Here is a 115,343-nt window from a genome sequence, read left to right as displayed (position 1 = left end):
TCTCATCATATGATGCACACGTTCAGCTAATCCCTCTGCTACTTCAAGCGCTACGGATTGCAGAGCATGCGAGCGAAGATAATCCCCTTGATCTTTCCACGCCGTGGATAGTTCACGTACACCGTGTCCGGCCGTAACAACCATGAAACCAACGTAATCCATCTGACCAGATTCAACAGGTTTCAGGAAGTCGGACAGGCACAGGAACGGCTCGACTTTTTGACGTGGGAACGTAAAAGTATGCAAAATATTGCTGGTGTCCTTTGGATCATAGATGATGACGCTATTACCACTGGACTGAGCCGGGAAGAAACGATACATGGCATGCGCCTGAATAATCCCGTCACGAACAGCCTCTTGCATGATATCATCCACGACTGCTTTCAGGTTAGTAGCCTTCTTATCACCTGAAGCAAGCAGTTGTTCTACTGAACCGCGCAACCCCAGATGATGTCCAAGCAACATCTGCATGTTCACATATGGCAAGATATGTGATAATGGGTAGTTACGCATCGTATGCCGCTCCAGATCAGGCGGGACAAGAACCGGGTTATCTACAGCGATATCCGAACGTTCCACTCGCGTAAGGGCTGGAAGAGTCTGAACAGCTACAGCACTTGAAGCATCAGCTTCTTTTTCTGCTTCCATCTCCAGTTGCATCGCTTCACGTGAAACGGGGTTCATCAATTTGTTCGCCAGATCCAGACCGTCCATCGCGTCTTTAGCGTATACAACCATTCCGTTATATTCAGGACGAATGCGATTTTTGGTGAATTTACGTGTTAGCGCCGCTCCACCAACCATAATAGGCACATCAATACCTGCTGTTCGCAAATCCTGAGCGGTAAGAATCATCTGTTGCGCTGATTTTACCAATAGCCCCGAGAGGCCGATAGCATCGACTTTTTCTTCTCGGTACGCCTCAATGATACGTTCTGGTGGTACTTTTATACCCAAATTAATGATCTGGTAACCGTTATTGGACAGGATGATCTCAACCAGGTTTTTACCGATGTCATGCACATCGCCCTTGACAGTGGCCAGAATGATCTTGCCTTTAACCGAAGTCTCGTTCTTCTCCATGAATTGCTCCAGATATGCTACAGAAGCCTTCATAACCTCCGCACTCTGCAACACCTCAGCTACAATTAACTCATTGTTGTTAAAGAGACGACCTACTTCCTCCATCCCCCGCATCAGTGGACCGTTAATCACTTGAAGTGCTGTGTATTTGGCAAGTGCTTGTTCGAGATCTGGCAACAATCCTTCTTTACTTCCTTCTACTACATATGAAGCGAGACGCTCTTCTAATGAAAGGTTCGAGATTTTTTCCTTCTTCTCAACCTTCTTGTTACGGAACGCCGCTACGAACGCCGCCAAAGTTTCATCATTTGTGTTATATAAAAGCTCTTCCGAGAGCCTGCGTTCTTCTTCTGGAATGGACGCATAACGCTCCAGTTTCTCTGTGTTCACGATGGCATAGTCGAGACCTGCTTTGGTACATTCATACAAGAATACAGAGTTCAGCACTTCACGACCTGCTTCAGGCAGTCCGAATGAAATGTTACTGATCCCGAGTATCGTATGACATTCAGGCATCGCTTCCTTAATCACTCTTATACCTTCAATAGTTTCTTTGGCTGAGCCGATGTACTGTTCATCTCCCGTACCTACCGGGAACACCAACGTATCAAAAATGAGGTCTTCTGGTTTGAGACCATATTTATTCACCAGCAAATCGTAAGAGCGCTTGGCTACGTCAAGCTTGTCTTCTCGACTAATCGCCTGACCCCGTTCGTCAATCGTTCCGACAACTACCGCACCACCATATTTATGAAGCAACGGCGTAATCAGCTCAAATTTCTCTTCGCCATCCTCAAGGTTAATGGAGTTAATTATCGCTTTACCTTGTGAGTACTGAAGGGCCAGATCAATTACTGAAGCATCTGTCGTATCAATCATGAGAGGAACCTTCACTTTTTTTACAACCAATTCAAGGAACTTCACCATGTCTTCAGACTCTTCGCGGTCCGGATCTTGTACACACACGTCAACAATGTGCGCTCCATTTTTCACTTGAGCACGTGCAATTTCCGAAGCTTCTTCATATTTACCTTCTACAATGAGTCGTTTGAATTTCCGTGATCCCAGCACGTTCGTACGCTCACCAACCATGTATGGACGATTGTCCTGTTCAATGTAGATTGGTTCTATACCAGACAATGCCGGTGGATGTGTTCCGTTCATTTCTCTTGGGGGGTACTGGGCAAGTGTATCGCGCATCGCCCGAATATGTGCAGGGGTTGTCCCGCAACATCCACCAGCAATATTCAACCAGCCCTGTTCGGCAAAAGCACCAATCTTCTGTGCAAGCGAGTCTGGTGACTCATGGTAATTACCGTTCTCATCCGGAAGACCCGCGTTCGGGTAACAACTAACGGCAACCGATGCCATTCCGGAAAGCGAGCGAATGTGATCACGCATGAACTCAGGACCCGTAGCACAGTTTAGTCCTACCGAAATTGGGTTAAGGTGTTCTAAGGATATATAAAAGGATTCGATGTTCTGACCCGCAAGAGTCGTTCCCATCGGTTCTATCGTTCCTGATATCATCAGGGGCAGTGTAACACCACTCTGTTTGAAGGCCTGCTGAATTCCAATGCTGCCTGCTTTTACATTGAGGGTATCCTGTGAGGTTTCGAGTAGTAGCGCATCAACGCCTCCCTCTATTAAAGCAAGCGCTTGCTCCAAATAACTGTCGATAAGTTCCTGGAAGGTTACTCCCCCAGTTACAGACAGTGTTTTGGTTGTTGGTCCCATCGCACCTACCACATAACGTGGAGATTCCGGTGTAGAGAAACGATCAACCGCAGCTTTCGCAATTCTGGCTGCTTCCAGGTTGATCTCACGTGCCCGATCCTGAATATCGTATTCAGCAAGCACAACGGATGTGGCACCAAATGTATTGGTTTCAATTAAGTCGGCGCCAGCCTCCAGATATTCTTCATGAACGCGCTGGATGAGCTCTGGACGAGTAAGCACCAACATTTCATTACATCCATCCAAATCATCGCCGCCAAAATCTTCGCCAGTCAGATCAACTTGTTGAATCATGGTCCCCATTGCACCGTCGAGGATTAATATTCGTTGTTTTAATGCATCGTGTAGACTAATCTTATCCAATATCTTCACCCCCGCAAAACGTTAAATCTTAGTTTAACAGAAACTAACTTAATGTGAAAGATCGGGTTTGGTCCCGAAAGATGGCGGGTTTGCACGAATATGAACGGAATTTGAGAATCGACAAAAACAAAGCAATCCGATATAATTCAATTAAACCAAGTGGAAAAGAGGGAAAGAACATGGCTGAAATTGTTATCCGAAATACGAACGAACGCATCACTGGTGACGAAAATGTTCGAAATTTCTTGAACAAATACGAAGTATTATATGAGAAGTGGGACGCATCCAAACTGAACACTGATCTGCAAAATAACTTTGGATTAACTGATGAACAGAAAACCGAGGTTTTGGAAACTTACGATTATGAAATCAGAGATTTGGCTGCACGTCGCGGATACCAGATCTGGGATGTCATCACGCTGTCCGAACAAACACCAGATATCGAAGAAAAGCTGGCCAAGTTCGAAGAGATCCACACCCACGCTGAAGATGAGATCCGTGCAATTGTCGCTGGTAAAGGAATCTTTGTTATCAAAGCTACAGATGATGTGGGCTACTTTAATGTAGAACTGTCTCCTGGAGACGTTATCTCTGTACCTGAGAATACACCGCACTTCTTCACTTTAATGGAGAACAAACAAATAATTGCTGTACGTCTGTTCATCGAAAAAGATGGCTGGATTGCAGATCCATACCCTGATCCTACTTTTATCAAACAAGCCTAACACTCTCGTGTTACAACTTGCTTAACCAAAACCCCTGTTCAATTGAACAGGGGTTTTCGCTTATTCATATGGAGAGTAGTATACAACATCGGTGCATTATATAAAATAATGCGGGTATTTCGCCTTAATCGATTCCTGTTCAATAACAACTAGTCTAAGGTGAGCTTCCATCACCTGAACAGCTTGCTCGGTCTGACGTTCTGTGATAAGACGATAAATCTCTTTGTGCTGGGAGATAATGACCTCCAGGTTGGAGTCTTCCGCTAGACGTAATAAACGCAACCGATTAAACGGAATATTCAGTTGTTGCAACATTTTCCATGTTCTCAGCTTACCCGTGCCCTGGAACAAAATCTGATGAAACTCTTCATCCAGTTCAAAAAGCCGATAGAAATTGTTTTTCCCTATACAGACTTCCTGCATTGCAATGTTGGTTTCAAGTCGAAATCTGAACTCTTCAGGAAAAGAAACACAAGCCAAAGTCACGATTTCCTTCTCCATCTTCTCCCGCATAAACCTGCCTTCTTCCACATGCTCCAGATTAATATGAGAGACGATCGTCCCACTCTGGGGAATAATGTCCAGCAGTTCTTCTTCAGCAAGCTTCATAAATGCTTCTCTCACGGGTGTTCTGCTCACCTGCAGTTCATCTGCAATCTCTTTCTCCGAAATCTTCGTACCCGGCTTAAGTTCCAGATGAAGAATCCGTTCTTTTAACAGGTTATATGAATATGCCCGGGTCGAGCCTCTAATTTTTTGATTAAGTGACATGCCTAGACCTCTTTCTATCAGCCGTATTCATTCATCTTAGCACAAATTACCGTTCCACTTATATATCGGTGTGAAACGGTAATCTGGCCAGCATCAACTATATTATTGCTTGTTTTCTTTGTAGGCTTTGTACGTATCATTTGCCAGTTTCAGATAATTAGATAACCCTTGACTATCCAGCTCTTTGGCAAACATATCGAATTCAGACAAGTCCCGCTCACCCAAGATAAATTTAAGCGTATTTTGATCCGAATAATCTTTCAGTGGTGTACTCAGAAGCGTCACCCGTTCACGGTCCTCAGAAGAGTAAGGAATCGGTGGTTCTGCCGGGATCACTTCCTTGGTATCCTTCATGTCTTGTTGGAATTTCAACTCTTCTTCACTAAACATCGATTGCAGCAGATCTGTGGTACCACCATAGGCAAATACTCCACCAGAGAAACCAAAGTCAATACGCAGATCTTTCGTTCCTTTCGGATTCAAGCCATTGTAGTTCACGTCTTCTACCAATTTACGTGTTCCGCCCTCTTTGGTAAATGTTTCGCCTTCAACGCCCCATTTGGCGAACTCTTGACCCTCATCGCTGTAGTATAACCAATCAATAAATTGCATAATAGCTTTGAAGTTTTCGCTTTTTTGAATTTTTCCGGATATCATAACACCGTTTTCAAGTCTGGAGCCAGACATTAATTGCCCTTTTGGTCCACCAGGTACTGTAATCTTTGCAACTGAGTATTTACCTTCTCCCAGCGTTTTGTTCATATCATTTCGGTGCAGCACCACCGTTTGGGAATTACCATTAATCATGAATGATTTGCCGGATACAAATTTCTGTACAGCCTGATCATCATCCTGTGTGAAACTTTCTTTGTCCAGCAATCCTTCGGATACCAACTTGTTAAAGTACGTTAGCATCTCTTTGTATTCTGGTGTTGTAGCCGTGTACACAAATTGATCCTGATCTTCCTTATACGTCAATCCGTTACCAAAACCCCATCCAGCCTTGGTACCAAAGCCGGTAGCTGCAATACCTAATGTGCTATTAAATTTGAAACGGTCCGAGAACGGAACGGAATCCGGGTACAGCTCTTTGAGTTTCTTTGCTGCGTCATACAGTTCATCCCATGTGGTTGGGATAGCAATGTTATTTTCTTCAAAAACATCTGTTCTTACGATTAATGTATAATCTGGCCATACTTCTTCATGCAGACCCGGGAGTACATAATACTTGCCATCTTCCTGTCGAAGTCCTTCGATTTCTTCTTCCAATCCCCATTTTTCCACTTTATCCTTGAAGTTGGGCATCAAATCAATATAATCACTAACGGGCAGAATCGCACCGGAGGATACAAAAGCAGATTCTTCACCAGGATAGGTCTTTGGAATAACCAGCGGTGCATCACCAGAACTGATTAGAAGAGATCTCTTCTGAGAATAGTCACTCATAGGAACAATCGTTGGCTCAAGTGTAACACCAGTCATTTCAGTCAACTTTTTGAAAAGCAACCAGTCTTTTTTGTACGGATAGGTAGGTTGATCACTATACAGTATCGATAGATTAAACGGCTCAGTCGCCTTGAATGTATCCCCTACATTGTACGTCTCCATCGCTGCCTTGGTTTGAACTTCTGTGACGTCACCTCCAGCTCCAGTACCGCTACTACATGCTGCCAGAACAACGGTCATCATTGATGCCAACACCATTTTACCAACAAACTTACGTGGTTTTTGATTCATTTAGGTTATCCCCCTGAATTTGGTTTAGTTTGACCTTACTGCTTAACAGACCCTAACATGATACCGGTTACAAAGTATCTTTGGACAAATGGATAGATGGTGAGTATCGGCAAGATGGTGAGTACCATCGTTACTGACTTAATATTGGCAGCAATCTGTGTCAGGTTATCGGCTGAGGTTGCACCGGCAGTCGCTCCGCTAGTCGCTCCTGCAATCATATTGCGCAAATAAATGGTGACCGGGAACAGTTCTTTTTTGTCCAAATACAGAAAGGCTGGGAACCATGAATTCCAATGACCTACTGCGTAGAACAGCACCATGGTTGCCATAACGGCTTTACTTAGCGGCAATATAATGCGTAGCAAGATCCCGTAGGTGTTCAAACCGTCAATGGAGGCAGCTTCCTCCAATTCTTCAGGCATATTTTCAAAAAATGACTTCATGATCAGCATGTTGTATATGCTAATTGCGCCAGGAACAACAAGTGCCCACATGGTGTTGTTGAACCCAAGGGAATTAATCAACACATAGTTTGGAATCAATCCACCACTGAAGAACATCGTGAACACGGCGAACATCGTCAAAAACTTGCGACCCATCAACCTCTTTTTGGACAGGGCATAGGCGAAAATAGTCGTCATGAACATGGAGATTAACGTACCTACTACAGTGTAAATAATTGTATTTTTATAATTAGTCCAGAACATGCTGTCACGCGAGATGGTCTTATACGTCTCCACATTGAATCCTCTTGGGAACAAACTAACCTTACCCGAATTAATATAGGACTCACTACTGAAGGATTGTGCCACGACATTTAAGAATGGATAGAGCGTTATAAATACCACGAACAGCAGAAAGATGACATTGAATACTTTAAATACCTTATAAGATCTGGATTCCTGCATGATGCTCCTCCTTTACCATAAGCTTCTTTGTGTCAGTCTGCGTGAGATGGCATTTACGGAGAACACCAGAATCAGACCGATCAGCGATTCGAACAAGCCAATTGCGGTAGCATAACTGAAGTTACTGGATTCCAGTCCGACCCGATACAGGTAAGTGGAGATCACATCAGATGTCTCGTAGATCAGTGGGTTGTACAAGAGCAAGATTTTTTCAAATCCAACAGCCAGGAAATTACCCATGTTCAAAATCAATAACGTCACAATCGTTGGCAAGATCCCTGGTAACGTTACATGAATCGTCTGCTTCCACCGGTTGGCACCATCGATACGTGCAGCTTCATACAAAGAATCATCAATGGTTGTCAGTGCAGCCAGATACAAAATCGCTCCCCAACCCATACCCTGCCATACCTCAGAAGTGATATAGATTGTTCTGAACCACTCAGCCCGCTGCATAAAAGGAATATTGTCTCCGGTGAAGAAAGCCACCAGTCCATTAATGGAACCATTCACTGCTGTCAGCTGCAGGATCATACCTGCAACGATAACGATAGACAGAAAATGAGGCAGATAAGACGCGGTCTGTACAAACTTCTTGAATCGTTTACTTTTCACTTCGTTAAGCATCAAGGCAAAAATGATTGGAACCGGGAATGTAAAGAGTAACGCAAGTCCGCCTAACATCAGCGTATTACCGAATACTCTCCAGAAGGTAGGGTCCTCAATGAACATTCTGAAGTACCTTAATCCAACCCACTTTTCTCCAAATATACTTCCCCCGGGAACAAAACGTCTGAACGCAATCACATTACCAATCATCGGTCCATATTTGAAAATAAGGAGATAAATGATGGGAAGGATTAATAGTGAATACAGCTGCCAGTCTTTGCGGAACAAAGTTGCTGCCGTTCGTAATCTGCTCTCTTTACGTAAAGATGTCATGGTTAACGTTGTTTTAGCGGTTTCCGACTCCATGTGTTTTCACTCCGATCCAGGACTTGATAAGTAAGAGTAATTCATGTACATTTCCCATCGTTTCTCCTCTTGTAGAAGACAACAGCTCCTTTAACTTCACCCCCACTACGAAATAGATGTTTGCCAAATGTAAGCGATATCAATTTGATGTATTATGTAGAATCACACAATCCAAGGTGCTTCACATCATTCATTAGCACTTAATAAGTGGTGTGATCTCCAAATCGAAAGAAGCTATTCTAAAATATTAAGCGCTTACAATTAATCGAAAATAATAAGCAATAACTCCCTGCTTCCCTTTAATGAAGTAAGTCAAAAAGAAATTGCTTAGGACAATCTAAATACTAGTCATACTAGTATGTTAGTTATATTTTAATCCAGCTCCCCCCTAATTTCAATAACTTTTAGCAAAATAAATGAAAATCTCATTTAACAAGGCAACTTAGTCGATAAAATCAAATTAAAAAACATTGGTAACTTCAAGAACGACATCATCGTTCATTGAAGCTTCCAATGTTTCAGGGTGCTGAGGTAAGATGTTATAGCTGATCTGCTCAGAACTTAGCAATAAGTTGATCTAATTCGGATAAATGCGTGATTTCATGGTCGGGCGCATACGTTTCATTGTTGGTCTTATGCTCACGGTTAATCCATACGGCTTGGATGCCTGCTGATAGAGCACCACGAATATCCGTCGTCAACTTGTCCCCAACCATCATGCTCTCTTCGGGTTTAACACCCAGTTTACTCAAAGCATGCTCAAATATGGACGGATCTGGTTTTCCTTTTCCAAAGTTACCCGAGATAATAATCTCATCAAAGAAAGGAGTCAATTCAGGTACACCATCCAACTTCTCTTGTTGCAAAGCAGGACAACCGTTCGTTAACAGCAACAGTTTGTATTTCCCTTGTAATTGAAGCAAAGTATCCATCGTTTCTTCGTACACATGAGGTCTGGATCTACGTTCTACTCCGAACTGTGCGGCCAGTTGTTCAGCAAGATCTTCCCGATCTATACCCAACTTCAACAAGCCACGACGCCAGGATTCTTTACGGTAAACTGGAGCAAGTTGTTCCAACTGACGGAACTCAGCTTGATCCCCACCTGTAAAGTTGGCCCAAAGGCCTTCAAACGGATTGATTCCAATCATTTTGGTAAAAGGAAAGGTCTCATAAGATTCATACAGTGCACGTGCCTCGTTACGAACAGCTTCTTCAAGTTCCTCCGGTTTGACCCCAGTCTCTTGTGCTGCAATTAGACAAGTCTCATGAAAAGCTTCTCGAACACTACGCTCATCCCATAATAAAGTATCATCCAGGTCGAACAAAATCGCTTTTAACGCCATTCCGATCATCTACCCCTTTATGCAATAATTACTTTTCGACGGTTTCCACGGTGATCTGGTGTGCTTTTGCAAATTTCAGCAAACGTTCTGCAATCGCATCTGTATCGTAACGGTTCAATAACTTGGTGAACACCCATCTTTTCCCGCGACTGTTATGTTCGATAACAACTGTACCCGGTTCAATTCTGAATTTGACGATATCTTCAACCCCGATTGAACGTTCACGATTACCCTTCGTCGTTATAATCCGATTACTGCTAATCTTGATGTATGGACGGCGAAGCATGAAGATGACTGCCAAAAATACGTAAAGCAGCATGGTCACCCAGTCCCAAGTTGTCATTGGAGCTTGCACAAGGAATGTGCTCATAAACAGATACAAAAAGGCGAGACCGATCAAAAATATTGGGAACAACAAGCTGCGTCCCTTAAAGACTTCTTCACCTGGTGTACCAGTGATTGGTTGACCACTTTTTTTGCGTTGCTGATTTAACTGCTTGGAATTTTTCTTAACCGTTCTCTCGAACGAACGCGACATGTGAATCCCCCTTATGTGTCTTTGTATCGGCTTACATAATTGCAAACCAACATTTCCCCCTATAAATTGCACACTCAAAATAACAGGAAGAAACCTAAATATCATAATGATATCATTAGGTTTCGTTAGTGTTTGAGTTTGCCTTGGTGGCCTTTGTCATTCTCATCATCAACAATCTCAATGGTATCCAGTTGTTGTCTGAAATTGCTGCGAATATTGCTCAAATAAATCTCTCTTAGCTCGGCACGTTCAGCAAGTTCTTCCTCTGACAATCCCGTGGACTTTTGCTTACGAGCCAATTCGTTAATGCGTGCTACCAGACTATCTATATCCAAGCTTGTCCCCTCCAAAAATACAAAGTCATATTAACTTTGCCATTATAAAGGCTGCTTGTCAAGCTGACACGCGCTAACACTCATTGACGTGCATTTTATTCTGCAAATTGCGGTAGAGCTAGTACTTGTCCCACTTGGATGGAAGTTGTATGAAGTTGATTCACTTTCTTGATTGCTTCTATATAAATACGTGTATCCATATTCGTCGGTTTATGTTCCAAAGAAATACTCCATAATGTTTCCCCTTGTGAAACAGCTATCTTTCCTCCAGGCAGAACATCATTCTCATTGCCAGCAAATACAGTTAAAACAGTGCTGCATCCAATAAATATAATCAAAGAGGTAATGGCTACCTTTAACATCCATGAAGAAATCTTGAAACGCGCTAAAACCTTCTTGTAGTTCCCTATGTTAGACTTCACCAGTTCCGAATTCATTGGTTCATAAATGCTTTGATAAGTAGAATATCTCATTAAATACCCGCCTCCAAACGTTTGTTCCTATCTGTTGGAATCAATATAACACGAACACTTGTTTTGTTCAATAGATTTTTAGAACAATTGTTCGCTTCTTTTTTGAAGGAGAAATATCTTAATTCAAATCCTTCTGCAAAGCATTTGCAGTATTACGCTCTGACTTTTGGACAAATTCGGTTCTATAAGTTAAAAAACACTGATTATATACCATTTTATTTAGAACTTATGTTTGTACGAACGGAGGTTCTATGTTATAATTTTCCCAAACGTTACTAAAATGGGGTTGATACGGTATGTCGAAGATATCCAGCAGGCAGCAGGCTATTCTGGAGTTTATACGAAATGAAGTCCGGTTGAAGGGGTATCCTCCTTCCGTACGGGAAATTGGTGAAGCGGTTGGACTGGCTTCCAGCTCAACAGTACATGGACATTTGGATCGTTTGGAGAAAAAAGGTTTGATCCGACGCGACCCTACCAAGCCAAGAGCCATTGAGCTTCTGAGCCAGGAAGAGTCTGAGCATTCTCATCAATTTGCTCATAGCGTTGCACGTATTCCTGTTGTTGGTAAGGTTACAGCCGGGGTTCCAATCACTGCAACCGAGAACATTGAAGACTACTTCCCTCTCCCTACACATTATGTAGGCGAACAGAAAGTGTTTATGCTTTCGGTAGTCGGAGATAGTATGGTGGAAGCTGGAATCGTTAACGGAGATTACGTTATTGTCCGTCAACAGCAAACTGCTGATAACGGTGATATCGTCGTTGCAATGACTGAAGACGATGAAGCTACAGTGAAAACGTTCTATAAAGAGAAAGATCATATTCGCCTTCAACCGGAGAATGCGACCTTCGAACCTTTACGTTTGAAACATGTTAGTATTCTGGGTAAAGTCATTGGCCTTTTCCGAGATATTCATTAATATTTAACTTGAGTAACAAAACTAGATGTAATGAAATACGAAAGAGGTTGCCCTGATGAACAGGGCAACCTCTTTTTTTCATGTTTATGTTATTTATGCGGCTAATTATTCACTGCGTTTCAGAACACTCTTGTGATGCGAGAACACATCAAAGCTCTGTTGTCCGTGATATGAGCCCATACCACTCTCTCCGACACCACCAAACGGGAGATAGTGTGAAGTCATATGAGAAAGTGTGTCATTAATACATCCCCCACCGAAGGATACTTGATTCAGAACCTGATCCTGCAGTTGCTCATCCTGTGTGAAGAGATATAGCGCCAATGGTTTTGGCCGGCGAACAATCTCATCCAGCATAGGATTCAGGTCACTGTACGTAAACACAGGAAGAATCGGACCGAAGATCTCTTCTTGCATCACAGCTGATTCCCATTTCACATCTCCAAGTACAGTCGGCTCAATGAGCAACTGCTCACGTACAGAACGCCCACCAATTAGCGTTTTGCCATCTGTGAGGAATTTCGACAACCGATTAAAGTTACGTTCGTTGACAATATGCGGGAAATCAGCGTTTTGTAACACATCATCCCCAAATTTATCTTTGATCTCTGCGCCAATCAGATTGATCAATTCGTCATGAACTTGTTCATGTACAAGCAAATAATCCGGAGCAACGCAAGTTTGGCCTGCATTCAGGAACTTACCACGAACAATACGCTGAGCTACCAGCTTCAGATCTGCGTCACTATGGACAATAGCAGGACTCTTACCACCTAATTCAAGAGTTACAGGAGTCAGGTGCTCTGCAGCTGCCTTCATCACAATGCGACCAACACCCGTGCTGCCTGTGAAGAAAATATAATCAAACTTCTCTTTCAACAATGCTGTGCTGGCTTCGACTTCCCCTTCCATAACGGCTATATACTCCTGAGGGAAGATCTCATGAATCAGATCATACGTCAAACGAGATACGGCTGGTGTTAATTCAGAAGGCTTGATAACTGCACAGTTACCGGCTGCAATTGCTCCAATCAGTGGACCAAACGCCAGTTGGAAAGGATAGTTCCAAGGTGCAATAATAAGCGCCACTCCGTATGGTTCAGGGTAAATGGTGCTCACCCCATCCGGCATAGCCGCATTGGTTGGGACTTGTTTGGGTGCAGCCCATTCCTGCAGATGTTCTAATGCAAAATCCAGTTCACCCAGAACTATTCGAATCTCGGAACTGTAAGCTTCCGCCTCAGATTTGTTCAGATCAGCCCGAAGTGCATCTTGAATCCGTTGCTGATACTTTTCAATTCCTTTTCTAAGCTGTTGAAGTGCATTAATCCGATACTCGATATTTTTAGTTTGTCCTGTATAAAAAAATGTACGTTGTTCTGTCACTAGTTGTTTTGCCTGATCCATAATAACATCTCCAATTAATTATTTAAAATTAAATTGTTCAAAATTTAATTAAAGTATACCTCTTCTATATGAAACTTTCAACATACAAATGAAACATCCATGCTCCGCCTGATAGGATCCAAATGAAGCTGCACGCTCTAATTCACGGCAAATGGTCGAAGGATGTCTGCCCAGTTCCTTTGCGATTGCTCGTCAGCTTTTGCCTTGCTGGTGTAGGATTTCTAGCTTGCTCCGTTCAATTATGCTAAAATGTCTGTAGCTCATGGCTGGATTCTCCTTGTGTGAATGTGGTGTAGGAACCTTCATTCTACATGAATCCAGCCATGGGCCTTTTTTATTTATTTCCAGTAACTGTAACCTCCCCGTTTCCATATTTTCATGGACGCTCTCCTCATTTCATTTAGTGTATCTGAGGTGGCTTCGAGTGACCAATTGGATTAGGAGGCTTTAAAGATATAAAAGGGGTTCTTAATAATTACATTAAGCTAATTCTGCAGAATATGAAGTTTAAAGCTTCACATAATCAATGGTTTGATGCATCTCTGCCTTCTCCATCTTCCAAAAACATTAAAATCTCTAAGGAACTCATCGAACTTATCCCTCAAATCGATGACCAAGGAACACTTCGAAGCTCCCCCTCCAGCTTCGTTGTTAACTTTACCGCATACTACTCTCCGTATAGGACGGATGCTTTCCATATAAAAGCTCGATCTTCCATAATGCCTCAACCGTATTTGGCATCTCGCTGTCCTGAACATCCGGCGCAAACCATCAAGCCCCTAGAAAAGAAAAAAGACGACCCACCAAGTCGAGTCGCCTTCATTCCAATTCAATGCCAGTTTAAAAAATCACGAAACGACCCAAACAGCTCTGTCAAAATATACCCCAAAATGAAGGGGAACTAGAGAAGCTGAAGAACAACTGGATCGGACAAACTTCATGAATAAGCAGAAATCTTCATAATAAACAGAAAAGTTTCAGCGCTAAGTACACAAGTAGATCTTATATAAACTCGAAGTCATAGCTCACGTTTTTAAAACTCGATGATATGAACAAACACTCTAAACAGCGACTTATTGTAAATCATCACCATAAGATATCATTATTTTAGCCCGGTATCGGTTAGTATTAATCCAAATTTACAGGCTCGACCACTTCGAATAAAAATGGATTACCATTTAAATATTCTCTTATGTATGCTTGGGCATACTTTTGTTCTTCGATTAAACTGGTTGTTTCTCTTGGATCAGAGGCGTGATGACAGTAGTTCTCGATCATGAACATGACAAAAAAACATTCCAGATCCCGAATATAGTCCGTTTCCAACTTCCTAATACTCTCATAACCTTGGATAAGCATCCATCGATGCTTTGGCCAAAGCTCCAATATGGTGCCTGCCATATCGTAGAGATAATATCCGTACCCACATCTTCCAAAATCAATCGGATAGGGTTGATTATCCTCAAAAACCATATTACCGGTATGTAAATCAGCATGAATGAGCCCATAATTATGTTCACTTGGATGCATCGTGGTAAGTTGGGATACAACCTTCTCAGCTGCATCTTGATACAGCTTCCATCCCTCTTCGGATAAAAAACGCTCATAGTAACGTTCCAACTTATCCATTTCACGTTTAAAACTTTCTACTCCCCAAGTAGGTCTTACAAAATCAGAAGGTGGATTGAAATCCTTTGCTGCTGCATGGAGCCTGCTCATCAATACACCCATATTATATGCTTGACTATCTGTAAATTCACCTACTGCTTTTTCACCCTCTATCCATCGCATCATCGTTATATAAGGGCGCCTATATCCTGTCTCTGTTTCGATGTCCAATACATAAATACCATCACAATTTGCCATCCCTTCTGGTACATTTAGATCTTTCGATTTGTTCAGTGCTTGTAACAGTAGGAGTTCCGAACGAATTTCCTCTCTGCTTAATCGGTCCGAATGAATGCGAAGTAAATAATTGTTATCTGTACTGGTTTCAATTTTATACGTGATCGTATCGGATAGTTGAATAAACTGGATGTTATCCCATTCTAAATCATACTTTTGAATAGCAGATAGAGCGACTTTCCTTGCTCTGATTAATAACGCCCGCCGTTCTTCATCAGTATCAAATCTTAAAAAATCATTCATTTGTTATCCCCCTACAGTTTTTATGAAGTACGTAACTACTTCTCTTGTATGTTATTATAACGATAGTAAAAGCTTGAAAATATGTAGTAAACAATTTAAACTATACTATACACAAAAAAGTCACATTAGAATTTCTTCCAATGCGACTTTTGTTAAACTATTATTTTATATAAACGATCTCTTTAATAGTATCGTTTGATAAGGCAAAATCGATCTGAAAGTTTCTCGATAGTGTCACCATCGAGAAACGTAAACCAATCCAACGTTCATATACTTTTGTATTTCATTTAGAAATTCTTCTGGAAAGATGATGTTGACATTTACATATCTCATGATAGCCGCTCCTTAAAATAGTTGAATTTTAAGGTAGCAAAGTCTACACTATAACAATTATCACTATCCGGATTTAAGCGGTTACTTATAATATTAGCTCTATACAAACAGCCGCCGTTGTTCATAAAATAGACTTTGCATAGAACATATCTCGAACCTTTTCATAGTGTCTCTCCTTCCTAAATAACATTCAAACTAAGATATGTCTTCATCGGAAATAGAATGATATCTCAATAGTTACATATTACTCCAAGTGGGCGAAGTGTCAACACTATACAATTAAGTCGTTTGAGCGAAACTGTCACATCTCATCTATTCCTTACGGACTATCAATATAAGACACTCCACATGTATCGATTACGTGAATACTTTAAGCTCCTTCCTGCAAACTCAGCGTTGCCGATGCAATATCCAGTTCAATTCTCTGCTTTATCACTAGCGATGATATGGTTCACCGCAGTTAATCTTAAACTAAACTGCCCACCAGCTTAATGAATTAGAGCAGTGACAAGTAGTTAAATACTTATCTAATCGGTAATCAGATCATTTCCTTGTCCTTTTCGGCAATCGGTACAAGTTCTGGTCTCGAACTTTTCCGCAAGAAACCTCTGCACTAATCCAAAAATAGTTATTGGAGCCAAATATGACTCCTGCACAAACGAGCCTTAGTTACCGAAGGCTCGTTTTTTGATGATTTATTTAAAATATCTTTTCCGACTCTAATTCCAAGCTCTTTCTCCTATTTCATCTTTAACCCAGAACATTTCACTACTCTGCTCAAAATTGATTAATTACGCTTACACCGCTGTGAGGCGGTTTTACATACAAAAAAACTAACGCCCTAGTAGGAGGAATGAAATTGGCAAGTTTCAAGGAATTGAAAAGTGGCTGGAGGTATCGGTTAAAGTACACCGATCCGTTCACTCAACAACAAAAAGAGAAATCCAAGGCTGGTTTTCGAACTAAACCAGAGGCTGAACTAGCTGCTGCTGAATTTTTAAGGCAGCTAAAGCAAGGGTTTGAACAGACAGACATTCCTTTGGTAGATTACATTCGTAATTGGATTGATAATTACAAAAAAGATGTTGTAAGAAAGAACACCATCAAACTACATGATAACAATCTTAACACCCATATCAAACCCTATTTTAACCGTCTGATGCTCCAAAATTTAAAACCAGATATGTATCAAGTCTTTTTGGACTCTCTATTTAAAAAGGGACTCAGTAAACGAACGGTCGAGATCATTAACTCAACAGTATACTCAGCCATAGAGCATGCATTGGCAGAAATGATGGTAGTCCGATGCCAAAATCTTGTCTCTTTAATGCTTCAATGAGAATTTTGAGAAAGCCTGATTTGAGTGAGGATTTAACGATCTATTCCTTGAGACATACCTATGCCGTGATCATGCTTGAAGCTGGGGCTGACATCAAATTTGTACAAGAGCAGCTTGGGCATGGCAGTGTGCAAATTACATCCGATGTATATGCTCATATTTCTAAAAAGCTAGAAAAGCGGAACATGGATAAGTATGAAGAGTACACTTCCCGTATTTTTGGATCAGAAAATCAAAAAACCGGGGGACGTTTGGGGGACGCAACCTCAATAGAAGTGCTATTCCCTCAAAACGTCCCCCGGCTCATCTCTTCAAAACCCCGTAGTTACAAGGCTTTTTCGATTAGTACAACGTGATATATTGATCGCGTTCCCATTGGTGCACTTGTGTTCTATACATATCCCACTCAATTTCTTTCAGCTCATAAAAGTGAGCCAAGGCGTGGTCGCCGAGAGCATCACAGATTACTTCGCTGCGGATCAATTCATTCAATGCTTCTTTCAGGTCAGCTGGCAAGCTTGGAATGCCTTCTTCCACACGCTCTTCTTCTGACATGATGTAGATGTTACGGTCAATAGGAGTTGGTAAGGAAAGCTCACGTTTGATTCCGTCCAGACCTGCTTTCAACAGAACAGACAAAGCCAGGTAAGGGTTAGCAGCCGGATCCGGGTTACGAACCTCAACACGTGTACTCAGACCACGGGAAGCTGGAATACGAATCATTGGGCTACGGTTACTAGCAGACCATGCTACATAACAAGGTGCTTCATAACCTGGTACAAGACGTTTGTATGAGTTCACAGTTGGGTTAGTAATTGCTGCAAACGCACGTGCGTGCTTCAAAGTTCCAGCCATGAAGTGACGAGCAGTTTTGCTCAGACCCAACTCGTCCGACTCATCAACGAATGCGTTCTCATTGCCTTTGAACAAGGATTGGTTACAGTGCATACCGGATCCGTTCATACCAAACAGTGGTTTCGGCATGAATGTAGCATGTAAACCATGCTGACGTGCAATCGTTTTAACAACGAGTTTGAACGTTTGGATCTGGTCAGCTGCTTTCAGAGCATCAGCATATTTGAAGTCGATCTCATGCTGACCTGGAGCTACCTCATGGTGGGAAGCTTCGATCTCAAAGCCCATTTCTTCAAGTGTGATAACGATGTCACGACGACAGTTTTCACCAAGATCCGTAGGCGCAAGGTCGAAATAACCACCTTGGTCATTCAGTTCGTTAGTTGGATTTCCTTTTTCGTCTGTTTTGAACAAGAAGAACTCGGGTTCAGGACCAACGTTAAAGGAAGTGAATCCCATATCTTGGGCTTCCTTCAGGTTTCGTTTCAAGATGCCACGTGGATCTCCTGGGAACGGATTACCATCCGGAAGATATACGTCGCAAATCAGACGTGCAACACGGTTCTCTGCAACCCATGGGAAAATAAGCCAAGAATCTAGATCTGGATAGAGGTACATGTCGGACTCTTCGATACGTACATAACCTTCAATGGAAGATCCATCGAACATCATTTTGTTATCCAGAGCCTTAGTCAACTGACTCACAGGAATCTCAACGTTTTTGATAGCTCCAAGCAAATCAGTAAATTGCAATCGAATGAATCGTACGTTTTCTTCTTTCGAAATGCGGAGAATGTCTTCTTTTGTATAACTCACTATAACCTCTCCCTTTCTTATCTGCGTATTTGGCTTGCCTGTTATATTTGTACATTAGAAAGTTCCACGGGTCAAGGAGTCTCACACCAAAAGTGCATGTTTTCCCCTCACTCGCCAAGTTATGCGAATTTAGTTTTTATTAAAGAATCGGGAAAGCTCTCCCTGAATGAGAGATACTTGTCCTGGTCTCTTACCTGATACAAGCTGCTGCTTCAGCAAGCGGTGCAACTGCGTATCGGACAGCTCTCTGCGTTTAACTTCAGTATCTGGCGTGATCACTGTAGCTTCCTCGGATTCTTTCGAAACAGGATTCATCACTTGTTTGATGCCCGCGATGTTAACTCCTTTTTCAATCAAAGCCTTGATCTCTAGCAATCTCTCTACGTCATTAAAAGAGAATAACCGTTGATTACCTGACGTTCTCGCAGGAACGATCAAGCTGTGCTGCTCATAGTAACGAATCTGACGTGCAGACAGATCCGTAAGTTTCATTACAATACCAATTGGGAATAAGGCCATATTTCTGCGGATTTCATCACCCATGTTCATCAACCTTCCAGTCATCTATTCTTCACCCTATTGTACATTTAGTTATTACCAAGTGTCAATGACGTGTTAGATAAACTCACAATAATTTACGATCTTTCATCGTCTGTAACGCCATTAAAACGCCATATTTGACATGAGAGTACGTTAATCCGCCTTGCATATACCCGATATACGGCTCCCGAATAGGCGCATCGGCTGATAATTCCAGACTTCCACCCTGAATGAACGTACCTGCCGCCATAATGACAGGGTGCTCATAGCCCGGCATATCCCACGGTTCAGGAACCACATGACTATCCACAGCTGCTGCACGCTGAATCCCCTGCACGAAGGCGATCAGATGCTCAGCAGAACTAAACTTAACAGCCTGGATCAGATCTGTGCGAGCTTCATTCCAGGCGGGTTTGGTTACAAATCCGGATTCAGCAAACATCGCAGCAGCAAACGTACTTCCTTTGATAGCTTGTCCTACAATTGTCGGTGCCATGTAAAGTCCTTGGTAGATGCCACGTGTTGTCCCCAGCATTGCTCCCACCTCTCCCCCAATTCCAGGGGCTGTCAGACGATAAGCTGCCAACTGTACGTATTGTTCCTTCCCACATATGTATCCACCAGTTTCCGCAATGCCTCCACCAGGGTTCTTGATCAGTGACCCGGCCATCAGATCAACTCCGACTTCTGTCGGTTCACGTTCCTCCGTGAATTCACCGTAACAATTATCTACGAATACGATAACATCTTCCTTCATCGCTTTAACACGCGTAACCATCTCAGCGATCTCAGCAACGCAGAAAGAGGAGCGCCAGTCATAACCCCGTGAACGTTGAATCCCAATGACTTTTGTAGCTGGTGTAATGCTTTTTTCAACTGCTGCCCAGTCCACTCCACCTTCATCAGTTAAGGCCGTCTCACGGTAACCGATGCCAAAATCGCATAATGAACCTGTGCCATCACCGGGTTTGCCAATAACTTTATGCAATGTGTCATAAGGCTTACCCGTGATGTACAATAATTCGTCACCTGGACGCAAAACGCCAAAGAGAGCTGTACTAATCGTATGAGTACCTGAAGCAAAATGAGGACGCACCAACGCGGCCTCCGCGCCGAAAACATCAGCATATACTTCATCAAGCACTTCACGCCCACGATCGTTATAGGCATAACCTGTTGAACCTGCAAAGTGAAAATCACTTACTTTTCGCTGTTGAAAAGCATTAATCACCTTCCATTGATTGTGATCTGTGATCCGATCAATCTGTTGCAGTTGTCCTTCAATCTGACGCTCCACTTGACGTTGAAGTTCAGATATTTCTGAATCAAAGCTTACCATCTTACTTCATTCTCCTTCATAGCACGAATCTGACGTTGAATTATCTATTATCGTGTCAACTTATCACACCAATATGTCATGAATATTACAATTCAATGAATTCTTCAAGCATATAACCAAATTTCTCATATTCACCTTTTTGCAATTCAACTTCATAAATGACATCATTCTCTTCAAAGCTGGTATCCACCACATCACCAATTTTGTAGAGTATGGACGTTAGATCACCACGTTCTGCTGGAATACGGAAGCGTTTCGTATCACCTGTCAGCTCTGTCTGAATTAATTCACGGATTTTAAGCAGATCCTCAGAGTCTAATGCGCTTACTTTAATATGGCCTTTATCCAATGGAAGCATCTCAAGCTGCTCTGGTGTACATGCATCTTTTTTGTTATACAGTACTAACTGCGGCTTGTCCCCTGAACCAAGTTCTTGCAAAATTGTGTTAACCGTCCGCATTTGATCTTCGCGCATAGCTGATGAGGCGTCCACAACATGCAGGATGAGATCTGCTTCATTCACTTCCTCCAGCGTTGCCCGGAAAGCTGCAATCAGATCATGTGGCAGATTTTGAATAAAACCAACCGTATCGGTAAGGACGATTTCTTTACCACTTGGAAGTTCCATGGTACGTGATGTTGGATCCAGAGTAGCGAATAGCTGATCTTGAATATACACATCTGCAGCCGTCAACTGCTTGAGCAAGGTCGATTTGCCAGCATTGGTATAACCAACAAGTGCCACCTGTACAATACCTGTTTTTTTGCGGCGTTCACGATGCAATTTACGATGACGAGTCAATTCTTCCAAATGACGCTTCAGATCATCGATACGACCACGAATGTGACGGCGGTCTGTCTCCAGCTTGCTTTCACCCGGGCCTCTTGTTCCAATTCCGCCCCCGAGTCTGGACAGGTTCTTGCCATGACCAGACAACCGTGGCAGCAAGTAACTATGTTGAGCCAATTCCACTTGAATAATACCTTCTCTAGTGTTGGCCCGTTGTGCAAAGATATCCAAAATCAGTTGGGTACGGTCAATAATTTTGAGATCAAGGGTTTCTTCCAGATTACGAACCTGCGCACCTGACAATTCCTGATCAAAAATAGCCGTAGTTGCTCCGAGTTCCTCCGCGATTGCACGGAGCTCTTCCACCTTACCTTTACCAATGAACCATTTGGTATCACGTTTTTCCCTGTTCTGAGAAAGTACACTTAGCACTTCCACTCCAGCTGTCTCGGCAAGTTTCACCAGTTCCTCTAAAGAGTACTCAGGGTTGATACCTGTACGTTTTACATCATCCGTAACAAGACTCACCAAGACGGCGCGATCTTTTTTGACCATATCAGTATCATGTGTGCCATTTGTCATGTATATGTTCACTCCCTCTAATTACTATTCCGTTGATATTCATTTCCACGAATATGCCATGGCATGCCTTAAGCCGAACCGGTTGGCCCGGCCGGCTGGTGTAAAAACTATATTATCGCTTACTTTCGCTCAAAGTTCAAATCCTCTGTACGGATTGTCATCAGCTCCAGTTTTCCTGGACTGCCTTCCGTGTATTGTTCCAACAAACGAACCGCCTGATGCCTGATCGAACGCTCAATGGCATTACGAACGTATCTGGCGTTACTGAACGCATGCAGCGAATCATTTTTTTCCTGAAGCAAATGTTGCTTTAGCTTGAGTATGGTCTGAGGCATTAGAATATAATCACGCTCTTTGGCCATAATCTCAGAGATTTGAATCAACTGATCAATGCTATAGTCTGGAAACTCCACTTGAATGGGGAAACGGGAAGGTAATCCAGGGTTCGTCTGGAGAAAAAAATCAATTTCTTCCGAATACCCGGCAAGAATCAGTATAAACTGATTTTTGTTATCTTCCATGGACTTTACAAGCGTATCAATAGCTTCCTTGCCAAAATCCTTCTCTCCCCCGCGGGCCAAACTGTAAGCTTCATCAATGAACAATATCCCACCGAGTGCCTTCTTGACCAACTCTCTTGTTTTCTGCGCCGTGTGACCGATATATTCCCCAACCAGATCCGCACGCTCTACTTCAATAAGATGCCCTTTACTCAACACACCCATCTTCTGAAAGAGTTTGGCAACGATCCTCGCCACGGTGGTCTTACCGGTCCCCGGATTGCCTTTGAAGATCATATGATACACGTGCGCACCACTAAGTAAACCTGCTTCAGTACGCATCTGAGCAATCTGTAGAAAAGCATAGATCTCAAATACCAAGTCTTTGATATTTTCAAGTCCAACCAATTGCTCCAATTCACCCTGTATCTCCTGGAAGTGCGCATGTTTGGTTATACTCTTGGCTGCCTGTACTGCCGCTGCTTCATCTTTGACCAACATCTGAGGTTCCTGGTTACGCAACACAATATTAATTTGTCTGGATGGTCTGCCTCCTGGTTGCTCTCCTGCAGCCATGACCCGTCCGTTCATTCGCCATCACCTCTATTTTATCGGGCTGAACTCTCCTGATTATTAATGTATTCTATCAGGTGCTCCAATATTAGAAGGATCATGAAGAATTCTACGGATAAGTAGATGTCTCAAATCTGAATGTTTTTTCGAAACTCTCCGTTCTCAAACAAACTCGGCCTATGCTTCAGTGATAACTGAAAGTATGGGAATACATGTGCATCAATGGCATGCAGCAGTTCCTTAGCCGTCTTGTTCGCCAGGTCATAATCACCCGTAGTAATATGTTTCCGTGACAGTGCATCTTCAAGCTCATCTTCATCCAGCAAAAATACTTCTCCATCTTTCAGTACAACGACATCCAGATACAGGTCATCAAACCAAGGAACGCCCTGATCGGTTATCCCCTGACTACGACATGTATCAATGTACCACTCTACAATCCGTTCCTGATCGTCAAACATCGCCGTAACAACAAAGTGCTCTCCCTTCGGATAGTATTGCAGCCAGGAATAACCTTTATCTGCGATACAGAAGGTACTGCCTCCATAAGTTTTCCACAAAGGTTCTTTTAAATCCTGTATGGTGTACAACGTAATATAACCTGTGAAAATTTTGGATTGAACGAACCGGCATGTGAATTGTCGGTTCGTAATCCGGCGCCAGTTCGCGCGGTCCCCGAATTTCCGTTTCATACGAACCCCTCTTTGCCGACTACAGGTCCGTGACCTGCTCTGATGTTATTGGTGAACAATGTAATAACGTCCGCCTGATGGATTCCAGCGCTCTGGGCCCGCCCTTGCACAACGTATTACTAATAGTTACAGCTTACCATATTTAAGGTTTACACTCAAAATCAAGCTTTGTCCCACCTATTCATCAAATCAGCTTCCATTGAGAGTTGGTTCCGTATAACAAAAAAACTGCTTCACCGGTTTTCCGGGAAGCAGTTTTTTCAATGTAGTTATTTAGTGATTTAATGGCTTAGCCGCCGGTACCAGCTTGAGAATCTACAGGTGCATCTGTTCCTCCAGTATCCCCACTTGTTCCGCTGTCCGGAGTTACAACCTCGCCCGGCGTTGTTACGCCCCCATCATCGGAGCCTTCATCGGTACCGCCTGGCTCTGTTGTGCCCTGACCAGGTGGGGTCGTGTTTCCTCCCCCAGGTTGACCGTTTCCTTGGCCGGGTCCACCGTTATTGCCACCGTTGCCATTGTTTCCGTTATTACCATTACCATTTCCGTTGTTGCCATTTTCATTTCCATTACCGTTATTACCGTTCGAGTTGCCATTATCCGGTGAACCATTGTCCGGATTCTCCGTACCTGGCTGCTCAGGATCTATCTCTGTTCCAGGGTCTATACCAGGATCAGGTTCCTCCGTCGGCATTTCCTGTGCTTCAATCATCAAGGAAATGGTGTTGGAAGGATCCGTCTCAAGTCCTGATTGCAGGTCGTAAGCTGTCACATAGTACTCATAGGTTAGACCAGGCAACGCACTTAAATCTTGTGCATTGGTCGCTCCTATTGCATCAATGAGATGAGTGAACTGGGCTTCCGATGTTTCTTTCCGATAAATCCGATATTGCGTACTCGCGTCACCCGTTCCAGTCCAACTCAGGGAGACGGTTTGTGCATTTGGATCGTATGATCCACTCAGCCCACTAACGGACAGAGCCGGCTTTTCTGGTTCTTCTACTGGCGGAGGTGCCTGCCCTCCAGCTGGTGCTTTGAATTGCTTCACTGGAACGCCTTTTAAAGCATCTCCCATGACTTTGGCAAAGAAAGCTGCCGACAGCTTACTGCTGTTCTTAAGCATATGATTGGCATCCGGATTGTCATAACCCATCCAGACTGCGGCAGTCCATTCCGGCGTGTATCCAACAAACCATACATCACGGTTGGCACTGTTGCCAGAGATACCACTTTGAACAGTTCCTGTTTTACCCGCTACCGGACGATCCAGACGCGCTGAACGCCCTGTACCGTCATTAACAACGTTCTGCAGCATCTGTGTAAGCTGATACGCATTTTGCTCACTCATGACACGCGTTGTGTCCGAATTATCGTGTTTGTACGTGGTTTTGCCTGCGCTATCCTTAATTTCCTTAATCGAATAGGCTTGACGGTATTCTCCAAGGTTGGCAAATGCACTATAGGCTTGCGCCATTTCCAGTGTATTTGTACCTTTACTTAGACCACCGAGGGCAATCGCCAAGTTTTTGTCTTCATCTGTCAGCTGTATACCTACACTCTTGGCAAAATTAATGCCTGTGTTAACGCCTATTTTATCAAGCAGCCAAACCGCAGGAATATTTTCCGACTTCGTAATGGCTTCCGTCATACTGATCGTTGAAGAATATCCATGCAAGTTACCAGGACAGTAGTTACCAAAACATTGCTTCGCATTACTCAGCGAGGAGTTGGCACTGTAATTGCCTGATTCAAGCGCCGGTGCATAAGACACAATCGGTTTAAAAGCTGAACCTGGTTGTCTTCGACTCTGCGTTACACGGCTATAACCTTTAGTCTGATAATCCCGTCCACCCAAGAGGGCAACGAGGCTACCATTCTCATGGTTCATGATAACCATGGAGCCTTGGACCTGTTGATCGTCTTTACTTGCCTCGAACAGATTATCATCTGTAAAAGCAGTTTCCATGGCTGTTTGAGCCTGAGCATCCATAGTTGTATAAATTTTGTATCCGCCGATATTCAAATCATCTTCCGTTTTGCCTGTTACACGTTCAGCTTCACGGAGCACATAATCGATAAAGGCTTGATATTTCTGGTCTTTCTCTGGTCGCTTGTAGTTATAGTTAATCTCTTTTGCTTCGTCCATCTCCGCCTTGGTAATATAGCCTTGTTCATACATCAGCTGCAATACCACACCACGGCGTGCTTTAGAATCGTTTGGGTTGCTCACCGGATTGTAGGCAGAAGGGCCTTTAGGCATAGCTGCTAAGGTAGCGATTTGCCATAACTTCAACCGACTCAAATCTTTTTGTCCAAAATAAAATTCAGATGCCGCTTTAATCCCGTAACGCTGATGACCGAAGAAAATCCGGTTCAGATACATCGTCAGGATTTCGTCTTTTGTGTACTTGCGCTCTAATGCCATGGCAATCGATACTTCCGTTGCTTTACGGAAGAACGTTTTGTCACGGGACAAGAACATGTTCTTGGCAAGCTGTTGGGTTAATGTACTACCACCTTCCACCATGGAACGAGCCATGACGTCCTTAACCGCCGCACGCCCAATGGACCAGATATCCACGCCCTGATGATCGTAGAATCGCTTATCCTCTGTTGCAACAAAGGCTTGCTTCACCAGCTCAGGAATATCATCTTCTTTGACGGGGTCAAGCTTCTGAATGGATAGCTCCCCCATTAATTGGCCATTGCGATCATATACTTTTGAAGTTTCATTAATTGTAGTTTTGTCCTTGTTGGCTTTGAGCAGATTTTCACCACTCACCATAATAAATAAATATCCGCCTAGTGCACAGAATATGGCGATTGCCATTGTGAAAAACAGTGTCCATCCAACGCGTTTACCCGTAATTTTTTTCTTTTTAGAGGTCTTTGGCTTCGCTTTTTTGGGTGACTTGTTATTGTTGTTGCGATTGTTAGACCTCGACAACGGATCGTTTGGCATGTTACCTCCTGACTCCCTTTCGGTTGCATAATTTCTAATCGTCTGTAGGCTCAGGCATATATTAAACATATTTTGCCCGGAATGAAAAGAACAACCCTTTATTCAGGTTGCTCTGTTTCAATACCTATACTTGTAGACGAAATGGTTGGTGAAAAGGTTTCGTAATTTTTTTAAGCTTCGCCACTGTTATCTTGCTGCATCAGCGATACGCTGCGTTGCGGCGTGAACGTGGAGATGGCATGCTTGTAGACCATTTGCTGGCGTCCGTCGCTGTCAATGACGATCGTAAAATTGTCAAATGCCTTGATCGTCCCGCGGATTTGGAAGCCGTTGGTCAGATAGACCGTAGCAGGAATATTTTCTTTCCGCAGTTGGTTCAAGAACGTATCTTGGATGTTGATGGACTTGTTCATTAGCCGTACCCCCATTGGTTCATTTGAATTCGTGTTCAAGTAATATTCAATATCGCTGAGTAGCTTTCGTGCTATTATATCATGAACAGTTTCATATAATCCACAAAAACCCCTTGTCTGCTATTTTACACCCATTCTTGGCGAGGCGAACAAATAGAAGACTTATCCATTATACACCGCTTGCCAGTTTTGCAAAAGAGGGACAAACTCTTCATTTTAAAGCTCATTTATTCATTGTTTAGCGAATCCTTAATCTCAACAACCTATTCTAGTGATAAATAAAAACCTCTATCCTTTTGATAACCAAAAGGTAGAGGTTTACATATCTTGATCTATTCGATGCCTGTCAGAAGAATACTAATCATCGCTCAAATCAATCAAATTTCCGTGTAATCAATTCACTTATCTGCTTGTATTTTCCTTCAAAATCCTGGGTATCCGTCATGTCCACCCATTTAATATCCTTCATATGGCGGAACCAGGAAAGCTGCCGTTTGGCAAACCGGCGCGTATCCCTCTTCAACCACTCCACCGCAGCTTCCCAACTCACTTCCCCTTGCAGGAACGCTGCAATCTCCTTATATCCCAGTCCTTGCATGGAAATATGACCTCTGGCCACTCCTCGTTCCAACAAACATTTCACTTCATCTACCAGACCTTGTTCGATCATCAGATCAATCCGTTCTTCTACCCGGGCATACAACTTCTGGCGATCCATTGTCAAACCAACAATAAGAAGGTCATAAGGTGACTCTTTCTTCTGTACTGCCAGCTGATCAGACCACTTCTCGCCTGTGAGGTGATGGATCTCAAGCGCACGTACAATTCGCCTTTGGTCATTCGGATGCAGACGATCTGCACTGACCGGATCAACTTCCCTCAATCGATCATGAAGGGCCTGTGCGCCATGTTGCTCCGCATAGCTGAATTGTTGCTCCCTAAATGCTTCATCCGAACCACTATCGGAAAATTGGAAGCCGTAACATACCGATTCCACATACAGACCGGTGCCACCTACAATAAAAGGCATTTTACCACGTTCATGGATTTCACTAATCAATCGGGTGCAACTCTCCTGAAACTCTGCCACAGAATACGGGTACTCCGGTTCATGAATATCAATGAGATGATGAGGTACACCCTTCATTTCTTCAGAGGTAATCTTGGCTGTTCCGATATCCATTTCACGATATACCTGCATTGAATCCCCTGAGATAATTTCACAATTGAAAGCTTGGGCAAGCTCGATGCTCATTCTTGTTTTGCCTACTGCTGTTGGTCCAACCAACACAAGCAGTTTGGGTTTTGGTTTAACTTCCACGTTCAACATTAATCACTCCGTACAGGGTTTTTGCATTCGCCCGATCAAGTATTTCAAATCCGAGCCTGTCAAACTCCGCGCTGCCGCGCTTTTCTTTCATCACTACCCGTTTACGGGCAACCCGTTTCGCTTCCATAATGCTCTGTTCATCCAGCGCGTGAGCATTTGCATAATCTCGCAAGGGCTGTATAGCACTTGAATCCATCATTGGTTCACGGAACATGGGGTCAAAATATACGGTGTCACAGCTTCGATCCGGCATGGACCGGAGTAACTCAAGATGATCCACATGCCGCAGATCTATGCGCCGGAAAGCCTCATCCACCAAGGGCTGATTGCTCTTATAATGAGACATGCCCTCCAGCAACAGGGTATAGAGCGGTTGAGAACTTTCACAGGCGATGACTTGTCCACTCTTCCCAGCCGCAACCGAAAATACCAGCGCATCTGAACCGAGTCCAGCGGTACAATCAACAATGGTGTCTCCTTCGAGTACTGCACCAGCTTCCAGCATAGGATCGGCTTCACCTCTCAGAACACGTTTAGCGCGAACAAATCCCATACTGGGGTGAAACTCAAGCTCCGTCGCATCTTTGCGAAACAAACGCGCTCTGCCATTGAGCACGACCAGGATTTCGTTGATACCATAATGTTCAATCAGTTTGGGTAAAGATGTTCTATTGCGCGGAACGTAGGTACCTCCTGTCGTTTCGGCGAGCTTACGTGCACGCTCCACCTGAGAGGCTATCTCCTTGTCACCGGTTGTAATGTACATAATGTCCCCCTAAATAGCTACATCACTCGTTTAAATAATTTTTCCAGATCATACGTTGAAAATGAAACCACAATCGGCCGCCCATGCGGACAAGTGTACGGCTGCCGACAAGAACCCAGACGCTGAATCAGCACTTCTGCTTCCTGATCCGTCAGCTTCTGGTTAGCTTTGATAGACGCCTTGCAGGAACACATGATGGATGCAGCTTCTCGCATTTTGGCTACATCTATGCTGCGTTCGCTTAGAACCCATTCGGACATCTCTTCGATAATGTCTTTCTCATCCCCTTTGGGGAACCAAAACGGATGGGAGCGCACACGGAACGTCTGTCCACCAAAATGCTCCAAATATACACCCGCCTGTTCGAACCAGGCCAGTCTTGTTTTCAGCTTTTCCGTCTCCGAAGGTGTAAACTCCAGCGTAATCGGCAGCAGTAACTCTTGTGAGGCCTGGGCAGGGTTACCGAATTTCTCGTAATAGTATTCATAATTCACACGTTCATGAGCGGCATGCTGATCAATCAAATATAAACCTTGATCATTTTGCGCGATCAAATACGTACCATGATGCTGTCCAATCAGACTCAGCTCAGGAAATTCGGGCATGGATGCATCCGATTTAATGGCTGCAGCAAGTTTAGTGGCATCAGGTAGACCTGAGGTTTTCCACGTCCGTTCGCCTCTTGCAATCGAAGACGGGTTGTAGGTTGACCGAGCTTCCCTAACCGGTGAATTTACAGATTCGGAGCGATACGTAGCTGGTTTACCTTCAGCCAACGGTTTTTCTGTTGCTCCACGATCCCCACCATCTTGAGAAGAGAGGTCAGATTTGGGAACAGTTTCGGTAGAACTTGTACTTGAACTTGTACTTACATCCTTAGTACCTTCCTGCACTTTAGAGATTGTCTGCCCCCCATCATTACTCGCCCCCTTCTGCAAAATATCCTCGTTCCAACTTTCTAACTGCTCAGGGGGGTGTGTAACCTCAGGTGGAGCTTCGGGCAAAGGCACGGTTTGTTTCTGTTCAGATACCGGCTGTACTGCGGACACATCCGCCGGAGCATCCAAATCCAGATCATCATCTTCCGTAGTCAACTTTAACAATGCATTAGAAGGTTTCCCGAGTGGACCTTCTTGCCCATACCCTTCTGCATCAGACTGGTCTTTCAGCGGACCACGTGGAAAGAGAAATTGTTCCTGAATAAAGGAACTATCGTCTCCACGTCGAATCTGCTGTTTTTTGACCTGTGGAATTAATACCTCCTGCCGGAGTATACCCCGCAACGTCGTCTCTATAAATTCATACAGTTCTGGTTCCTTGCTGAAGCGAACCTCCAACTTGGCTGGATGCACGTTCACATCCACAAGAGAGGGGTGCATCTCCAACTGCACCACGACAAGTGGAAAGCGATTAATGGGCAGCAAGGTATGGTAGGCTTTGAGAATCGCCTGATTGAGACCGTAATTGCGAACAAATCGCCCATTAACAATCGTTGACATACCATTACGATTCGCTCGTGTCCATTCTGGCAGGCTGATCAGCCCGCTCACCCGGTAATCCAGACTTTCACCCCGGATGGGAAGCATCGCTTTGGCAGCACTTGTCCCATAGATCGCTGCAACCACTTGCAGCAGATCGCCATTACCCAATGTCTGAAGCAACACATTCTCATTATGGCGCAGTCGGAACGAAATGTTTGGGTGAGACATCGCCATTCGGTAAAGGACATCTGATATATGTCCCAGTTCCGTCTGGATCGTTTTCATATATTTGAGTCTGGCAGGTGTATTGTAAAATAGTTCTCTCACTGCAAAATCTGTACCTTGGGGTGAGGTTGCATCTTCATGAGAGACAAGGTTCCCGCCTTCAATCACGATGCGGCGTCCTCGCCCGTCATTGTCACTTGCCGACAATACCTCTACCTTGGATACTGCCGCGATACTCGCCAAGGCTTCTCCACGGAATCCAAGACTTGTGATCTGGAACAGATCTCGGCCATGAGCTATTTTGCTGGTCGCGTGACGATAAAAGGCGGTTTCCATATCCTCTGGCTCGATACCTGAACCATTGTCTTTGACACGAATACTGAGGAGTCCGCCCTCTTCCACCGTCACTTCAATCTTGGTGGCGCCTGCATCCACCGAGTTTTCGAGCAACTCTTTGACAACTGAAGCAGGCCGTTCGACCACTTCACCCGCCGCGATCTGGTTGGCAATATGTTCATCAAGCACATGTATTTTCGCCACAGGTTTTCCCCTCCCTTATACTCAGGATAATTGCTGTGCCTTCAATTTGAGTTCATTCAATATCTGCATCGCCTGAAGAGGCGTCATATTCATGACATCGATATCTTTCATCGTACGGATGAATTCTCGCGCTGGTTTATCCACCGCAACTACATCCGGTTTCGTTGCCACATTCGGCTCATCATCCCCAAAGATGGACAGTTGAACCACATCCGAATGGTTTGCGCTGGACTGTGCTTTGCTGTTTGATTTCTTGGCATGCTGCTTCCCAGCCCCGGTCGAATCTTCAATAGGAGATGTGTAATCTGCACTTTCCGCAGTATCATGCTCCCGGAGCATAGACGCTGAATCCGTGTGTTGGAGCTCTCCATCTTTTAATTTCAAGCCTTCTTCCTGCTTCTCGTTTCCGATATATTCACTGCCCACCGCAACCTGAGCTGCCGCATGTTCAAACCCATGCAAAAGTCCATTCGCCCGCTCAATAATACTATCAGGCAGACCTGCAAGGCGCGCACAATAGATACCATAACTGCTGCTGGCTGCCCCGGCAATCAATTTGCGCAGGAAATTAACTTTGTCACCACTCTCCTGTACCGCCATGGAGTAGTTGGCCAGCTTGTCCAGACTCTCCTCCAGATGAGCAAGCTCATGGAAATGAGTTGATACAAGGGCTTTACAGCCGATGATATCATGTACATATTCAATAACAGACTGAGCAATAGCCATGCCTTCGCTGGTTGACGTTCCCCGTCCCAATTCATCGATTATAATCAGACTGCGTGGTGTGGCTTTGTCCGTCATGACCTGAATGTCGGCCATCTCCACCATGAATGTGCTTTGTCCACCAATGAGATCATCCGCGGCACCGATCCGTGTGAAAATACGATCCATGATCGGCACTTCCGCCTGAGCTGCAGGTACAAAACAACCCACTTGTGCCAAAATGGAGATTAAAGCGACCTGTCGCATATACGTACTCTTACCAGCCATATTTGGTCCAGTAATCAGCAGAATACGTGCCTCTTCCTTGGTCATTGCCGTGTGATTGGCAATAAATGCGCCATCTCGCATGACCGCCTCAACGACCGGATGGCGTCCTTCTTCCACAACCAGATCATAACCGTCGGTCAACGTGGGCCGTACAAAGTTGCGCTCAGCACTGATCACCGCAAAAGATTGATACACATCAATTTCCGCTACCTGTTCAGCCAGCTTCTGCAATCTTGCAATCTCTTTGTTCAGCCGCTCGCGCAGCTCTGCGAATAGTCCATACTCAATATCAACCATTTTGTCCTGAGCTTCGAGAATCAGCGTCTCTTTTTCCTTCAACTCCGGCGTAATATATCGTTCTGCATTGGCAAGTGTCTGTTTACGTTCATAACGTCCCTCTGGCAGCGCGGACAGATTGGACTTGGTGATCTCGATATAATAACCAAACACTTTGTTATATCCAATCTTCAGCGATCGAATGCCCGTCGCCTCACGCTCTCGCGCTTCCAGCTCTGCAATCCACTGTTTCCCGTTGACCGAAGCCTCACGCAATTCATCCAGACGTTCATGATACCCTTCACGAATCAGGCCTCCGTCCCTTACCGATACAGGCGGCTCGTCCACAATGGCTTGCCCGATCGCTTCACGCAGATCATTGCAATCATCCATCGTTTCGGCAATATGTTGCAGTGTTGCGGAAGATGATCCTGCGCAATGCTGACGGAGTCCTGGAATTTTCTCCAGCGATGATTTGAGCGCATTCAGGTCACGACCATTGGCATTACCAAACGCAATTCGGCCTACCAAGCGCTCCAAATCATAGATGTCTTTGAGTTCTGCACGCAGGTCCTCACGCAATATAAACTGGTTGTACAACGTATCCACTGCTTCAAGACGCTCATTAATCTTCCCTTTTTGCAATAATGGCTTATCGACCCAGCGACGCAGCATTCTTGCACCCATGGACGTCTCGGTCCGATCAAGCAACCAGAGCAATGAACCTTTTTTGGAGCGTTCACGCACGGTTTCAACCAATTCCAGGTTCCGGCGGGTAAACGGGTCCAAGATCATATAATGATCCGGCTCATACGTTGAGATTTGGGTTAATTGTCCCAGAGAACGTTTCTGTGTCTCACTCAGATAGGAGAAAAGACGTGCAATGCACGCTTGACGTTCAGGCTCTAATCTTGCCCATACAGCCTCACCAAACTGCTGACGGACCAGTTCTTCCTTATTCTTTGTCCACGCCGTGTAGACCACAGGGCGACCGATTGGAGATGCCTCGGCTTCTACCGTTTCGAGCAGCGCTGCATCCCCCACCAGCTCCGATGGTTCATAGATGCCGATTTCATCCTTAAGCCATTCCTTGGAATATGGTACCGAAGTCACATACAACTCACCCGTTGACAGATCACAGGCCGCGAGCGCCAGCGTATTTTGATTACCTGTAAGACACACCATGTAGTTATTGGACTTGTCCCCTAGTGTTTTGCCTTCCATTACCGTTCCGGGTGTAACCACACGAACAATTTCACGTCGTACCATGCCTTTGGTTACACTGGCATCTTCCATCTGTTCACATATCGCAACTTTATATCCTTTTTCAATCAGACGCTGTATGTAATTGTCAGCCGAATGATAAGGTACACCGCACATCGGGATTTTGTCATCCGTGCCCCCGTTACGTGCAGTCAGCGTGATCTCAAGTTCACGAGCAGCATTAATCGCATCCTCGAAGAACATTTCATAGAAGTCACCCAGTCTAAAAAATAAAAAAGCATCTTGTGCTTCGGCCTTCACTTGCAAATATTGTTGAATCATTGGCGTATACTGAGCCATGATGAATATCCTCCATCCCGTTCCTATAATGTCAGGAAGAAACGCGTCCTGGAAGGACAATAAGACGGTCAGGCACTGTGTTTGCGCCTCCGCCTTATGTGTTGGCTAATCGCCACTTCCTTCAAAGGTTGCTGCTCCATATCTTCCGTAGCTCTCACTTATAAAGGTTGTTCAAAAAGTCCGCTTTTGATTACGAAGGATGCCTAGTGGCATCATCAGCGTCGAATATGGCATTCAGCCGAAATGTCCGTTGCTCACGTAGTTTTCCTACGCTCCGCTACTCCATTTCTAGCTTCATCCAATCTTCTCGGTACTAAAAACCGTTCTTTTTGAACTCGCACTTAAAAAGACTTGTTTCTTATTATATCAAAAAAACGTCCGTACTTCATGAACCTGCCCGAATATTCCAGAGTTTGCGAATATCGCGGCTCTCATCCCAAGTTCTTCCCAGTTTTAATTGAAGGAGTAACGGACACGCGTACCGTTCATAACGTGCATATCCATCCAACCTCTTCAGATCATCTACCAGAGTTGGAATGTGTTCCTGAATCACTTCGCGCTTTCCCTCATAAAAAGCGGCATGAACCTCAGCTTTCGCCAACGGACGCTGCCGTAATTGAGTATACCCGCTCGCGATCAGACCTGCCAAGGCCACAACACCTTTCGCAACAAGGGGCGACACAAGAAAGCTGGGTAACGTACGGTACTCAAACCCACCATAGGATTTCAGGCGAAAATCACCAAGCGCTCCATAACGGGGTCGTCTTCCCGATCCACGTGGGTCTTGCAGAAATGCCAGTGGCAATGCCAGATAATTGTCCAGTGCACGAAGCAGTTCCCCGGTAAGATTCACCCCGCTAAAATGAATATGACCACCCAGAGGTAACCCCCGTTGTGGCATCCCTCCTGCCTGCCAGATGAGCGAGTGATCACTGATGCTGCGGGAAGCGGCTGCGAATGCCCTCATCAGATGAGCCAGCAGTTCTCGTGGTTCGGAGCTGGGAGCAGGCCGCAATTCGGCAACCGGATATATGCGCCGTCCACCAATCGTCACGGAATCACAGCCTGCCATTCCTGTACGTTCAAGAAATCTGGAGGCGGGTACGATTTTGGATTCCGGCATCTGCACCAGAAGAAACTCCGGGTCCATGCCGAGTATCGGAGTGGGTCTGTGACTCTGCTCCTCATCCAGCAGTTCCTGATGCTGCTTCCAGCTTTCCCTATAGGTAGCAGCAAGGTTGGTCACCCCTTTCCAGGGACACGGGTCAATCGAAATCACTGCACAGCCGCCATTCCCTGAGGATTCCATTCGAACAGCTCCATGATCCAGTCCTAACGTATACAGCGTTTTGATCGCAAGTCGTTCTACGCGCTTGAACAAGGTTGAACTCCCTTCACGCTCCACCAGAGTTTCCTGTGCCCCTCCCATGCCACTAGTATCCTTGCGTTTGATCCGGATCGCCTGCAGACAACTTATCTCTACGTCATAGCGTACACGCAAGCCTGGTTCACGTTTGCGCCGATCGTGCAGTGACAATACTTCAATGCCTGCCTGTTTCAACCGTTCTGCACGTTGTCCAGAAGTCATCCTTTCATATCGTCGCAGCGCTTCCTCCGCTTGTTCCATCACATTCATTACGTCCCCCCTCCCGGATCATGCAACCAAAAATAAAAATAACCCCGCAATGCGGAGCCTTCCCGTGAAAGGTATTCCAGGCACATTGCGAGGCTCGTTACCACCCATTTTTCAATATTTAAGAAGAAAGAGGGCTTACGCCCTCTTCACCGCGCCTTCTGGCGCATATGATACCTTAGGTTATCCATTACAGGCGTCAAACTCACAGTTCATCGTCGAGCAGATCGGGATCGAGATCGTCATAATCTCCATCGCCACTGCCAAAGTCATAGTCCTTGTCTTCGTAATCACCGCAACCATCTGTGCAGACCTTCACACAAACTTTGGTTTCGGCAACGAGTTCCACAGCGAATTCCCGTTCAACCCGGATAATTACACTGCTTCCACCTGCTGATACTGTGGCTTCCACACAGCTGGGTTCCTGCGTTGCATCCGCAGATACCTCCACTGTGGAAGTCCGGTGTTTCGGGTCCAGATAGGACAAAGGCACATGTTCTACATACGAGACCGTTTCTTTGGCTACATCCGTCTGCGAATTCTTGTCGTAGGAATACCAAATGTTGATATCGTAAGTACCAATAACTTCAATTCCGTCACCCGCTGATACGGCTTCATATTGGTGGTTGATAATCCAAGCCCCCAAAATACTTGTCGGACCATTTGGCGGAGTCACGGTATGTGTTACGGTAGAGAACTTACGACCTTTGCCGCAGATCGCCTTCGTGATAATCTCTCTACATTGATGTTTATGACTCAATGACATCTTTAAACCTCCTCCATACAATCATTCACTACAAGTGTATGCAGGGCATTCGTCTAGGGTGACAACTATTTTCTATTATTCGTTTGTAGATTGGGACCGGTCCGAGATTGGGGACGGTGCTTTGTCCTTCTTCGCGACTTTCAGATACAGCGCGAGTTCACGGCACAACTGGAGAATTGCGGAACGAATCTCGAATTCTTCCCTTGTATCCGGCAGCTCCATACGTTTGAATTCTTCTTGCACATTCGCAAGAAGTTTTTCAGTTCGTCCGGTGTAGGATTCAGTAAGTACATCCTGACTAAGCTGATCGAACAGTTCCGATACCATTTCCGCATGTGGCATCTTCTGATAGATCTGGGACACCAGATGCATCATGTGCTGGATGGAGTCCAGCTGCGTTTTGCGCATATAGAAGTAGACACTCCATTCCTCATTCGGATGAATCACCTGATTCTCCAGAGAACGCTTGGCAGCATCAATACCGCCAAGGATCGCTTGATCTGCTTCAATCAGCTCTCTCCCCGCCCATGCTTCATTGGGATTACGCAGCGTGGCCGCAAATTCCTTGAAAATCTTCGAGAAGAGTTCATCGATTCGTTTGCGAATGCGTAGCATCTGTGGATCCGCTGCCGGCATATAGGCCAGGTTAACCACCATTGCGGAACCAAGACCAATTAACAACAAAGCAATTTGTACGAGGACGACATGCACGTCCATCTCCCCGCCGCCGAACACCCGAAACACAACAACAGAACCTGTAACAATACCTTCTTTGAAGCCTACCCGGACAATAGCCGGGAATGCGATCAATATGTATACCGCCAGCACCCAATAATGGAAGCCTAGAAAGTGAAAAAGTACACTTGCAAATAAAAGTCCAACTACGGAAGCAAAGAACCGCGCCGATATGGTGCGAATACTTCGTTTTCTCGTTACATCCACGCCAAGAATGGCAAGCAATCCCGCTGATGTTGGTCCCGGCAAGCGACACCAGTCTGCAATCAATACAGCCATTAATGCGGCGATTGCAGTTTTAATTACCCTAAAACCCATTTAACATTCCATCTCCTCTAAGCTGCAAAAAAATTCTTAGCCAGCTCGTCGCCTCATTCATTTATGATGACTAGTATGTCTCATCCAAATGTAAACTAGACGACATCAACCGACATGCGCATGCATGCCGGTCACAGCAACACGCCCCGAATGAGGGACGCTGGCAAGTTAGATCGTTGCGACAGAACCTCAAGGCCCTCTTCTCCAATCATCGCATTCATTCCGGATCTGCGCGGAATAATCATACTAAATATGGTACTTGATTTTACAGTATCGGGCAACGTGACACCCCTTGTGAAATTGTATACATACCATACCCGGTCACATTACGAGTAAAACACTTCCGAATCACCTGCGGCCAGCCAGCATTTTGCGTTCTGCATAGACAACAAGTTGGTACATGGCTGTTGCAACTGCAGCAATAATTAACAGACTCGATAATACAAGTGTGAAGTTGAATACCTGAAATCCGTAGATAATGAGATAACCGAGCCCTTGTTTGGCGACCAGAAACTCACCCACAATTACACCCACCCAAGCCATGCCAACATTCACTTTCAAGGTGGATACAATCGCCGGAAAAGAAGCAGGTAATACAACTTTTGTAAAAATCTCGGAACGGTCCCCACCAAACGTACGAATGACTTTAATATAATTGGGATCGACTTCATTGAAGCTGTTATACACCACCAGTGTCGTGATAATGACCGTGATGGACAATGTGGTCATGACAATCGCTGTAAAACCCGCGCCGAACATCACAATAAAGATCGGGCCAAGTGCTACCTTTGGCATACTGTTGAACACAACCATATAGGGGTCCAACACTTTGGACAAAAAAGGAGACCACCAAATTAAAACCGCAAGCAAGGTTCCAACGAGTGTTCCCAATAAAAAACCAACTGCCGTTTCCCCTACGGTTACCCCAACATGTGCCCACAACTCGCCACTAGCGATGTCCTTGCCAATCTGGACAAAAACTTTACTCGGATAACTGAACAACAACACATCAATCCAGCGAAGTCTGCCTGCCACTTCCCATAGCAAAAACATACATACTAGCATAGATAACTGTACGGCAAGCACTTGATGTCGCCATCTGGCCACCTGCTGAATATGATTCCGATGCAGCTGTCCCATCCATTCGTCACGCTTTTCCTGCTTCGGATTCATTGGATTCACGCGTCTTCTTCACCTCCCCCGGACTGATCCAGTTCACTCCACAATGCCTGAAACAACGCATTGAATCCTTCTTGCTCCCTGGCATGAAACGGCTGAGATTTACGAATTCCATCGGGAATGATAAATTCACGACGGATGCGGCCCGGATTGCGATCCAGTACAATGACGCGGTCACTGACCGCAATGGCTTCAGACAAATCATGGGTGACGAGAACAGAAGTTTTGCCAAACTGTTTTAACGTGTCCGAGACCAGATCCTCCAATTGCAGCTTGGTTTGATAATCAAGTGCCGAGAATGGTTCATCCAACAATAAAATTCCCGGATCGGTTGCCAGCGTGCGCACCAGAGCCACTCGCTGTCTCATGCCTCCTGAAAGCTCTGAAGGGTACTGATTCTCTGTTCCGGCCAAGCCCATACTTATCAGCAGTTCCCGTACACGTTCACGACTCCGTTCATCCAATCTGCCTGTCAGTTCAAGACCGATCAATGCGTTATCGAGAATGGTCCGCCATGGAAACAGATAGTCCTGTTGAAGCATATAACCAATCTGTGATGAGGGACCGCCAACGAGTTTCCCTTTAACCTTAACCTCTCCTCGGGTGGGTGTGAGCAGCCCGGCGATGATCGACAACAATGTCGTTTTACCGCATCCACTCGGTCCAACCAGACTGACGAACTCTCCTTTTTGGATCTCCAGACTCAAGTCCTCAATCACCAAGGAAGCTTCCCGCTCACTGACGTATACTTGAGAGATCCCCTCCAGTCGGATCACACTTTCGGATTCAGGCATTCTGCTCACTTCCTTTCCTGAATACCCATTACTTTGATTTCGTGGCTTCTTCCGCATAGGCATTATCCACAATGGCATTCAAATCCACGCGTTCTTTCAACTCTCCCGCAGCACTCATGACATCCAGCAGATTGTTCCACTCTTCCTCATCAATGATCGGGTCCGTTGCATAGCTGCCCTGTTCCTTATAACGGTTTACACTACTGATCAAAATGGCTGAATCGATGTCTTTGAAAAAAGGAGAAATGACCTCCGCAATCTCTTCAGCACTGTGGGAATCTACCCATGCCTGCGCTTTGTGCAGACCATTCGTAAATTTCTGTACGATATCCTTATTGTCATTCAGATAACTCTGTTTCGTCATGAAGACGGTATAAGGCAGACGACCACTTTCTGTTCCAAACGATGCAACAACCTTGCCCCGATCTTCTTGTTCAAAGATGGATGCCTGGGGCTCAAACAGTTGAACATAATCTCCCGTACCTGAGGCGAAAGCAGACGCAATGTTGGCAAAGTCCACATTTTGAATCAGCTCTAGATCACTTTGCGGATCAATGCCATGTTTGTTCAGTGCGAACTCCCCTGCCATTTGCGGCATACCGCCTTTGCGCTGACCGAGAAATGTCGAATCCCTCAGTTGCTCCCAATCGAAGCTACCTTCTGTGTTACGAGCGAACAGAAATGTACCATCCGTCTGGGTGAGCTGGGCAAAGTTAATGACCGGATCTTCCGCTCCCTGCTGATAGACATATATGGACGTCTCCGCTCCTACCAGTGCGATATCCACTGAACCTGCGAGTAATGCCGCCATCGTTTTGTCACCGCCAGCAGTCGTCTGAATATCCACCTCAAGTCCCTGCTCTTCAAAAAAACCTTGAGCCACAGCCACATATTCCGGTGCGTAAAATACCGAACGAGTCACTTCGCCAATCGTAATCTTGGCTTCATTCTCTTCCTTATTACAGCTGGTGAGCGCCACAATGATAATCAGCAGAATAACGATGCCCCGGACGAACCATGGCGTGTATTTCATGTTGTTTCCCTCCTTCACTGGTTTCAGCAGTTTCTCTCTATTATGGATATGCCGATGCCCAACAAAAGGTTAAGAACTTAAATGCAAAAAAGAGCCGGGCAATGATGCCCGACTCTTCAGCTCTTCGAAATGTTATTCAATATGTTATATATGGGTTACCTACAGCTTGTAAATCTCGGCGTATTTGGCTTCCAGATAATCGGCCAGATAATCCGGGTTCAACTCTTCACCCGTTACGGCAACAATCAATTCGGAAGGTGTGCGACTTTTGCCATACCGATAGATCTTGTCTGTAAGCCATTCCTTAATTGGAATCAGATTACCTTCGGCAATAAGAGTATCAAACTCCGGCATTTCCTTGCGCAATGTATGTAGAATTTGAGCTGCATACATATTACCCAGAGAATACGAAGCAAAGTAACCAAAGTCACCACCAGACCAGTGAACATCCTGAAGAACGCCGTCTCCATCATTCGTTGGCATAATACCGAGGTATTCCTTGTATTTTGCATTCCAGGTCTCCGGGAGGTCTTTCACTTCCAGACCATCGTTGAATAACATTTTCTCGATCTCATACCGGATAATAATATGCAGGTTATAGGTCAGTTCATCCGCTTCAATCCGAATGAGTGAACTCTCCACCCGATTGATTGCACGATAGAAATCTTCCAGTTCAACCTCGCTCAGTTGCGGGAAATGCTGCTGCAAATCTTTATAATAACGTGTCCAGAATGGCAGGCTGCGACCAATCATGTTTTCCCAAAGACGGGACTGTGACTCATGAATCCCCATGGACGTTCCTTCGGCAAGAAGGGTACCCGCCAGACTGTCATCAATATTTTGCTCGTACAGGGCATGTCCGCCCTCATGCAGTGAACTGAAGACTGCGCTTGCTACATCATCTTGCAGATAATGTGTTGTGATCCGCACATCACCCGGGTTAAGACCCGTTGCAAAAGGATGAACACTCTCGTCCAATCGTCCAGCTTCAAAGTCATAGCCCATTTGTTCCAAGATGAACAGACTGAATTTTTCCTGCTGTTCGGTGTCAAACAACTGATTCAGGAACTCTGTATTTGGCTTGTTTTCTGAAGCATTGATCTTCTCTTGCAAAGGTACCAAACGTGCTTTGAGGCGAGCGAACACAGCGTCCACTTTCTCAACCGTCAGATCTGGTTCATACATATCAAGCAACGTATCATAACGTGTATCCTTCACACCCCAATAATCAATAAACTCCTGTTTGAGCTTAACGATATCTGTCAGATATGGGGAGAACCCGGCAAAATCACTGTTATGCTTGGCATCTTCCCATGCCGTTTCTGACTTGGCCGTGAGCACGGTATATGCTTGCACTTTCTCAGGCGGTACAGACTGACTGCGATCATATTCTTTCTTGCAATCTTCAACCTGACGACGATCTATATCTTCGAGCTGTTCCAATACCGCTGGAGTCGTTAATGCATCCAGGTAAGTCTTCATGTCAGCCGAGGTTTGCAGCTTGAATGCTTCGGTGGACAACATACCCAGCGTCTCCGAACGTGTCGGAACGCCTTTTTTCGGCGCACCTGTGCGCAGATCCCAGTGAAGCAAACCAATGGCTTCATGATAGCTCTTAATTTTACGAGCCAGATTACGGAAGGATTCCAAATGTTCCTGTGTTTGTTTATCCATTGTTATCGTTCACCTCTTCAAAAAAAATGTTATACCCTATTGATGATACTTTTTGCATTGCGTATAATCAACTTTTAACAGATGAAAATTGCATTGTTCTCCTAAAGATACGTGTTCCAAAAGTCTGGTTTTCATTACCGAGAAGATAGTAATTGAATTTAACTTCGATGCTGATGATGCCCTTAGGCATGATTTGTAATCAAAAGTGGACTTTTTGAACAACCTCTAAAGGGTTCGAGTAATGCCATCTGCTGACCGTGAAATACTATTAAAGCAAAGGCGCGTAGGACAAGCTGCATCATATGCAAGTGGCCGTGCTCGTCGTATTGGATAACAGGAGGCAATGGACATGAACAACATTCAAGAGATTTTGGCTTACAACAAATCATTTGTCGAGACCAAAGAATACGAAAAGTATACGGCTGGCAAGTTTCCAACCAAAAAGATGGTTATCATCACTTGTATGGATACACGTCTGGTGGAATTGCTGCCCAAGGCTATGAACCTGAAAAACGGTGATGTGAAAATCATCAAAAACGCAGGCGCAATTATCTCTCAGCCTTTCGGGAGTGTAATGCGTAGTGTACTTGTCGCCATCTATGAACTGGGTGCAGATGAAGTCCTGGTAGTGGGGCATACGGAATGTGGTATGGCTTCCCTTCACGCAGAAACCATGATTGGACATATGGTAGAGCGTGGTGTATCGGAAGAAGTCATGACTACTCTGGAGAATTCGGGGATCCGTTTGCAAAAATGGTTGCGCGGGTTTGACAGCGTCGAAGAAGGGGTAAAGCATACTGTGGAAGTGATCAAGAAGCATCCTTTACTTCCTCCCAATGTACCCGTCCACGGCATGGTTATCGATTCTGCCACAGGTGAGCTTGATCTTGTCGCTGAGGGGTATAGACAACAGGCATCTCTCTAAATGGTTTGGAGTGCGGACCTTATGGTTCGCACTTTTTTTGTCTAAATTAAGGCAGTTGTTCTGTCAGGTTGTCAAACCATACAGTTTCAGTGTACACTTTTTATGAAAGCGGTCAAAGAAAGTAAAAACGATTGTTCTCTCTGACCTAGCCCTAATATTAAGGAGACATGTGCATGAACATACTTTCCTACGGATTACTCGGGCTGCTTACCCGCGAGGAGTCATCGGGCTATGATCTGATGCTGAAAATCCAGCCTCATTGGCAGGCGAAACACAGCCAGATCTATCCCCTCCTGTCCAAGATGGAAAACGATGAGTTATTGGCCTCCCGCTGGGTACAACAGTCTGACAAACCGGACAAGAAAATGTACGCAGTTACGGAAAAAGGCATTGAAAAGCTCTTGGAATGGATGATTACTCCTGTTACCGCACCGGTTACACGCGATGAATTTAATTTGCGTATTTTGTGTGTTGGCATAGCGGAAGACGGAAGCATGAGACGCATTCTGAATGAGCGTAAAAGCTGGTTCATGGAACGCATACGTTATTTCGAGGATCTGAAGTCACGTATACCTCAGGATAATCTTCGTGTAGGCAACCGAGATTTTGGAAGCTACATCCTGGTACAAAAAGGGTTAATGCACGCACAAACAGGCCTGGAATGGTGTCATTGGGTTACCCAATTGCTTGATGGCCAAGCTGCAATTCAAGACCCAAGTCCAAGCGTTTCGGAAGTTTAATAAAATTTGAAACGTTCCTGCAAGTTGACCGTATTACATGAGTAAGGCCCATTTTTGGGCGATTCAAACAAATTAATCGGGGGGTTACGATCTTTACAATGAAGAAAAAATTTGGATTTAAACATCTAATGATGGTATTTATGGCCTTTACATTATTGTTCGCAACAGTGGGAGTAACGAATCCGGATTCTGCGGATGCAAGACGTGGTGGCGGATTCAAATCCGGTACAAAAAGTTATAGCAATACACCTAAGAAATCCGACTCCAACAGTAACGTGAATAAATCCAATTCCGGTAATAATTCCGGTACTGGTGCAGCTGCAACTCGTGGTGGATTCTTCGGCGGTGGCGGAGGATTCATGAAAGGCATGATGCTTGGTGGTCTTGCTGGTATGATGTTCGGCGGATTGTTCGGTGGCATGGGCGCTCTGGGTAACATCCTTGGATTGCTCGTGAACGTTGCAGCAATTATGTTGATTGTTATGCTGGCTATGGCACTCTTCAGAGCCATCTCCAATCGTCGCAAACCTGCAGCGGATGGTCGTTATGACCGTCGCAATGATCGTGATGACGACCGTAACAGAAACGGACGGTACTAATCTCTATGGTTCTGAGCATGGATGAAATTGTGAATGCAATCTGTATTCATATGGCAGAACGTAAGGGTGTACGTCCAACCGATGTGAATGTAGAACTGAGCTGGGAAGAAGATACAGGTTATTCCGCTGAAGTTTGGATCCAAGGCCGTAGTCAATATCTGGTGGAGTCCAATATGATTGAAGCGATTCTTCGTTACCTGCACAGTGAATACAACATCCGGGCGTACCGTGAGAACGTACGACTTGATCTGGATGAAGAGATCACAGCGATCGTTAATCAATAAGATAGGTCAGTCACTGGCCTGATATACGAAAGACCGCCTCCCCTCTGTCGCCTGACAGAGATGGAAGGCGGTCTTTTTGTTTCTTTATTTGTAGCTTTATTTGTACTCTAATGCAGTCTCTATATGTGTCTGTGTTACATTCTACTTCTTGGAAACTACGATTGAAGTTTAACCAGGCTGTAGTTCTTCTTACCTTTACGGATAATGATGAATTTACCGCCAATGGCGTGTTCTGCCGACACCGTGAATTCAAGCTCCGTGATTTTCTCACCATTCATGGAAATTGCACCTTTGGTGACATCCTCCCGCGCTTGGCGCTTGGATGGCTCCAGACCCAGATCTACGAGCCAATCCACAATATTTTTGGCTTCGCCGTCCGTTTCAAAGGTAGGCATTTCCTTGAAGCCCTGCTCGATTTCGTCTGCGGTCAGGGAACGGATATCACCACTGAACAGCGCCGCTGTAATACGTTTAGCCTGTTCAAGCATTTCTTCGCCGTGTACGAATTTTGTCATTTCTTCCGCAAGTGCTTTCTGTGCTTCACGTCTGTGCGGCTCTGTCTCTACCTTTTCAGCCAAAGCTTCAATTTCTTCTTTGCTCAGGAAGGTAAAGTATTTCAAGTATTTGATCACATCACGGTCATCTGTGTTCGCCCAGAACTGGTAGAATTCAAATGGTGTCGTTTTGTTCGGATCAAGCCAGATTGCGCCGCCAGCTGTTTTACCGAATTTGGTTCCATCGGATTTAAGCATAAGTGGAATGGTCAGACCGTACGCCTTCGCTTCAGATCCTTCTTTTTTACGAATCAGATCAAGACCACTCGTGATATTCCCCCATTGATCGGAACCGCCAATTTGAAGCTGTACATCTTCGTTCTGGAACAGGTGCAGGTAGTCGAGTGATTGAAGAATCTGGTAGGAGAACTCAGTGAACGAGATTCCGCCTTCCAGTCTGCTCGCAACTACATCCTTAGCAAGCATTGTGTTGAGGTTAAAGTTTTTGCCGTAGTCACGCAAGAATTCAATGACATTGATTTTGTGTGTCCAATCGTAGTTGTTCACCATGCGTACCTGATTATCCCCGTCTGTTACGAACAACTTCTTCATCTGCGCGGTCAGTGCATCCACGTTCTCCTGCACTTGCTCCATCGTTTGCAAAGAACGCTCTGCCTGACGACCACTTGGATCACCAATCGTGCCTGTAGCTCCACCAATCAAAATAACCGGACGGTGTCCTGCCAGTTGAAAACGTTTCAGCATCATGAAGGGAATTAAATGTCCGATATGCATGCTATCCCCCGTAGGGTCAACACCGCAGTACAAAGAAACGGACTTCGTTTCAGTCAATTCACGTAATCCCTCTGCATCCGTTTGCTGGTTAATGGCGTCACGCCACTGTAGTTCATCAATAATATTCATTCGTATAACCCCTTTTCTATCCTCAAAATTCAGTCATGATCTACGTTAATTTACAAAAAACACACTGGAACGGCTTTTTTGGACACAAAAAAATCGCCTCCTTGTCTTCATTAGACACAGGGACGATTATCATAACCGTGGTACCACCCAAATTGCATGGATAACACATAACCTTAACACGCTATCCATACCACTTTTGGCAATATATCGTTTGCCCATCCGCTTGGCATTACCCAAGTACTCCAGAGTGTAATTCGCAGCCCTTGTATGTATCAGGTTCCATCAACCCCTGACTTTCTGTAACAGGGACAAAGCCGCTACTGCGCTCTATCAACGTGATTCATGTATTCAATTTATAGCAAGTATAGCCGAACGTTTCAGTCATTGCAAGACCAAGTATTAATCTTCGAACAGAACAACGGATGCGTAGTTGAAACCAGATTATATAATCATCATGTTCAATTTTCCGTGATAATAACCATAGGCTTTCTCCGCGATCTGATCCTCATTGTTCCAAAATTGCTGATCCAGTTCATCTAACTGGTGCTCTTGTTCCTTTGTCAGTAATTTAGGAATGTCCCATAGTTCAGTAAGCCTTTCATCCTCTTTCAGATGCTCAATGCAGCCGTATGGTGACGTTATAATCTCCACAACTTGAGTCGCACCAATGATATGTAATGCCCGCAACGCGTAACGGTATACTTCTTCCCCCCAGTTGCAGAAAAACTGTATAAAACCACCATTAAAGACATCCGCCTCTAACAGCCATAAAGCAGCAACGTCCTGCTCGTTCGAAGTTAACGATGCCCAGCCCTGTTCAGATTCATTCTTTTTTTCGACAAATAACACAGCATAGTCATGCCATACATCATTAATATCTTGCTCACTCACGTTACACACCTCACTTTTCTTTATGCCATGCTCTCTAACTCCTGACGTTTACCCGTCTGATGCCAATGTAAATACGGATCACCGATCTGCTGGAAAGCTTCCTGAACACCCCTGTTCAGTTCCTTCATGACTTCATCTGTATAGTTCAAATGCGTCTGTTTATTATCCACGCCATGTCGTTCCAACAATCCTACATGCGTCGCGGTGAAAATAATATCTTCCAGCAGCCAATAGATGACTTCCTCTGGCTGTTTTACTCGTTTCTCTAACGAGACGAGACCACGTTCGTATATTCGAACAATATACGTATCTTTTCCACACTCTACATAGGGTACACCATCCCATTTAAAGGTCTCAAACAAGCGGTTAACATAGTTCTGCATCTGTTCTCTAGGGAAGAATGTAAGCTTTAAAAGCTGTATAAGGATGTCTGCCAATTGTTGTTTGCTTAACATGTTGGACATGAATGCACCTGCCTCTATAAAAGTAAATCTCTATTTCTCTAATTATTGCATGATAATCTCCGAATTCAATTCCCATGATGGATTTTAACATCGATGACAGAATGAAAAAATGAAAAGACTGCCCAAGGCAGCCTCCTCATTCCATACTGTTCAATCAGGTCCCACAAAAAGTCTGATACGAAGTATTGCATTGTGCAGGTAGTTCGGCATATTCAGCCTGCTCAGGTGAGTATGCGAACGGGTCTGAAAGAACCTTCAAAAGCTTCTGCATCACGCTAAGATCTCCGTGGTTCTCCGCTCGCTCAAGGGCTTCCTCGACCCGATGATTGCGGGGAATGACGGCTGGATTGCTTGTTCTCATCAACTGCCGAGAGACTTCCTTCCCCTCATGCTGTCTTTCCAATCTTGCTTGCCAACGTTCATGCCATTCCGAAAATTCTGTCGAGGCATACATTGTTATCCCTTCCAATGTGTCAATGGTCAACGCCAGGAACGTATTGGTGTAATCCGCACTATGCTTCTCCATGAGTTCGAGGAGATCCTTGATCAGCGCTTCATCTTCGGCTTCTTCATCCAACAAGCCCAGTTTGGCACGCATCCCCTTAAGCCAGTGCTGATGGTACAATTCAGAAAATTGTGCGATAGCATCCTGCGCAAGTTGCACTGCCTGCTCTTCATCTTCATGCAACAACGGCAGAAGTGTCTCGGCAAATCGAGCCAAATTCCACCCGGCAATATAAGGTTGATTGCCATATGCATAGCGACCTTGTCTGTCAATGGAGCTAAATACGGTCCCAGGATTGTAAGCATCCATAAAGGCACATGGACCGTAATCAATGGTCTCACCACTAATGGCCATGTTATCCGTGTTCATCACACCATGAATGAAACCAATACGCTGCCATTGGGCAATGAGAGCCGCCTGCCGTTTAATCACTTCCTGAAGGAGCAAAAGATAACGATTTTCGGCTTGAGCAACCTCGGGGAAATGTCGATGCAACGTGTACTCAGCCAACGCCCGAAGATCTTCAATAGACCCCCATCTTGCTGCGTACTGAAAGGTTGCCACCCTGATGTGACTAGAAGCAACACGGGTCAAGATAGCCCCTGGCCGCTCTGTTTCGCGGATAATGTTTTCACCTGTTGATACCACAGCCAGACTGCGTGTCGTTGGGATCCCCAGTGCATACATTGCTTCACTAATAATATACTCTCGCAACATTGGCCCTACAGCAGCACGTCCATCTCCTCCACGGGAGTAGGGTGTTCTTCCTGAACCTTTCAGCTGGATATCCACTCGCTCGCCCTGTGGCGTAATCTGTTCTCCCAGCAGCAAAGCACGACCATCACCAAGCATGTTAAAATTGCCAAATTGATGTCCTGCATAGGCCTGAGCCAAAGGCTCGGCTCCTTCCGGAATCGAATTACCTGCAAAAATTTGCGCCCCTTCATCACTGTCAAGAGACTCCACATCCAGTCCCAAGCCGGATGCAAGCAGTCTATTGAAAATGATCAGCTTTGGTGATTCAACAGGCACCGCACCCTGACTTGTAAAAAAGGGTTGCGGTAACTGCGCATAACTATTCTCCAAGTTCCACCCTTTGTTCAACGTTTCTTGTTGCATGTGATCACAACTCCTTTTCTGTACCAGAGATATCCCTTGGTTATATTGTAGCCTTGTGAACCAATGCTCATTTATGTAGTCGCATGGAAATTCAATTCAAGAGGATGTTGACTTAAACGAACATCTAAAATGTTCTTGATGAAACTTTAGCATATTTGCATTCCTTTTGCATTCCTCATGAATAGTCACTTTGATAAGGGAACCACCACATTGTTGGTTTCGCGCAAAAAAATCCAAGAAGTTTTTTGGCCAAGTGGAGTCATTTCCTTTCATTCCACTTCCCAGAGAAACCTTCTTGGATCTGTTCCGTTTACCCGATGACATGTATGTTATTACAAGAATTACGTATGTGCTTCCTGAACCTGTACGGGTTGTACAGGCAAGCTTTCTTTTTTGAAACCGAGGTTAAAGAAGACATTGAGCAGGATCGCTGACAGGCTTCCCGTAATAATACCATCACTAACAATAATCCGAATACTTTGAGGAAGCTGGGCAAACAGGTCGGGTACAGCAGTAACACCGAGCCCAAGTGAAACGGAGCAAGCCACGATCAACAGATTGGATTGTTTGCCAAAGTCGACGTTTTGCAGCATTTTGATCCCGGATGAAACAACCATTCCGAACAGGATAACAGTCGCTCCCCCGAGGACAGCACTTGGAATAATGGTTGCAAAAGCAGCTACCTTCGGAATGAGCCCCAGAAAGACCAGAATACCTCCAGCTGCAACAACAACATTGGTCGTTTTCACTTTGGAGAGCTGAACCAAACCAACATTCTGTGCAAATGTATTGTATGGAAAAGCATTGAATATGCCGCCAAGGACAAACGCGAGACCTTCTGCACGATATCCCCGTGCCAGATCGTTTTCGTTGATCGGTTGATCACAGATTTTGCTCAAAGCCATAAATACACCTGTTGATTCGATGATAACCACCGTACCTACAATAATCATTGTAATGATTGGGCCGATTTCGAAGGTAGGCCATCCAAAGTAAAAGGGTTGAGGTAAATGGAACCAGGAGGCTTCCTGTACAGAGGCAAAATTCACTTTTCCCATGATGGCTGCGATGAGGGTTCCCACGATAATTCCAAGGAGAACAGCCAGGGATTTAACAAACCCGCGAGCATATCGATTCAGGATTAGAATAAAAAGTAATACACCAAATGAAAGCGCCAAATTATCCAAACTTCCGAAATTCTCACTGTTTGCTCCACCCGCCATGTTTTTAATGCCGGTTGGGATTAGCGCAAGACCGATAATGGTTACCACTGTACCGATCACGACTGGCGGAAACAATTTGACGATTTTGCTAAAAAATACGGCAAAGATGACGATAAATAACCCCGCTGCGATGATCGACCCATATATGGCAGGAATTCCGTATTGCGATCCAATCGCAATCATCGGTGTCACCGCTACAAAAGAACTTCCGAGCACCGCTGGCAAACCAATCCCCAAGTACTTCCCTTTTCGTGCCTGAAGCCATGTGGCAATCCCACACGTTAACAGGTCAATGGATACCAGATACGCCAACTGCTCTGCAGTCAGATTTAGTGCTCTGCCCACAAGCAAAGGCACCAGAATCGCTCCCGCATACATCGCGAGTACGTGCTGAATCCCCAGTGAAAAAACTCTCATCTTTTTGGTTTCTTTCATCCCACGTTGCCCCCCTGAAATTAGAATCAACAGAACCACTGCAAAATCATGTTATGTTGATTCACATTATATAAATTATTCAGGGAAGTTCCATGATTCATAACATAGAATTGTGATCAGAGATAAAGAGCCCAACTAAAATTGGGCGTGTTATACAAAAGGTACTCTCATACCGATTATTCAGGTTATATTAGTTGACACATAAGGTTGGATAGCCCTCTTTGACTCTCCGAAGAAAAGAAACATGAACGTGAGATTTAACTTCAGTACTTCAATGTTTAATACATATTTCTGAACATCACTTGTTTCATCTTCTCAGCTTGTCAGTTGAGAAGATTGATGTTAAATCGTTGCTCCATTACTTCTCCGTTCTGGTGAACCATCTCCGTAAAAAACACTTCTTCTCTATTCATCAGAACAACGGATGAAGCTCTGGTCCCATAGTCGAATTTTTCACTTTTAACGAAGATGGGAGAAAGCAAACGCTCCCATTCCATTGGAACACCTGTATGGGGGAGAAGCTCATCCACTGAAGGGTCAGCCATTTGCAGCAAAACTAATATTTGTTCTGTCAGGGTAGCTTCGTCCTCCCCTTGGATGATTTTCTCCAGCCCTTCTTTTCCACGTTTTACCTTGGGCCAATCTGTATTGATCAAGTGATTACTAATCCCGTATATTCCCGGTTTCAACTTCATCACAACATTGCCCACATTAGAATAATAATAGAGGTCGTCAGGATCACCCACTAACAAATTGTAGCCAGGAAAATCATTGCGACTTTGCTCCGCACGGTGCATATATTGCTCAGGTGTGGACGTTCCCTTCAAAAAATCAGCAACCAGATCTCCTCTTGAGCCCTTGGCATGTACCTCTTCATTCGGATCACGATAATTCGTAACAGCAGCCAGACGCCCACCTTTGGTTACGCCCATCCAGGTTCCCATTTTCGACAAATCCCGGCCAGCCAATATATGAGGATGGTCTTCCCAATAGTGTGCTTGAGCCGTAGGTCTGTTATAGAATTCATCCCTATTTGATCCCAGTATAAGCGGATACGTTGGATGCATGTTGTAAGCTAATAAAATTAAACACATAGAAATCTTCAACTCCTATATTGGTTAAACCTCTATAATTTCCACTTTATATCGCATAATCAACGACAATTACATCTTCCACCCAACCATCCAGGGAAGCCACAAATGCCTGATGAGCAGGATGCGGGCCATAAGCGCGCAATGCCTCCTGATCTTCAAACGTCACTCGCAAGCCAATTGTGTAACCTTGAATACGGTCCGTTTCTTCCGTGACATTGATCCCTGCGGTCAGCCCGACAATCCCCGGGATTTGATCCTGTAACGCGAGTAATTGGTCCACCAATTCCTGCTGTTTGGTTAATGTGGTTTTATCGTTAAATTTAAAAACAACCAAATGTTCAAACATCTTGTTATTCCTCCTATGTCCATTCGAATAGTAAATGTAATTTCGTTAAATGAAGTCAATTCAACAATTCCAATCCGCCCATCATATAGGGGACCACTCTGTTGGCTAATTCAACCGGAGATTCCTGCCCGCCTTCAATATTCCATCGATACGTCATTCCATAGATCGACCAGCTTAGCATCGTTGCAGTAATTTTCAGCGTTTTGTGATCTACATCCCCCGCTACTTTACTCATTAATTCAAGAAGGAATTGCTCCAGCTGTGTCTTGATGTTTTCTTCAATAATTGGTGCAACTGTCTCATATTTTTTGATGCATCCATTACTTGAGACGTGATAATCACATAATGAAAATATAAGCTGCTCTATGGTTTCGGCTGATAACCGGGCATCCGGGTCCACCCTTTTGGTTACATATTCCATAAAAGCATCCGATAACAAGGCTTCAAGCAGTGCATATTTATCCTGAAAATGGGCGTAAAATGTAGCCCTGTTAATTGTGGCTTGTTCTGTAATGTTTTGAATCGTAATGCTGTTGAAATTTTTAAGATTCAATTGGTTTAAAAACGCATCCAGAATTAATTGACGCGTGCGAATTACACGCGGATCATTCGAGTTTGGAGACAATACACCAGACATGTCCCAATCCTCCTTTGTACACAAAATATTTGGTTAGACTCCTTCATTATAGATAAGTGTTATTTGTTCAACAAGTGAAAGTGGGTGCACAGACATCATACAATAATCAGTGTCTTTCGCTTAAGCAACAAAATGCTCCGATTGTTGGTTGAGCACGCCTATACACCTTGTTAAGATTGCACTCGTACCCGCTTGAAGGTGCATAATAATGGAGGTGCTTAGTTTGAGTAATCAACAACATAACGTTATTTCTACGGAGTTTCTGTTCCAACCATACACTGTTCAAAAATTAACCCTGTCCTCACGCATCGTCATGTCCCCCATGGCTCGTGCCTTCTCCCCGGATGGTGTCCCTGGCCCCGATGTAGCCGCATATTATCGTCGGCGTGCCAAGCATGGTGTTGGACTCATTATTACCGAAGGTGCGACCATTGAGCATCCATCAGCATCAAGTGAGCCTAGAATCCCTCATATGTATGGAGAAGCAGCTCTTCAAGGCTGGGCTGAAGTGGTCGAACAAGTCCATGAAGCCGGCGGCAAGATTTTTCCGCAGATTTTACACATGGGAATCGTTCGTCCTTCAGGATCTAACCCACACCCGGAAGCTGCATCACTGAGTCCATCGGGAGTTGATATGGAAGGTACGCAAGTAGGTGCGCCTATGACGGAGACAGAGATCGCAACGGTGATTCAAGCTTATGCTGATGCAGCAGTTAATGCGCAACGCATCGGTTTTGACGGAATTGAGCTTCACGGTGCACACGGGTTTCTGATCGATCAGTTTTTCTGGAAAACAACGAATAGGAGAACGGATCGCTATGGCGGTGACCTTCAAAAACGAACTCAATTCGCGGTTGAACTTGTCATGGCAGTTCGTGCTGCGGTAGGTCCTGATTTCCCTATTGCGATGCGGATTTCCCAATGGAAGATGAATGATTATCAAGCCAGACTGTTCGAAACCCCCGAACAATTGGAACAATTCCTTCGTTTGTTAGTTGACGCAGGTGTAGATATCTTTCACTGCTCGACACGACGCTTCTGGGAGCCCGAGTTCGAAGGATCTGATCTTGGATTTGCAGGTTGGGTAAGAAAACTGAGTGGCCGAACCACAATTACCGTTGGTTCTGTGGGTATGCCAGATGAGCCTGAAGCAGGAGCAGATGAAACAACACATCCAGGTATGGGCGAACTCATGAAGCGATATGAGCAGCAGGAATTTGATCTGGTAGCTGTGGGACGTGCACTCCTTGGCGATCCGGCATGGGCTGCCAAAATACGTGAAGGACGCGTATCCGAGATACAGGCTTTTACACCTGAAGCACTCGCTACGTTACACTAAGAACAATTTCTTATTGTTCAAGAGATTTTTTCTCCCCTATATATAGGTTTGAACTCATAAATAAACTATACTAAGCAAAGGGCTCGCTTTCCTCCGGGATTGCGGGTATTTTGTTTTTAGAGATATCTGTCCGTTTAAACACTTCGAGCAATAGCAATATCGTTCAAGAAAATTCCTTCTTTGCAACCTATAATGACCTTAACATACCAGAAAGAAGGTGCATCATGACTCGGGAAGTCCGGACTGTCGTTTTTGATACCGACTTACATCTAGAAGCTTATCAATTTGAAGGCATTATGCAGAAGTTTCCCAATCATTTTCATGACTATTACGTCATTGGATTTATTGAACAAGGCAAGCGACACCTCGTCTGCAACAACGAAGAATACATTTTGAATAGTGGTGATATGATTGTTTTTAATCCACATGATCCACATGCCTGCGAACAGGTCGATGGCAGAACCCTCGATTATCGCTGTATCAACGTCCAGCCTGAGGTTATGCGAGAGTATGCGAGAGAGATTACTGGACAAGCTTACTTGCCACGGTTTACATCCCCCGTTCTCTACCAAAGTGAACTTGTGGGTTCCTTGCACGAGCTGCATCAGATGATTCTGGAAGAGCAATCGGATTTCTGCAAAGAAGAATTATTACTCTTACTACTGGATCAATTGCTGCGAGATTATTCGGATGCTGAACCGCCTGTATCCACGCAGGATGTAACCACAGAGGTCAGGCACATATGTGATTACATAGAAGCGCATTACATGGAGAGCATTTCGCTGAACGAGTTAGCCGATTTGACGGAGATGAGTAAGTATCACCTGCTGCGTTTATTCACTCGCCAGAAAGGGATAACCCCTTACCGCTACCTGGAAACCATTCGCATTAATCAAGCTAAACGTCTGCTGGGACAAGGCCTGCTTCCGATTGAAGTAGCCGCACAGACCGGATTCAGTGACCAGAGCCATTTCACGAATTTTTTCAAAAAACTGATCGGCCTGACGCCGAAGCAATATAGACGTATCTTCAACCATGATGCGGAATTGAAACGAACTATAGATAACCTCGTATGACGAGTCATCATAACACCAATGCCGCTACCGGACATTTGCTCGCCTTATTTACCATATTGATCTGGGGAACTACCTTTGTCTCGACGAAGGTCCTGTTGATTGATTTCACTCCTGTAGAAATTTTATTTTTTCGCTTTCTGATCGGCTATTTGGTACTCGTACTAATCTATCCGCGTTCACTGCGGACCGCCTCATTCAGAGAAGAATGGTTATTTATCGGAGCAGGAATATGTGGAGTAACTCTATATTTTCTCATTGAAAATATTGCACTGGTGTATACGACTGCTTCCAACGTGGGTGTTATTGTCTCCATTGCCCCGTTCTTCACTGCCGTGCTCGCACATTTCTTCTTAGATGGTGAGAAGTTAACTCGCCGCTTCATTATCGGATTCGGGATTGCCTTGAGCGGCATCCTACTTATCGCACTGAACGGCAGTTTCATTCTGCAACTGAATCCGATAGGTGATCTACTTGCTTTCATAGCACCTGCGGTATGGGCGATCTACTCTGTGTTAATGCGGAAAATTGGCGAACTTTGTTATCACACCATTGGTGCGACCCGCAAGGTATTCTTCTATGGCCTGATCTTCATGCTGCCAGCTCTATTCCTGTTTGAATTCCATTGGGAACTCGGACGCTTCACGAACATGACCAATCTCTCCAATATTCTCTACCTCGGTCTGGGTGCCTCCGCGCTGTGTTTCGTGACCTGGAACCAGGCTGTGAATCTTCTCGGAGCTATCAAAACGAGTGTATATATCTATCTGGTACCTGTCATTACTGTCGTGTCATCTGCACTCATTCTTCGGGAACAGATCACTTGGGTGATTGTAATTGGGGCGTTCTTAACCCTATTTGGCTCTTACATTTCAGAGCGCAAAGGACACAAGCTTAACAACAAAAACACTAATCCGCATAGGGGTTAGTGTTTGCTTCATTTTTCACTGATATATCGTGGTTGGCCACCGTTGACATGCGCAGAATTCATTCATTTTATCTCATTTAATTGAGACATCAGAATCTCCAGTTCCTCTTGCTCCAGATGACGCCATTGTCCCCGCTCCAGTTGATCCAGCGTAATATTCATAATTCGCACGCGCTCCAGCTTCAGGACTCGGTACCCCAAGGCTTTGCACATTCTGCGGATCTGCAGATTGAGACCCTGTGTCAGAATAATACGAAATACATTGTCACTTTGCCTATACACTTCGCAGGGCTTGGTCACCACGTCCAGAATTTCAACGCCTTCAGACATGGACTTTACAAATTCGTCAGTTACGGGTTTGTCTAAAGTCACTACATATTCTTTATCATGATTATGCTCCGAACGCATCATCTTGTTCACAATGCCTCCGTCATTCGTAAGCAAAATCAACCCCTCAGATGCCTTATCCAGCCTGCCTATCGCAAATATGCGAGAAGGATAATTCATATATTGAATGATGTTCCCCTTCACATGTTCTGCTGCTGTGCAGACAATACCGATGGGTTTATTCAGAGCAATGTAGACAGGTTCGCTGTCATTACGAGGAATCTGCTTGCCATCAATGAGTACCACATCGTTAGGTTCAACTTCCGCCCCTTTTTCACATATCCTGCCATTGATCGTTATGCGTCCGGCTGCAATTAAACGGTTCGTTTCCCTGCGGGAGCAGAATCCCGTTTCACTTATGTATTTGTTAATTAACATGTGTCACCACTTCTCATCTATAGTATTGCCACTGGTGCTTAGAGTGCTGGTACGTTCATTCGCTTCGTGCAATGAGTTAGTACCTTGTACTGATTTTCATTCCACATCATCTCATTTATACTGAAACGAAGCAATGAATGGTTATATAAAAACACATACAACGTTACCTAGGAAAGCCAAAATACACACTGGAAGGAGTTTCTCATGTACAAAGTTACTCGATTTATAGTTGACCCCGATGATCCAATCCAAAACTCTGGCATGTGGATTGGTGGAGAAATGGCATACGTTGCAGACTGGCCTCTCAACCCTGAGGGGCAGCCTTTATTACATCTGTTCTCCATCAATTGCAATACACTTTCACAGCAGGTCCATATCCCTTCTTTACCACAAGATAAATATATCTCGGTCTTCTCAACCTACTCCGCCTCCGAATACTTTCTGGATCAGGTAACCTATACGGGAGATGAGCTGGAATGGAACGAGAATATTCTCGCCGGATGCACTTATGTCTCGGTAACTTCGCATCCACTCACTTCCGTATGTCCCGTTCCACCCATTCCGTTAAGCCGCGTACGTTTGATTGAAATGGAGTTAGACGATCAGGAATTCCCTGCATTCTCATTTTTCTCTCCCAATTTACCAAACGGTGTGAAAGGAATTGACCATCTGCTAGAGGAACATCAACTGGTGTGTCAAATATATTCCGGAGATTTTCCTGAGCCTTATCGGGATATATTGGGTCTTCCCGATGCAAACGGTTATTTATTTTTGCGAAGTGGTCCGGCGTCTGTTCACGCACCATTCGATGGAATTTTCTTTGTACAGACTGCTTAATAGCGATACGTGGAAGTCAGGTATCATCATATAAAACGGCTAATCAGAACGTTTCCCGTCTACTCAGACAGGGAACGTTTTTTTATATATGCACGTTTTACTATTCTCGATCAATACAGATGCCAAACCCTGTTAAAAGGTCATATGGATTGGATCATATGTATCCTTTCGACACGAAATCGTTTTAGAAAAAAATATAACACAAAAAATATTTCCAACCTTCAAAACTTAACATTATTTTACAATAAAAAGCATGTACATTTGGGCATTTATGGTATAAGTTATATATGAAATAAACATTAATTACATAATATAAAATTTTTATCCAACTAGGAGGTGGGCTTTTGAAAAGAATATTCGCTCTAAGCTGTGGTTTTTATCTGTTAATCGGCATAACCAGCGTTGTGCTCGGTGCACTTCTCCCTGTTTTATTGTCACATTATGAACGCGGTTACAGTGATGGCGGATTTTTGTTGTTTCTGCAGTTTCTTGGATTTCTTGTCGGTGTAATTGTAGCTCCTGCCCTGACAGCCCGTATCGGAAGAAAAGCTATGCTGACCCTTGCCCTGATCTGTATTGTAGCCGCTTATACATTACTCGGTTTTTTACCATCCTGGTCTGTAGTTCTTCTTCTCACGATTATCGTAGGTTTCGGTTCAGGTATCATCGAACCCTCTGTAGGTGCATTCACAATCGAATTCACTGAGAATCAAAAGGCGGTCGCCATGTCCAAGCTGGATGTCTTCTTTGCTCTTGGAGCACTTCTCATCCCGGCTGTTGCTGCTTTATTCATCTGGATGGATCTGTGGCATCTTACTTTTTATACGGTGGCCGTGTTGTCACTGGTTCTCATGCTGCTGTGGATCACTATGCCCCGGCCAGCCGCACTTTATCTGGAACAGGCTGGCGAGAATACAGTGACACATGCAGCAGGTAAAGCCCAATATTCGAGAAAACATCTGGGTCTGCTGACGATCTTTGTCATCTTCTTTTTCATCTACATGGGATTGGAATTGGGATTGATGAACTTCCTGCCCTCCATACTCGTAGAACGACTGCAACTTCAGGAATCTGTCGCATCGCTAAGTGTCTCCATCCTGTGGATTGCGATGATCATCGGTCGTCTTTTCTCCGGAAAAATAGCCGAATCGGTCAACTATATGCCTTTCCTGATCTGGAGTACGGTTGGCACGCTTTTGTTTACGGTCGCTATGGTATTTGTAACTGGACAGTGGGCAACGTATGTGCTCATCTTCGGAACCGGTCTGTTCATGTCAGGGCTGTTCTGTATCGCACTGGTCTACGCAAATGTTCTGATTCCCGGTATGACCGAGCGGACAACCAGTATCCTGATCGCATCGGGTGGTATTGGAGGTGCCATCTTGCAGTATGTGACTGGATGGAGTATGAGTACAGGACCTGTCGTGAATACAATCTGGATTTTGGCTGGATTCTGTCTGATCCTGCTGCTCACATTGATGGTCTCTCATCTATGGACTGTAAAAAATAATGCAGTACGTGCTGCTCTCGCACAACATAGCAAGGAAATGTAAACATCCTTTCTTAAGGGAGGTGATGCCCGCATCATCCGGGATTGTTGAGCTTCGTTCGAGCTAGTACACCATTATATTGGAGGAAATCGTATGCAAACTTTAACCAACAACCGCTTCATAGCCGGAAAAGGGATTAAGTTGATTGACGATTCAGGTGTTGAATACCTGGATGGCGTGTCGGGCACGTTCAATCTGTCACTGGGCTATAATCACCCACATGTTGTCAGCAAAATTCAGGAACAAGTCGGCAATCTGACGCATATGTCTTCCTCCTTCACCGAACCGTACGTAAATGAAGTACTTGATCACTTAATCGAATATGCTCCAAACGACATTAATGCCGGATGGATGCGGGATATCACTGGTTCAACTGCCAACGAATGTGCAACCAAAATTGCACAGAAGTATACCGAATCGACAGACATCATCAGCCTGTATCTGTCCCATCATGGGCAGACCCAATTTGCCACCGGGATTTCGGGGAATGCCTTCCGGCGGAAACGCTTCCCCAATTCGGCTGTGGCTAACGCTGTCCATGTACCTGCCCCATACTGTTATCGTTGCCCATTCAAATCCTCAAATGGAGACTGCGGCTATCAATGTGTTGAAGCTATATCTGATGCGATAGAATATGCAAGTTCCGGCTCAGTCGCCTGTATGATTATTGAACCCATTCTCGGGAATGGCGGCAATATCATCCCTCCCGCCGGATATTTCAAACGACTGCGTAAACTGTGTGATGAGTACAATATTATTCTCATTGCTGACGAAGTACAGACAGGAATCGGTCGTACCGGAACCATGTTTGCCAGCGAACTGTTTGATATCCAGCCTGATATGATTACCCTTGCCAAAGGTCTTGGCGGAATTGGCGTACCTGTTGCTGCTGTATTAATGCAATCCCGATTGAATGTGCTCGAAAAGCATGAACACTCCTTCACCTCAGGAAGCAATCTGATCTCCGTAACCGCTGCCAAATCTACCCTGGAGGTGGTATCTGAACCTGGATTTCTCGATGCCGTGAAACGCAAAGGTGAAATTCTGGGTGAATTGCTGCATGAATTGGCTATGAAATACCCAAGTATCGGGGAAGCTCGTGGTGTCGGGTTAATGTGGGGGTTGGAGATTGTAGGTGACGGTAATGAGCCGGATATGCTAAAAACCAATGCCATTGTTGACCGCGCTTTTACAGATGAGCATCTAATCTTGAGAAGTTCAAGATATGGATTTGGCAACGTTGTTAAGGTCCGGCCTTCCCTTACCACAACCGAAGACGAACTGGTTGAGATTGTGGAGCGGCTGGATTCTGTGCTTGCCAGCGTTCATTAAAACATTTCAATGCAACTGTTCGAAGTGGTCGTTTCGGTTACGAATCGTTCTTATGATCGCTGTTATCCCCGGATTTTTTTGATTCCCCTTTTCCCAAGGGGAAAATCCGTTGATAGCGTATGCTTCCGAAGCAGCTTTCTTTCAGAAAGCTTTGAGGCGAACGCTCTGCTTCTCCAGAATCGATTTCGTCCCCTTCACTACTTTTGTAGCTTGTCAGAAACTGCTTTAAGATGAATCGCTATATTTATATTTTATATAATTACAAGGAGGTTATATCATGCTTGCATTGGTATACAAATCGGCATGGGATGTTGCACTTGAGGAACGACCTGTCCCGGAAATTACAAGAGATAATCAGGTGTTGGTTCGTATTCGTGCGACAGGTGTATGCGGTACCGATCTCGGTATTGTTAGCGGCAAATATCACGCGGTCCCTTCGGTCATTCTCGGCCATGAGTCTGCTGGCGAAGTCATTGATGTTGGCTCTGCGGTAACGACATTGCAACCGGGCGACCGGGTTGTGATCGACCCAACCTACTATTGCGGACAATGTGACATGTGCAGAACAGGCAGACAAAATCATTGTACACATAAGTCTGTAACGGAGACAGGTGTAAGTGCTGACGGGACATTTACAGATTATTATGTGACCGAAGATCGCTTTTTGTACAAATTAAAGGATCATGTGAGCTATGAGGAAGCGACATTGACTGAACCGCTCAGTTGTATGCTGACGGGGATCAATCAGATCCATCTACTGCCGAATTTCAGAACGATCATCCTCGGCGCAGGCCCGATTGGCATTCTGTACAGCTACGCGCTCGCTTCCAAAGGTGTTACTGGCTGTCTGGTCGACATCTCGGAGGAACGCTTAGCGATTGCCGGCTCCATTGCACCAGATCGTTGGCAGGTTCATTCTTCCTTCGAAAATGCAATAGAATCGCTTTCACCCGCAACCCATCAGGTCGATATGATTGTGGATACAACAGGTGTTGTAGGTACACAAGTACTCTCCCAGCTCGCCAGTGGCGGTTATCTGATGCTGGTAGGTCTGAGAGATGGAAATACGTCCTTTAATCCAAAAGAAGTCGTGGACCGCAGTCTGAAAATTATTGGCTCCATCGATTCTCTGGGCACATTCGCAACAGCACATTATATGATTGAGCAAGAGATCATTCCGGCGAAAAAAATCATCACCCACTCCTTTCCGTTAGAGGATTACGAAGAGGCATTCCGCACACTTGGCTGCGATATTCAGGGACGTACACTTCAAGCCTCTTCACATGCCATTAAAGTTGTGCTGCAATCCAGCGGTTCCAGTTTCTAAAGTCGAAAGCTCACCATGAATGGATTAGATTAGAGACATAGGTATACACAATCCTTGAGGAGGAATACAACATGGTAGCAAACCAAGAGTTTGGCGGACTGGGAGCGGCCGATGATGACATCATTCAAGCAGTCATTTTTGATATGGATGGTGTACTGATTGACAGCGAACCGATATATTTCGAGATTGAGCGCAGCTCTTTTGCCCATTTTGGCGCAGTGATGACCGAAGAAGAACACCATACTTATGTTGGAGTTACGCTGGAGTCCATGTGGCAGCAAGTATTGGACAAACATCAACTGACAGGTACGTTAGATGAAGTATTGGCTTATCATCAGCATAATGTGATGCAAACCATGCTGGCTCATTCCAACTTGACGGCAATGCCTTCCGTGGAACGCTGGTTAAGCTGGCTGCACGAACAACACATTCCCATAGCCGTTGCTTCTTCCTCTCCACGTGCACTGATTGATTTGATCATGAACAAGACTGGACTTGGGCGATACTTTGAGGTACGAATGACCGGAGAGGAAGTCGAGAACGGCAAGCCGGCACCGGATATTTTCCTGACCACAGCTGAAATGATTGGCGCATCCCCGTCCAATTGTCTGGTGATTGAGGACTCTCGTAATGGTGTTCAGGCGGCCAAAAGTGCAGGCATGCGCTGCATCGGTTATCACAATCCGGGATCAGGCAACCAAGACTTATCCAAAGCCGATCTTCAGATTTCCAGTTACGATGAGTTATGGACCTTGAAGGATACGTTGTCCTTTGAAGGCAGATTGCCAAGCCTGGCGAAGCTACGCTAGCCGAAGTAAGTCTGGAAGTAAACGCCTAAACATATCTATGGAAAAAACAACCCGACCCGCTTCCATTCTTTCGAATTGGAGCGGGTCGGGTTTTGCTTGCTGCAATGGGTGTTACATTAAAACACATGCTGTAATATCAACTAAACCGAAAGATCGAGACTTCCACCCAGATTGGGATGAGGAGCAGGCACAGACTTCAACATTTCCGTCATCTGCTGGCCTTGCTGCTGTGCCATGTCTTTTGTAATTGACATCACTTGCAAGCTTGCCGACTGTACGACTGAAGCTTGGCTCATTGCCATTGATAATGCTGCAATATCCATGATCTTCACTCCTTTCAATTCGGGTCACTTAGGTGTACTTATTATATATCGGTTAGCATGGAGTATTTGTTAAAAAATAACCCCAATGTCTTCGATTCGTTGGAAACGAAGACATTGGGGTTTACGAATGCTCTAATAACTGGACGATGTAATCAATCCAAGTTCGTTTATTTTAACTTCGGGGTTACTTGTCACTTGTTGAATCATGGAAATATAGTGTTTTTGAATCTGTTCAACGGTTGATAGGTCATACACTTTGGCATTGTACATCAATATGACCTTCATGTTCTCATGGGGCTTGATGATCAAAGTAAAATCAAAACTATTGTGTTCTGTCCCCCCAACATTCGTAATCTCCAGTGGTACTTCACCTTTTTTGCCCAAATCCTCCATCTGATCATTCACCGGGAAATTCTGATACACCACAACATGGTTAATCAGAGATTGTTTCTGCTCGGTCAGATTTTGAATATCATACAACGAAAACGTATCATATGCATGTGAATCCACAGCCTGTCCTTGGGTCCTCTTCATTAGGGATGTGAATGATTCATCGCCCTGAGCCTGGATACGAACAGGAATCGCATTAATAAATAATCCAATCATGCTCTCGATCCCAGGAATAACAGGAGGTCTGCCTGACACAACACTTCCGAATACAACATCGTTGCTTTCATTGTATTGCTGCAACAATACACCCCAGGCAGTCTGCACTAATGTATGGAGCGTTACATGCTGCTGTTCCGCAATCTGTTTCATTTGTTCGATTAGTACATCATCCAAATAACAGTTCAGTGTTCTGGAATCCTGTCTTTCATGTTTTGGTTTGATTTTTTCTCCAGGCAGTTTCGTTTGCCCCTCATAACCATCCAAGTAATGACTCCAATAGGTTATTGCTCCTTGATGATTTTGCTGTTCCAACCATTCAATGAATTGACTATAAGGTGTCAATAGCGTCACTTGAGGCTTTCTATTCTCCCGAATCGCAAAGTAATTCTCAAATATTTCTTTGCTTACCAGAGACATACACCAGCCGTCCATCAAAATATGATGAAAACTCCATATGACGCGGTATTCCTCATGCTTTGTTCGTAAAACAGACATACGTATTAGCGAATCTCGTTGTAAGTCAAATCCTCTGGCCTTGTCTTGCTCGATATACTCGTCAACATACGTTTTACGTTGCAGCTCACTTGTGCCAGCTACATCTTCATAGTGAAATTCAAATTTCTTCTCTTGATACACGATTTGAAGAGGGAGGTCCGCGAAATCACTGTAAAAATTAGTTCTTAATATCGCATGCCTTTGCATTAATTGATCCAAGCTTCGCGCAAAAGAAGTCACATCCAAATCTCCACGCATGTCAAACATGATTTGTACAAAGTAAGCGCCGGAAATTGGATTCCGTTCACTTTCGTACAACATTTCCTTCTGTAATGGTGTAAGTGGATACACATTTTCGATTCGACCGATGTGCCCGGTTTGTTCCACGATTTGATCCAATTGATCAATGGTTAATGACTTGCATGAAATATCACTTGGCGTAAGCGCGGTTTGTTCCTTCGTTACACAATGTTCAACGACTCTATTAAGACCTTCTTTATAGAGATAGGCCAATTGCTCCATCGTTTCCCGGCGATATTGTTTTGAACTATAGTTAATGGACAGCGACAACCGACCCTCTGTAACAATGCCATTGATATTCAGCACAAAAGGTCTCTTGTTGTTTTCACTTACGGATGGTCCGCTGGAATAAGGCGAGAATTTAATGCCATCTTGGCCCGAATCCTGATTCACCTGTCCCATATAGTTGAAACTAATTTCGGGATTTTTCTCTAACTTGAATCCTTCATTTCCATGTGACAAATACCTCGAAATCCCGTAACCAATGCCCTTGGTTGGAATCTGGCGCAGTCCTTCCTTGACGGTCTTAATCTTCCTTGATAAGTCAGCCCCGGACTCCATCGTAATCATAACGGGGTACATGCTCGTAAACCATCCTACTGTACGCGTAATGTCCAGCTCTGGCAGGATGTCTTCTCTACCATGCCCTTCCAGATTTACGAGGATTTCTCCCACGCCTGTCCAATCATGAACAGCCATTCCCAATGCCGTCAGCAATAGATCATTAATTTCCGTATGATACGCATGATGTGTTTGCTTTAATAATTGCTCGGTTTCCGCTGCTGTCCAATGAATAGTGATCGTTTCACTATCTTTGCCAATCGTCTCAGTACGAGCCATATCTTTAGGCAACGGGCTTAGCTGGGCATGCTCCACATTTCTCCAATACTGATTCTCTTGCTTCATCACTGCGCTATCTGCAAACGCAGACAATTGTTCTGCCCATTGTTTAAACGAGATCGTTTTTTGAGGAAGCCGGATTTCTTGACCTCTCAAGAACTGATCTTGCCCTGTCTGAATATCTTCATATAAAATACGCCATGATACCCCGTCTACCAATAAATGATGGATGGCAATAAGCAGGTGATCCCCTTCAGTACATTGGAACAACCCAAGTTTGATCAAAGGTCCGTGAGACAGATCCATACCACTCTGAATTTCTTTTGCTTTATTTTCAATGAATGATGCAGGATCAACCTCATTCTTCAGGTCAATGATCTCCAGACTGTATAATCCTTCTTCGTCTGCCCCTCGATTCCACGCTTCATATCCGCCTTCAGGCGCTTGTCGATAAAGGATACGGAGAGCATCATGCTGTTTAACGATCTTATTCATGATGCTGTGAATAAAGCGAACATCAAACCCTTTTTCACGAAAGAACATCATTTCCTGATTGTAATGATGTGCGTCCACCATATTTTGATCAAAAAACCAGCGCTGAACAGGTGTCAGCTTCACTTGTCCCGTAACTTCCCCTTGGTCAGAAATAGTGCTCACAGATGTAACGTGTTCACTCAACTCTGCTACTGTTGGATAGGTGAAGAAATGCTTCATTTCCACTTTATACCCTGCTTGGAGCAGTCGTGAGGAAACTTGAATACATTTAATCGAATCGCCCCCGAGTTCAAAGAAATGATCAGATGTGCTAACCTTTTGAACACCAAGCACAGCTTCCCAGGCAGCGACGATCGCTTGTTCTACAGCGTTTTGTGGCGCCATATACTCGGTACCTTTTTGCATACGTTCTTGTGGAGATGGCAATGCCTTTCGGTCAACCTTCCCATTGGAAGTTAACGGTATATGCTCTAAGTGAACAAAATAAGACGGGATCATATAATCCGGAATTTCATCTGCTAACACCATTCTGATTTTCTTCGCTGTCAGTGAGCTGTCGCCTTTCCAGTACGCACACAACTGCTTCGAACCATCCTCATGCTCACGGGCAATAACGACCGCTTCCTGAATGGAATCTATTTGCAAAAGCGCAGTCTCCACTTCGCCAAGCTCAATTCGGTAACCGCGAATTTTCACTTGATGATCGATTCGTCCCAGATATTCAATATTTCCATCCGGCAGCCATCTTGCGGCATCTCCAGTGCGATACATTTTCCCATCTGTAATCCAGGGATGATCAACAAATTTCTCTGCGGTTAAATCAGGTCGGTTCAGATAACCTCTGGCAAGGCCCTCACCAGCTACAACTAATTCTCCCTGAACACCGATTGGTTGAAGGCGTTGATGTTGATCCAAAATATAGGTCTGCAACGTCGGGATTGGTTTGCCAATATTGCTCTTTCCAGCATGTATTTCAATGTCGGTTATTTCCTTATACGTTACATGAACCGTTGTTTCGGTTATCCCATACATATTAATTAACTGGATAAATGGATATTTCAGCTTCCAGTCCTTCAATAACAAGGGATTGAGGGCTTCTCCTCCAAAAATCACTTTTCTTAATTCCAAATCTGCTTCATGATCTGACAGTTCTTCCTGAAGAAGATGATAGAAATACGTTGGCGTTTGATTCAAAATCGTCACTTGCTTGTCTTTTAACAATTGTAGAAATTGTTCCGGACTTTTGGCCGTCATTTGAGGTACGATAACCAGTTTTCCTCCATAGAGTAATGCCCCGTACATTTCCCATACCGAAAAATCAAAACAAAAAGAATGGAATAATGTCCATGTATCTGATGCGTTAAAATCAAACAAATTCTTACTATTGAACAACAATCGCACCACATTTTTATGTTCAATACATGTCCCTTTTGGTTTACCTGTCGTTCCTGAGGTATAAATTACATATGCCAGGCCTGTTGGTACAGCAGTCATTCCCAAGTTGGAATGATCTTCATGATAGGACTCAGGTAGATCCATGCAAACGACCTCTCCTGCAAAAGAGATGCGTTCTTGCAAATGACTTTGCATTAATAATACATGTACACCCGAATCCTGTAGCATGTAGTTTATACGATCCTCTGGATATTCAGGATCAATCGGCACGTATGCGCCCCCCGCTTTCAAAATCGCAAGGATTCCTACAACCATGTCTAGCGAACGATCAGCGATGATCCCGGTTAACTGATCATTTTGAATGCCTTTAGCCTTCAGCATTCTTGCCAATTGGTTGGCTTTCTCGTTCAGCGCTTGATAGGTCAAATGTTGATCCTCGAATACAACCGCAACGTGTTCAGGAGTTCTTGCCGCTTGATCCTCAAACAGTCCATGAATTGTCTTGTCCATTGGGTATTCAGCCATAGAATCATTAAACTGCTCCAAAATTTGTTTTTTCTCCTGTGTTGTAGTCAAGTCAATGTCATGGATAGGGATAAGCGGATTGTTGACCACTTGCTCCAACATCTGAATCAAGTGACCTTGAATGCGTTCTACGCTTGCCCGATCATAGACGTTAGCATTGTAATAGAACATGAATTTCATGGATTGGCCTGGTTTAATAATCAGGTTAAAATCATAGTTCGTTTGTTCATCTGCTTCTACATTCGTAATCCGAAGGGCTGTCTCTTCCTGATCCCCAAACTGTTCCATAATGCCCTGTACAGGATAATTCTCAAATATCAGGATGTGATCAATCAAATTTTGCTTTTGCGATGTTTCCGCTTGAATCTCGTATAGCGGATACGTGTCATGTGGATGCGAAGCGACAGCATATTCCTGATTCCGCTTCATAATCGCTGCAAATGTCTCGTTACCTTGAGTCTGAATACGTACAGGAATGGTATTGATGAATAAACCAATGATTCGCTCCACTCCAACAATCGCCGCAGGTCTGCCCGACACCACGCTTCCGAATACAACATCCTCACTGCCGTTATAGATCTGTAGTAACATTCCCCAGGCTGTCTGCATGAACGTATTCAGCGTCACCTGATTCTGACTGGCCACTTGTGCGATCTGTCCGGTTAATTCCTGACTAAGTGTACAAATCATATGCTCTGAATGATATTCATTACTCTTCGTAATGGAATGTTCTTTTGGCAAAGTAGTCTGCTCATCATAACCTTGCAAATAGTCACGCCAGTATTTCAGGGACTCTTCATGATCTTGGTTGTCCAGCCATTCAATATAGTGTTTGTATGGAATTGTACTCTTTGCCTCCAGTTTTCGTTGTTCCTGAATAGCAAAGTATCCATCAAACAACTCTTGGATTACAAGAGATAGGCACCAGCCATCCATCAAAATATGATGATAATTCCAAATGAAACGATAGGTTTGGTCCTGCGTTTGCAAGATCGAAATACGCATTAACACATCCTGAGACAGGTCGAAACCTTTTATTTTATCTGCTCTTGTATATTCTGCCACGTATGCTTCACGATCTTTTTCATTCATCTCACGCAAATCTTCGTATACTAGCCCATTCCGTTTATGACGGTATACCACTTGCAGGGGGCCATTCTTCCATTTGCTATGAAAATTTGTTCTGAGAATGGAATTACGCTGCATCAACTGATCCAGACTCTTCGTAAAAGCTTCCACGTCTAACGAGCCATGAAGATCGAGCGTCGTTTGAAGGAAATACGCTTCCGATTTTGAATGAAGCAAATGATGAAAGAACATGCCATTTTGCATCGGTGACAAAGCATATATATCTTCGATTTCACCAATATGCTCAGATTCTTGAACAAATCCTTCTAATTCTTCAATCGTAATTCCTTTTAACGTTAGATCACTTGGTGTACATTCCGGCCTCTCTTTTGTCACACAATGTTTCACGATTTCTTGCAGATGATCTCTAAAATATGTTGCCACTCGCTCCATCGTTTCTTTTTGATATTGTGTGCGACTATACCGAAGGGACAACGTCAATTTGCCTTCCACAATTAAAGCATTCATATCGATAAGAACATTTCTTCTGTGATTGTCGCTTGCTGTTATTCCGCCTGGATAGGGAGAGATCTGCATCCCACTATTCTGAAGATCCTGATCAAATTGTCCCAGATAGTTAAAACTAATTTCAGGATTCAAGGTATATGGAGTTTCTTGCTGATGTGCACTTAAATATCTTAAAATACCATAACCAATCCCTTTTTTAGGGATTTGACGAATCATTTCTTTGTTTGTTTTGATGAGAAAAGACATATTAGAACTTGCTTCCATATCAAGTACAACCGGATACTGGCTCGTAAACCATCCAATCGTTCGTGTAATATCGAGATCCGGTAAAATTTGTTCTCTTCCATGTCCCTCCAGATTGACCAGCACTTTATCCATGCCCGTCCATTGGTGAATAGACATGCCTAATGCATGGAGCAGCAAATCGCTAATCTCCGTTTTATAAGCACGATTCGCTTGTTTTAATAATTGTTCCGTTTCTGCCGCTGACCATTCCATCGTGATCTCTTCACTGTCTTTTTCCAGTGCATGATCCGCTTCAAAATCTGTAGGTAACGGCTTATAGGTTACTTTTTCAATTTCGTTCCAATATGCAATTTCTTGCGTTATCGCATCACTGTTCGCATACAACTGGAGCTGTTCTGCCCATAATTGGAATGAAGCCGTTTTTTGCGGTAGTTGAATGGGTTGTCCATCACTTAATTGTTCATAGCCCCTCGATAGGTCTTCGATCAAAATTCGCCATGAAACCCCGTCGATGACTAGATGGTGAATAACGATGAGTAAATGGTCTCCGTCTGCACATTGAAATACGCCCAGCTTCATCAAAGGTCCACGTTCCAAAGTGAACATGCTTTGCATTTCATTTGCCTTCTTCTCGATTTCTTGAGACGGATCTTCCAATGACTGGAAGTCCATCACTTCAAGTGTATATAAGGGGTCCTTTTCCTGCCCTTCATTCCACGCCTCATAACCCTGTTCTGTAAGGCGATATGCCGTACGAAGTGCATCATGATGCTCACTCAGTTTATCGAATACACGGCGAAGTGTGGCTTCGTGAAAACCTTCTTTCCGATACAGCATCACGGACTGATTATAATGATGGGCGTCCACCTTGTATTGCTCAAAAAACCAATGCTGGATTGGAGTCAGCATTACTTTACCAGTGATGATTCCCTGTTCTGACAGGGTACTTATGGGTTGAACATAGGGAATCAAGCTTGCTATGGTTGGATTTTTAAACAGATGATCCATCTGCACCTGGTAACCTGCTTGATATAATCTTGAAGAAACCTGAATGGATTTAATCGAATCTCCTCCAAGCTCGAAGAAATTATCCAAAATCCCAATGTTCTCTACCCCAAGTACCTCTTCCCAGATCGATACAAGTTGTTGTTCCACCATCGTTCGGGGTGCTTCGTACTCCTTTCCCTTTAACATATGTTCTTTGGGAGCAGGCAGCGCTTTGCGATCTATTTTCCCGTTAGACGTGAGCGGCATCTGATCCAGCTGTATAAAATAGGACGGAATCATGTAGTTTGGCAGCTGCTGGGACAGCGCCTCCCGCAGTTCCCCGATCGTGATTGCATCCTCTCCTACCAGGTATGCACATAATTGTTTGGTTCCCGTTTCATCTTCTCTGGCTATGACGATGGCCTCTTTTATCTGGGTACTATTTAGAAGAGCCGTCTCCACTTCACCAAGTTCAATCCGGTGTCCACGAATTTTCTCTTGATGATCTACCCTTCCTATATACTCTATGTTCCCATCGGGCAGCCATCTTGCGAAGTCACCTGTCTTGTACATTTTTGTTCCCGAAACAAATGGATCATCCACGAATTTCTCCGCCGTCAGTTCTGGACGGTTCAAGTAACCTCTGGATAGCCCTGCTCCGGCTACACATAACTCTCCCTGAACTCCAATAGGCTGCAATTCATTCCGTTCTCCTAAAATGTAGACTCTATTGTTCGCAATAGGCTTCCCGATTGAGATATTTTGATCTGCCGACTTGATCGACAGAACTGTGGATACAACACTGTTTTCGGTGGGCCCGTACTCATTACACACTTCGATACGTGGATTGATGCGCTGCAATTTGTGTATTAAGGCAGGAACAATCTTCTCACCCGCAGCCACCACATTTTTCATGGATACCCAATCTTCCGAGCTTACTTGTTCCAAAAGGGTCATCAAGAAACTGGGTGGACTTTGGATGTGCGTGATTTGCTGTTTTTTGACCATCGTATTGATGGCTATAGCATCTTTGCACTGTTGCTGGTTTAACAAATACACGGTCGAGCCAGATATCATCGGACCAAAGAAATGAGTAATAAATGAATCAAAAACGAAAGGATTCAGCATTAATACCCGATCATCTCCGGTAAAATGATAAAAATCCGATTTCCATTGCAGGGAGTTCACAATGCTGGCATGTTCAATCATCACGCCTTTGGGATGACCTGTTGTTCCAGACGTGTAGATCATGTATGCCAAATCACTGGAGATCGCTCCATCTACCAAATTTAAATGATGATCATGGTGATTTATTTCAAAATCCAGAATGACACATGTCCCTGCAAAATGTTCAGGTTTCTGTATATGACTTTGATGCAGCAACCAAGCCACTTTTGAATCCTCAAGGATATAGTGAATACGGTCTGCCGGATATTCCGGATCGATTGGGACATATGCCCCGCCAGCTTTTAAAATACCGAATAAACCTATGATCATCTCAAGTGAGCGCTCTGCCATAATGCCAACGAACTGACCCGCCTGCACCCCCTTAGCTTGAAGCAATCGGGCCAATTGGTTGGATTTTTGATTTAACTCTCTGTACGTTAACTGTCTATTCTCAAATACGACTGCCGGATGGTCCGGTGTTCGTTCCACCTGTTCTTCAAATAATTGATGAATCGTCTTGTTCTGTGGATACTCAACCCTTGTATCGTTAAAGTCATATAACAGCTTGTTTCGATGAAACTCTGATAACATATCAACTTGACATAGCTCCAGATCAGGTTGGTTTAGAACTACGGAAAATAATTGGTCAAGATGTTCAACAATTTGTACCATATAATCCCGATCATAACGATCATCATCATAAACTAATCTTAACTGAATGGAGTCGTTCTCCAGATCAAAGTGGAACATTGTCGTCGCTTTTACGTGATTTTCATCAAGGGCAGGATGAATTTCATTCAACGAAACCAAGGTGTGAATTAGAGGTACATGGTTCGAATCATACTGAACATTTAAACGTTCAACCATTTTTCTGAAAGGGATTCGTTGATGCTGAATGGCTTCCGTTAAACTGATCTTCACTTGATTAAATAAGGATTTGAATGACATTACATGATTGATATTATTTTTTAAGACAAGAACCTTATTCGAGAGCGATAGATCATTGTTCTTTTCTTCCATCGTTGGTATGCCAATAATCATCTTGGTTTCATTCGTGTATTTATATAACAGGCACTGAACTCCGGTTAATAATATCGTGTAAATGGCCATAGGAGCATTTCGCGACATGGACTTGATTTTATGTGAAACATCGGCTGACAAAGACTTATATATATCATTCTGGTGCTGCGTATCGTCTGGGTGTTTGGAGGTTGTCTTGCAATAAGGCAAATGAACAAGATGATCCTCATCTTCAAATCGGCTTGCCCAATACGATTCCTGTTTCTTAAAAATAGACATACGGCACCCCGATCACTTTATATTTTTAGGTTAGCTTAGAAGAAATCTACTTCAATTAGATCAGCCAGCGTATCCTCATCTATTAATTCTTCAACCAATTGAATCTTCTTGATTTCAATATGAGGGTCGTTGACAATCGTTGTTAATATGACCAACAGATTTTGTGACATCGCTTCAATCGTTGTTTTCTCAAATAAAATCGTACTGTATTCAAAGGCCACTTCTAACTTGTGTTGCAATTCGGTAACATACAACGTTAAATCGAATTTGGATACTCTCGTATTTGGAGCATAAGGCTTACAGGTTACCCCATCCATCTGAATCTCTGAAGCATCTGTATTCTGCAATACAAACATGGTGTCAAACAACGGATTCCGCCGAGCATCTTTGGTTACATTCACTTTCTCAATCAATTCTTCAAACGGATAATCCTGATTCTCATATGCGTTCAACATATTTTCTTTGACTTCCAGCAGATACTCCGTAAAAGTTTTATCCGCGGCAGGATAATTTCGAATAGCCAGTGTATTCACAAACATGCCCATGACCGGCTCCAGCTCAGCATGTGTCCTGCCTGCAATCGGCGTACCCACGATGATATCTTCTTGCCCGCTGTATTTAGATAATAGAATGGTATAGGCGGCTAATAGAGTCATATATAACGTTGTTCCTGTCCGTGCTTCCACGTTCCTTAAGCCTGGAAGGATGTCTTCTTGCAAAACAATGTCCAATACATCTCCCGCATAACTTAGGGTTTCAGGTCTTTCATAGTCTGTTGGCAGATCCAATAGCGGGATACTCTCATCAAACACAGTAAGCCAATACTTCTCCTGCTTTTTCATCCGCTCACTATGAAGCTGTATTTGCTGCCATTCAGCATAGTCCTTATATTGAATTCGAAGAGGAGATAGCTCCTCTCCCTTATAGAACTGGCTAAGTTCAGTCATCAGAAGATGCACGGATAGTCCGTCTGCAATGATATGGTGGAGATCTACCAGCAATACATGACGCTCCTGCTGAAGTTCAATAAGTCCCACCCTCATAAGAGGTGCTTGCCCGAGATCAAATGTGCGAACAAACTGTTCAATGCGATCTTCGATCTCTTCTTCCGTTGACTCGATCAATTCAATTCCAAAGTTCACTTTAGGGTATACGATCTGTTTCGGTTCTCCGTGTATGACTTTGAATGCGGTCCGAAGCGATTCATGACGATGAATCAATTGTTGGAATGCTTTTTCCAATCGGATCCGATCAAGCGATCCTTCCAGCATAAACATACCTGACATGTTGTACATGAGTTCCTTGCCAGCTTTGATGCTCATAATGTACATTCTCATTTGGGCCGAAGAAATAGGATAATACTCTTTTTCCTCTACTTGAGGAATGGACACTACTACATCCTGTTCCATTTGTTCAATAGATTGAGCCATCTGTTCAATGGTCTGCCATTCAAAGACGTTTCTAACCGATATACGGATATTCAGCTTTTGATTGATTTTGGCGGCCAGCTTGGTCGCACGTAAAGAGTTGCCTCCTACATCAAAAAAACTGTCTTTTACACTGATTTTTTTCACGGCAAGCACAGCCTGCCAAATAGGCAGCAACTGTTTTTCCACCCCAGTTTGGGGTTCTATATATTCACTTCCCGTTTGTATGTTTTCTTCTGGACTCGGAAGCGATTTGCGATCGATTTTCCCGTTCGATGTCAGAGGCATGTGATCCAAGTGTATAAAGTAGGCTGGAACCATGTAATTCGGCAACACCTTAGAGAGGCTTTGTTTTAGCTCTCCCACCGTCAGCGTGGAATCCGCTGTAAAGTATGCACATAACGATTTGTCCCCGTGATCATCCTCATGTGCAATGACGATAACTTCTTTCACACACTCTAGATCTAACAGCGCCGCTTCGACTTCTCCTACTTCGATCCGGTATCCGCGAATCTTAATTTGGTGATCCATTCTTCCCAAATACTCGATATGGCCACCGGGAAGCCATCTCACCAAATCTCCCGTTTTGTACATTGTCGCTCCCTGGACAAACGGATCACGTACAAATTTTTCTGCTGTCAGCTCAGGTAAATTCAAGTATCCTCTCCCCACCCCATCGCCAGAGATACATAATTCCCCTATGACGCCTACAGGCTGAACTTTGCCATGTTTGTTCAATACATACAGGCGATTATTTCCTAATGTTCGACCAATCGGTAGGTGAGCTCGTTGATTCGCTGTATCCAGGTGTTCTGGAAGTACACGGTATGTCGCAACATCCACACAACATTCTGTTGGACCGTACACATTAATTATGGTTGGAGGCGTTTTATGATTGAGAGCAAATAAGGATGTGATTTCATTTACACTTTGCTGAGAAAGAGCTTCACCGCCAATGAGCATATATTTTAGCGATATGCCTTGAACGTTTTTTGCCTTCGAAAGTAATTTCAGGTGCGCAGGCGTACCGTCTGTCAAATCAATTTGGTGGTGCTGATAATAATTCATTAAATCTTGTCCATCCAGTACTGTGTCCTTGTCTACAATAAACAAGGCATGTCCTGACAGCAGTGCGCCAAAAATCTGCTTCACAGATGCATCGAAATAGTAAGGCGCAAGTAAAGCAACATGCATACTACTATGCTGATCATCTATCACTTGACTGTACAACGCTTTAACCAAGTGATGAACCTGACGATGTTCGATCATCACACCTTTTGGCATGCCTGTTGTGCCTGAAGTATAGATCACATAAGCCAACTGCTCGGAATTCCCCGCTGGTTCCAGATTCGACAGATTAGCTGCATAGGTTTCTTTATCGTCCAAATCAATCATTTTTCCATTAAACGATACCAACTGCTTCAAATGCTTTTGCGTGACTAACAACGTGGCCCCCGAATCATGCAGGATATAGCGGATACGCTCGTCAGGAGAATCCGGATCAATCGGTACATACGCCCCGCCTGCTTTTAGAATGCCAAAGATGCCAACGATCATATCAATCGAACGATCTGTCAGAATACCTACAAATTGATCCTGCTGCACTCCCTCAGCTCTAAGCGTATATGCCAATTGATTCGCCCGTTCGTTCAGTTGACGATACGTCCATTGCTCATCTCCAAAAGCAACGGCTAATTGATCGGGTGTCCGTTCCACCTGTGCTTCAAATAATTCCTGGATGGTCTGATCACGGGAATATTCTATGTTGGGTTCATTAAAGTCATATAAAAGAACGTTCTGCTCATGTTCAGACAGCATTTGAATATCGGACAAGACAATATCCGGTTCGATCACAATGTCTCTGAGGATGTTGAACAGATGTGTTTTCATTCTGTCGATGGTATCCCGTTCAAACAGCTCCGTCTTGTAATTAAAGTGCATTTCCAGACACTCGTTATCATCCTCAACGATGAACATCAGGTCATATAACGATACACCGACATTTAATTCTCTAACTTTAAAGCTGCAATCCTGTTCTTGCCGTTGATTCAACGCGGTATTTAAGAAGATATACATCGTATTGAAAAGTGCTGTCCCGGTTGTATCCCGATGTGTGTTTAAATTCTCTACAAGGTTGTCAAAAAGATAGTCCTGGTTATCCAATGCATCCAGGGATTGTTTTTTTATTTCCTCGAGATAGGATCGAAACGACTTATTCCCCACCGGCTGTGATCGAATCGCTACCGTCTGGATAAAGACACCTATCATATTCTCGACATCCGGATGGTTCCTTCCTGATGTTGGCGTGCCTACAATCATGTCTTCTTGTGCTGTGTATTGATGAAGCAGCACATTATACGCTGCCAATAACACCATAAACATCGTAGTTCCCGTTTGTTTCGCAAGCTTCTCCAGCGACTGCTTCAAGTGTGCGTCCAACACAAATGACAATCTTGAACCTGCCGAAGTTAAATGAGCTGTCCGAACAAAATCAGTAGGCAGATTAAGGTTCGGGAGTTCTCCTTTGAATTGATCCAGCCAATATTTTTCTTGCTGCTTATAAGACTCTCCTGCCAGAAATTCTTTCTGCCAAGCTGCAAAGTCTTTGTATTCAACCTCAATGTCCGACATGTTTCTTCCGTCATACACATCAATCAGTTCATTCGCAAGAATGCCAACGGAATATCCGTCCGATATAATATGATGCATCTCAATGAGGATCTCTACATGATCATCGTCTATACGAATGAATTCGGCACGTATTAACGGCGCTTTGGAGCAATCAAATGGTTTGGCAAACGTCATAACATGTTGTTCGAATGAAGCAGAGCTTTCCTGAGATCGTTGTACTTCAAAATCAATCGTTGGAGCAATACGCTGGTAAAGCTCTCCATCCATCAGATGGAAACTGGTGCGAAAAGCTTCGTGACGGTGCACGATTTGTTCCAATGACGAAATTAGTTTAGCTTCATCGATATTTCCTGTGACCGTGATATGGCCGCACATGTTCTGAAACACACTATTTGGCTCAAATTGATCCAAAAAGTAGATCCGTTGTTGTGCAGATGACGTCTCATAGAATTCCTTGACGTCCAATGCCTTAATCGGAATGAATGTTTCCTTATTCTCGCCTGTAATCAGACTCGCTAGCTCCTTCAGACTTTGATTGTTGAAAAATTGAACGATTGAAATTTTATGATTAAGCTGCTCATGTACCTTTGAAAGCATTACTGTCGCCTTGAGCGAGTTTCCTCCGAGAACAAAAAAGTGATCATGTCTCCCCACTTGATCAAGCGATAATACGTCCTCCCAGATTAAAGCCAGCTTTTTCTCCACGTCATTGACTGGAGGCTCGAATATGGCTGCATGATTAACGTGAGGAAGACGCTCCGTAACAAACCGATTATACATTCCCTGTAATTGGTCCTGTTGCTCGGATGAGAACAACGTCAAAGACGAAATTTCAGCCTCTGGATGACTCACCATATGTTGCAGCAAACCTTTAAATCCTTCAGACCACAGTTTCATCATCTCAGGTCCAATGAGATCGGTATTGTAATCAAAATCCAGGTACAATTCATGGCTAACATCCGTAATATTAAGAAATAAATCGTAAGAAATATGTTTGATCGGATACGACATGAATTCAGTCTTGATATTTTCAAATTGAAGATGATGAATCGTTCTGTCCATATTGAATAAAATCCGGGTATCCGGTGCAGTCATAGGAGCAAGCTGTTCGGATACGAGGGTCAATGGAACATGCTGATGCTTCATGACAAGAGCCAGCGTTTCCTTGAGCTGAAGAACATGGTCTACAATGGACTGCTTCGTTAACAAGGCATGATGAACAGGTACAATGTTGACACAGTTGCCAATCAGCGCATTTTTTTGCATATGAGACTGACCCGCTGTAGGCACCCCGATGACAAGGTGTGATTGCCCTGTTAGTTGATGCAAATATAAATGAAACGCTGCAAACATCGTTACAAACAAACTGCTCTTATTATTGATACTTAACGTTCGCAAAGACTCTGTTAATTGATTATCCAACTTGATGGAATATCGTTCACCAGCAAATCCCTTGGGCACATCATCAGACGGTGCCGATGGAAGTGTAAAATTGGGATAGGATAAGGAGAATTGCTCCCTCCAGAACTGAATTCCTTGGGTAAATGCCCCTTTTTCATGCTCAAGTCGTTGCCACGTTAGGTATTCACGAAATGGAGTCGTTTCAGGCAATCGAACGGGAACCCCTCGGACCAGAGCAGAATAGGTATGTTCCAACTCTTGAATAAATAAAGCAATCGACCAGCCATCAGCAATAATATGATGAAATGTCAGTACCATAAAATGTTGATTTGCTGCCAGCTTAAGCAAAGTGATTCTAAAAAGCGGTTCCCCAGACTGTAAATCGAAGGCTTCATTTGCATCGGCAGATAACCAATTGGAAATTTCATGTTCTTGGTTCTCACCATCGTGTGCTGAGAAATCCAGCCATGTGCACTGAAACTCCATTACAGGCTGAATTTGTTGTGTTTCACGATCGGCATGAATGACTGTTCTCAGAGCTTCATGACGCTGTGTAATCTGATTTACGGCCTTATCCAACGCAGAAGGTTTCAGTTCGCCTGTCATTTTTAAAATAACACTCTGATTTAATGCAGCATTTGCATCTTCCCCATGTAATGAAGTTAATAACAATTGTTTTTGCTCTAAAGAGAGAGAGTATTCCGAAATAGGCGTGCTACCAGGGATAAATTCCCACTCACGGAGTTCATGGATCGTCTCTTTTACGATCTTGATGATGGTATCCATGTCTTCCATTGAATGCGCAGTCGATATAAAACAGTTACGGCCTTCCCAAATATATAAACCTTTATACATTAAATGGTAGAAGAATAATTCCATATCTCCAAATGATATAAATCGAAATAATGATCCATAGTTCACCATTTGCATCGGTACATTCGCTGTTTTGAAAAACGCATTTAATTCTTTAACAAGATAATCTGTTTTTTCATTTAATTCCTTATATAAGGTTTCTGCTTCAGATTGAAGATACTGTAGTACCGTTAACATCACTCTCATCGTAAGAGGGTGTGTACAGAAGGTTCCACCGACAAACGTTTTCTTATCTGCATCGGAAGGGTAAGAATCATCACCAAAGTTCCAGGTTCCACCATCTACCGGATTCATAAATTCAGCCTTACCCGCGACTATGCCAATAGGCAGCCCGCCACCGACCACTTTCCCATACGTAACCAGATCTGCTTGAACACCAAACCAATCCTGTGCTCCACCCAGACCAATTCTAAATCCAGTGATGACCTCATCGAAAATAAGTGCAATCCCAAATTGATTTGTTATTTCTCTAAGTTCCCGTAAGAATTGTGTTGGCTGCATATCAGGTCTTCGACTTTGCACCGGCTCTACAAGCACAGCAGCCAATTCATCACCCAGGTTCTGAATTATATCCAGGGACTGCGGATGGTTATAATTAAGAATAATCAAATCTTCCATAGCGCTATTAACAATACCAGGAGCCATAGGCAGCGCAGACGATAAAGCATCCCCAGGATTCGCTACACCCAACACCCCATCATGTGTACCATGATATGATCCGGAAAATAATACAACTTTGGAACGCCCCGTTGCCGCCCGCGCTAAACGAAGTGCAACCATGACAGCTTCTGTTCCTGAATTATAAAATGCGACACGCTCTACACCTGTCAACTCGGAAATTTTAGCTGCGACATCTCCTGCCAAGTCTGACATAGGGCCCAATGGAGGCAATTGTTCCTGGAGGCTGTCTGCTATTACATTTTGAATAAAAGCTGGATTATGGCCAAATAGATTTACACCAAATCCCATCGTCAGATCCAAATACTCATTCCCATCCAGATCCCATAACTTAGATCCCTCTGCACGTGTTGAAATAATGGGATACACCATTTCCTTCCAATACGAGCGAAATCCAGACACATTGCGATTATTCGCATGAACCAAACGTGTTTGGCCTGTTTTTAATTTTGAACCTTTGGTTCTTGCGGTATACTTGGCTATAAATTGTTCAACATACTGGTTCTGAAGCGGTGATAATCCGCTCTCTTCATGAATCTTCAACGATTGATACGGTATAAAAGGTTTGGCTTCCTTCGATTCCGAATTGGGTTGGATTTCTTTGGTTGGTTTGGTCTCATGATGTTTCATTTCCAAAAGAGGCGATTGAACAGCATTCATTTGCTCGCCTAACAACACATTCAAACTTTTTAATTGGGACTCCATGAGCTGAATGGCAGACATCACAATTTGTTCCGACACATTCCCTGATGATTTTGCCGTGTTTATATTGTTCACAGATGCCAGATTTCGTTGTTCAGTATGCTCCTGAACTGTTTGATTGTTTATATTTTCAGATACATCATGATGCTTTATATTCTCTGACACATATTTAACTAAGGAATTAATATTTGTAAGGGTTTCAAAAAACATTTCCATCGGGATATCCAAACGGAACAGCTCTGAGATCTCCTTCTGAATTTGCACAAGAATAATGGAATCCAATCCCATTTGGAGAAAATGAGCTTGATGATCCAGCTCTTCCAACTTCAAACCAGATGCACGACTGATACTTGTTTTAATCTTTAATTCAATATCGTTTGCATTCATCTCCATTTGAACCTCATTCCTCTCTGACCTATGTCCCGCTGGTATCTGATGTTTGACTTCAATCCAACACCGCTTCTGTTCAAATGGGTATAACGGTAATGGAATTTTCCGAATGACTTCATGATTATAAAACCTTTCCCAATCAATCACTGCCCCCAGTGTAAATAACTTGCCGAGTTCATTTAAAGATTCTACCTTGCCCTGAGCATACAGATGATCGGTAACAAGCGTCTTGTCTTTTTTGGCATAACCAAAATAAACATTGGGCAGTTTACCCTCTCCGTTTGCAATTCGTTGCAATTTTTCATGTAATTCTTGTGTACTCGTGACTACGATGGCAAGCCGATAATCCAGATTAGCCCTTCCCGTACTGGCTGTATAACAGATTTGTTGAATGGAAACATCCGTGTGATCGGTTAGATATTCTTGATACGTTCTGACCAGTTCATCCAGCGCCCGTTCGGTGGCAGCAGACAGAACAAATAGATGAGGCTCTTGGGACATGCTTTTATCTACTGTTTTGGAAGGAACATATTCTTCGAGAACAACATGTGCATTCGTACCACTGAAACCAAAAGAACTAATCCCGCATCGTAATGGACCCTCTTCTTCACCAAAAGCCATTAATTCCTGATTCACATAAAAAGGGGAGGCTTCAAACTTAAGCAAGGGATTAGGCTTGTCAAAGTGAACCAATGGTGGAATCTTTCTCTGTTGAAACATAAGAATAGATTTAATTAATCCAGCGATTCCCGCCGCTTCAAAGCCATGTCCAATGTTAGCTTTGGCAGATCCGATTGCACAAAATTGTTTCCGATCCGTATATTTCTCAAAAGCTTTACGCAAAGCATTGAACTCAACCGGATCACCTAATTTTGTCCCTGTTCCATGTGCTTCAATAAAGTTAAGCGTATCAGGAGAAATGCCGGCTTCTTTCCATGCCTTTTCGATCACATGGGTCTGTGACTCCGGGTTAGGTGCTGTGATTCCTACCGTCTTGCCATCCTGATTAATCGCACTTCCCTTAATCACACCATAGATATGATCTCCGTCCTTAATCGCTTGCTGCATTGGCTTCAACATGATCGATCCAACACCTTCGCCAAATCCCGTGCCGTTGGCATCTTCGCTAAATGTTCTGGTCAATGCATCTGGAGATTCCATATCCAGTCCGATACTTATTGGTAATAATGCCGTTCGAATGCCTCCTGCGATTGCCATTTCACAATCTCCAGCGAGCAATCCTTTACATGCCATGTGGACAGCAACAAGTGAGGAGGAGCAAGCGGTATCAATCGTTAAGGCCGGGCCCTTTAAATTCAAGAAATATGCAATCCTGCTCGCCAGTACAGATGGTAAATTTCCAATGATATAATTTTTGAGTTCTGCGGGGTAACTCGCCGTCACCAGCCGTTCGTAATCATATCCAACTTTGGAATACCCCACGTACACGCCCACATTTCTTCCATTGATTCCTTCCCCTGCATACCCGGCGTCTTCAATCGTATGCCATGCCGTTTGCAAGAACATCCTTTGATTCGGGTCCATAAATTGAGCGGTTTTTGGGGTTATGCCAAAGAAAGAGTAGTCGAATTGATCAATTTGATCCAAGTAACCACCCTTGATCCATTGAATTTCGCTCATTTCACTTCGCATGGATTGTATATAATCCGCTGCGTCTATTATCCTACTTTCAGGGTAGTCCCGAATGTTATGTGTTCCATTTTCCAAAACACGCCAAAACTCGCTTGCATTTGATGCACCAGGGAGATTCAAAGACATACCGATAATAGCAATATCTTTGGATGACGTATGATCCTCTTGAGTTTGGTTGACTTTCACGGTCTCGCTGTAGCCTCTGGACAGATATGCTGCCAATTCAGTTATCGAGGGATAGGTAAAGAGGTCCGTAACAGCAAGTTCTTCTCCGTATTTTTGTTCTATACGTTCAGCGATTTGGGCCAGCTGTAATGAAGTTGCACCCATATCAAAATAGCTATCCTCAAGGTCAACCTTTTTCCCAACCAGCACTTCAGAAAATAGTGAAGTTAATTCACGTTCTATGACTCGAACCGAAACAGCAACCTTTCCTTTTGCCTTGTCATTGTCATTCTTGATCCAGTCATGGATGAAAGCAGATTCTGTTGAGAATTTGCCTGCTTCATACTGCTTGGCTAACTGATACCGCTGGATTTTCCCACTTGTTGTTTTGGGTAATTTTTTGATGGGCAGTACCTCTTTGACACTCCATCCCCCATGTTTGTATAGGTGTCTTTTGATTTCTTTAATATGAGGCAGGAAGTGTTCGATCTTTTTTTTGTACACGACAAACAAAACAATTTCTTCACTTTGACTATTCGAATCATACACACCACAAGCAGCAACTCTTCCGAGTTCAATATCATCTAATTGGATGGCGACACGTTCAATGTCATGGGGATATACATTTTTACCATTGATAAAGATAATGTCTTTTTCCCGCCCTGTTACAACCAGTTTTCCGTTCATGATGAAACCCAGATCTCCTGTATTCACCCATCCGTCGTGCGTTAATAACTTCTCCGTTGCTAGTGAATTATTATAATAACCTTGGGTGACGTTATCCCCCTTGATTTGAATTTTTCCAATAACCAAATCGGGAACACTGTTCATTTCCTCATCGCAAATTCTAAGATGGCAATAATCAATTGCTTCGCCAACGGCAACAAATGATGCCACATGTTGAGCATGTTTCTCGACTTCGATGACACGCTCCCCTAAGTTCAGATGATCCCGGTGAACGTACACCGCAGTAAATTCTTCTTCTACCTTGGGAAAGGAGACGGCAACAGAGGCCTCTGCTAATCCATATACGGTAAACATGGCTGTTTTCTTTAAGTGATATGCTGACAATACATTTAGGAATTCATCACACACTTCGGGTAATATAGGTTCCGCCCCATTATAGATGACTCTGACAGATGACAGATCCCATCCCTCCGCTTTGTCTTCGCGAAAGAAATTCAGGAAGTATTTATAACCAAAGTTAGGGGAAGACAGTATGGTTGCTTTATGTTCATTTACTTTTTTCATCCATAGAATCGGTTTGCGAATAAATAATTCCGTTGGGAGCAAGTACTGATGAATTCCTGCCACGAGGGGTACGAGATGAAATCCAATCAAACCCATATCATGGGTAAGGGGCATCCAGGAGAGAAAACTATCGTTTGAACTAATTTGTGTGCCATTAATAGCAGCACAAGTATTATAAATCAGGTTTCTATGGGTGAGCATAACGCCTTTCGGATCCCCGGTTGATCCAGAAGAGAATTGAATAAATGCCAAGTCATCAGACTGAGGTTCAACTATATTATTAATAGATTCATAATGATATATGGTGTCTTGGATCAGATCCGTTCTGACTTCTAATTGATGATGGAAATCAAACATGTCATGTTCCAAAACAAATCTCTTCATTTTATCCAGCACCTTCTCAGATGCAATCAGGAAAGGGTTATTTAGCAAATTCCAAATACGGCATACTTTCAAGTTTTGTTCTTCATCTTCACCAATACTTACAGGGATAGGGATCATTCCACCGAGTATACAAGCCCAGAATGCGACTAAAAACCGTTTGTTTTCTTGAATCTGAAAAATAATCTCTTGTTTAGGTTTAATTCCGATGGCTTGTAGATAACCTAAATACCCTTGTGCCTCAGTAAATAATTGATGATAAGATATAAAAGTTTCACGTTTGTCCGCATCGATAAAACGAATACCTCGGTCCGTTATTTTACCTCTGTCGCGGATAATATCCACTAATGTTTGAAACTGATTAGTATACATATCTCTCCTCCAAATGAATCATCTCTAACATGCTTATCTAATTATTTACACATATTTCAAGCAAAATTTTACCATAGAAATATATGTAAAATCAATCAATTTATTGTTACTTTATGGTAAAAAATAGAGATTGATTTTTGGATTATTGACATATTTATTACCAATATCTGAAGCTTCAACAAGTTCAGATGCATTAAAAGACAAAAAGACTACCTTATAAAAAGGCAGTCTGTCGCTGTAATACAGATCTTGCAAAAGAACAGAACGAGTACTAGATTGCATCAATCAACGCGGTTCCATCCAATGGAATTTTTTTTGCTATAATAATGGAATGACATACCTGTAGAGCATCATTTATCTCTTCTTCACTAAGTTCATATTCATTGTTGTTTACTTGTTCCTTTGCCCGTTGTAATTGGTGAAATAATGGCTCAACCGTTTGGGTGTATGATATCGAATCTGGGTTATAATTCCGTGAAATCAGTGCGGTTACTGTTAGTTCTGATAACAACTTTTTACGAATCGATATTCGTTTATTTTTCCTTTCTTGTGTATTGGTAAGCATTAGTAAATCGGAAGGCTGGCTTAGCGAGTAAGGTACAATACGCTTCGTTATTTTGCTCGTAAGACTAACTAACACATGTTTAGAACCCAACTCTATAACTTCAGTAACCCCATTTGCAACCAGATAGAGCATAGACTCTGACCATCTTACAGGCATCGTCATCTGCATGTTTAAATAATCAACGACAGATCGATCAGACTCATAGGGTGCTGCTGTAACATTGGAAATAATCGGGTATATTGCATGGGCATATTGATATTGATCCAATTCAACTTTGAATTGTTCTGCTGCGGTTTGCATCATGGGAGAATGATAGGGACCACTTACATTGATATAAGAATGTTTCGCTCTCAAAACTTCTGTCCTTTTAATAATTTCTTGTATAGAGTGCCGATGTCCCGAAATGACAAACTGCTGGCCAGCGTTCATACAAGCCACACAAGCAGGACGCTCGATCGTGGAAACTTGTTCGCATATGTTTTGAAGTGTATCTAAATGAATACCTGAAATGGCGGCCATGGTACCTTTCTGATCCGAGTCTGCATTGTGCATAATACTCCCTCGTTGTCTTACCAGTTTAATGGCGTCATGAAATGAGAGAACACCTGCGCATACCAGAGCCGAATATTCTCCCAAACTATGCCCAGCCAAATAAGCGGGTTCCATCCCTATTTCTTGCATATAAACTTGATAAGCAATGACACTAACAGTCAAAAGTGCAGGCTGAGCATTCATTGTCATTGTCAAATCAGCCATGCTACCTTCAAAACATAACTTTCTCAAATCGAAAGAAATGGCATCACTGGCTTCTTCAAATAACTTCTTAGCCACATCGAAGTTATTCCAAAAGTCTCTACCCATCCCAACCATCTGAGAACCTTGTCCAGGAAACAACAGAGCTACATTACTCATCCAGCATCCTCCATGTATCAACTTTATATTTCATGCACTTCGACAACATAAAACCAATAAATTCCTTGTTTTCAAAATTTATAATAAACTTTCATTAGGAGTTATGCAATAATAAAGTCAAAAGGAGGGTCATCTATTTCTATGAACGGAAACTCACGATTCTCCTTACCTGGAATCCTATACTGCAACGGACGTGAAAAAAAGACCCTGCAATAATATATGCAGGATCTAAAATAAGTTTTGGGACAAAGGGTGTACGTATTACCCGTTTTCCAGATTGTCTCATTACTTTATCAAGTGATCAATCCATACTTCACAAAACTATGATACAATCCATCTTCCTCTACTGTTCCAGTAATATCATCTGCAATGGCTTTCAGACCTGGCTTTGCATTACCCATGGCAATGCCGATGTTACAAAATTCCAACATCTCGGCATCATTCATGCCATCACCGATGGCAAATGTATCTTCTTGGGACATGCCCAGATGCTTCAGCAGATCGGCGATCGCAATGGCTTTGTGAATGCCAGGGATCATCAGTTCACCACTTCCTTCACCAAAGATCGGCACAGTGCACTGAATGACTTCGAATTTCCCTTCAAACTCTTGCTTGATTCGCTCAAACGGGATAGCTGAGCTCTCCAAGAAACATACTTTGTTCACATCATCCTTGTACAGATCGGCCTCTCCATACGTCAATCCGGCAATAAACGGGTGCGGTTTCAGCTCCTTCTTCTCTCTGGCTACAGGGTCATTCTCCACATCGCCATAGATACGGCGTTCCAGGTGAGGTTGAAGATTGCTACTCGCGTACAATGCCGAATTGGATTCAAGGTAGAAGTCAATGCCATTCTCATTAAAGAAATCGACCATATGTCGAACATCTTCCGCTGTTACCCTTTTGTGATATAACACATCCTTGCCAAACTCAACATAACCCCCACCTGCACCAATCAGACCATCGAATCCGACATCCCAGATGGAATCATAAATTTCTGCTTTGGATCGGCCTGTACATAAATAGAGCAGATATCCGTTCTCTCTGGCCTGTTTACAAGCCTTCTGTGCTGACAACGGAATGTTTCCATCATCGTCGACCAATGTGCCATCAATATCAATAAAAACAATTTTTCGCTTCGTTTTGTTCATCTGCCTAGCCCCCATCATGTATGTTGTTTATGTCTAACCGTGCGAGTGCCGACAGGCATTTTCCTTTTACAAAATTACCTATTCCGTGGTGTTCGCTGATCGATCAACTTCTCCAAAAATTCGGCAAAAGAATCCGCGTATACTTCAGGTTCCCCATTAAAATAATCCAAACGCATCACTTTGTACTCTCCAAGGTGATCTGCCGTCCGCGTATCAAAATAGTAATATTCATCTTCGTCCGGTACAAACAGTTCCAGCTTCCCTTCCTTCTTCGTGTCTTCGTCGGCAAGTCGGTATCTATACAAAATATCAGTGTCCGCATACTCTCGGTGTTCTGGAGGCGATATGGTCAGAATTCCGGTTCCACTTAACATCGCTATGCCATAATTCAGAAGCCACCAGCGATAGGACGGAGGTAACGGAAAGCCCAACTCCTGTTCAATTTCGGTAATCCAGCTCTCTTGAACTTGATGATTCGGGAACCAGCGTATAACCTCGGTATGCTCCAGTTTCTCAATCAGACTTGAATACATGGATAGATCTCCTCCAATACCATTGTAATGTCATTTGGTTATGATTACCTTCATCCCAACTTGTCCATATGTACAGTTTGCCAGTCATCATTTTCCTCAGCAATAACCGTATACCCTTGACGTTTCCAGAAATCTACGGCTCCTGGCAAGAAGCGATGTGTATGCAAGTAGAGTGTCGTATAGTGCATATCCTTCACCACATTCTCCAGTTCTTTTACCAGCAGGGAACCAATGCCGTATCTGCGATACGCAGGATCTACATAACATTTCACAATTTCGGCTGCGGACTGGGCTGCATATCGGCCGTCCACGGCCTGAATACGTCCATCATATGGTAATATCCCAATCGTTCCGACGATGCCCGCATCCCCTGTCATTGCAACAAGAAAAATCGATTCATTGGATTCCAGATAATGTTCTGTGAACTGCTCGAAATCCACAGGTAACCTCGTGTGATCCATCATGGGAAACACTTCTCTGCGTACACGCATGGCAAAATCAATGGCATCATGAATCTGGTGTGCCTGAACTGGTGTGACTGTCGGTATACTCTGAAGTTGTGTCAATAAATCCACATTCCTTATCCTCTGTATTAGGAGCTACCTCTCGGCCCTGCCTTAAATCTTGTTCATGCCAAAGCGGCTCACTTCATATCATCTTACCGAATTTATCCCTTCCTATCAATCTATCTACACTACTAACCAAATTAAAAACATGCCCTCACAGTCTGATAGAGTTCGCATACGATAAGGCGTGTCACAATCCATGTTGGAGGGAGAAACGCAAATGTGGTTATGGTTAGGTGTTTTTGGTTTCATTTCGCTAGCAATAATCGTGTTCGTGTATCGTTTTCTGGACCAACGTGCCGAGAGCAAGTTTCACCCACATGCCCCCAAGCAGCTCTTAGTCAAATTCAAGGAAGGTACAACACCAGATGAGATGCACACCCTTCACAAAAAAGGGAGATGTAAAGTCGCGGAAACATACGAGGATTTGGGTTGGTACCGTGTGGAATCCCGCAAAAAAATGCACCGGATCCTGAAACATTACAAAGATCATGAGTTGATTGAACATGCAGAGCCAAATTACCTTGTTGAGGCTTCCTTCACCCCTAACGACCCTTTCTTCCCTTACCAGTATAACCTGTCCAAAATCAATGCACCCGCTGCATGGGATATCACTCAAAGTAACAGCTCTGTTAAAATCGCCATTATCGACACTGGTGTACAGCTAAACCACCCAGAATTGGCTTCCAAGCTCATCCCCGGTTACGATTATGTTGATTATGATAATATCCCTGAAGACGGGAACGGACATGGTACACATGTAGCAGGGATCGCTGCTTCTGTTACCAACAATGGGGTGGGCATCGCAGGCGCTGCACCACTTGCATCCATCGTTCCGCTCCGGGTCCTGGATAACAACGGGCAAGGAACGGTCGGTAATGTGGGTAACGGTCTTGTCTATGCTGCCAATAACGGTGTACAGGTGGTTAACCTGAGCCTTGGTGGTCCGATGGGAGACGCATTCCTCCAAGCTGCTGTGCAGTATGCCTGGGATCGTGGAGCCGTAATTATTGCTGCAGCCGGCAACGACAACACTACATTCCCGATCGTACCCGCATCGTATCCCAACGTCATAGCTGTCGCTTCAACCAATCCTTCCGATCTCAAATCCAATTTCTCCAACTATGGTTCGTGGGTCGATATGGCTGCACCAGGAGATACCATCCTATCCACCTATCTGGGTGGTTCCTATGCCTACCTAAGTGGAACATCCATGGCAGCACCACATGTGGCTGGAGTAGCTGCACTTCTCGCTGCACAAGGTAAAACCAATGCCCAGATTCGGGATGCACTATGCTTTGCTTCTGATCCAGTATCCGGCTCCGGAGTCTACTGGACGTATGGACGATTGAATGCCTATCGGAGCTTACAGGTGCCATAATACACCTACTATCGCTCATGATTGCACACAGGGCATATCCTTTCCATTTTTACACAAATTAAAAAACGAAGGGGCATCTGTAAGTAAGATGCTCCTTCGTTTGGTTAAAAAGTATTCGAGGTTAAACTTTTGCTGCCCAAAGCTCTATTTCAATTTTAATCTCTGGTAAACCTAACGCCGTAATATATCCAATCGTCATTGCAGGATAATCCGTACTAAATAATTGTCCCCACTCGGCATATAAGAAATCCCAATCGATTTCCTCGGTTGCCCATACGTTCACTTTGATAATATGTTCAGCATCTAAACGCTCAGATTCGAGCACTGTTTTAATATTATTAAATGTATTAGTGACTTGCTCATTCAGACTCTCTGGAAAAAGTCCATTATGATCTGCTCCAATTTGACCCGAAGTCACAAATAACTCTGCATTCCTCGGGATTCTTGTAATATGCGTGTACTGCCCTACAGGAGCTGGCATTTTTTCTGGATTTGTTCTAGTAATTTTGTCCATATTCATCTGGATTACCTCATCATTCTTAAGATTTTTCTGCGTTATTTCCTAGTTTCCTTCCGATTTTGGGCAGACTTCACCCTTGGAATAGATTCTAGAAAAAGACAGCAGTGGAGTATCCATATCCCGAAGATATAAACGCAAGTGATTTTTTCTTCATGAGTGGATGCTCCTCCCTTCTTAAGTGACAAGATTCTCTTCATTTCTTTATTATATCGGAAAGCCACATCAGGGGTCAAATTCATCCCCTCATAAACAAAGAGCAATCCCGTTATAACGAGACTGCTCTTTGTTTATTCTATAGCATCGAACACCTTGTATTAGAAATATTGTGCGCCATTACTTGCAATGACATCTTTGTACCAGTGAAAACTCTTCTTTTTCACTCTGCGAAGTGTGCCCGTACCATCATTATTTCGGTCTACATAGATATAGCCATAACGTTTCTTCATCTCTCCGGTACCCGCACTGACCAGGTCAATCGGTCCCCAGCTTGTGTAACCTATCAGCTCGACACCATCTTGAATCGCTTCAGCCATCTCGGCAAAATGACTATTCAAATATTCGATGCGATAGTCATCTTCAACGGAGTCATTGTCTAACAACACATCGGTTGCGCCAAGTCCATTTTCTACGATAAACAACGGTTTGCCATAGCGGTCATGAAGCTGATTACATGTAATACGGAGTCCTTTGGGATCAATGGTCCATCCCCACTCGGAAGCTTGCAGATAAGGGTTCTTCACCGAACCAAATACATTGCCTTCTGTCGAATCTTTCAAAATCTCAGGGTCTGTACTGGTACAACGGCTTGCATAGTAGCTAAAACCAATATAATCGACTGTATTCTGCATCAAGATATCTTGGTCTTCTGGTTGCATCTCAATCTGAATGTCATTTTCTCTGAAAAATCTTTTGGTATAACCCGGATATGCTCCCTTCGACTGCACATCGATGAAGAAGAACGACTCGCGGTCTTTCTCCATAGCCTTCCATACGTCATCCGGGTTAGAGCTATATGGATAGACCATTCCAGCCGCTAGCATACAGCCGATCTGTGCACCAGGAATAATCTCATGACAAGCTTTAACCGCAAGTGCACTGGCTACCAATTCATGATGTGCTGCCTGATACAGAACCTGATCTTTGTTTTCACCATCCTGCAGAACAATACCCGCTCCAATGTACGGAAGATGCAGCAACATGTTGATCTCATTAAACGTCATCCAGTATTTCACTTTATTCTTGTATAGATTGAATAGCGTCGTCGCATATTTCTCAAAGAAACCGATCATATTACGATTCTTCCAACCGCCGTAAGTCTCGACCAGATGCACAGGTACATCGAAATGACAGATCGTCACAACAGGTTCAATGTTGTATTTCAATAACTCATCAAAGACATCATCATAAAATTGTAAGCCTGCTTCATTTGGTTCCGCTTCATCCCCATTAGGGAAAATCCGTGCCCAGGCTATTGAAAGCCTGAGGCACTTGAATCCCATTTCTGCAAATAACGCAATATCTTCCTTATATCGATGATAGAAGTCAATGGCTTCATGTGAAGGATAGAATTCCCCTGTTTTTGGCTCATATGAATCCAGATTACCCAGAGCAATATTCCATCGATTCGCACCAATCGGAATCAGATCTACCGTTGTTAAACCTTTGCCACCTTCCAGATAGGCACCTTCCAATTGATTCGCTGCGGTTGCTCCTCCCCAGAGAAAATTCTCCGGGAAGGCTGTAAATTTTTCATTCATTGAGGAGTACCTCCTAAACCATCTGTAATTTCAATTAGCTTAATACCGTGATCAATTTATCTTTCTCATGAACAGATGCATCTTTCGTTCCTACAACGTCCAGATAATTGGAAGTATTCGTGACAATGATCGGTGTAACCGTCTCATATCCTGCATCCTTAATCGCTTGCAGGTCAAACTCAACAATCAAATCACCTGCGTTAACACGGTCTCCGTCCTTCACATGGGTTGTAAAATATTCACCTTTCAGCTTCACCGTATCCTGACCAATATGGATCAGCATCTCTACACCATCATCGCTTACAAGACCAATGGCATGTTTCGTGCGATATACCGTTTGAACAATACCCGTAATTGGAGATACCACTCTACCGCTGGTTGGACGAATTGCAATCCCTTTACCCATGTGCTCTCCTGCAAACGTTACGTCATTAATATCTTTCAGTGCAACGACTTCACCAGCCATTGGGCTTACAATTTCGTATCTGCTGTTCGGATTTGGATCAAGTACAGGTACTGGAGCTGGTTTAGCTTCTACTTTGTCTTGGAATCCAACCACATACGTCAGAATAAAACCAAGGATGAATGCAATGCCACATGCCACCAGAGCCATATAGAATCCGGAATCAACACCTGTAGCTTTATTAATGAAGCTTGGGAACCCGAATACTCCCAGTCCACCAAAGATGTATAATTTCGAACCAGCTAATCCCAAAATACCGCCACCGATACCACCTGCAATACAGCTCATGATAAACGGTTTTTTCAGTGGAAGTGTCAGACCGTAGATGGCTGGCTCAGTTACACCGAAGATACCCGATATGAATGCAGGAATACCTAAAGATTTTAATTTCGTATTCTTTGTTTTGAACATCACTGCAAGCACAGCACCAATCTGTGCAAAGGAAGCTGCGAATGACATTGCAATTATTGGGTCAGCACCAGATGTACTCAAGTTAAGAAGCATGACAGGAACAAGTCCCCAGTGAAGACCAAACAATACAAACACTTGCCACAATCCACCAATAACCAAACCAGTAATAACTGGGCTTAATTCGTAGATACCTGTTGCTCCCGCCCCAATCAACTGACCCGCCCATGTGGATACTGGACCAATAAGAATGAACGTTGCTGGAACGATAACGAGTAAAGTAAAGAATGGAACAAGGAACGTGCTTACGACTTTAGGAATGATATTTTTGAAGAATCTTTCAATTTTAACAGCGAAGAAAGTAGCAATAATGATTGGAATAACCGATGTTGAATAGCTCATCAGAATGACCGGAATCCCCAGGAACGTGATGTGAATCGGTGATTCAAACAATGAACCTGCAAACAGAGTGTACAATGGATCCCCGGCAGTCAACCCAGACAACGTAGGATAAACTAACGAGGCGCCTATCGCCATACCCAGGAACGGTGAACCGCCAAACTTCTTGATTGCCGTGTAACCAAGGAAGATCGGGAAGAAGTAGAACAGACAGTCACCCGTTGCATTCAACAGTTGATACGTTCCGGAAGTATCCGTAAGCCATCCGAATGATAAAAACATCGCTGTAAAACCTTTAATCATACCTGTTGCAGCCAGCAAACCGAGTAATGGTGTGAACACACCGGAGATCATGTCGATAAATCGACTGAACAATCCAACTTTCTTGCCTGAGTTGTCTGCTTCCTCTTCAAACTGACCTTCGGTTGGGAAATTCCCCGCCTTAACAACTGCTTTATATACATCCGGCACTTCGTTGCCGATAACGACCTGATATTGTCCACCACTTTGCATGACAGTAATAACACCTGGCAGATTTTTAAGTTCTTCCGTTTTGGCTACGCTTTCATTTTTCAGTTTAAACCGCAGTCTTGTTACACAATGGAATACGCTGTTTACATTGTCTCGACCACCTACACCTGACAGAATGTCCTTAGCTAATTGATCGTAGTTGCTCATTGTAATTCTCCCTCTCTAAGTAGACTCCCCATGACTTTTGAAACAAATAAAACCTGAACCACTGAACATACACAACATACCGGATCGTCCGGAAATCAGTCGTGTTATTCAGCAATTCAGGTTTTGCCCTTAACGGTTGCAACCCTGTAAGGCTGTACACATTGGTATTTAATTATTTGGATAACGAAAGTAAGTTACATTCCATACCCTATGAACTAAGGATGGTCGGCATTGCCTGATTGAACAGTTACAATCCGATTGATGTATGCGCTTACTTCTTGAACTCATCATAGTACATCTGAACTACGTTTGCAACACTTATTTTTATTAATTCCACAAATACATTGGAGTGACCAAAAATGAAAAAAGAGACCCCTTCGAAAGTATCGAAATGGTCCCTTTTTTTTCATGATGTTCACATTTATAAATACGCACTAAAGCAGAATTAACCAATAACCGTAACCAATTTATCCTTTTCTTGCACTTCACGATTTGTTGTAGCAACCACGTCCAAATAATCAGCCGTATTAGTTACAATAATCGGTGTTACGGTCTCATAACCCGCCTCAATAATGGCTTGCAGATCAAATTCAACGATCAGATCGCCAACACTCACACGATCTCCATCTTTCACATGGGCAGTGAAATGCTGACCTTTGAGCTGTACCGTATCCTGACCAATATGGATCAGAATCTCTACACCTTGATCATCTACAAGTCCAATCGCATGTTTGGTACGGTAAATCGTCTGTACCACACCATTAATCGGGGATACAACTCTCCCACTGGTTGGGCGAATAGCAATCCCTTTACCCATATGTTCACCAGCAAATGTAGCATCATTAATTTCTTGCAAAGGAACTACCTCACCCGTCATTGGGCTGGCAATTTCGTAACGATTGTTCGGATTAGGCTCAAGTGCTGCCTTCTCTTCTTTTACTGGCTCTGGAGCCTGTTTGGCAGCCTCTGGATTAGCAGGATCTTTGAATCCTACAAAATAAACGAGAACAAAACCTAGTACAAAAGCAATGATAGTGGCAATCATGGCCATCCAGAATTCATAGTTGATCCCCTCTGTGGGACTAATCAGCGCTGGAACACCAAAGATTCCTGAAGCAAATACAAACATTTTGGAACCTGCAAAGCCAATAATACCACCAGCGGTTGCAGAAGCAATACAACTCATAATAAATGGTTTTTTCAGTGGCAAAGTAAGACCATAAATAGCAGGCTCAGTTACACCGAAAATCCCGGACACAAAGGCAGGAACACCCAGTGATTTGAGTTTGGTATTTTTCGTTTTAAGCATAACCCCAAGAACGGCACCAATCTGAGCAAAAGAAGCAGCAAACATCATCGCCAGAATCGGATCTGCTTTCAGAGTGGACAGATTGAGCAACATGATTGGTACGATACCCCAGTGTAACCCGAAGATAACCAATACTTGCCACAATCCACCAACAACAATACCAGTCACCAACGGACTCAAGTCATAGATGCCCGATACCCCGGCACCAATCAGCTGACTTGCCCATGTTGCGATTGGACCAATCAAGAGGAATGTTACAGGTACAACAATCAGAATGGTAAAAAATGGCGTGAGGAACGTTCTCACAACAGAAGGAATGATCTTTTTGAAGAATGCTTCTACCTTTGCTCCAAAATAAGCAGCAATAATAATCGGGATTACGGATGAGGAATAACTCATCAAGATCACGGGAATACCCAGGAACGTGATGTGAATCGGAGATTCAAACAATGTGCCTGTAAATAACGTATATAGCGGCTCTCCACCGCTAAGACCGGATAAGGTCGGATATACAAGTGATGCTCCGATGGCCATCCCGAGGAATGGAGATCCACCGAATTTTTTCATAGCTGTGTAACCCAGGAAGATTGGGAAGAAGTAGAACAGACAGTCTCCTGCAGCATTCAACAATTGATATGTTCCTGAAGCCGGGTCCAGCCATTCGAGAGAAGTAAACATGGACAGGAAACCTTTGATCATCCCTGTTGCAGCAAGCAAGCCGAGAATTGGTGTAAATACACCCGAGATCAAGTCGATAAACTGACCCAAGAGACTCTCTTTTTTACCGGAAGATTCTGACTCATCAGTTGAGACCGGTTCATCCGCATTCATATTACCCACATGTAACAAGGCTTTATACACATCAGACACTTCGTTACCCACAACTACCTGGTATTGCCCCCCGCTTTGCATTACCGTTATGACTCCAGGTAGATTTTTGAGTTCGTCTGTTTTGGCATTATTGTCATTTTTTAATTTGAAACGAAGTCTGGTCGCACAGTGCACTACGCTGTTAATGTTCTGTTTACCACCAACGCCAGACAGAATGTCCTTGGCTAATTGCTCGTGTTTCATGAAGTCTTTTCTTCCTTTCTGGCTAGACACGGATTCAAAGCATATTGGAGAGAATAAAAAAACCTGAACATCTGAATGTATGGAACATCCGGTTAACGGTATGTTCTGTCATTCAAGCGTTCAGGTTTTGCCCTAGTGGTTGCAACCCTGCAAGCTGATCTATGGGATTATTCAGTAGTTGCATTCACAACTCTCTCAATATGGATCGTTAAGTACATCAATTCTTCGTCAGTTAGTTGATACGTGTAGTTGCTTTCAATGAATTTCTTGATTTTCTCCGAGCACTTGTGCGCTGCCGGATACTTTTTCTGAATCATCAGGAACAGTTCATCATCGTTGTTGCTCTTGTAATGTTTTCCCTTCACCAAACGTTGAGCGAAAAACTTCAAATGCGTCACAAAGCGATAAAATGTCAGTGAGTTCTCATCAAAATCAATTTTGAAATGATACTTGATGATTGTCAAAATTTCTTGCATGACCTGCGTCATACTCTTGATGTTGGGCATTTCCTCATTCAACGCTGCATTGACAAAGTGAAGTGCCATAAATCCGGCTTCGTCCTCGGGCAAGATCACACCAAACTGATCACAGATCATATTGAGCGCTTCCATTCCGACTTCATATTCCTCTTTGTATAACTGCTTTGTCTCCCAGATCAACCCGTTGCGTATAGGCAGATTCTTACGATACCGCTCAATGGCAAAGTGAATATGGTCTGTGAGATGTAAGTAGATGCTCTCATTTAATTTCTTGCCAAGTTTTAGCTTGGCGTAAGCGATGATTTCCTCGGATACTTTCATGTATTCCAAAGGAATGCTTGAGATTAATGCCTTGAAGTTTTCCTGAATATCTTCATTCTGTAAAGTAAATATCTTGTCGATATGCTGCTCGGAAACCATATCACCCGCCCGCTTCTGATAAGCAATCCCCCGGCCAATGATAATAACTTCCTGTTGTTCGGCATTCATCGCAACTACAGCATTATTGTTCAGCACCTTCTCGATTTTCACTTTATCACTCCAATATACAGAAAAAGACAAACCAATCCCTTTTCTCAAGGTATACGGCTTTGCCTGATTCAACAGTTACAACCCGATATGTTGTACGCGCTTCCCTCATATTATTACAAATTTCTACACAGTGCAACATAAAGTTAATATCGTATTAGCATGACTCCCGATCTAGGTATATATACTCACAGGAGTGAGCAAATCAAGAATTATTTTACAGGGATTCACGGTTTATTGTTTTTGCTTTCTTTCTCCAGTTCCGCTTCAATTCTTCGATTAATCATGTCCATCTGTTCTGAATCCAAACGATCGACTTGCGTGTATTCTTTATCCATCTCATACTCCTGCGCCTCGCCTTTGTTCATTAGTCCCAGTTGATTCTTGATGTCTCGGATATCTTCACGCATATGCATCGTTTGGCGGTAATGATCTATCACAAGGGCGAAAACAATGCCCCCAGCCAAAATCGGACCGAATGGGATCAGATAACATAAAACAAGTCCTATGAGCAAAAATAAAACAAAGTACATGATGTAATGCCCCTCTCATATAACATATCTACCCTGCTAAGATAAACGTTTCATCAGGTTATAAATTAAATCGTTCCTGAATTAACTTTGCCACCTCATCCGGGCTCTTGTGTGTGTTATCAATCCGTATGTAGTGCTCATGCTTGATTTCTCCCGGTTCCGAGTTCAGTCGATATAGCTTCATCGTATCAAGTAAATCTCGCTCAGACCAAGCTATGTCACGTTTTGTTGGCTTGTGTAGCAGGCGATGCGGACTTTTATTGCGCTCTAGTCTTTCCGATGCATCGGCCTCCAATTCCACATAACAGACCTGACCCCCTTGGGATGTAAACAACTCACTGATCTTACGGATGTATTCACCATCTGACTCCGCGTCCAAAGCCCACACAAATGTGAAAATCAAACCCGGCAGGTCACTCTTCGCCACTTCCTCGAAAATCTCCTGACGGAACAGACTCACCAGTCTTTTGCCTTGTGGTGTACCATAGCTGAAGAAAGGAGACACCATTTCAATCGTCATGTGGTTATGAAACAATTTTAGCTTTGTTATCTTCTCCAGCTCTTGCCCCACCGTCATCTTGCCCACAGCCTGTGGGCCAAAAATAATCACTAATTTCATTTTCGATCACTCCTGACAAGGTAGCGTTCATTCCATTAATTCAATTTTATGGACATTAAACTCTATGATACCTCCTTTAGTGCAAATAAAAAAGAGGTTTCAAGTGAATCCCTCAATGCGTGAGGGCTTGAAATCTCTTATCTTAAATTACATATGTTTACTTATACTTACCGTCCGATCAGGACCCATCCCCACTTCATCCGGCGCAATCCCATTGCGCAGATCCATGAGATCAGGAGAGTAACAACATAAGATAGGATGATACCCACGCTGAAGTGTCGAGCCAGGTCATCTGTAAATTCACGTCTCCAGAAGAGCAGTACGAGGGGATGCATTAAAAACACACCAAACGCAACTGTACCCAAGGAATCCAGAACATGCGTAGCTTTACGAACTTCCGTATGTTTTCCTGCACCCAATCGTTCACTAAAGATCAGCAGGAGCAAGCAGGCTGACAACGTAAACAGATTTCGGAACAGGAACAGCACGGTATAGGTTACCACCGGATATGCAGCAAAAGCGGTTTTGATATAAGCATTACCATATATAAAAATGGCACCTCCGCTCAATAACGCAGCTATAAGTACATAACGGTGAGTATACAGTTTCTTTAATGCCCACTCAAAGTTCAGCCCAACCCATGCGCCAAATCCAATCACGATCAGATAACTGGGTAACAAACTTCCTGTCCGTTCGAAGTGAAACTGCAAATGTAGTGCATAAAAGATCGCTTGACCCGCAATAAAGAATAATGGCAAATAACGATTAAACAAACGATGGCGTGTAAGGGACAGAAGCCACGGAAAAACGATATAGAATTGAAGAATAATCAGAAAAAAGTACAAGTGCGTATGAGCGGTTCCCATCACTAATTGTTTGGCAAATTGAACACCATGGGTCAAAGGTTCTTTGCCCGCAAGCAACTGTTTAATGGCAAAATAGATAAGGGACCACACCACATAGGGTACAAATACATTGAATAAACGCTTTTTATAAAAAGCGAGCATCCACCCCTTCTCATTCACCTTGGAGCTGTAGTTGTAGAACAAAACCAGGGATGACAGGAACAGGAACGCTGGAACGGCAAATTGCAAAAACGTGTTCCAGAAATAATACACATCATGATCTAATGTATTCTTGGGGTAATGCGCAACTGCTGTTGAAGTCGCATGGATCGCTACCACTGCCATAATGGCAAAAGCACGATAGAGATCCAGATACTCAATTCGCCGGGGCCGATTAACCGGTTGATTCATAAAGATAACCTCACTTGTGCCTGATATGGGATGATAGTTTCCGGCCGCAATCCAGATTCTATGCTTCATTTTAATCAGCACACGAGGGTAATACAATCATAATCCATATTATTTTCGTTATATTACACCATTATTCTGCATTATTCGACATTTTCTATCCAGAATCGTTCAACAACGTTGCCATTGGATTCTACATAGTCTACATCCTTGATGCCACCATTTCGAAGGATAACCCTTCTGGATGGCTCATTAACCGCATCGCATACAACCAATACTTTGGAGATTCCTAGCTCTCTCGTTTTCTCCAAAGACAGCCTGAGAATTTCGAAACCATAGCCACTTTGCCGCTCTCCTGGACGAATGCCATATCCAACATGCCCTCCACTGTTGAACAATTTGTCGTTAAGCTCATGCCTTATATTGACGGCACCCACAATTTGTTGACTCTCCGTGACCAGCCAGTATGTACTGTCTTTGACCCAGCCTTCCGGGATGTCGATCCCTTGTTCATTGCGCTGCAAAAACGCCAACATCTCATCAAACGCAGAAGGATCTTTGGAAATGACCCACGGTACCATCAACTCTCCACTTCTGACCCAGTCTTCATAAAATGCCAAATATGCTTCCTTATATGCTCGTGATGGTTTAATTAATCTAACTTGTTCTTTCCCCATGATCATTACATCCTCCTAACAGATATTGATATTGCCACGTTCTCTCTTCCAGGACACGACGTTCTTGCTCTTCCATCAAACAGTCATAAAAGATAGCTTTCACTGCATACGTTGCGGCATGCACCGCATGGTCTTTCACATGGGCCGTTGCAGCTGCATGCCCCGCCGCACGAGATGCAGAAGAGGCAGCGACATTATCCAATTCTCGTGCAGCAGCATGAGCTGCAAAAGCCGCCTTTCGAGCATCAACCATGGCAATTTCTCCACGGATCCAACCTCTTCCTGCATCAATGGCATCACGGGCGCGGAGATCCTCCGTCTTTTTCTCAAATATATACAAAGCACGTGCCGCACACTCCGCAGCCCAATAGGCCAATGTATGGTGATCCTGTTTCTTAGCCAAATCCTCTATTTCACTACGTAAAGGCGCATCTTTGAATGCAGGTTTTGCCATGGTCATGCTCCTTTCATTGTTCAAAAACTACAAATTCACTCTCAGACAAGTTCGAAAAAGGACCTGCGTGTGTGCAGATCCTCTTCAACTGTACAGCTTACCACTTATTCTATCATTATACGGACTCTGTCAATGCAGACTGTTGAATATCTCGTTACTTTTTCGCATCCGTGACTTTGTACGTGAATCGGTAACTCCCAGATCCAAGGGTGACTTCAACATCGTCTCCAATGTTTTGAATATCCTGAACTCCACTCATCTGATCCAACTGATCCAACGGTTTCCCTTGCTCCAAAACGATCTGTGCACCTGCTCCAGGAAGACGAACAGTACCTCTCGTATTGGCGGGAATGTGCACCCGAGCCTCCATTTCACCCTCCGCCAGCCGGTGCCAGCTTGAAGCAACTTGACCATACATCGTCTCCAGACTCGCTTCCACCCAATCCAGTCCAGGTCCGGGTTGCGGCTCGATATGCACCATTCGGAATCCTGGCTGATGTTCATCGGACCGGATGCCAGCAACATAACGATACAACCATTCTCCAATCGCACCGTACGCATAGTGGTTAAATGAGTTCATATCAGCACTCCAGAGACTCCCATCCTCTTTGATCCCATCCCAATGTTCCCAGACAGTCGTTGCGCCCTGAGTCACCTGATATAACCAGGACGGATAATCCTCTTGAAAAAGTAATGTATAAGCCAGGTCGTGAAGACCTGCATCACTCAATACCGGATTCAGATAAGGTGTGCCCACGAAACCTGTGGTAAGATGATTGCCCGCCTCTTTCACGAGTTTTGCCAATTGTTCGCCAGCACGAGTTCGGGCAGTGGCGTCCAACAGATCAAATTGGAGGGCAAGAACATGTGCTGTTTGCGTGGGAACAGCAATTTTGCCGGCTGGAGTGACGAATTCGTTATTAAACGCAAGAACAATGTTTGTATGCAACTTTTTGTAATATTCAGCATCATCTGTCTTTCCAAGTACCTCAGCCGCTTTTTGAGTTAACGAAACCGAATAGGCATAGAATGCAGTTGCCACATAGTCCTTGTCCGTTGCGCCAACATAACTATCGGGCTTGGAATCTAGTCCCAGCCAATCGCCAAAGTGGAATCCCGTGTTCCACAGATATGGGTTATCGCCCTGCCCGTGAATGTACTCAATCCACCGCTTCATACTCTCATATTGCTCAGCCAGTATTCTGGCATCTCCATACATCTCATAGATGGTCCATGGACAGATGACTGCTGCATCCCCCCAAGCGGCGGAGGAATGACTGGTGTCACCCCATCCTTCTGAAGTGGAACTTCTCAGATCCGGAACGAAGAATGGAATACCTCCATCTTCTCCCTGATCCGCTGCCAGATCCCGCAACCATTTTGTGAAGAAGGGTGCCGTATTCATCAGGTAGGAAGACGTGCGGACAAACATCTGTGCATCGCCAGTCCATCCGAGTCGTTCATCCCTCTGTGGACAGTCTGTCGGCACATCAAGGAAGTTCCCTTTTTGCCCCCACAATATATTGTGATGCAGTTGGTTCACCAGTGGACTGGAGCATGAGAACTGACCTGTTTGCTCCATATTCGAGTGCAGCACTATTCCGGTGAATTCATCCAGACTAACGTGTTCCGGGAAGCCAACCAGTTTAACATAACGGAACCCTTGGAACGTAAAATGCGGCTCAAATGTTTCCACTTCATCCCCCTTGCAAGTGTAGCGAATACACTGCTTGGCGGCGCGAAGATTTTCGGTGTAGAAGTTGCCTTCATGATCCAATATCTCAGCATGATGCAGCTCAACCGTCTGACCAACCTCACCTTGAATGCTAAATCTAACCCATCCCACCATATTCTGTCCCATGTCTATTACACGATCTCCCAGTGGGGTTGTTAACAAAGCGATTGGCTGTAGCTGTTCTACTTGGGTGACGGGTACGTTCTCCTGCGCAACGATGATATCTTTGGGATGATCCAGTACGTTCACAGGTGCCCAATTCGTCTGAGATGAATCCGACCAATCAGACTCCATTCGTGCATCATACGTCTCTCCCATATAGATGTCCGACATACGAATGGCACTTGAAGCAGCCGTCCACTCCCCATTGGAGAGAATACATTCCTCTGATCCATCTGCGTATTTCATATGCAGTTCCAGCAGCAATGCGGACGTTGAACCAAATATCTCCCGTTCTTTGTTCCAGCCAAGATATCCTCGGTACCAGCCATCACCCAGATTAGCACCTAATGTATTCTGTCCATCCTGAAGCAGGTGGGTAACATCATAAGTTTGATATTGTAATCGCTTACGATAAGAGGTCCAGCCAGGTGTAAAATAATCTTCTCCTACTCTTGTGTTGTTCATATGCAACTCGTATAATCCAAGTGCTGTTACGTATATTCTGGCAGACGTAACAGGTTGTTTTACATTAAACTGCTTGCGCATACGCGGGCATGACGTATCTCCATCATCTGATGGTTGAGCTGTGATCCATTCTGCTTGCCACTTGTTATGACGATCCATAAGTCCCATCTCGAAATAAGCCGTTTCGGACCATCCCGAATCATTTCCTGCATCATCCCATGCCCGAATCCGGTAATAGTATCGCGTTCGCGGAGAAGGCTGAAACGGGTTTAATTCCACATGTATGGATTGATCCGTAGTTATCTCGCTAGAATCCCATGCAATTCCATCAAAATCTTCCGTCAATGACAGCTGAATCTGGTATGCGGATTGCATGCAGTTCCGACGATCGGATTGCAGCTGCCAGCTTAAACGCGGTGATTTGACATCAAGGCCTATCGGATTGTTCCTATACTCACAACGAAGGTGACTAACGTTGAACATCAGTAGATCATCCTTTCCATCTTGGCTTCCCATTCGGGGTTACGATATAATTATATCGATCCTGCTGTCGTAAATACCCGGTAATCCGGACTATTTCATCCGGTAATTCAGCCATCTGTGCGAGGAGGTTGCATTGTGAATTCATCTGTACAACTCATGAAAAGCGAATACTTTCTACATAATCATCTGCAACTTTTTGTCAATCGTTGCTCTGAAGATTTTGTGCTTCCTTTTCACGCACATGAATTTATTGAGTATAGCTATGTTGCCGAAGGAAAGGGCTTTCATCATATCGGTGAAGATATCATTCCCGTGACAAAAGGCATGCTGTTTGTCATTCCTGTTGGTGTTCCTCATGTCTTTCGTCCTGTAAGCACAAACGTAACCGAGCATCCATTAATTATATATAATTGTCTGTTTAATGCTGATTTGATCAACACGCTGACAGCCATCATTCAGGAAAAAGAAATCATTCAACATCTGATGAATCTGGGACAAAATCAAGTTCCTTATATATCCGTTGTGGATCACAACGACCGGATTGAAGAACTAATGGTGAAGCTGTACCGTGAATCCTCCGTTCCGGGAATCGGTTCCTCTACCATGTTATACACCCTGGTGAGCCAGCTGGTATTGATGACCTACAGACAACTTTATCAAAAGGAACATGATGTAGAGAATTATTCCACCGGTTTTGATTACATTCTTCATTATCTCAAACAACACGTAAGCAATCGTATTCGGATGTCTGATCTGGTCCGTGTATCGGGCTGGAGCGAGAAGCAAATTGGACGAATGTTTCTTCGGCATACCGGACAGACCTTTAGCGGCCACCTGCAACATCTGCGCATACAAAAAAGCTGCGAAATTCTAAAGAATTCACAGCACAAAGTCAGCCTGATTGCAGAGCTGGTCGGATATCGGGATATGGATTCATTCTATGCCGCATTCAAAAAAATAACAGGCGAAACACCTCTCGCCTATCGCAAAAAATCCAGAGCATTGCACTCTGGACAATAAGGTTAACTAACTTTCAGACATTAACAACCTGTAACACTTCATCTATGTATGCCTTGGCTTCTTTCCATGAAGACATCAACGGAAAGTTGTATCGCTCACGCTCCTGTATATTCCACGGATGCGGGATACAGATAACCTTTTTGCCGTCCTCATGCGCGGGAATCAGGTTATGTGCTCCATCATCAATGAGCAGATCGAAACCGAGCAAGTTTTTTCTTTTGCATGTAATAAACTGTTCAGCGGTTATAAAAGGCATGTGCTGCTGAAGCCAGTTCCACTTCTCAACGACTGTTTTTGGTTCTGCTGCCGTCACGACAATGACATCATAAGCATCGTTCAGCTTTCGCATCTCATCTACAACATACTCGTCATATAATTCCAATTCCTCGAACAGACCCGGCCGACCATAAAATACATCGTGCGTGCTCTCTGGATGACGCAAATGAGATGTATCCCAATGAATCATATCCTCATACCGCAACGGATGGGTCGGGAAGTTGAGGTTGTTGTGATATATGGCCCGCTTGACCAGATGACATATCGTGTCATCCATATCTACAGCAATAATAGGCTTCTTCATGGTTATCCCTCCCCCAATACGATCACAGTATACCATCCAGTATGTTATGAAGTCATCCTTTTTACTTTGAAGTGCCATTAGCGCTGATGAGAATCCTGCGAGATGATAATAAAAAGGCACCCCGATGACGTAACACTAGCTACGCCTGGGGTGCCTCTTTTGATTAATTTATTCCAAGTTTTCACCATTAGAGGCGATGACTTTTTGGTACCAACCAAAGCTCTTTTTCTTATATCGATTCAATGTGCCTTGTCCGTTGTCGTCCTGATCCACGTAAATCACGCCATAACGCTTGGACATTTCCGAAGTGGATGCACTGATAATATCAATCGCTCCCCAGTTGGTATATCCCATCAGGTCCACACCATCCATAACGGCTTCTTTCATTTGGGTAATATGTTTTCTCAGATAATCAATACGGTAATCATCGTTGATGGAACCGTCTGCTTCAACCGTATCTTTCGCTCCAAGTCCATTCTCTACCACAAACAATGGCAATTGGTAACGATCATACAGTTCTTTCAATGCAACGCGCAAACCAATCGGATCAAGCTGCCAGCCCCACTCCGTACGCTCGAGATTCGGGTTCTTAATCGTGCTGTACAGGTTACCACCCGTCACTCCATATTCCTCTGGATTTACTGCGGACACCAAGGATGTGTAATAACTGAACGAGATGAAATCAACCGTGTGCTCACGCAGGATCTGCTCATCCCCTGGTTCCATGGCAATCGTAATCCCGTTCTCTGCCCAATACCGAGCCATGAACGTTGGATAACTACCACGAACTTGTACATCCGTATGCAGCAGGTTCAGCTGGTTATCGATCTGTGCTTGCAGCACATCCTCTGGCTTCGATGTCGCCGGGTAGTGAATCATGCGTGCAAGCATACATCCGATCTGGAAGTTCGGGTTAATCTGACGTGCTTTTTCTGTTACCAGGCTGCTGGCTACAAATTGATGGTGAAGTGCCTGATAGGAAGCCTGCATCGTATTCTCCACCCGGTCTTCAATAATACCTCCGCCTGTGAACGGTTCAATAATGGTCGTGTTAATCTCATTAAACGTCAACCAGTATTTTACTTTGTCTTTGTACCGGGTCATTACGGTTTCCGCATATCTCACAAAATGTCCAATCACTTCACGGCCAGCCCAGCCGTTATATTTCAGTACAAGTGCCATAGGCATCTCATAATGCGAAAGTGTTATCAGTGGTTCGATATCGTATTTCCGGAGTTCATCGAACACTTCGTCATAGAAGCGCAGTCCCTCTTCATTTGGCTCGGCATCATAACCATTCGGGAAAATACGCGGCCAGTTGATGGACAGACGGAATGTCTTGAAGCCCAGCTCGGCAAACAGCGCAATATCCTCTTTGAAACGGTGGTAAAAATCAATCCCGTAACGCTTCGGATAACCTTCCGCGCTATGATGTGCCATTGCTTTCTCAACCGTTGCACTGGTAACATGCATCAGTTCTCTAAGGTTGGTGTAGTCCTTTTTCTCAAAATAAGGAACCATGTCGGCCGTCGACCATCCTTTGCCGCCAGCATCGAATCCACCTTCAGCCTGATTGGCGGCAATAGCGCCGCCCCACAGAAAACCTTCCGGAAACCCTTGTCGATTCATCATCCGTATCTCTCCTTCTTTTTTTGAATTTGTCTATTAGTCCTAAGATGGTTTAGATTTCAGCTTTCAAGACGTCTTCACCCATCGTGATTTCGCCCAATTTCACAGGTAGAACCTGCTTGTAATCTGCCGTATTGGTAACAACCATAGCGGTTGTAATATCGTATTCTTTGGCAATCTCGGCCAGTTCAAATGTGAGTAACTTGTCTCCAGCTTGTACACGTGCTCCTGTAGCAACATGTGCATCGAAGTACTGTCCACGCAGCTTCACCGTGTTAATTCCAACATGAATCAACAATTCCATTCCGTTATCACTACGGACAACGATCGCATGTTTTGTTTTGAACACATTCATGATGGTACCTGTCACTGGAGATACCAATTCGCCCACCGTTGGAACAAATGCCACACCTTTACCCATCAATTCATCACCGAATGTTGGATCGTTGACTTCTTTGAGTGGGATGGATTTACCTGTCATCGGTGCAACAGCTACTGCATCACTCGTTGGTGTTGGATCGCCCATGTCTTCCATGTTCACGGTTGCGGCGTCATTGGAAGTTACTTTCGCTGGTGCAGAAGAAGCACCTGGTGAGAATTGAGCTAACGCCTCTGCGTCTCCTTCTTCTTCCTTAATACCAAATATCGTAGACATGATTGCACCCACGATAAAGGCCAAAATCATCCCCCCAAAGGAATACCAGAATGTCTGTCCGATCAGGGAAGGAAGTCCTGGGAGACCACCGTTACCCGCAAGTACATACGCTTTCGCGCCAAAAGCAAGGGCGAATCCGCCACCCACTGCACTACCAATCATGGCTGCGGCAAATGGTTTTTTGTATTTCATGTTAACCCCGTACATAGCCGGCTCCGTTACACCCATGAGTGCTGTGAAGCTCGTTGATAATGCCACGGTTTTGAGTTTTTTATCTTTTGCCCGGAAGAATACGCCGAGTGTCGCACCAGCCTGACCCATATTGGAGATAAAGGTCAGTGGCAAGAATTTATCAAAGCCCAGTGTAGCGATATTACTCAGGATGATCGGCACAAGTGCATAGTGCATTCCTGTCATAATAATGAGCGCCATCGCACCGCCAAGAACAATACCTGCAATCAATCCGCCTTCATTCAACAGCCAGTTGATGCCGCCAGACAATCCGCTACCTACAAATGTACCCAATGGACCGATCGCAATCAGCGTTACCGGAACCATAACAAGTAAGGTAATCAGCGGCACAAGCAATAGCTTGAGTGCAGCAGGGATAACGCGGTCAACCCATTTCTCAACATAAGACATCAACCATACTGCAAGAAGAATCGGAATAACGGATGAAGCATAACTTACTGCTGTAACCGGAATTCCCAAAAATCCAACCGATTCACCGCTAGATAACAATGCTGTCATGTCTGGATACATGAGTGCTGTACCTAGTGCAATCGCAACAAACGGGTTACTGCCAAATTTACGAGCAGCGCTGACTGCTATCAGTAAAGGCAGGTAATGGAATACGCCGTCACCGATGGCTGAAAGAATACGATACGTATCCGTTCCGGCGGACATCCAACCTACGGACACGAATAGTGCAAGTAATCCTTTGAGCATACCTGCCGCAGTAATCGCTGGAAGCATTGGGGCAAAGACACCTGCGATTGTTTCAAAAATTTTCAGTACTACATTTTGTTTTTTATCCGACTTTGGCTCTTTATTTTCTGTACTTTGCTGGATTGCCGGATTTTCCTCCACCATGGCATCGAATACTTTTGCCACATCATTACCGATAATGACTTGGAATTGATCGCCGGAAATATTCGTGCCCATGACCTTATCCAGTTTCTTGAGTGAGCCGTTGTCAACTTTCTCGTTGTCTTTTAGATCAAAGCGCAAACGTGTGACGCAGTGATAAACTGAGTTAATATTGTTTGTTCCCCCAACGGCTTTAATAATTTCCTGCGCCGTTTCCTGATGTTTCATGATGTTTTCCTCCTCATTTTTCCAATAAAAAATACCCGAACGAATATAGCGCAAAATGTGGCGCCATCTCATTCGGGTATTGCCTGATTGAACAGTAACAAGCCCATAGGGTATACAGTTGTAATTTCATTCTATTGCGTGGACTTTAAGCATCCCGCTTGGTTTTCATCAGACGTTCCAGATGGAGCGTTAGATATAACTGCTCAGAGTGAGTCATGTCATACTGATAATTCTTATGGATAAAAGTCTCGATCTTGCCAATACATTTGAATGTCTCCGGATAGTTTTTCCGAACCACTTCATACAAATACTCCTCGGCATCATCATGTGAAGAATGCGTAATGACACGCTGACAGAAATATTTCAAATGGGTGATGAAGCGGAAATAATTAACGCTATCTTCATCCAATTCGATATTGAAGTGATATTTGATGATATTCATAATCTCCTGCAGCAGCTGCATTAGATGGGTGACATCGTTCATGGAATCATTGACTTCCGCATTGATGAAATGTAAGGCAATATTACAGATTTCATCTTTGGGAAACTCAATATCCAATCTTTCCTTCAGCAAGGTCAGTGCTTCTCTGGCCACATCATACTCCGCCTTATAGAAGTGCTGAACTTCCCAAGAAAGTGGATTACGAGTAATCATTCCTTTTTCCAAGCGCTGAACAGCAAAGTGAATGTGATCAGACAGCGAGACGTAGATCCCGTCACTGATGGTTTTGTTCAATTGCGTTCGTGCCAGTGTCACAATATCATCTGTTGCCTGCAGAATCTCAATCGGCACTTCAGCTACGATGGATTTGAATTTCTCATAAATCGATGCATCCTGAAGACGAAATACCTTCTCAATCCGCTCTTCATCAATCTCATCGCCTGCTTTGAACTTAAATCCGATACCCCGGCCGAGGATCAGCAGTTCCTGATTTTTGTCATCCACGGTACTGACAATATTGTTATTAAATATCTGTTTAATAATCATTATGGACCCACCTGGTTTTTTTTGAGGAATAAAAAAGGGCAAAACCAAAACAGAAATAATAAAATCATTTCCATAGTGGTTTTGCCCGCATTACCGGTAACAAGCCTCGGATATAATTTATCATAACCTGAAAACGGTGTCAACCCAAAAATACTACTATTGCTATTACACTTCATTCCCTTACATGAGTCTTCTCCCTAAGCTTCCACGTTTAAGGGTGCATATGCTTTAGTATTCACATTTTGGAGCAGATTCAAACGAAATATTCCCAACGACTCATCGCTTGAATTGAATGAGATTATAACTAAAGTAAATGTTTTGAAGGATTTTTCACCTTAAATAGAGAAATGATTTAATTGAAGGAAGTAATTTTAGATAAAGGGGATTTATTCGTGAGGGACAAAGTAAAAGGATTACTCATTGGTATCACAATTGGATCAATGCTTACAGGAGTTACAGCTTATGCAGCATCAGGAACGCCCATAAAAGCTTTACTACAGAAAGTAAATATTTATGTAGATGGAACAAAGAAGTCGACAGCTAATGCAATAACTTATAACAATACTACATATGTACCAGTTAGAAGCATAAGTACTGCACTTGGTGAGAACGTAGCTTTAAAGTCTAACAATCTGTACATTGGCAAACAACCATTAGTTAAACTAACAGGGAATCAAGCGTTTGAACTGTTATATAAAAAAATTAAGAAAGAAATCGAAATGTATAGCCTAACTGTTGGAGAGGAATCCAAAGACGGAGATTTTTATGTAATGCGTTCATTCTCAGACAGAGAAACGTATGAAGTGACTTATGGCCTTTACTACATCCACATGTACACAGGGGAAGTCTACGAATGGAACTTCAAATCCAAGAAAATGGTTAAACTATAGTTATTAAAAGGCCCTTCTCTCGAAGGGCCTTCATCATTACTGGAACGTCACATTAATCTGCACAATCTCCGAACGACTGCTTGTACGAATTGGAGGTCCCCAGAATCCAAATCCGGAGGTTACGATGGAATGCATGGAACCCTTTTGCAGATAGCCCCAATCATTCTCGTAAATAGCCTGTGTGATGAACTGAGCAGGTGCAATCTGACCGCGGTGAGTATGACCGGATACCACCAAATCTACATTGTTCTGTTCCGCAATATCCAGATCATATGGCTGGTGATCCATCATAAGTACCGGTTGGCTCAAGTCCGTATTTTGCATTAAAGTAGCCACTTCTGCACGATCCTTCTCTGTCCGGTCTTTCCGTCCAATGAGAGTGATCTTGTCATCCAGGACAATCTTGTCATCGTACAGAACTTGCATGTTGCTCTTCTCCAGCGCAGCGATCAGATCTTCAATCGGACCATCAAACTTGTCGTGATTCCCGAGAGAAGCATAAACACCGTATGGGGCCTGAATTTCACTGATAATGTCGGCAATTCCGCTATTAAGGTACATATCCAGATTGTCATCAATAATATCTCCAGGATACAGTACCAGATCCGGCTTCAAAGCATTAATCTCCTCCACCATGCGTTTGGCATGTGCGGGACCAGATAGAAGTCCAAAGTGCATATCGGCAGCCATAACAATGTTGAGCTTGTCCACACCTTCTACTTTTTTATCAATCTGGATATTATATGTTCTCACTACCGGGCTGTAAGCATTGAAAATCCCATAACCCATTGTGGACACTAACAGCACCAGCGTAACGACACCCGCCCATTTCTGTGTGTGATGTCTAGGAATACGGGTTAACTTTAACAACCACATCGTCAGGTGGACGACGGGCAGGATCAACAATAACAACGAGAAAATCGCCAGCCAGTAAGAACCGATGATTCCGAGGAACGAAATGCTTCCAAATACCCGTGCCAAAATGAAGGAAACGGCAAGGAATACAAGCGCTATAATATAAAACCATCGAAATCTGGCGGACACGATAGGCTTCATCCAACTCCAACCGCTCCAGCCTATGTAGAACACTAATAAACCGTATATCACTAAAAACAATATACCCACTAATACAAACATGCCCGGTCTAACCTCCACGTCAATAAGTTGTATGCTTAATTTTTATCACGGATGTAATTCCGTCTGAACAAGTATAACGTAGTTGAAGGGTCAGATCATCTGTTTGCCAAACCCAGATTCGTACATTTTATTACAATTTGATGATATTCAAATTCAACCCATTAACGAGAAAAGCATCCCTGCCGCTGCCCTGAATAGCTAAATTCAAGGACAACTGCAGGAATGCTATATTTTCGGAATTAAAATTACTCGTTTGTGTCCATCCACTGGAAGTGGAATGAACCTTCTTTGTCCACACGTTTGAATGTGTGAGCACCGAAGTAGTCACGTTGAGCTTGCAGCAAGTTTGCTGGCAAACGCTCTGTACGGTAGCTGTCGTAGTAAGAAAGAGCGCTGGAGAAGCCAGGTACCGGAATCCCTTGTTTTACAGCAGCCGCTATAACTTCACGCCATGCACCTTGATAAGATTCAACGATGTTTTGGAAGTAAGGATCCAAGAGCAGGTTTTTGAGTTCTGCATCTTTGTCATATGCTTCTTTAATGTTTTGCAAGAATTGCGAACGGATGATGCAACCGCCACGGAAGATCATGGCAATGTTGCCGTATTTCAGATCCCAGCCGTATTCATCGGAAGCTGCACGCATTTGTGCAAATCCTTGTGCATAGGATACGATTTTACTTGCAAACAATGCTTTACGCACGTTCTCAATGAACGCTTTTTTGTCGCCAGAGAATGCTTCAGTTGCTGGTCCACTCAGGATTTTGCTAGCTGCTACACGCTCGTCCTTCATGGCAGACAGGAAACGGGAGAATACAGATTCCGTAATCATGGACAATGGAACGCCGAGATCCAGCGCACTTTGGCTTGTCCATTTACCTGTTCCTTTTTGTCCAGCCGCATCCAGAATAACGTCAACCATTGGTTTTCCTGTTTCTGGATCGTATTTGGAGAAGATATCTGCCGTGATTTCGATCAGGTAGCTGTCCAACTCCCCTTGATTCCACTCGGTGAAGATCTCATGCAACTCTTCAACGGAAACGTTCAATACGGATTTGAGCAAGTGATAAGCTTCACCAATCAACTGCATATCTCCGTACTCGATACCGTTATGCACCATTTTCACATAGTGTCCGGCACCGTCTGGTCCGATATATGTGCTGCAAGCGTCATCGCCGACTTTAGCGGAGATCGCTGTCAGGATCGGTTCTACCAACTGATAAGCACTTTCCTGTCCACCCGGCATGATTGCAGGGCCTTTCAGTGCGCCTTCTTCACCACCGGATACACCTGCTCCGATGAAGCGGAACCCTTTTTCTTCCAGTTCTTTACTGCGACGTTGTGTGTCAGGGAAGTAAGCATTACCTCCGTCGATAATAATGTCGCCTTGATCCAGATGAGGAAGCAGTTGTTCGATCGTTGCATCTGTTGCTTTACCTGCTTGTACCATGATCAGAATTTTGCGCGGAGATTCCAGGGATTCCACGAATTCTTCAATGGTGAACGCACCTGTCAGGTTTTTACCTTCTGCTTCTTTCAGAAGATCGTTCGTTTTCTCCGGGGAGCGGTTAAATACCGCTACCGAGAAACCTTTGCTTTCAATATTCAAAGCCAGGTTTTTACCCATTACTGCCAATCCAATAACACCAATCTGTTGTTTACTCATTATGTCCTCCCAATACTCCATTATTTATATAGTAAGTTGAAACGAATGAATGGTTATAGATTATTGTACTGTTTTTTTCCAGTCCGCTGCAAATTTGTCCATACCTTGATCTGTCAGCGGGTGTTTGGAGATCTGTTCAATAACGGAGAATGGAACAGTAGCAATATGTGCTCCAGCCATCGCTACACGTGTAACGTGATCCGGATGTCTTACGGAAGCCGCAATAATCTGTGCATCCAGGTTATGTGTACGGAACAATTCAGCAATTTTGGTAACCAATTGTACGCCATCCTCAGAGATATCATCAAGACGTCCCAGGAATGGAGATACATATGTCGCACCAGCACGAGCAGCCAGAAGCGCCTGGTTCACAGTGAAGATCAACGTTACGTTGGTTTTCACACCTTTTTTGGTCAAGTAACGGCAAGCTTCAAGTCCTGCAAGTGTCATTGGCAATTTGATCGTAATGTTTTTGTCGCTGTTGTTAATTTTGATCAATTCGTTCGCTTGTGCAATCATATCTTCAGCAGTAAGGGCATCTGGTGTCACTTCCGCAGAAACGGACTCCACTTCAGGTACCAAACGCAAGATTTCTTCAATACGATCTTCGAATTTCACGCCTTCTTTGGCTACCAAAGATGGGTTTGTTGTTACACCAGACAATACACCGATTTTGTATGCTTTTTGAATATCTTCCACGTTAGCTGTATCGATAAAAAATTTCATGATTTAATTACCTCCAGATATAATTTTTTTATGGTTTAGAGATTCGCATTAACCGCCAAGGGTATGCTATTTGTAACTAAAGACTCCTGATCCGCTGGCTCATCAAACCACCAGTGGTGACCATCTTCTTCAAGCATAACATCTGATTCAGCCGGACCATAGCTACCTGCAGGATACAGGTGAAGTGGCAACAGATTTTCCTGGAATGCATCCAGAATGGGTTGCACCCACGCCCATGACAATTCTACTTCATCCCAATGGGCAAAGAATGTTGGATCACCCAGCA

Annotated in this window: 84 protein-coding genes, 1 pseudogene and 1 other annotated feature (2 of these 86 running past the window's edge); of the genes and pseudogenes, 19 read left to right on the top strand and 66 right to left on the bottom strand. The window is 43.9% G+C overall.

The genetic code is table 11. The annotated features are described in order from the left end of the window. A protein-coding gene (gene metH, locus IFU39_RS02210; RefSeq protein WP_192131075.1) for a methionine synthase crosses the window boundary here: on the bottom strand, positions 1-3,183 show its 5' portion. It extends 258 nt beyond the left edge of the window; the window shows 3,183 of its 3,441 coding nt (coding positions 1-3,183); it begins with the start codon at positions 3,181-3,183; its stop codon lies off the left edge, out of view. Positions 3,184-3,362: 179 nt separating this feature from the next. On the opposite strand from metH, the gene IFU39_RS02205 reads away from it, so the two are divergent. Next, positions 3,363-3,908 (top strand): cupin domain-containing protein, encoded by a 546-nt coding sequence (locus IFU39_RS02205; RefSeq protein WP_047843398.1) that lies wholly within the window; start codon positions 3,363-3,365, stop codon positions 3,906-3,908. Positions 3,909-4,004: 96 nt separating this feature from the next. On the opposite strand, the gene IFU39_RS02200 is transcribed toward IFU39_RS02205, so the two are convergent. From IFU39_RS02200 to IFU39_RS02165, 8 genes are all read right to left on the bottom strand, one after another. After that, positions 4,005-4,679, bottom strand: coding sequence for a GntR family transcriptional regulator (locus IFU39_RS02200; protein ID WP_091020712.1), 675 nt, complete (start codon positions 4,677-4,679; stop codon positions 4,005-4,007). A 102-nt stretch (positions 4,680-4,781) separates the two neighbouring features. After that, complete coding sequence (locus IFU39_RS02195) at positions 4,782-6,416, bottom strand: ABC transporter substrate-binding protein (protein ID WP_091020711.1); 1,635 nt, start codon at positions 6,414-6,416, stop codon at positions 4,782-4,784. A gap of 35 nt (positions 6,417-6,451) precedes the next feature. Continuing rightward, positions 6,452-7,324, bottom strand: coding sequence for a carbohydrate ABC transporter permease (locus IFU39_RS02190; protein WP_091020710.1), 873 nt, complete (start codon positions 7,322-7,324; stop codon positions 6,452-6,454). A 12-nt stretch (positions 7,325-7,336) separates the two neighbouring features. After that, entirely contained in the window at positions 7,337-8,266 is a 930-nt protein-coding gene (locus IFU39_RS02185) for an ABC transporter permease (RefSeq protein WP_373419911.1), read from the bottom strand. 587 nt (positions 8,267-8,853) lie between these two features. Next, on the bottom strand, positions 8,854-9,645 hold the full coding sequence (locus tag IFU39_RS02180; RefSeq protein WP_192131073.1) for an HAD family hydrolase: 792 nt from the start codon (positions 9,643-9,645) through the stop codon (positions 8,854-8,856). Between the two features lie 28 nt (positions 9,646-9,673). Beyond that, on the bottom strand, positions 9,674-10,183 hold the full coding sequence (locus IFU39_RS02175) for a hypothetical protein (RefSeq protein WP_091020707.1): 510 nt from the start codon (positions 10,181-10,183) through the stop codon (positions 9,674-9,676). A 125-nt stretch (positions 10,184-10,308) separates the two neighbouring features. Further along, entirely contained in the window at positions 10,309-10,518 is a 210-nt protein-coding gene (locus IFU39_RS02170) for a DUF896 domain-containing protein (RefSeq protein WP_017688036.1), read from the bottom strand. Between the two features lie 95 nt (positions 10,519-10,613). Next, positions 10,614-10,991, bottom strand: a complete 378-nt coding sequence (locus IFU39_RS02165; RefSeq protein WP_091020706.1) for a LysM peptidoglycan-binding domain-containing protein — start codon at positions 10,989-10,991, stop codon at positions 10,614-10,616. A 296-nt stretch (positions 10,992-11,287) separates the two neighbouring features. Between IFU39_RS02165 and lexA the strand changes: the two genes are divergently transcribed. Further along, complete coding sequence (lexA, locus tag IFU39_RS02160; RefSeq protein WP_017688034.1) at positions 11,288-11,914, top strand: transcriptional repressor LexA; 627 nt, start codon at positions 11,288-11,290, stop codon at positions 11,912-11,914. A gap of 105 nt (positions 11,915-12,019) precedes the next feature. Here lexA and IFU39_RS02155 read toward each other — a convergent pair whose 3' ends face one another. The 3 genes and pseudogenes from IFU39_RS02155 to IFU39_RS02145 all read right to left on the bottom strand — a co-directional run bounded on the left by IFU39_RS02155 (position 12,020) and on the right by IFU39_RS02145 (position 15,469). Then, positions 12,020-13,321: an aldehyde dehydrogenase gene (locus IFU39_RS02155; protein WP_192131072.1), complete on the bottom strand. Its 1,302-nt coding sequence runs from the start codon at positions 13,319-13,321 to the stop codon at positions 12,020-12,022. A gap of 102 nt (positions 13,322-13,423) precedes the next feature. After that, a pseudogene (locus tag IFU39_RS33515) lies at positions 13,424-13,585 on the bottom strand (helix-turn-helix domain-containing protein); the annotation flags it as partial. A gap of 864 nt (positions 13,586-14,449) precedes the next feature. Next, positions 14,450-15,469, bottom strand: a complete 1,020-nt coding sequence (locus IFU39_RS02145; RefSeq protein ID WP_192131070.1) for a phosphotransferase enzyme family protein — start codon at positions 15,467-15,469, stop codon at positions 14,450-14,452. A gap of 1,192 nt (positions 15,470-16,661) precedes the next feature. Here IFU39_RS02145 and IFU39_RS33510 point away from each other — a divergent pair. Both IFU39_RS33510 and IFU39_RS33505 read left to right on the top strand, forming a co-directional pair. Continuing rightward, entirely contained in the window at positions 16,662-17,141 is a 480-nt protein-coding gene (locus IFU39_RS33510; protein ID WP_446740331.1) for an Arm DNA-binding domain-containing protein, read from the top strand. After that, the gene (locus IFU39_RS33505) at positions 17,108-17,497 is read left to right on the top strand and encodes a tyrosine-type recombinase/integrase (RefSeq protein WP_397376313.1); all 390 of its coding nucleotides are present in this window, start codon (positions 17,108-17,110) and stop codon (positions 17,495-17,497) included. Before IFU39_RS33510 ends, IFU39_RS33505 begins: the two co-directional genes overlap by 34 nt. Here IFU39_RS33505 and glnA read toward each other — a convergent pair. The 19 genes from glnA to IFU39_RS02045 form a co-directional block, all read right to left on the bottom strand. Next, complete coding sequence (glnA, locus tag IFU39_RS02135; protein WP_036613569.1) at positions 17,484-18,812, bottom strand: type I glutamate--ammonia ligase; 1,329 nt, start codon at positions 18,810-18,812, stop codon at positions 17,484-17,486. The genes IFU39_RS33505 and glnA overlap by 14 nt on opposite strands. A 129-nt stretch (positions 18,813-18,941) precedes the next feature. Further along, a complete protein-coding gene (locus IFU39_RS02130; RefSeq protein WP_017687924.1) occupies positions 18,942-19,355 on the bottom strand; it encodes a MerR family transcriptional regulator in 414 nt (137 codons plus the stop codon). An 82-nt stretch (positions 19,356-19,437) separates the two neighbouring features. Beyond that, positions 19,438-20,691: a methionine gamma-lyase family protein gene (locus tag IFU39_RS02125; RefSeq protein WP_091011960.1), complete on the bottom strand. Its 1,254-nt coding sequence runs from the start codon at positions 20,689-20,691 to the stop codon at positions 19,438-19,440. Between the two features lie 85 nt (positions 20,692-20,776). Beyond that, positions 20,777-22,063, bottom strand: coding sequence for a GTPase HflX (hflX, locus tag IFU39_RS02120; protein ID WP_091011958.1), 1,287 nt, complete (start codon positions 22,061-22,063; stop codon positions 20,777-20,779). Positions 22,064-22,182: 119 nt separating this feature from the next. Then, a complete protein-coding gene (locus IFU39_RS02115) occupies positions 22,183-23,154 on the bottom strand; it encodes an AAA family ATPase (protein WP_192131068.1) in 972 nt (323 codons plus the stop codon). A gap of 110 nt (positions 23,155-23,264) precedes the next feature. After that, the gene (locus IFU39_RS02110) at positions 23,265-23,828 is read right to left on the bottom strand and encodes a DUF402 domain-containing protein (RefSeq protein WP_036672757.1); all 564 of its coding nucleotides are present in this window, start codon (positions 23,826-23,828) and stop codon (positions 23,265-23,267) included. A 289-nt stretch (positions 23,829-24,117) separates the two neighbouring features. Next, positions 24,118-26,790, bottom strand: a complete 2,673-nt coding sequence (locus tag IFU39_RS02105) for a PBP1A family penicillin-binding protein (RefSeq protein WP_192131066.1) — start codon at positions 26,788-26,790, stop codon at positions 24,118-24,120. A gap of 170 nt (positions 26,791-26,960) precedes the next feature. Then, positions 26,961-27,203: an RNA chaperone Hfq gene (gene hfq, locus IFU39_RS02100; RefSeq protein ID WP_017687918.1), complete on the bottom strand. Its 243-nt coding sequence runs from the start codon at positions 27,201-27,203 to the stop codon at positions 26,961-26,963. Positions 27,204-27,576: 373 nt separating this feature from the next. Beyond that, on the bottom strand, positions 27,577-28,533 hold the full coding sequence (miaA, locus tag IFU39_RS02095) for a tRNA (adenosine(37)-N6)-dimethylallyltransferase MiaA (RefSeq protein ID WP_197997655.1): 957 nt from the start codon (positions 28,531-28,533) through the stop codon (positions 27,577-27,579). Beyond that, positions 28,514-29,299 (bottom strand): class I SAM-dependent methyltransferase, encoded by a 786-nt coding sequence (locus IFU39_RS02090; RefSeq protein WP_105599248.1) that lies wholly within the window; start codon positions 29,297-29,299, stop codon positions 28,514-28,516. Before IFU39_RS02090 ends, miaA begins: the two co-directional genes overlap by 20 nt. Before the next feature lie 17 nt (positions 29,300-29,316). Continuing rightward, a complete protein-coding gene (gene mutL / locus IFU39_RS02085; protein WP_091011952.1) occupies positions 29,317-31,545 on the bottom strand; it encodes a DNA mismatch repair endonuclease MutL in 2,229 nt (742 codons plus the stop codon). Positions 31,546-31,566: 21 nt separating this feature from the next. Continuing rightward, positions 31,567-34,374 (bottom strand): DNA mismatch repair protein MutS, encoded by a 2,808-nt coding sequence (mutS, locus tag IFU39_RS02080; RefSeq protein ID WP_105599249.1) that lies wholly within the window; start codon positions 34,372-34,374, stop codon positions 31,567-31,569. A gap of 385 nt (positions 34,375-34,759) precedes the next feature. After that, a complete protein-coding gene (locus IFU39_RS02075; protein WP_223199724.1) occupies positions 34,760-36,010 on the bottom strand; it encodes a putative amidoligase domain-containing protein in 1,251 nt (416 codons plus the stop codon). A gap of 202 nt (positions 36,011-36,212) precedes the next feature. After that, a complete protein-coding gene (locus IFU39_RS02070; RefSeq protein WP_062835006.1) occupies positions 36,213-36,773 on the bottom strand; it encodes an outer spore coat protein CotE in 561 nt (186 codons plus the stop codon). Between the two features lie 75 nt (positions 36,774-36,848). Next, the gene (locus IFU39_RS02065; RefSeq protein ID WP_091011949.1) at positions 36,849-37,826 is read right to left on the bottom strand and encodes an aromatic acid exporter family protein; all 978 of its coding nucleotides are present in this window, start codon (positions 37,824-37,826) and stop codon (positions 36,849-36,851) included. A 348-nt stretch (positions 37,827-38,174) separates the two neighbouring features. Continuing rightward, a complete protein-coding gene (locus tag IFU39_RS02060) occupies positions 38,175-38,966 on the bottom strand; it encodes an ABC transporter permease (RefSeq protein WP_373419790.1) in 792 nt (263 codons plus the stop codon). Positions 38,967-39,004: 38 nt separating this feature from the next. Further along, positions 39,005-39,799: an ABC transporter ATP-binding protein gene (locus IFU39_RS02055; RefSeq protein WP_091011947.1), complete on the bottom strand. Its 795-nt coding sequence runs from the start codon at positions 39,797-39,799 to the stop codon at positions 39,005-39,007. A 28-nt stretch (positions 39,800-39,827) separates the two neighbouring features. Beyond that, positions 39,828-40,832, bottom strand: coding sequence for an ABC transporter substrate-binding protein (locus IFU39_RS02050; protein WP_091011946.1), 1,005 nt, complete (start codon positions 40,830-40,832; stop codon positions 39,828-39,830). A 159-nt stretch (positions 40,833-40,991) separates the two neighbouring features. Beyond that, positions 40,992-42,506, bottom strand: coding sequence for a carboxypeptidase M32 (locus tag IFU39_RS02045; RefSeq protein ID WP_091011944.1), 1,515 nt, complete (start codon positions 42,504-42,506; stop codon positions 40,992-40,994). Between the two features lie 349 nt (positions 42,507-42,855). Here IFU39_RS02045 and IFU39_RS02040 point away from each other — a divergent pair, with 349 nt between their 5' ends. From IFU39_RS02040 to IFU39_RS02025, 4 genes are all read left to right on the top strand, one after another. After that, positions 42,856-43,431, top strand: coding sequence for a beta-class carbonic anhydrase (locus IFU39_RS02040; RefSeq protein ID WP_105599250.1), 576 nt, complete (start codon positions 42,856-42,858; stop codon positions 43,429-43,431). A 173-nt stretch (positions 43,432-43,604) separates the two neighbouring features. Further along, complete coding sequence (locus tag IFU39_RS02035; protein ID WP_091011941.1) at positions 43,605-44,171, top strand: PadR family transcriptional regulator; 567 nt, start codon at positions 43,605-43,607, stop codon at positions 44,169-44,171. 98 nt (positions 44,172-44,269) lie between these two features. After that, the gene (locus IFU39_RS02030) at positions 44,270-44,770 is read left to right on the top strand and encodes a hypothetical protein (RefSeq protein ID WP_091011940.1); all 501 of its coding nucleotides are present in this window, start codon (positions 44,270-44,272) and stop codon (positions 44,768-44,770) included. Between the two features lie 5 nt (positions 44,771-44,775). Continuing rightward, a complete protein-coding gene (locus IFU39_RS02025) occupies positions 44,776-45,054 on the top strand; it encodes a YxcD family protein (RefSeq protein WP_017687903.1) in 279 nt (92 codons plus the stop codon). A gap of 155 nt (positions 45,055-45,209) precedes the next feature. Here the strand turns inward: IFU39_RS02025 and tyrS are convergent, their stop codons facing one another. The 8 genes from tyrS to IFU39_RS01985 form a co-directional block, all read right to left on the bottom strand. Continuing rightward, on the bottom strand, positions 45,210-46,472 hold the full coding sequence (gene tyrS / locus IFU39_RS02020; RefSeq protein WP_091011938.1) for a tyrosine--tRNA ligase: 1,263 nt from the start codon (positions 46,470-46,472) through the stop codon (positions 45,210-45,212). 115 nt (positions 46,473-46,587) lie between these two features. After that, positions 46,588-46,815: a binding site (T-box leader), on the bottom strand. Between the two features lie 98 nt (positions 46,816-46,913). Next, positions 46,914-47,363, bottom strand: coding sequence for a DMP19 family protein (locus IFU39_RS02015; protein ID WP_105599251.1), 450 nt, complete (start codon positions 47,361-47,363; stop codon positions 46,914-46,916). A gap of 20 nt (positions 47,364-47,383) precedes the next feature. Continuing rightward, positions 47,384-47,818: an Imm63 family immunity protein gene (locus IFU39_RS02010; protein ID WP_206759541.1), complete on the bottom strand. Its 435-nt coding sequence runs from the start codon at positions 47,816-47,818 to the stop codon at positions 47,384-47,386. A gap of 163 nt (positions 47,819-47,981) precedes the next feature. Continuing rightward, positions 47,982-49,451, bottom strand: coding sequence for a protein adenylyltransferase SelO (locus IFU39_RS02005; protein ID WP_105599253.1), 1,470 nt, complete (start codon positions 49,449-49,451; stop codon positions 47,982-47,984). A 341-nt stretch (positions 49,452-49,792) separates the two neighbouring features. Further along, positions 49,793-51,109, bottom strand: coding sequence for a nucleobase:cation symporter-2 family protein (locus IFU39_RS02000; protein WP_105599254.1), 1,317 nt, complete (start codon positions 51,107-51,109; stop codon positions 49,793-49,795). 323 nt (positions 51,110-51,432) lie between these two features. Further along, positions 51,433-52,203, bottom strand: coding sequence for an NRDE family protein (locus IFU39_RS01995; protein WP_105599255.1), 771 nt, complete (start codon positions 52,201-52,203; stop codon positions 51,433-51,435). Positions 52,204-52,249: 46 nt separating this feature from the next. Continuing rightward, the gene (locus IFU39_RS01990) at positions 52,250-52,549 is read right to left on the bottom strand and encodes a Dabb family protein (RefSeq protein ID WP_105599256.1); all 300 of its coding nucleotides are present in this window, start codon (positions 52,547-52,549) and stop codon (positions 52,250-52,252) included. A gap of 55 nt (positions 52,550-52,604) precedes the next feature. Further along, the gene (locus tag IFU39_RS01985; protein WP_091011927.1) at positions 52,605-53,186 is read right to left on the bottom strand and encodes a TetR/AcrR family transcriptional regulator; all 582 of its coding nucleotides are present in this window, start codon (positions 53,184-53,186) and stop codon (positions 52,605-52,607) included. Between the two features lie 223 nt (positions 53,187-53,409). Between IFU39_RS01985 and IFU39_RS01980 the strand changes: the two genes are divergently transcribed. From IFU39_RS01980 to IFU39_RS01970, 3 genes are all read left to right on the top strand, one after another. Beyond that, complete coding sequence (locus IFU39_RS01980) at positions 53,410-54,525, top strand: NADH:flavin oxidoreductase (RefSeq protein WP_223199725.1); 1,116 nt, start codon at positions 53,410-53,412, stop codon at positions 54,523-54,525. Between the two features lie 224 nt (positions 54,526-54,749). Next, a complete protein-coding gene (locus IFU39_RS01975; protein WP_105599258.1) occupies positions 54,750-55,601 on the top strand; it encodes an AraC family ligand binding domain-containing protein in 852 nt (283 codons plus the stop codon). Continuing rightward, positions 55,598-56,527: a DMT family transporter gene (locus tag IFU39_RS01970; RefSeq protein ID WP_105599259.1), complete on the top strand. Its 930-nt coding sequence runs from the start codon at positions 55,598-55,600 to the stop codon at positions 56,525-56,527. Before IFU39_RS01975 ends, IFU39_RS01970 begins: the two co-directional genes overlap by 4 nt. A gap of 62 nt (positions 56,528-56,589) precedes the next feature. Here IFU39_RS01970 and IFU39_RS01965 read toward each other — a convergent pair whose 3' ends face one another. Then, a complete protein-coding gene (locus tag IFU39_RS01965; protein ID WP_105599260.1) occupies positions 56,590-57,291 on the bottom strand; it encodes a pseudouridine synthase in 702 nt (233 codons plus the stop codon). A 204-nt stretch (positions 57,292-57,495) separates the two neighbouring features. On the opposite strand from IFU39_RS01965, the gene IFU39_RS01960 reads away from it, so the two are divergent. From IFU39_RS01960 to IFU39_RS01940, 5 genes are all read left to right on the top strand, one after another. Beyond that, the gene (locus IFU39_RS01960; protein WP_091011919.1) at positions 57,496-58,128 is read left to right on the top strand and encodes a DUF1963 domain-containing protein; all 633 of its coding nucleotides are present in this window, start codon (positions 57,496-57,498) and stop codon (positions 58,126-58,128) included. Positions 58,129-58,472: 344 nt separating this feature from the next. Next, positions 58,473-59,681 carry an MFS transporter gene (locus tag IFU39_RS01955; protein WP_091020557.1) on the top strand — a complete coding sequence of 403 codons (1,209 nt, stop codon included), beginning with the start codon at positions 58,473-58,475 and terminating at the stop codon, positions 59,679-59,681. A gap of 90 nt (positions 59,682-59,771) precedes the next feature. Next, positions 59,772-61,010, top strand: coding sequence for an aspartate aminotransferase family protein (locus tag IFU39_RS01950; protein WP_091020559.1), 1,239 nt, complete (start codon positions 59,772-59,774; stop codon positions 61,008-61,010). Positions 61,011-61,287: 277 nt separating this feature from the next. Continuing rightward, positions 61,288-62,337 (top strand): zinc-dependent alcohol dehydrogenase, encoded by a 1,050-nt coding sequence (locus IFU39_RS01945; RefSeq protein ID WP_105599261.1) that lies wholly within the window; start codon positions 61,288-61,290, stop codon positions 62,335-62,337. 71 nt (positions 62,338-62,408) lie between these two features. Beyond that, positions 62,409-63,146: an HAD family hydrolase gene (locus IFU39_RS01940; RefSeq protein WP_105599262.1), complete on the top strand. Its 738-nt coding sequence runs from the start codon at positions 62,409-62,411 to the stop codon at positions 63,144-63,146. A gap of 140 nt (positions 63,147-63,286) precedes the next feature. Here IFU39_RS01940 and IFU39_RS01935 read toward each other — a convergent pair whose 3' ends face one another. The 7 genes from IFU39_RS01935 to IFU39_RS01905 form a co-directional block, all read right to left on the bottom strand. Next, on the bottom strand, positions 63,287-63,469 hold the full coding sequence (locus IFU39_RS01935) for a YjfB family protein (protein WP_105599263.1): 183 nt from the start codon (positions 63,467-63,469) through the stop codon (positions 63,287-63,289). Between the two features lie 132 nt (positions 63,470-63,601). Beyond that, positions 63,602-73,423, bottom strand: a complete 9,822-nt coding sequence (locus tag IFU39_RS01930) for a non-ribosomal peptide synthetase (RefSeq protein WP_192131065.1) — start codon at positions 73,421-73,423, stop codon at positions 63,602-63,604. Between the two features lie 35 nt (positions 73,424-73,458). Next, on the bottom strand, positions 73,459-85,347 hold the full coding sequence (locus IFU39_RS01925) for a non-ribosomal peptide synthetase (RefSeq protein ID WP_149846717.1): 11,889 nt from the start codon (positions 85,345-85,347) through the stop codon (positions 73,459-73,461). A 271-nt stretch (positions 85,348-85,618) separates the two neighbouring features. Next, positions 85,619-86,824, bottom strand: a complete 1,206-nt coding sequence (gene fabD, locus IFU39_RS01920) for an ACP S-malonyltransferase (protein ID WP_105599266.1) — start codon at positions 86,822-86,824, stop codon at positions 85,619-85,621. A 293-nt stretch (positions 86,825-87,117) separates the two neighbouring features. Next, the gene (locus IFU39_RS01915) at positions 87,118-87,975 is read right to left on the bottom strand and encodes a Cof-type HAD-IIB family hydrolase (RefSeq protein ID WP_105599267.1); all 858 of its coding nucleotides are present in this window, start codon (positions 87,973-87,975) and stop codon (positions 87,118-87,120) included. A gap of 74 nt (positions 87,976-88,049) precedes the next feature. Further along, the gene (locus tag IFU39_RS01910) at positions 88,050-88,508 is read right to left on the bottom strand and encodes an SMI1/KNR4 family protein (protein WP_091020573.1); all 459 of its coding nucleotides are present in this window, start codon (positions 88,506-88,508) and stop codon (positions 88,050-88,052) included. Positions 88,509-88,558: 50 nt separating this feature from the next. Beyond that, a complete protein-coding gene (locus IFU39_RS01905; RefSeq protein ID WP_091020617.1) occupies positions 88,559-89,074 on the bottom strand; it encodes a GNAT family N-acetyltransferase in 516 nt (171 codons plus the stop codon). 220 nt (positions 89,075-89,294) lie between these two features. On the opposite strand from IFU39_RS01905, the gene IFU39_RS01900 reads away from it, so the two are divergent. Then, positions 89,295-90,455: a S8 family peptidase gene (locus IFU39_RS01900; protein WP_091020575.1), complete on the top strand. Its 1,161-nt coding sequence runs from the start codon at positions 89,295-89,297 to the stop codon at positions 90,453-90,455. A 121-nt stretch (positions 90,456-90,576) separates the two neighbouring features. On the opposite strand, the gene IFU39_RS01895 is transcribed toward IFU39_RS01900, so the two are convergent. The 11 genes from IFU39_RS01895 to IFU39_RS01845 form a co-directional block, all read right to left on the bottom strand. Next, positions 90,577-90,975 (bottom strand): RidA family protein, encoded by a 399-nt coding sequence (locus IFU39_RS01895; protein WP_091020576.1) that lies wholly within the window; start codon positions 90,973-90,975, stop codon positions 90,577-90,579. 314 nt (positions 90,976-91,289) lie between these two features. Continuing rightward, entirely contained in the window at positions 91,290-92,732 is a 1,443-nt protein-coding gene (locus IFU39_RS01890; RefSeq protein ID WP_105599268.1) for a 6-phospho-beta-glucosidase, read from the bottom strand. A gap of 34 nt (positions 92,733-92,766) precedes the next feature. Beyond that, positions 92,767-94,680 carry a beta-glucoside-specific PTS transporter subunit IIABC gene (locus tag IFU39_RS01885; RefSeq protein WP_105599269.1) on the bottom strand — a complete coding sequence of 638 codons (1,914 nt, stop codon included), beginning with the start codon at positions 94,678-94,680 and terminating at the stop codon, positions 92,767-92,769. A 445-nt stretch (positions 94,681-95,125) separates the two neighbouring features. Continuing rightward, positions 95,126-97,063 (bottom strand): beta-glucoside-specific PTS transporter subunit IIABC, encoded by a 1,938-nt coding sequence (locus tag IFU39_RS01880; RefSeq protein WP_105599270.1) that lies wholly within the window; start codon positions 97,061-97,063, stop codon positions 95,126-95,128. Between the two features lie 167 nt (positions 97,064-97,230). Continuing rightward, positions 97,231-98,073, bottom strand: a complete 843-nt coding sequence (gene licT, locus IFU39_RS01875) for a BglG family transcription antiterminator LicT (RefSeq protein ID WP_105599271.1) — start codon at positions 98,071-98,073, stop codon at positions 97,231-97,233. A 224-nt stretch (positions 98,074-98,297) separates the two neighbouring features. Then, the gene (locus IFU39_RS01870) at positions 98,298-98,603 is read right to left on the bottom strand and encodes a hypothetical protein (RefSeq protein ID WP_105599272.1); all 306 of its coding nucleotides are present in this window, start codon (positions 98,601-98,603) and stop codon (positions 98,298-98,300) included. A gap of 58 nt (positions 98,604-98,661) precedes the next feature. Then, a complete protein-coding gene (locus IFU39_RS01865) occupies positions 98,662-99,222 on the bottom strand; it encodes an AAA family ATPase (RefSeq protein ID WP_105599273.1) in 561 nt (186 codons plus the stop codon). Positions 99,223-99,389: 167 nt separating this feature from the next. Continuing rightward, positions 99,390-100,547 (bottom strand): acyltransferase, encoded by a 1,158-nt coding sequence (locus tag IFU39_RS01860; protein ID WP_146117073.1) that lies wholly within the window; start codon positions 100,545-100,547, stop codon positions 99,390-99,392. A gap of 71 nt (positions 100,548-100,618) precedes the next feature. Continuing rightward, entirely contained in the window at positions 100,619-101,158 is a 540-nt protein-coding gene (locus IFU39_RS01855) for a GNAT family N-acetyltransferase (RefSeq protein WP_105599275.1), read from the bottom strand. Beyond that, positions 101,133-101,606 (bottom strand): putative immunity protein, encoded by a 474-nt coding sequence (locus IFU39_RS01850; RefSeq protein ID WP_091020589.1) that lies wholly within the window; start codon positions 101,604-101,606, stop codon positions 101,133-101,135. Before IFU39_RS01850 ends, IFU39_RS01855 begins: the two co-directional genes overlap by 26 nt. Positions 101,607-101,760: 154 nt before the next feature. Continuing rightward, complete coding sequence (locus IFU39_RS01845) at positions 101,761-104,451, bottom strand: alpha-L-rhamnosidase (protein WP_105599276.1); 2,691 nt, start codon at positions 104,449-104,451, stop codon at positions 101,761-101,763. Positions 104,452-104,586: 135 nt separating this feature from the next. On the opposite strand from IFU39_RS01845, the gene IFU39_RS01840 reads away from it, so the two are divergent. Then, positions 104,587-105,471, top strand: a complete 885-nt coding sequence (locus tag IFU39_RS01840) for an AraC family transcriptional regulator (protein ID WP_105599277.1) — start codon at positions 104,587-104,589, stop codon at positions 105,469-105,471. A 13-nt stretch (positions 105,472-105,484) separates the two neighbouring features. Here IFU39_RS01840 and IFU39_RS01835 read toward each other — a convergent pair whose 3' ends face one another. From IFU39_RS01835 to licT (IFU39_RS01820), 4 genes are all read right to left on the bottom strand, one after another. Then, entirely contained in the window at positions 105,485-106,051 is a 567-nt protein-coding gene (locus tag IFU39_RS01835) for a 5' nucleotidase, NT5C type (protein WP_105599278.1), read from the bottom strand. Between the two features lie 168 nt (positions 106,052-106,219). Continuing rightward, positions 106,220-107,683, bottom strand: a complete 1,464-nt coding sequence (locus IFU39_RS01830) for a glycoside hydrolase family 1 protein (protein WP_105599279.1) — start codon at positions 107,681-107,683, stop codon at positions 106,220-106,222. Positions 107,684-107,732: 49 nt separating this feature from the next. Then, on the bottom strand, positions 107,733-109,652 hold the full coding sequence (locus tag IFU39_RS01825; RefSeq protein WP_105599280.1) for a beta-glucoside-specific PTS transporter subunit IIABC: 1,920 nt from the start codon (positions 109,650-109,652) through the stop codon (positions 107,733-107,735). 145 nt (positions 109,653-109,797) lie between these two features. Then, complete coding sequence (gene licT, locus IFU39_RS01820) at positions 109,798-110,640, bottom strand: BglG family transcription antiterminator LicT (RefSeq protein ID WP_105599281.1); 843 nt, start codon at positions 110,638-110,640, stop codon at positions 109,798-109,800. A 356-nt stretch (positions 110,641-110,996) separates the two neighbouring features. Between licT (IFU39_RS01820) and IFU39_RS01815 the strand changes: the two genes are divergently transcribed. Beyond that, complete coding sequence (locus IFU39_RS01815) at positions 110,997-111,530, top strand: stalk domain-containing protein (RefSeq protein WP_105599282.1); 534 nt, start codon at positions 110,997-110,999, stop codon at positions 111,528-111,530. Positions 111,531-111,566: 36 nt separating this feature from the next. On the opposite strand, the gene IFU39_RS01810 is transcribed toward IFU39_RS01815, so the two are convergent. The 4 genes from IFU39_RS01810 to zwf all read right to left on the bottom strand — a co-directional run. Then, entirely contained in the window at positions 111,567-112,667 is a 1,101-nt protein-coding gene (locus IFU39_RS01810) for a metallophosphoesterase (protein WP_105599283.1), read from the bottom strand. Between the two features lie 245 nt (positions 112,668-112,912). After that, entirely contained in the window at positions 112,913-114,331 is a 1,419-nt protein-coding gene (gene gndA / locus IFU39_RS01805) for an NADP-dependent phosphogluconate dehydrogenase (protein ID WP_105599284.1), read from the bottom strand. Positions 114,332-114,391: 60 nt separating this feature from the next. Next, on the bottom strand, positions 114,392-115,057 hold the full coding sequence (gene fsa, locus IFU39_RS01800; RefSeq protein WP_091020607.1) for a fructose-6-phosphate aldolase: 666 nt from the start codon (positions 115,055-115,057) through the stop codon (positions 114,392-114,394). Positions 115,058-115,092: 35 nt separating this feature from the next. Beyond that, positions 115,093-115,343: the end of a glucose-6-phosphate dehydrogenase gene (zwf, locus tag IFU39_RS01795; RefSeq protein WP_091020609.1), read on the bottom strand. 1,273 nt of this gene lie beyond the right edge of the window; the window shows 251 of its 1,524 coding nt (coding positions 1,274-1,524); its start codon lies beyond the right edge, outside the window — the gene reads right to left on this strand; the stop codon is at positions 115,093-115,095.

The sequence above is a fragment of the Paenibacillus sp. CFBP 13594 genome (assembly GCF_014842675.1).
GTDB lineage: Bacteria > Bacillota > Bacilli > Paenibacillales > Paenibacillaceae > Paenibacillus > Paenibacillus amylolyticus_B.
Note: the sequence above shows the minus strand (reverse complement) of the source record. Positions and strands in the feature narration are given on the sequence as shown.

Coding starts and splice junctions, on each gene's coding strand:
- IFU39_RS01925 (WP_149846717.1), bottom strand. CDS start 85,347: ATGTATACTAATCAGTTTCAAACATTAGTGGATATTATCCGCGACAGA.
- IFU39_RS02180 (WP_192131073.1), bottom strand. CDS start 9,645: ATGGCGTTAAAAGCGATTTTGTTCGACCTGGATGATACTTTATTATGG.
- IFU39_RS01810 (WP_105599283.1), bottom strand. CDS start 112,667: ATGTTTGTATTAGTGGGTATATTGTTTTTAGTGATATACGGTTTATTA.
- IFU39_RS02055 (WP_091011947.1), bottom strand. CDS start 39,799: ATGCCTGAATCCGAAAGTGTGATCCGACTGGAGGGGATCTCTCAAGTA.
- IFU39_RS02205 (WP_047843398.1), top strand. CDS start 3,363: ATGGCTGAAATTGTTATCCGAAATACGAACGAACGCATCACTGGTGAC.
- IFU39_RS01975 (WP_105599258.1), top strand. CDS start 54,750: ATGACTCGGGAAGTCCGGACTGTCGTTTTTGATACCGACTTACATCTA.
- IFU39_RS02090 (WP_105599248.1), bottom strand. CDS start 29,299: ATGTACATTACAACCGGTGACAAGGAGATAGCCTCTCAGGTGGAGCGT.
- fsa (WP_091020607.1), bottom strand. CDS start 115,057: ATGAAATTTTTTATCGATACAGCTAACGTGGAAGATATTCAAAAAGCA.
- IFU39_RS01855 (WP_105599275.1), bottom strand. CDS start 101,158: ATGATCATGGGGAAAGAACAAGTTAGATTAATTAAACCATCACGAGCA.
- hfq (WP_017687918.1), bottom strand. CDS start 27,203: ATGAACAAGTCCATCAACATCCAAGATACGTTCTTGAACCAACTGCGG.
- IFU39_RS02110 (WP_036672757.1), bottom strand. CDS start 23,828: ATGAAACGGAAATTCGGGGACCGCGCGAACTGGCGCCGGATTACGAAC.
- IFU39_RS02105 (WP_192131066.1), bottom strand. CDS start 26,790: ATGCCAAACGATCCGTTGTCGAGGTCTAACAATCGCAACAACAATAAC.
- IFU39_RS02165 (WP_091020706.1), bottom strand. CDS start 10,991: ATGAGATATTCTACTTATCAAAGCATTTATGAACCAATGAATTCGGAA.
- IFU39_RS01850 (WP_091020589.1), bottom strand. CDS start 101,606: ATGGCAAAACCTGCATTCAAAGATGCGCCTTTACGTAGTGAAATAGAG.
- IFU39_RS02115 (WP_192131068.1), bottom strand. CDS start 23,154: ATGAACGGACGGGTCATGGCTGCAGGAGAGCAACCAGGAGGCAGACCA.
- IFU39_RS02035 (WP_091011941.1), top strand. CDS start 43,605: ATGAACATACTTTCCTACGGATTACTCGGGCTGCTTACCCGCGAGGAG.
- IFU39_RS02005 (WP_105599253.1), bottom strand. CDS start 49,451: ATGCAACAAGAAACGTTGAACAAAGGGTGGAACTTGGAGAATAGTTAT.
- IFU39_RS02070 (WP_062835006.1), bottom strand. CDS start 36,773: ATGTCATTGAGTCATAAACATCAATGTAGAGAGATTATCACGAAGGCG.
- IFU39_RS02190 (WP_091020710.1), bottom strand. CDS start 7,324: ATGCAGGAATCCAGATCTTATAAGGTATTTAAAGTATTCAATGTCATC.
- IFU39_RS02125 (WP_091011960.1), bottom strand. CDS start 20,691: ATGGTAAGCTTTGATTCAGAAATATCTGAACTTCAACGTCAAGTGGAG.
- tyrS (WP_091011938.1), bottom strand. CDS start 46,472: ATGAATATTATTGATGAACTACAGTGGCGTGACGCCATTAACCAGCAA.
- IFU39_RS02075 (WP_223199724.1), bottom strand. CDS start 36,010: ATGAATGTGATGGAACAAGCGGAGGAAGCGCTGCGACGATATGAAAGG.
- IFU39_RS02000 (WP_105599254.1), bottom strand. CDS start 51,109: ATGAAAGAAACCAAAAAGATGAGAGTTTTTTCACTGGGGATTCAGCAC.
- IFU39_RS01860 (WP_146117073.1), bottom strand. CDS start 100,547: ATGAAGCATAGAATCTGGATTGCGGCCGGAAACTATCATCCCATATCA.
- IFU39_RS02030 (WP_091011940.1), top strand. CDS start 44,270: ATGAAGAAAAAATTTGGATTTAAACATCTAATGATGGTATTTATGGCC.
- lexA (WP_017688034.1), top strand. CDS start 11,288: ATGTCGAAGATATCCAGCAGGCAGCAGGCTATTCTGGAGTTTATACGA.
- IFU39_RS01865 (WP_105599273.1), bottom strand. CDS start 99,222: ATGAAATTAGTGATTATTTTTGGCCCACAGGCTGTGGGCAAGATGACG.
- IFU39_RS01915 (WP_105599267.1), bottom strand. CDS start 87,975: ATGAACAAAACGAAGCGAAAAATTGTTTTTATTGATATTGATGGCACA.
- IFU39_RS02195 (WP_091020711.1), bottom strand. CDS start 6,416: ATGAATCAAAAACCACGTAAGTTTGTTGGTAAAATGGTGTTGGCATCA.
- IFU39_RS01880 (WP_105599270.1), bottom strand. CDS start 97,063: ATGAAACACGAGCAATTAGCCAAGGACATTCTGTCTGGCGTTGGTGGT.
- licT (WP_105599281.1), bottom strand. CDS start 110,640: ATGATTATTAAACAGATATTTAATAACAATATTGTCAGTACCGTGGAT.
- IFU39_RS02040 (WP_105599250.1), top strand. CDS start 42,856: ATGAACAACATTCAAGAGATTTTGGCTTACAACAAATCATTTGTCGAG.
- IFU39_RS01990 (WP_105599256.1), bottom strand. CDS start 52,549: ATGTTTGAACATTTGGTTGTTTTTAAATTTAACGATAAAACCACATTA.
- IFU39_RS02145 (WP_192131070.1), bottom strand. CDS start 15,469: ATGAATGATTTTTTAAGATTTGATACTGATGAAGAACGGCGGGCGTTA.
- IFU39_RS01835 (WP_105599278.1), bottom strand. CDS start 106,051: ATGAAGAAGCCTATTATTGCTGTAGATATGGATGACACGATATGTCAT.
- IFU39_RS02175 (WP_091020707.1), bottom strand. CDS start 10,183: ATGTCGCGTTCGTTCGAGAGAACGGTTAAGAAAAATTCCAAGCAGTTA.
- IFU39_RS02010 (WP_206759541.1), bottom strand. CDS start 47,818: ATGTTAAGCAAACAACAATTGGCAGACATCCTTATACAGCTTTTAAAG.
- IFU39_RS02025 (WP_017687903.1), top strand. CDS start 44,776: ATGGTTCTGAGCATGGATGAAATTGTGAATGCAATCTGTATTCATATG.
- IFU39_RS01900 (WP_091020575.1), top strand. CDS start 89,295: ATGTGGTTATGGTTAGGTGTTTTTGGTTTCATTTCGCTAGCAATAATC.
- IFU39_RS01970 (WP_105599259.1), top strand. CDS start 55,598: ATGACGAGTCATCATAACACCAATGCCGCTACCGGACATTTGCTCGCC.
- IFU39_RS02060 (WP_373419790.1), bottom strand. CDS start 38,966: ATGGGACAGCTGCATCGGAATCATATTCAGCAGGTGGCCAGATGGCGA.
- IFU39_RS01945 (WP_105599261.1), top strand. CDS start 61,288: ATGCTTGCATTGGTATACAAATCGGCATGGGATGTTGCACTTGAGGAA.
- IFU39_RS02185 (WP_373419911.1), bottom strand. CDS start 8,266: ATGACATCTTTACGTAAAGAGAGCAGATTACGAACGGCAGCAACTTTG.
- IFU39_RS01960 (WP_091011919.1), top strand. CDS start 57,496: ATGTACAAAGTTACTCGATTTATAGTTGACCCCGATGATCCAATCCAA.
- IFU39_RS01930 (WP_192131065.1), bottom strand. CDS start 73,423: ATGTCTATTTTTAAGAAACAGGAATCGTATTGGGCAAGCCGATTTGAA.
- IFU39_RS33505 (WP_397376313.1), top strand. CDS start 17,108: ATGCCAAAATCTTGTCTCTTTAATGCTTCAATGAGAATTTTGAGAAAG.
- IFU39_RS01935 (WP_105599263.1), bottom strand. CDS start 63,469: ATGGATATTGCAGCATTATCAATGGCAATGAGCCAAGCTTCAGTCGTA.
- IFU39_RS01830 (WP_105599279.1), bottom strand. CDS start 107,683: ATGATGAATCGACAAGGGTTTCCGGAAGGTTTTCTGTGGGGCGGCGCT.
- IFU39_RS01895 (WP_091020576.1), bottom strand. CDS start 90,975: ATGAATATGGACAAAATTACTAGAACAAATCCAGAAAAAATGCCAGCT.
- IFU39_RS01825 (WP_105599280.1), bottom strand. CDS start 109,652: ATGAAACATCAGGAAACGGCGCAGGAAATTATTAAAGCCGTTGGGGGA.
- miaA (WP_197997655.1), bottom strand. CDS start 28,533: ATGTTGAACGTGGAAGTTAAACCAAAACCCAAACTGCTTGTGTTGGTT.
- IFU39_RS01940 (WP_105599262.1), top strand. CDS start 62,409: ATGGTAGCAAACCAAGAGTTTGGCGGACTGGGAGCGGCCGATGATGAC.
- IFU39_RS01965 (WP_105599260.1), bottom strand. CDS start 57,291: ATGTTAATTAACAAATACATAAGTGAAACGGGATTCTGCTCCCGCAGG.
- hflX (WP_091011958.1), bottom strand. CDS start 22,063: ATGACAAATGGCACACATGATACTGATATGGTCAAAAAAGATCGCGCC.
- IFU39_RS01845 (WP_105599276.1), bottom strand. CDS start 104,451: ATGTTCAACGTTAGTCACCTTCGTTGTGAGTATAGGAACAATCCGATA.
- gndA (WP_105599284.1), bottom strand. CDS start 114,331: ATGAGTAAACAACAGATTGGTGTTATTGGATTGGCAGTAATGGGTAAA.
- IFU39_RS02155 (WP_192131072.1), bottom strand. CDS start 13,321: ATGGATCAGGCAAAACAACTAGTGACAGAACAACGTACATTTTTTTAT.
- IFU39_RS01870 (WP_105599272.1), bottom strand. CDS start 98,603: ATGTACTTTGTTTTATTTTTGCTCATAGGACTTGTTTTATGTTATCTG.
- IFU39_RS02045 (WP_091011944.1), bottom strand. CDS start 42,506: ATGGATAAACAAACACAGGAACATTTGGAATCCTTCCGTAATCTGGCT.
- IFU39_RS02065 (WP_091011949.1), bottom strand. CDS start 37,826: ATGGGTTTTAGGGTAATTAAAACTGCAATCGCCGCATTAATGGCTGTA.
- IFU39_RS02200 (WP_091020712.1), bottom strand. CDS start 4,679: ATGTCACTTAATCAAAAAATTAGAGGCTCGACCCGGGCATATTCATAT.
- IFU39_RS01950 (WP_091020559.1), top strand. CDS start 59,772: ATGCAAACTTTAACCAACAACCGCTTCATAGCCGGAAAAGGGATTAAG.
- IFU39_RS02130 (WP_017687924.1), bottom strand. CDS start 19,355: ATGGGTGATGAAATCCGCAGAAATATGGCCTTATTCCCAATTGGTATT.
- fabD (WP_105599266.1), bottom strand. CDS start 86,824: ATGAGTAATGTAGCTCTGTTGTTTCCTGGACAAGGTTCTCAGATGGTT.
- IFU39_RS01885 (WP_105599269.1), bottom strand. CDS start 94,680: ATGAGCAACTACGATCAATTAGCTAAGGACATTCTGTCAGGTGTAGGT.
- IFU39_RS01995 (WP_105599255.1), bottom strand. CDS start 52,203: ATGTGTTTAATTTTATTAGCTTACAACATGCATCCAACGTATCCGCTT.
- IFU39_RS01985 (WP_091011927.1), bottom strand. CDS start 53,186: ATGTCTGGTGTATTGTCTCCAAACTCGAATGATCCGCGTGTAATTCGC.
- IFU39_RS01910 (WP_091020573.1), bottom strand. CDS start 88,508: ATGTATTCAAGTCTGATTGAGAAACTGGAGCATACCGAGGTTATACGC.
- IFU39_RS02050 (WP_091011946.1), bottom strand. CDS start 40,832: ATGAAATACACGCCATGGTTCGTCCGGGGCATCGTTATTCTGCTGATT.
- mutS (WP_105599249.1), bottom strand. CDS start 34,374: ATGGCTCAGTATACGCCAATGATTCAACAATATTTGCAAGTGAAGGCC.
- IFU39_RS01890 (WP_105599268.1), bottom strand. CDS start 92,732: ATGAATGAAAAATTTACAGCCTTCCCGGAGAATTTTCTCTGGGGAGGA.